This window comes from Rhodococcus ruber NBRC 15591, from assembly GCF_001894945.1.
Classification (GTDB): Bacteria; Actinomycetota; Actinomycetes; order Mycobacteriales; family Mycobacteriaceae; genus Rhodococcus; species Rhodococcus ruber.
The window spans coordinates 55,507-170,298 of record NZ_BCXE01000020.1 but is presented as its reverse complement, the minus strand read 5'-3'; the positions used below and the strand labels follow the sequence as shown (position 1 = coordinate 170,298).

General features: G+C 70.8%; 105 protein-coding genes and 1 pseudogene. 26 read left to right on the top strand and 80 right to left on the bottom strand.

The window, feature by feature from the left end; all coding sequences use genetic code 11:
- Positions 1-143: 143 nt before the first annotated feature.
- The 5 genes from RR3_RS13045 to RR3_RS13025 all read right to left on the bottom strand — a co-directional run bounded on the left by RR3_RS13045 (position 144) and on the right by RR3_RS13025 (position 7,738).
- Positions 144-1,256, bottom strand: coding sequence for an NDMA-dependent alcohol dehydrogenase (locus RR3_RS13045; RefSeq protein ID WP_017679972.1), 1,113 nt, complete (start codon positions 1,254-1,256; stop codon positions 144-146).
- 25 nt (positions 1,257-1,281) lie between these two features.
- Positions 1,282-2,781, bottom strand: a complete 1,500-nt coding sequence (locus RR3_RS13040) for an aldehyde dehydrogenase family protein (RefSeq protein WP_064066658.1) — start codon at positions 2,779-2,781, stop codon at positions 1,282-1,284.
- 121 nt (positions 2,782-2,902) lie between these two features.
- Positions 2,903-4,549: a sigma-54-dependent Fis family transcriptional regulator gene (locus tag RR3_RS13035; protein ID WP_010591918.1), complete on the bottom strand. Its 1,647-nt coding sequence runs from the start codon at positions 4,547-4,549 to the stop codon at positions 2,903-2,905.
- The gene (locus tag RR3_RS13030; RefSeq protein WP_064066657.1) at positions 4,546-6,204 is read right to left on the bottom strand and encodes an AMP-binding protein; all 1,659 of its coding nucleotides are present in this window, start codon (positions 6,202-6,204) and stop codon (positions 4,546-4,548) included. The genes RR3_RS13035 and RR3_RS13030 overlap by 4 nt, the downstream gene beginning before the upstream one ends.
- A gap of 166 nt (positions 6,205-6,370) precedes the next feature.
- Complete coding sequence (locus tag RR3_RS13025; RefSeq protein ID WP_371851035.1) at positions 6,371-7,738, bottom strand: MFS transporter; 1,368 nt, start codon at positions 7,736-7,738, stop codon at positions 6,371-6,373.
- A 215-nt stretch (positions 7,739-7,953) separates the two neighbouring features.
- Here RR3_RS13025 and RR3_RS13020 point away from each other — a divergent pair.
- Positions 7,954-8,377: pseudogene (locus RR3_RS13020) on the top strand (protein-tyrosine phosphatase family protein).
- An 8-nt stretch (positions 8,378-8,385) separates the two neighbouring features.
- On the opposite strand, the gene RR3_RS13015 reads toward RR3_RS13020, so the two are convergent.
- From RR3_RS13015 to mftE, 10 genes are all read right to left on the bottom strand, one after another.
- On the bottom strand, positions 8,386-8,934 hold the full coding sequence (locus tag RR3_RS13015; protein WP_010591922.1) for a hypothetical protein: 549 nt from the start codon (positions 8,932-8,934) through the stop codon (positions 8,386-8,388).
- Between the two features lie 121 nt (positions 8,935-9,055).
- Positions 9,056-9,820 (bottom strand): ethanolamine ammonia-lyase subunit EutC, encoded by a 765-nt coding sequence (gene eutC / locus RR3_RS13010; RefSeq protein ID WP_010591923.1) that lies wholly within the window; start codon positions 9,818-9,820, stop codon positions 9,056-9,058.
- Complete coding sequence (locus RR3_RS13005; RefSeq protein ID WP_017679979.1) at positions 9,817-11,232, bottom strand: ethanolamine ammonia-lyase subunit EutB; 1,416 nt, start codon at positions 11,230-11,232, stop codon at positions 9,817-9,819. Before RR3_RS13005 ends, eutC begins: the two co-directional genes overlap by 4 nt.
- Positions 11,229-12,683 carry an ethanolamine permease gene (gene eat / locus RR3_RS13000; RefSeq protein WP_017679980.1) on the bottom strand — a complete coding sequence of 485 codons (1,455 nt, stop codon included), beginning with the start codon at positions 12,681-12,683 and terminating at the stop codon, positions 11,229-11,231. The genes RR3_RS13005 and eat overlap by 4 nt, the downstream gene beginning before the upstream one ends.
- 116 nt (positions 12,684-12,799) lie before the next feature.
- The gene (locus RR3_RS12995; RefSeq protein WP_010591927.1) at positions 12,800-13,336 is read right to left on the bottom strand and encodes a DUF779 domain-containing protein; all 537 of its coding nucleotides are present in this window, start codon (positions 13,334-13,336) and stop codon (positions 12,800-12,802) included.
- Positions 13,337-13,428: 92 nt separating this feature from the next.
- Entirely contained in the window at positions 13,429-14,952 is a 1,524-nt protein-coding gene (gene exaC / locus RR3_RS12990; RefSeq protein ID WP_017679981.1) for an acetaldehyde dehydrogenase ExaC, read from the bottom strand.
- 100 nt (positions 14,953-15,052) lie between these two features.
- The gene (locus tag RR3_RS12985; protein WP_010591929.1) at positions 15,053-16,354 is read right to left on the bottom strand and encodes a helix-turn-helix domain-containing protein; all 1,302 of its coding nucleotides are present in this window, start codon (positions 16,352-16,354) and stop codon (positions 15,053-15,055) included.
- A gap of 49 nt (positions 16,355-16,403) precedes the next feature.
- Positions 16,404-17,879, bottom strand: coding sequence for a mycofactocin dehydrogenase MftG (gene mftG, locus RR3_RS12980; protein ID WP_017679982.1), 1,476 nt, complete (start codon positions 17,877-17,879; stop codon positions 16,404-16,406).
- A gap of 17 nt (positions 17,880-17,896) precedes the next feature.
- Positions 17,897-19,285 (bottom strand): mycofactocin biosynthesis glycosyltransferase MftF, encoded by a 1,389-nt coding sequence (mftF, locus tag RR3_RS12975; RefSeq protein WP_010591931.1) that lies wholly within the window; start codon positions 19,283-19,285, stop codon positions 17,897-17,899.
- Positions 19,282-19,968, bottom strand: a complete 687-nt coding sequence (gene mftE, locus RR3_RS12970; protein ID WP_010591932.1) for a mycofactocin biosynthesis peptidyl-dipeptidase MftE — start codon at positions 19,966-19,968, stop codon at positions 19,282-19,284. The genes mftF and mftE overlap by 4 nt, the downstream gene beginning before the upstream one ends.
- 220 nt (positions 19,969-20,188) lie before the next feature.
- On the opposite strand from mftE, the gene RR3_RS12965 reads away from it, so the two are divergent.
- Positions 20,189-20,554, top strand: a complete 366-nt coding sequence (locus tag RR3_RS12965; RefSeq protein WP_010591933.1) for a dihydrofolate reductase family protein — start codon at positions 20,189-20,191, stop codon at positions 20,552-20,554.
- Between the two features lie 5 nt (positions 20,555-20,559).
- On the opposite strand, the gene RR3_RS12960 is transcribed toward RR3_RS12965, so the two are convergent.
- Complete coding sequence (locus tag RR3_RS12960) at positions 20,560-21,561, bottom strand: endonuclease/exonuclease/phosphatase family protein (RefSeq protein WP_064066656.1); 1,002 nt, start codon at positions 21,559-21,561, stop codon at positions 20,560-20,562.
- Between the two features lie 162 nt (positions 21,562-21,723).
- Here RR3_RS12960 and RR3_RS12955 point away from each other — a divergent pair, with 162 nt between their 5' ends.
- The gene (locus RR3_RS12955) at positions 21,724-22,068 is read left to right on the top strand and encodes a YciI family protein (RefSeq protein WP_010591935.1); all 345 of its coding nucleotides are present in this window, start codon (positions 21,724-21,726) and stop codon (positions 22,066-22,068) included.
- Positions 22,065-23,336, top strand: a complete 1,272-nt coding sequence (locus RR3_RS12950) for an RNA polymerase sigma factor (RefSeq protein ID WP_064066655.1) — start codon at positions 22,065-22,067, stop codon at positions 23,334-23,336. The genes RR3_RS12955 and RR3_RS12950 overlap by 4 nt, the downstream gene beginning before the upstream one ends.
- Before the next feature lie 67 nt (positions 23,337-23,403).
- Here RR3_RS12950 and RR3_RS12945 read toward each other — a convergent pair whose 3' ends face one another.
- Positions 23,404-24,192 carry a hypothetical protein gene (locus RR3_RS12945; protein WP_040272202.1) on the bottom strand — a complete coding sequence of 263 codons (789 nt, stop codon included), beginning with the start codon at positions 24,190-24,192 and terminating at the stop codon, positions 23,404-23,406.
- A 32-nt stretch (positions 24,193-24,224) separates the two neighbouring features.
- On the opposite strand from RR3_RS12945, the gene RR3_RS12940 reads away from it, so the two are divergent.
- Positions 24,225-25,220, top strand: coding sequence for a GNAT family N-acetyltransferase (locus RR3_RS12940; RefSeq protein ID WP_072786433.1), 996 nt, complete (start codon positions 24,225-24,227; stop codon positions 25,218-25,220).
- Positions 25,221-25,236: 16 nt separating this feature from the next.
- On the opposite strand, the gene RR3_RS12935 is transcribed toward RR3_RS12940, so the two are convergent.
- Complete coding sequence (locus RR3_RS12935; RefSeq protein WP_010591939.1) at positions 25,237-26,055, bottom strand: alpha/beta fold hydrolase; 819 nt, start codon at positions 26,053-26,055, stop codon at positions 25,237-25,239.
- Positions 26,056-26,110: 55 nt separating this feature from the next.
- On the opposite strand from RR3_RS12935, the gene RR3_RS12930 reads away from it, so the two are divergent.
- The 3 genes from RR3_RS12930 (at position 26,111) to RR3_RS12920 (ending at position 28,191) form a co-directional block, all read left to right on the top strand.
- Positions 26,111-26,734, top strand: a complete 624-nt coding sequence (locus tag RR3_RS12930; RefSeq protein ID WP_225222521.1) for a TetR/AcrR family transcriptional regulator — start codon at positions 26,111-26,113, stop codon at positions 26,732-26,734.
- Positions 26,735-26,824: 90 nt separating this feature from the next.
- The gene (locus RR3_RS12925; RefSeq protein ID WP_010591941.1) at positions 26,825-27,178 is read left to right on the top strand and encodes a GntR family transcriptional regulator; all 354 of its coding nucleotides are present in this window, start codon (positions 26,825-26,827) and stop codon (positions 27,176-27,178) included.
- On the top strand, positions 27,175-28,191 hold the full coding sequence (locus tag RR3_RS12920) for a DUF1648 domain-containing protein (RefSeq protein ID WP_064065901.1): 1,017 nt from the start codon (positions 27,175-27,177) through the stop codon (positions 28,189-28,191). The genes RR3_RS12925 and RR3_RS12920 overlap by 4 nt, the downstream gene beginning before the upstream one ends.
- Positions 28,192-28,258: 67 nt before the next feature.
- Here the strand turns inward: RR3_RS12920 and RR3_RS12915 are convergent, their stop codons facing one another.
- Positions 28,259-29,827: an HD domain-containing phosphohydrolase gene (locus RR3_RS12915; protein ID WP_064065900.1), complete on the bottom strand. Its 1,569-nt coding sequence runs from the start codon at positions 29,825-29,827 to the stop codon at positions 28,259-28,261.
- A gap of 126 nt (positions 29,828-29,953) precedes the next feature.
- Between RR3_RS12915 and RR3_RS12910 the strand changes: the two genes are divergently transcribed.
- Positions 29,954-30,685 carry a hypothetical protein gene (locus tag RR3_RS12910; RefSeq protein ID WP_064065899.1) on the top strand — a complete coding sequence of 244 codons (732 nt, stop codon included), beginning with the start codon at positions 29,954-29,956 and terminating at the stop codon, positions 30,683-30,685.
- Positions 30,686-30,760: 75 nt separating this feature from the next.
- The gene (locus RR3_RS12905) at positions 30,761-31,168 is read left to right on the top strand and encodes a hypothetical protein (RefSeq protein ID WP_228287072.1); all 408 of its coding nucleotides are present in this window, start codon (positions 30,761-30,763) and stop codon (positions 31,166-31,168) included.
- 57 nt (positions 31,169-31,225) lie between these two features.
- Here the strand turns inward: RR3_RS12905 and RR3_RS12900 are convergent, their stop codons facing one another.
- From RR3_RS12900 to mftA, 7 genes are read right to left on the bottom strand one after another with little or no spacing between them, the layout of a single operon-like run.
- Positions 31,226-33,196 (bottom strand): mycofactocin system FadH/OYE family oxidoreductase 2, encoded by a 1,971-nt coding sequence (locus RR3_RS12900; protein ID WP_040272194.1) that lies wholly within the window; start codon positions 33,194-33,196, stop codon positions 31,226-31,228.
- Positions 33,193-34,005, bottom strand: a complete 813-nt coding sequence (locus RR3_RS12895) for a mycofactocin-coupled SDR family oxidoreductase (RefSeq protein WP_010591947.1) — start codon at positions 34,003-34,005, stop codon at positions 33,193-33,195. Before RR3_RS12895 ends, RR3_RS12900 begins: the two co-directional genes overlap by 4 nt.
- A gap of 36 nt (positions 34,006-34,041) precedes the next feature.
- The gene (locus RR3_RS12890) at positions 34,042-35,940 is read right to left on the bottom strand and encodes a mycofactocin system FadH/OYE family oxidoreductase 1 (RefSeq protein WP_064065898.1); all 1,899 of its coding nucleotides are present in this window, start codon (positions 35,938-35,940) and stop codon (positions 34,042-34,044) included.
- A 16-nt stretch (positions 35,941-35,956) separates the two neighbouring features.
- Positions 35,957-37,132 (bottom strand): pre-mycofactocin synthase MftD, encoded by a 1,176-nt coding sequence (gene mftD / locus RR3_RS12885; protein WP_010591950.1) that lies wholly within the window; start codon positions 37,130-37,132, stop codon positions 35,957-35,959.
- 37 nt (positions 37,133-37,169) lie between these two features.
- Positions 37,170-38,417 carry a mycofactocin radical SAM maturase gene (gene mftC, locus RR3_RS12880; RefSeq protein WP_010591951.1) on the bottom strand — a complete coding sequence of 416 codons (1,248 nt, stop codon included), beginning with the start codon at positions 38,415-38,417 and terminating at the stop codon, positions 37,170-37,172.
- Between the two features lie 46 nt (positions 38,418-38,463).
- Positions 38,464-38,799, bottom strand: coding sequence for a mycofactocin biosynthesis chaperone MftB (gene mftB / locus RR3_RS12875; protein WP_010591952.1), 336 nt, complete (start codon positions 38,797-38,799; stop codon positions 38,464-38,466).
- Complete coding sequence (mftA, locus tag RR3_RS12870) at positions 38,784-38,879, bottom strand: mycofactocin precursor MftA (RefSeq protein WP_010591953.1); 96 nt, start codon at positions 38,877-38,879, stop codon at positions 38,784-38,786. Before mftA ends, mftB begins: the two co-directional genes overlap by 16 nt.
- Before the next feature lie 123 nt (positions 38,880-39,002).
- Here mftA and mftR point away from each other — a divergent pair, with 123 nt between their 5' ends.
- Positions 39,003-39,662, top strand: a complete 660-nt coding sequence (mftR, locus tag RR3_RS12865; RefSeq protein ID WP_010591954.1) for a mycofactocin system transcriptional regulator MftR — start codon at positions 39,003-39,005, stop codon at positions 39,660-39,662.
- Positions 39,659-40,468, top strand: coding sequence for a mycofactocin oligosaccharide methyltransferase MftM (mftM, locus tag RR3_RS12860; RefSeq protein WP_010591955.1), 810 nt, complete (start codon positions 39,659-39,661; stop codon positions 40,466-40,468). Before mftR ends, mftM begins: the two co-directional genes overlap by 4 nt.
- A 126-nt stretch (positions 40,469-40,594) precedes the next feature.
- Here mftM and RR3_RS12855 read toward each other — a convergent pair whose 3' ends face one another.
- Complete coding sequence (locus RR3_RS12855; protein WP_064065897.1) at positions 40,595-42,229, bottom strand: ABC transporter permease; 1,635 nt, start codon at positions 42,227-42,229, stop codon at positions 40,595-40,597.
- Positions 42,226-43,188 (bottom strand): ABC transporter ATP-binding protein, encoded by a 963-nt coding sequence (locus RR3_RS12850; RefSeq protein ID WP_010591957.1) that lies wholly within the window; start codon positions 43,186-43,188, stop codon positions 42,226-42,228. The genes RR3_RS12855 and RR3_RS12850 overlap by 4 nt, the downstream gene beginning before the upstream one ends.
- A 155-nt stretch (positions 43,189-43,343) precedes the next feature.
- Here RR3_RS12850 and RR3_RS12845 point away from each other — a divergent pair, with 155 nt between their 5' ends.
- Positions 43,344-44,561: a lipase family protein gene (locus RR3_RS12845; protein WP_043804041.1), complete on the top strand. Its 1,218-nt coding sequence runs from the start codon at positions 43,344-43,346 to the stop codon at positions 44,559-44,561.
- A gap of 25 nt (positions 44,562-44,586) precedes the next feature.
- Here the strand turns inward: RR3_RS12845 and RR3_RS12840 are convergent, their stop codons facing one another.
- From RR3_RS12840 to RR3_RS12830, 3 genes are read right to left on the bottom strand one after another with little or no spacing between them, the layout of a single operon-like run.
- Positions 44,587-45,255: a MadR family response regulator transcription factor gene (locus tag RR3_RS12840; protein WP_010591960.1), complete on the bottom strand. Its 669-nt coding sequence runs from the start codon at positions 45,253-45,255 to the stop codon at positions 44,587-44,589.
- On the bottom strand, positions 45,252-46,691 hold the full coding sequence (locus RR3_RS12835; protein ID WP_010591961.1) for a MadS family sensor histidine kinase: 1,440 nt from the start codon (positions 46,689-46,691) through the stop codon (positions 45,252-45,254). Before RR3_RS12835 ends, RR3_RS12840 begins: the two co-directional genes overlap by 4 nt.
- On the bottom strand, positions 46,688-47,863 hold the full coding sequence (locus tag RR3_RS12830; protein WP_010591962.1) for an iron-containing alcohol dehydrogenase: 1,176 nt from the start codon (positions 47,861-47,863) through the stop codon (positions 46,688-46,690). Before RR3_RS12830 ends, RR3_RS12835 begins: the two co-directional genes overlap by 4 nt.
- A 310-nt stretch (positions 47,864-48,173) precedes the next feature.
- Between RR3_RS12830 and RR3_RS12825 the strand changes: the two genes are divergently transcribed.
- Entirely contained in the window at positions 48,174-48,533 is a 360-nt protein-coding gene (locus RR3_RS12825) for a hypothetical protein (RefSeq protein ID WP_234420101.1), read from the top strand.
- Here RR3_RS12825 and RR3_RS12820 read toward each other — a convergent pair.
- The 4 genes from RR3_RS12820 to mdo form a co-directional block, all read right to left on the bottom strand.
- Entirely contained in the window at positions 48,514-49,140 is a 627-nt protein-coding gene (locus RR3_RS12820) for a carboxymuconolactone decarboxylase family protein (protein WP_017679995.1), read from the bottom strand. The genes RR3_RS12825 and RR3_RS12820 overlap by 20 nt on opposite strands.
- A 174-nt stretch (positions 49,141-49,314) precedes the next feature.
- Positions 49,315-50,871, bottom strand: coding sequence for a MadC family VWA domain-containing protein (gene madC / locus RR3_RS12815; RefSeq protein WP_052455289.1), 1,557 nt, complete (start codon positions 50,869-50,871; stop codon positions 49,315-49,317).
- Positions 50,872-50,875: 4 nt separating this feature from the next.
- Positions 50,876-51,967, bottom strand: a complete 1,092-nt coding sequence (locus tag RR3_RS12810; protein WP_064065896.1) for a MadB family AAA-type ATPase — start codon at positions 51,965-51,967, stop codon at positions 50,876-50,878.
- An 85-nt stretch (positions 51,968-52,052) separates the two neighbouring features.
- On the bottom strand, positions 52,053-53,324 hold the full coding sequence (gene mdo / locus RR3_RS12805; protein ID WP_010591966.1) for an NDMA-dependent methanol dehydrogenase: 1,272 nt from the start codon (positions 53,322-53,324) through the stop codon (positions 52,053-52,055).
- 318 nt (positions 53,325-53,642) lie between these two features.
- Here mdo and RR3_RS12800 point away from each other — a divergent pair, with 318 nt between their 5' ends.
- Positions 53,643-54,698 (top strand): ferredoxin--NADP reductase, encoded by a 1,056-nt coding sequence (locus RR3_RS12800; protein ID WP_040272178.1) that lies wholly within the window; start codon positions 53,643-53,645, stop codon positions 54,696-54,698.
- A 19-nt stretch (positions 54,699-54,717) separates the two neighbouring features.
- Here RR3_RS12800 and RR3_RS12795 read toward each other — a convergent pair whose 3' ends face one another.
- Positions 54,718-55,965: an MFS transporter gene (locus tag RR3_RS12795; protein WP_017679998.1), complete on the bottom strand. Its 1,248-nt coding sequence runs from the start codon at positions 55,963-55,965 to the stop codon at positions 54,718-54,720.
- 227 nt (positions 55,966-56,192) lie between these two features.
- Here RR3_RS12795 and RR3_RS12790 point away from each other — a divergent pair, with 227 nt between their 5' ends.
- The gene (locus RR3_RS12790; RefSeq protein ID WP_010591969.1) at positions 56,193-56,558 is read left to right on the top strand and encodes an SPW repeat domain-containing protein; all 366 of its coding nucleotides are present in this window, start codon (positions 56,193-56,195) and stop codon (positions 56,556-56,558) included.
- A 105-nt stretch (positions 56,559-56,663) separates the two neighbouring features.
- On the top strand, positions 56,664-57,275 hold the full coding sequence (locus tag RR3_RS12785; protein ID WP_010591970.1) for a TetR/AcrR family transcriptional regulator: 612 nt from the start codon (positions 56,664-56,666) through the stop codon (positions 57,273-57,275).
- Between the two features lie 13 nt (positions 57,276-57,288).
- On the opposite strand, the gene RR3_RS12780 is transcribed toward RR3_RS12785, so the two are convergent.
- Both RR3_RS12780 and RR3_RS12775 read right to left on the bottom strand, forming a co-directional pair.
- On the bottom strand, positions 57,289-58,104 hold the full coding sequence (locus RR3_RS12780; protein WP_010591971.1) for a glutamate racemase: 816 nt from the start codon (positions 58,102-58,104) through the stop codon (positions 57,289-57,291).
- A gap of 31 nt (positions 58,105-58,135) precedes the next feature.
- Entirely contained in the window at positions 58,136-59,326 is a 1,191-nt protein-coding gene (locus RR3_RS12775; RefSeq protein ID WP_064065895.1) for an NAD(P)/FAD-dependent oxidoreductase, read from the bottom strand.
- A gap of 179 nt (positions 59,327-59,505) precedes the next feature.
- On the opposite strand from RR3_RS12775, the gene RR3_RS12770 reads away from it, so the two are divergent.
- The 5 genes from RR3_RS12770 to RR3_RS12750 are packed head-to-tail and all read left to right on the top strand — an operon-like array spanning position 59,506 to position 62,068.
- Positions 59,506-59,967, top strand: a complete 462-nt coding sequence (locus RR3_RS12770; protein WP_010591973.1) for an Asp23/Gls24 family envelope stress response protein — start codon at positions 59,506-59,508, stop codon at positions 59,965-59,967.
- Positions 59,964-60,281: an Asp23/Gls24 family envelope stress response protein gene (locus tag RR3_RS12765; protein WP_010591974.1), complete on the top strand. Its 318-nt coding sequence runs from the start codon at positions 59,964-59,966 to the stop codon at positions 60,279-60,281. Before RR3_RS12770 ends, RR3_RS12765 begins: the two co-directional genes overlap by 4 nt.
- On the top strand, positions 60,278-60,472 hold the full coding sequence (locus RR3_RS12760) for a hypothetical protein (protein ID WP_017680000.1): 195 nt from the start codon (positions 60,278-60,280) through the stop codon (positions 60,470-60,472). The genes RR3_RS12765 and RR3_RS12760 overlap by 4 nt, the downstream gene beginning before the upstream one ends.
- On the top strand, positions 60,465-61,502 hold the full coding sequence (locus tag RR3_RS12755) for a DUF6286 domain-containing Asp23/Gls24 family envelope stress response protein (protein ID WP_010591976.1): 1,038 nt from the start codon (positions 60,465-60,467) through the stop codon (positions 61,500-61,502). Before RR3_RS12760 ends, RR3_RS12755 begins: the two co-directional genes overlap by 8 nt.
- Positions 61,499-62,068, top strand: a complete 570-nt coding sequence (locus RR3_RS12750) for an Asp23/Gls24 family envelope stress response protein (RefSeq protein WP_010591977.1) — start codon at positions 61,499-61,501, stop codon at positions 62,066-62,068. Before RR3_RS12755 ends, RR3_RS12750 begins: the two co-directional genes overlap by 4 nt.
- Before the next feature lie 202 nt (positions 62,069-62,270).
- On the opposite strand, the gene tuf is transcribed toward RR3_RS12750, so the two are convergent.
- The 15 genes from tuf to RR3_RS12675 all read right to left on the bottom strand — a co-directional run bounded on the left by tuf (position 62,271) and on the right by RR3_RS12675 (position 78,901).
- Positions 62,271-63,461, bottom strand: a complete 1,191-nt coding sequence (tuf, locus tag RR3_RS12745) for an elongation factor Tu (RefSeq protein WP_003937665.1) — start codon at positions 63,459-63,461, stop codon at positions 62,271-62,273.
- Between the two features lie 95 nt (positions 63,462-63,556).
- Entirely contained in the window at positions 63,557-65,659 is a 2,103-nt protein-coding gene (gene fusA, locus RR3_RS12740; protein ID WP_010591978.1) for an elongation factor G, read from the bottom strand.
- A gap of 147 nt (positions 65,660-65,806) precedes the next feature.
- The gene (gene rpsG / locus RR3_RS12735) at positions 65,807-66,277 is read right to left on the bottom strand and encodes a 30S ribosomal protein S7 (RefSeq protein ID WP_003937663.1); all 471 of its coding nucleotides are present in this window, start codon (positions 66,275-66,277) and stop codon (positions 65,807-65,809) included.
- Entirely contained in the window at positions 66,277-66,651 is a 375-nt protein-coding gene (rpsL, locus tag RR3_RS12730; protein ID WP_003937662.1) for a 30S ribosomal protein S12, read from the bottom strand. The genes rpsG and rpsL overlap by 1 nt, the downstream gene beginning before the upstream one ends.
- A 310-nt stretch (positions 66,652-66,961) precedes the next feature.
- Complete coding sequence (locus RR3_RS12725) at positions 66,962-67,495, bottom strand: DUF3558 domain-containing protein (RefSeq protein ID WP_010591979.1); 534 nt, start codon at positions 67,493-67,495, stop codon at positions 66,962-66,964.
- Entirely contained in the window at positions 67,492-68,034 is a 543-nt protein-coding gene (locus RR3_RS12720; RefSeq protein WP_010591980.1) for a DUF3558 domain-containing protein, read from the bottom strand. The genes RR3_RS12725 and RR3_RS12720 overlap by 4 nt, the downstream gene beginning before the upstream one ends.
- 9 nt (positions 68,035-68,043) lie before the next feature.
- Positions 68,044-68,673 (bottom strand): TetR/AcrR family transcriptional regulator, encoded by a 630-nt coding sequence (locus RR3_RS12715; RefSeq protein WP_010591981.1) that lies wholly within the window; start codon positions 68,671-68,673, stop codon positions 68,044-68,046.
- On the bottom strand, positions 68,670-69,326 hold the full coding sequence (locus tag RR3_RS12710; RefSeq protein WP_010591982.1) for a TetR/AcrR family transcriptional regulator: 657 nt from the start codon (positions 69,324-69,326) through the stop codon (positions 68,670-68,672). The genes RR3_RS12715 and RR3_RS12710 overlap by 4 nt, the downstream gene beginning before the upstream one ends.
- A gap of 147 nt (positions 69,327-69,473) precedes the next feature.
- Entirely contained in the window at positions 69,474-70,253 is a 780-nt protein-coding gene (locus RR3_RS12705) for an enoyl-CoA hydratase family protein (RefSeq protein WP_010591983.1), read from the bottom strand.
- 11 nt (positions 70,254-70,264) lie between these two features.
- A complete protein-coding gene (locus tag RR3_RS12700) occupies positions 70,265-71,425 on the bottom strand; it encodes an acyl-CoA dehydrogenase family protein (protein WP_010591984.1) in 1,161 nt (386 codons plus the stop codon).
- On the bottom strand, positions 71,425-73,605 hold the full coding sequence (locus RR3_RS12695) for an acetyl/propionyl/methylcrotonyl-CoA carboxylase subunit alpha (protein ID WP_064065894.1): 2,181 nt from the start codon (positions 73,603-73,605) through the stop codon (positions 71,425-71,427). The genes RR3_RS12700 and RR3_RS12695 overlap by 1 nt, the downstream gene beginning before the upstream one ends.
- Positions 73,606-73,612: 7 nt before the next feature.
- Positions 73,613-75,211 (bottom strand): acyl-CoA carboxylase subunit beta, encoded by a 1,599-nt coding sequence (locus RR3_RS12690; protein WP_010591987.1) that lies wholly within the window; start codon positions 75,209-75,211, stop codon positions 73,613-73,615.
- A complete protein-coding gene (locus RR3_RS12685; protein ID WP_010591988.1) occupies positions 75,208-76,356 on the bottom strand; it encodes an acyl-CoA dehydrogenase family protein in 1,149 nt (382 codons plus the stop codon). The genes RR3_RS12690 and RR3_RS12685 overlap by 4 nt, the downstream gene beginning before the upstream one ends.
- The gene (locus RR3_RS12680) at positions 76,353-78,113 is read right to left on the bottom strand and encodes an acyclic terpene utilization AtuA family protein (protein WP_010591989.1); all 1,761 of its coding nucleotides are present in this window, start codon (positions 78,111-78,113) and stop codon (positions 76,353-76,355) included. The genes RR3_RS12685 and RR3_RS12680 overlap by 4 nt, the downstream gene beginning before the upstream one ends.
- The gene (locus RR3_RS12675) at positions 78,110-78,901 is read right to left on the bottom strand and encodes a TIGR03084 family metal-binding protein (protein WP_010591990.1); all 792 of its coding nucleotides are present in this window, start codon (positions 78,899-78,901) and stop codon (positions 78,110-78,112) included. The genes RR3_RS12680 and RR3_RS12675 overlap by 4 nt, the downstream gene beginning before the upstream one ends.
- 145 nt (positions 78,902-79,046) lie before the next feature.
- On the opposite strand from RR3_RS12675, the gene RR3_RS12670 reads away from it, so the two are divergent.
- Positions 79,047-79,928 (top strand): EamA family transporter, encoded by an 882-nt coding sequence (locus RR3_RS12670; protein WP_026137587.1) that lies wholly within the window; start codon positions 79,047-79,049, stop codon positions 79,926-79,928.
- Positions 79,929-79,953: 25 nt separating this feature from the next.
- Here RR3_RS12670 and RR3_RS12665 read toward each other — a convergent pair whose 3' ends face one another.
- Positions 79,954-81,594 carry an MFS transporter gene (locus tag RR3_RS12665; protein WP_017680004.1) on the bottom strand — a complete coding sequence of 547 codons (1,641 nt, stop codon included), beginning with the start codon at positions 81,592-81,594 and terminating at the stop codon, positions 79,954-79,956.
- Positions 81,595-81,712: 118 nt separating this feature from the next.
- Positions 81,713-82,630: a LysR family transcriptional regulator gene (locus tag RR3_RS12660; protein WP_017680005.1), complete on the bottom strand. Its 918-nt coding sequence runs from the start codon at positions 82,628-82,630 to the stop codon at positions 81,713-81,715.
- A 63-nt stretch (positions 82,631-82,693) separates the two neighbouring features.
- Here RR3_RS12660 and RR3_RS12655 point away from each other — a divergent pair, with 63 nt between their 5' ends.
- Complete coding sequence (locus RR3_RS12655) at positions 82,694-83,125, top strand: PaaI family thioesterase (RefSeq protein ID WP_010591995.1); 432 nt, start codon at positions 82,694-82,696, stop codon at positions 83,123-83,125.
- A 75-nt stretch (positions 83,126-83,200) separates the two neighbouring features.
- On the opposite strand, the gene RR3_RS12650 is transcribed toward RR3_RS12655, so the two are convergent.
- From RR3_RS12650 to RR3_RS12615, 8 genes are all read right to left on the bottom strand, one after another.
- On the bottom strand, positions 83,201-83,521 hold the full coding sequence (locus RR3_RS12650; RefSeq protein ID WP_010591996.1) for a DUF202 domain-containing protein: 321 nt from the start codon (positions 83,519-83,521) through the stop codon (positions 83,201-83,203).
- A 37-nt stretch (positions 83,522-83,558) separates the two neighbouring features.
- Positions 83,559-83,927 carry a YidH family protein gene (locus RR3_RS12645; protein WP_010591997.1) on the bottom strand — a complete coding sequence of 123 codons (369 nt, stop codon included), beginning with the start codon at positions 83,925-83,927 and terminating at the stop codon, positions 83,559-83,561.
- Positions 83,928-83,986: 59 nt separating this feature from the next.
- Complete coding sequence (locus tag RR3_RS12640) at positions 83,987-84,439, bottom strand: QcrA and Rieske domain-containing protein (RefSeq protein WP_017680010.1); 453 nt, start codon at positions 84,437-84,439, stop codon at positions 83,987-83,989.
- Between the two features lie 42 nt (positions 84,440-84,481).
- Entirely contained in the window at positions 84,482-85,045 is a 564-nt protein-coding gene (locus RR3_RS12635; RefSeq protein ID WP_040271976.1) for a DUF6529 family protein, read from the bottom strand.
- Positions 85,046-85,080: 35 nt separating this feature from the next.
- Positions 85,081-85,719 (bottom strand): hypothetical protein, encoded by a 639-nt coding sequence (locus RR3_RS12630; RefSeq protein WP_040271974.1) that lies wholly within the window; start codon positions 85,717-85,719, stop codon positions 85,081-85,083.
- Positions 85,720-85,807: 88 nt separating this feature from the next.
- Positions 85,808-86,296: a Rieske (2Fe-2S) protein gene (locus RR3_RS12625; RefSeq protein ID WP_017680013.1), complete on the bottom strand. Its 489-nt coding sequence runs from the start codon at positions 86,294-86,296 to the stop codon at positions 85,808-85,810.
- A 101-nt stretch (positions 86,297-86,397) separates the two neighbouring features.
- Entirely contained in the window at positions 86,398-87,927 is a 1,530-nt protein-coding gene (locus RR3_RS12620) for a DHA2 family efflux MFS transporter permease subunit (protein ID WP_064065893.1), read from the bottom strand.
- 304 nt (positions 87,928-88,231) lie between these two features.
- Positions 88,232-89,926: an FAD-dependent oxidoreductase gene (locus tag RR3_RS12615; protein ID WP_017680015.1), complete on the bottom strand. Its 1,695-nt coding sequence runs from the start codon at positions 89,924-89,926 to the stop codon at positions 88,232-88,234.
- 154 nt (positions 89,927-90,080) lie between these two features.
- On the opposite strand from RR3_RS12615, the gene RR3_RS12610 reads away from it, so the two are divergent.
- Together RR3_RS12610 and RR3_RS12605 are read left to right on the top strand one after the other, a co-directional pair.
- On the top strand, positions 90,081-90,962 hold the full coding sequence (locus RR3_RS12610) for an acyl-[acyl-carrier-protein] thioesterase (protein ID WP_064065892.1): 882 nt from the start codon (positions 90,081-90,083) through the stop codon (positions 90,960-90,962).
- A 23-nt stretch (positions 90,963-90,985) separates the two neighbouring features.
- The gene (locus tag RR3_RS12605; RefSeq protein ID WP_010592005.1) at positions 90,986-91,477 is read left to right on the top strand and encodes a SixA phosphatase family protein; all 492 of its coding nucleotides are present in this window, start codon (positions 90,986-90,988) and stop codon (positions 91,475-91,477) included.
- A gap of 157 nt (positions 91,478-91,634) precedes the next feature.
- Here the strand turns inward: RR3_RS12605 and RR3_RS12595 are convergent, their stop codons facing one another.
- The 17 genes from RR3_RS12595 to rplA form a co-directional block, all read right to left on the bottom strand.
- Complete coding sequence (locus tag RR3_RS12595; protein WP_017680016.1) at positions 91,635-92,624, bottom strand: iron-siderophore ABC transporter substrate-binding protein; 990 nt, start codon at positions 92,622-92,624, stop codon at positions 91,635-91,637.
- A 197-nt stretch (positions 92,625-92,821) separates the two neighbouring features.
- Entirely contained in the window at positions 92,822-96,793 is a 3,972-nt protein-coding gene (locus RR3_RS12590) for a DNA-directed RNA polymerase subunit beta' (protein WP_010592007.1), read from the bottom strand.
- Positions 96,794-96,904: 111 nt separating this feature from the next.
- Positions 96,905-100,411 (bottom strand): DNA-directed RNA polymerase subunit beta, encoded by a 3,507-nt coding sequence (gene rpoB, locus RR3_RS12585; RefSeq protein WP_064066499.1) that lies wholly within the window; start codon positions 100,409-100,411, stop codon positions 96,905-96,907.
- A gap of 340 nt (positions 100,412-100,751) precedes the next feature.
- Entirely contained in the window at positions 100,752-101,612 is an 861-nt protein-coding gene (locus tag RR3_RS12580; RefSeq protein ID WP_072786430.1) for a hypothetical protein, read from the bottom strand.
- Positions 101,613-101,633: 21 nt separating this feature from the next.
- Positions 101,634-102,206 carry a type II restriction endonuclease gene (locus RR3_RS12575; RefSeq protein ID WP_010592010.1) on the bottom strand — a complete coding sequence of 191 codons (573 nt, stop codon included), beginning with the start codon at positions 102,204-102,206 and terminating at the stop codon, positions 101,634-101,636.
- 95 nt (positions 102,207-102,301) lie between these two features.
- On the bottom strand, positions 102,302-103,549 hold the full coding sequence (locus tag RR3_RS12570; protein ID WP_010592011.1) for an MCE family protein: 1,248 nt from the start codon (positions 103,547-103,549) through the stop codon (positions 102,302-102,304).
- Complete coding sequence (locus RR3_RS12565; RefSeq protein ID WP_026137590.1) at positions 103,549-104,823, bottom strand: MCE family protein; 1,275 nt, start codon at positions 104,821-104,823, stop codon at positions 103,549-103,551. Before RR3_RS12565 ends, RR3_RS12570 begins: the two co-directional genes overlap by 1 nt.
- Entirely contained in the window at positions 104,820-106,067 is a 1,248-nt protein-coding gene (locus RR3_RS12560) for an MCE family protein (RefSeq protein WP_017680018.1), read from the bottom strand. The genes RR3_RS12565 and RR3_RS12560 overlap by 4 nt, the downstream gene beginning before the upstream one ends.
- Positions 106,067-107,062, bottom strand: coding sequence for an MCE family protein (locus RR3_RS12555; RefSeq protein ID WP_010592014.1), 996 nt, complete (start codon positions 107,060-107,062; stop codon positions 106,067-106,069). Before RR3_RS12555 ends, RR3_RS12560 begins: the two co-directional genes overlap by 1 nt.
- Positions 107,059-108,138, bottom strand: a complete 1,080-nt coding sequence (locus RR3_RS12550) for an MCE family protein (RefSeq protein ID WP_040271964.1) — start codon at positions 108,136-108,138, stop codon at positions 107,059-107,061. The genes RR3_RS12555 and RR3_RS12550 overlap by 4 nt, the downstream gene beginning before the upstream one ends.
- Complete coding sequence (locus RR3_RS12545; RefSeq protein ID WP_064066026.1) at positions 108,135-109,502, bottom strand: MCE family protein; 1,368 nt, start codon at positions 109,500-109,502, stop codon at positions 108,135-108,137. The genes RR3_RS12550 and RR3_RS12545 overlap by 4 nt, the downstream gene beginning before the upstream one ends.
- A complete protein-coding gene (locus RR3_RS12540) occupies positions 109,499-110,359 on the bottom strand; it encodes an MlaE family ABC transporter permease (RefSeq protein ID WP_026137591.1) in 861 nt (286 codons plus the stop codon). The genes RR3_RS12545 and RR3_RS12540 overlap by 4 nt, the downstream gene beginning before the upstream one ends.
- Before the next feature lie 4 nt (positions 110,360-110,363).
- Positions 110,364-111,164 carry an MlaE family ABC transporter permease gene (locus tag RR3_RS12535; protein ID WP_010592018.1) on the bottom strand — a complete coding sequence of 267 codons (801 nt, stop codon included), beginning with the start codon at positions 111,162-111,164 and terminating at the stop codon, positions 110,364-110,366.
- Positions 111,165-111,172: 8 nt separating this feature from the next.
- Positions 111,173-112,273 carry an ABC transporter ATP-binding protein gene (locus tag RR3_RS12530; protein WP_026137592.1) on the bottom strand — a complete coding sequence of 367 codons (1,101 nt, stop codon included), beginning with the start codon at positions 112,271-112,273 and terminating at the stop codon, positions 111,173-111,175.
- 313 nt (positions 112,274-112,586) lie between these two features.
- Entirely contained in the window at positions 112,587-112,973 is a 387-nt protein-coding gene (gene rplL / locus RR3_RS12525) for a 50S ribosomal protein L7/L12 (protein ID WP_003937621.1), read from the bottom strand.
- Between the two features lie 105 nt (positions 112,974-113,078).
- Complete coding sequence (gene rplJ, locus RR3_RS12520) at positions 113,079-113,612, bottom strand: 50S ribosomal protein L10 (protein ID WP_003937620.1); 534 nt, start codon at positions 113,610-113,612, stop codon at positions 113,079-113,081.
- A gap of 372 nt (positions 113,613-113,984) precedes the next feature.
- Entirely contained in the window at positions 113,985-114,698 is a 714-nt protein-coding gene (gene rplA / locus RR3_RS12515) for a 50S ribosomal protein L1 (protein WP_010592020.1), read from the bottom strand.
- Positions 114,699-114,792 lie beyond the last annotated feature (94 nt).

Genomic DNA, 114,792 nt, shown 5'->3' with positions numbered 1-114,792 from the left:
TCTCGGAACATCGAACCGTGGGGACGGTATGCCACAGAGTGCGCGGAATATGCGCGCTTCGGGAGAATTCCGGTAAATCTTCTGCAAAATGTTGCGCGGGCCCGCAGATGCGCCCCGGCCGGCCGCCGGGGCGCATCCCGCGATCAGGCGTCGTGGAGGATGACCCCACGGATGTTCTTGCCGTCGCGCAGGTCCTGGTAGCCCTGGTTGACCTCCTCGAGGCTGTAGCGATGGGTGACCAGCTCGTCGAGCTTCAGCTGCCCGGCATCGTAGAGCCGCAGCAGCCGCACGATGTCGTACTGCGGGTTGGCCGAACCGAACAGCGAGCCCTTGATGGTCTTCTGGAACAGGGTCAGTTCCGTTCCGGACACGTGCACCGTGAGCTTCTCCGGGTTGGCCAGGCCGGTGATGACGACGGTGCCGCCCTTGCCCACGATCGAGGTGGCCGCCGAGACGACCTCCTCGTCGACGGTGCCGACGAGGATCAGGGCAGCGTCGGCGCCCTGGCCCCAGCTCAGCTCGTTGACCTTCTCGGCCGCCTCGGCGGCAGTGGCGAAGGCGTGCGTGGCACCGAACTTCAGGGCGGTGTCGCGCTTGAACTCCACCGGGTCGACGACCACGACGTACTTGGCGCCCGCGTGCACGGCACCCTGGACGGCGTTGACGCCGAGGCCGCCGATGCCGTAGATCACGACGATGTCGCCGGCGCGGACGTCCCCGGCGTACACCGCGGTGCCCCAGCCGGACGGCACACCGCAGCCGACGAGCACGGCGGTCTCGAGCGGGAGCCAGTCGTCGACCTTGACCACCGAGTGCTGCGAGATGGTGGCGCGCTCGGCGAACGTGCCGAGCATGCACATCGCGCCGAAGTCGGTGCTGCCGGAGTGGAACCGGAACGAGCCGTCCGGCATGCAGCCCTCGAGGATGGTGGCCCCCATGTCGCACAGGTTCTGCCGGCCCGTCGAGCAGTACCGGCAGGTCCCGCAGTTCGGGATGAAGCTGCACACGACGTGGTCCCCGGGCTTGACCTTGGTGACGCCGGGGCCGACCTCCTCGATGATGCCGGAGCCCTCGTGGCCGCCGACGATCGGGAAGCGCGGGGGCAGGTCCCCGTCGGTCAAGTGCAGGTCCGAGTGGCACAGCCCCGCCGCGGTGTACTTGATCAGCACCTCACCGGGGCCCGGGCCGTCGAGGTCGAGTTCCATGATCTCGAACGGCTTGCCGGTCTCGAGCAGGACTGCAGCTTTGGTCTTCATCATTGTTCTCCTCGGGTGTGTCGGGTCAGAGGGCGATGTTCACGGCTTTGGTCTGGGTGTAGAGGTCCAGCGCTCCCGCACCGAGCTCACGTCCCCATCCGGACTGCTTGAACCCACCGAACGGCATGGCGGTGTCGAAGCCGTTGTACTGGTTGATCCACACCGAACCGGCCTTGAGCCGCCGCGCGGTGCGATGCGCCTTCGACAGGTCTCGCGTCCAGATGCCCGCGGCCAGTCCGTAGATCGAGTCGTTGGCGGCGGCGGAGATGCCGTCGTCGGCGTCGAACGGCATGGCGGCGACGACCGGACCGAAGATCTCCTCGCGCACCACGCTGAAGTCGGGCTGCACGTCCACCAGCACGGTCGGTTCGACGAAGAAGCCCTTGTCGCCCCAGCGCTTTCCACCGGTGAGGGCGCGCGCCCCGTCGGTCAGACCCTCGCGCAGGTACCCGGTGACCCGATCCAGCTGCTCCTGGGAGACCAGCGGGCCGAGCTGGGTGGCCGGGTCGAGCCCGGGTCCGATCTTCACCTTGCTCGCCGCCTCGGCGACGGCCTCGGTGAACCTCTCGAAGATGGGACGCTCGACGAACAACCGGGTGCCGGCCACGCAGCACTGGCCGTGGTTGAACAGCCACGCATCGAGAGAGCCCTGCACGGCCGCATCGAAGTCGGCGTCGGCGAAGACGATGTTCGGGCTCTTGCCGCCGAGTTCGAGCGAGACCTTCTTCAGGTTTCCCTTGGCGGCGTCGACGACCTTCTTGCCCACCTCGGTGGACCCGGTGAAGGCGATCTTGTCGACGTCGTCGTGCGCGGCGAGGGCGGCGCCGGCGTCACCGAAGCCGGGCACGATGTTCACCACCCCGGGCGGGAACCCGGCCTCTTCGAAGATCTCGGCGAGCAGCAGCGCGGTGAGCGGCGTCTGCTCCGCGGGCTTGAGAACGACGGTGTTGCCGGCGGCGAGGGCGGGCGCGAGCTTGAACGCGGCCATCAGCAGCGGGAAGTTCCAGGGCACGATGAGCCCGCACACGCCCACCGGTTCGCGCAGCGTGTAGGCGTGGAACTCGCCGCCGGGCACGAACGGCATCGTGACGTTCACCGTGCTGCCCTCGATCTTGGTGGCCCACCCGGCGTAATAGCGGAAGATGTCCGCCGACCACGCCGTGTCCACGGCCGCGGCGATCACGGCGGACTTGCCGTTGTCGAGCGCCTCGAGCTGGCCGAACTCCTCGGCGCGCTCGGTGAGCAGATCACCGACCCGCCAGATCATGCGCTCCCGCTCGGCGGCCTTCATCGTCGGCCACGGGCCCTCGTCGAATGCCTTGCGGGCGGCCCGCACGGCCCGGTCGACGTCCTCGGCGCCGCCGTGGGCGACGTCGGTGAGCTTGTCCCCGGTCGCGGGATCGTAGGTCGCGAAGACGCGGCCCGAGGCGGCGTCGAGCCATTCGCCGCCGATGTAGAGCTGCTTGGTCCCGGAGAGGAACTCTCGGATCCGCGGAGCGACGATGTGCTCGGCAACAGCTGTCATGCCCAACCTCCTGAAGTAGTGTGACACGGGTCATACTGCTTCGGGCAGGGCCGCGGGAACTGTTCAAGGATTGGACAGTGCGCACATGCGCATACGAGCGACGAGACCCGCGCGGGTACGGTCAGCCCGCGATGCCGAGCGCGCGGATCCGGCTGTAGAGCGTGGTGCGGCTGATACCGAGCTGCGCCGCGGCGTGCACCTTGTTGCCGCCGCTCTCACGCAGCGCCTCGATGATGGCCTCCCGCTCGGCGCGCTCGCGCCCACCCAGGCGGGAGACCCGGCTCGTCGCCCGGTAGTCGACCGGCAGATCCTCCCGTCGCACCGGCAGCGGGGACTCCCGCACCGGGACGGCGGCGAGCACCGCCCGCAGTTCGGCGAGGTTGCCGGGCCACGAACGTTCCGACAAGGCCGTCAGGGCACTCGGGCCCAGGCGCAGATCCGGTCGGCCGAGTTCCTGCGCGAGCGCGGCGGCCAGGTCACCGAGTTCCCGGATCCGTTGCCGCAGGGCCGGGACCCGGACCTGACCGGGGCAGCGTGCCAACAGCTCCCGCACCGGCGGCCGGATGCCGTCGACGGGGTCGGCCGTGAGCACGAGCCGCGGTGCGGCCGGGTCGGAGAGCATCGACGAGAGCAGCGCCGGCACCGGGTCCGGCGCCAGGTGCACGTGTTCGACGACCACGAAGCCGCGGTCCGTCGCGGCGGCCGCGACCGTGAGCAACCGGGCCGACCATTCGCGTTCACCCTCACCGACGATCCGGGCGGCATCCAGGAACGTGCCCGCCTCACGGACGAGTTCCCTTGCCGCCCAGGTTCGCCCACTGCCGGGCTCGCCGACGATCGCCACGCCACCGGCACCGTCGCGCAGCCGCCCGAGCCGCCGCCGTAGCCGCGTCGTCGCATCCTGCGCGACGTCGCTCCGGGGCACGGGTTCGCGTGCCCCGGAGGCGTCGAGCAGGAACAACGCGCCGCTGCCGATGCCCGGGATGCGGTCGATCCGCAACCGGGTGCTGCCGCCGGCGGACAGCGCGAAGTCCATGGTGCGGGACTCCCCCGCTGGCAGATCGACCGCGATCGCGCGCAGGGCAGCGTGATCGGCGGGCAGGAGCAGTTCGACGGCGGCCTTGTTGGTGAGCATGATGTCCTCGCCCATGGCCGCGACCGCGACGCCGCGCTGCTGCGCGGCCCGCTGGAACGCGTCGACGACCCGCCGGTCGGACTCGCGGGCGCCCTCGAGCAGCCGTGCCTCGATGTCGCGGGCCGCCCGGGCGAGGAACGGCGCGAACAGCGGATTGGCGGTCTTGCCGGCGGCGGTGATGTCGAGGATGCCTTCGATGCGACGGGTGACCGGATGCACGAGGGGATGCCCGTAGCAGCTGAAGTCCTTGAGGGACTCGAGGTAGTGCTCTTCGCCGTGCACCACGAGGCTCTGCCGCACCTCGAACGGGGTGCCGAGGGCATTGGTGCCGTAGGTGTCCTCGCTCAGGGCGGCGCCGGGGACCACGCCGATCTCCTCCATGGCCCGTTGCATGGGTGCCGAGTCGAACAACCGGGCCACGATCCGGCAGTCGCGGTCCACGAGGAGGATGCAGCAGCCCGTGCCGGCGAGCTGGGTGCGCAGCTCGTCGAGCACCGGCCGGGCGGCGTCGAGCAGCCGCCCGGCCGCGTCCGAGGGGCCCAGCAGGGTCGGTTCGGGAAGCCGTCCCGGGTCTATCCCGCTCAGCTGTGAGCGCTTCCAGGACAGCGCGATCTCCGGCCGCAGACCGTTCACCCCTGTCCGGCCTCCCCGAGCAGGGCCGTCGAGATCTCACGCATCTCGACCTTGCGGATCTTGCCGGTGACCGTCATCGGGAACTCGTCGACGACGTGCACGTAGCGGGGGATCTTGTAGTGCGCGAGCTTGCCCGTGCAGTACTCGCGCAGCGACTGCGCGTCGAGCGGTGCCGCACCCTCTCGCATCCGGATCCACACCATGAGCTCCTCCCCGTACTTCTGGTCGGGCACCCCGACCACCTGGGCGTCGAGGATGTCCGGGTGGGTGTAGAGGAACTCCTCGATCTCCCGCGGGTAGATGTTCTCGCCACCCCGGATGACCATGTCCTTGATGCGGCCGGTGACCGAGACGTACCCGTCGGCGTCCATGACGCCGATGTCGCCGGTGTGCATCCACCGGGCGGCGTCGATGGCCTCGGCGGTCTTGTCGGGCTGGTTCCAGTACCCGAGCATCACCGAGTACCCGCGGGTGCACAGCTCGCCCGGCTCGCCGCGCGGGACGGTCAGGCCCGTGGCCGGATCGACGATCTTGACCTCGAGGTGCGGGCCGACGCGGCCGACGGTGGACACCCGCTGGTCGATGGTGTCGTCGCTGCGGGTCTGCAGCGACACCGGGGAGGTCTCGGTCATGCCGTAGCAGATGGAGACCTCGGCCATGCCCATCCGTTCGATGACCTGCTTCATCACCTCGACCGGGCACGGCGAGCCCGCCATGATGCCGGTTCGCAGGCTCGACAGGTCGAAGCCGTCGAAGCCGGGGTCGGCGAGTTCGGCGATGAACATCGTCGGCACCCCGTAGAGGGAGGTGCAGCGCTCCTCGGCGACGGCGGCCAGCGTCTGGGCCGGGTCGAAGGCCGGTCCCGGGATCACCATCGTCGCACCGTGGCTGGTGCAGGCCAGATTGCCCATCACCATGCCGAAGCAGTGGTAGAAGGGCACCGGGATGCACACCTTGTCCTGCTCGGTGTAGTGGCACAGCTCGCCCACGAAGAACCCGTTGTTGAGGATGTTGTGGTGGCTGAGGGTGGCGCCCTTGGGGAATCCGGTCGTGCCGGACGTGTACTGGATGTTGATCGGATCGTCGGCCGACAGGTCGCGCTGCGCGGCGTCGAGCCGGGTGCGGTCGTCGGCGAGTGCGGCGCGGCCGGACTCGCCGAGCTCGTCCCAGTCGGGAGAGCCGAGCAGCACCACCTGTTCGAGATCCGGGCAGTTGCCCCGCACCTCGTCGATCATCGCCGCGTAGTCGGACGTCTTGAACCTCGGGGCCGCGACCAGCATCCGGATTCCGGCCTGGGTGAGCACGTACTGCAGTTCGTGCGAGCGGTAGGCCGGGTTGATGTTGACCAGGATCGCGCCGATCTTCGCGGTGGCGTACTGGACGACCACCCACTCGGCGCAGTTGGGCGCCCAGATGCCCACCCGGTCGCCCTTCCCGATGCCGGCCCGCAGCAGCCCGAACGCGAGAGCGTCGACCTCGCCGGCGAGCTCGGTGTAGGTCCAGCGCCGGCCGGCGGCGCGGTCGACGAGCGCGTCCCGGGCGCCGTGCCGGGCGACGGTGCGGTCGAAGTTGTCGCCGATCGTGTCCCCGAGCAGCGGGGTGTTCCACGCCCCCGAGGTGTAGCTGGGCAGTTCGGGTGTGGTGAAACCGGTCATTGGTGCTCCTGCAGTGTGCGCGGCCCGGGACGAGCGACGGGGTCTCGAGGACTCGTCCACCATGCTCGCCGATCCGGGGCCGCAGGTGTTCGGATTCTGGACAGTTGAGGGGGTGGTGACAGCACGAGGCGCCCTCCCCGGGGTGTCGGGGAGGGCGCCGGCGGGATCAGAGCGCTCGGTCCCGGGTCTCGACGAGGGCCTTCGTGCACACGAAGCTCAGGACGCCGAGCACGGAGAGCATGACGCCGATGGCGATGCCGCCGTAGGACGCGGCCAGGGGCGCGGCCAGCATGGGCGGGATCGCACCGCCGAGGACGCCGGCGAGGTTGTAGCCGAGTCCGGCGCCGGTGTACCGGTACCGGGTGTGGAACATCTCCGGCAGCAGTGCGCCGCACGGGCCGTAGGCGATGCCGAAGATGGCCAGGGTGACCATCATGCCGACGACGAACGCGACCGGCGATCCGGTGTCGAGCAGCGGGAACAGCGCCAGCGCCCACACGACGGAGAAGCCGCACGAGATCATGATGACGCGACGGCGTCCGACCCGGTCGGAGTAGAGCGCGGAGAGCACGATCGCGGCGCCGAACACGAGCGACGAGACGATGCCGACGGTCAGGACGAACGGCCGGGAGAAGCCGAGGGTCTTGGTCGCGTAGCTGGTCAGGTACGCGGTGCCCATGTAGAAGAAGGCGAACATGATCGCCAGGGCGCCGGCCGAGAGGAGGATCTCCTTGGTCTGGTAGCGCAGGGCGTCGAGGAACGGCAGGGTGCGCTTCTCGGCCGGGGCGGCGGCGCGGGCTTCGCTCTCGGCCCGGAACACCGGGGTCTCCTGGATGGCGAGGCGCATGTACAGACCGACGGCCACGAGAACGATGCTGAGCAGGAACGGGATTCGCCAACCGTAGTCGAGGAAGGCCTCGTTGGTGTCGCCGAGGGCCAGGCCGGTGAACAGGAAGGTGCCGCTCGACAGGGCGAAGGCGATGGCCGGGCCCAGCTGGGGGAACATCGCATACAGGCCGCGTTTGCCCGGTGGCGCGTACTCGGCGGTGAGCAGCGTCGCGCCGGCCCATTCACCGCCGACGGCGAAGCCCTGGGCGAAGCGCAGCAGCACGAGGATGATCGGGGCGGCGACGCCGATCGTCTCGGCGCCCGGAAGCAACCCGATGAGCAGGGTCGAGATGCCCATCAGCAGCAGGGTGGAGACGAGGGTCTTCTTGCGGCCGATACGGTCGCCGAAGTGCCCGAACAGCATGGCGCCGACCGGGCGCGCGATGAAGGCGACGGCGAAGGTCGCGAACGAGGCGACCGTGCCGGCGGTGGCGCCGAGCGCCGGGAAGAACACCGTCGGGAAGACCAGGGCTGCGGCGGTTCCGTAGATGAAGAAGTCGTAGAACTCGATGGTGGTGCCGATGCAGCTGGCGATGGCGACGCGTCGGATGCCGGGGCCGCCCGGGGCAGGAGCGGTCGGCGCGGCGGGCTTGTGCCCCGCCGGTACCACGGGGGGTTCGGCCCCCGGTGTCGACACTGTGGTCACGTCTGTCCTCCGTATTTCCGTCCGAGCCGCGGCGGACCTGCGCCGCGGGATGGAAGGAAAGGTAGTGATCCGCCTCACTCCCCCACTACCCCCGAAAGGGGGGTGGCTGTGAGCCGTATCACGTAGTTCGGCGAACGAATGACCGGAGCGCGTCGGGCATCCCGGCGCGGCCACCGGGGCGGACCGGCCGCGCCCGCGCCGCCTACGCTCCGTCCATGACGACGACCTGGGAACCGGGCACCCGGGGGTTCTGGCCCTCCCGTCGGGCCGGACCGTCCGGGGCCGGGGCGTCCGCCGGCGCCGACCGGCCCGCACCCCACACTCGGGATCTACCGCTCGGGCCGGAAACCGCCGACGGTCCCGTGGCAGGCCCGATGGATCCGCTGGCCCGACTTCCGGCTCCCAGCCGATCCCCGGGCCGCGCGCCGGATACTGCACGAGGCATGGGAGCGGTGTGTGGCCGAACGCGTCGAAGTCGCCTGCGGCGGGGGACACGGCCGCACGGGCACCGCGCCGGCCTGCCTGGCGATCCTCGACGGCGTGCCGCCCGCCGACGCGGTTGCCTATGTGCGCGAGCACTATTCGCGCCGAGCGGTGGACACGCCCGGGCAACGGCGCTTCGTCGCCGCGTTCCGGTGACCGGCGCGTCAGCGACCGGCGGCGCCGGCGAGTTCGGCGCGCATCTCGCGCCACACGGTCGCGTACGAGTCGATGTTCGGTGCCGTGGCCCATGCCAGCGCGCCGGACTTGATCTTCCCGAGCGCCTCGGCGAACAGGTCCTGGTACCGCGACAGGCGCGGAACGAAGGCCGACACGTCGTCGAAGAGATTCTGCGCCTTGCGATCCAGCTCGATCAGTTCGTCGAGGAAGTTGGCGGATTCCGGGTCGGCGAGCAGCGCGGTGAGCTCGTCGTCGAGCGGCCCGAACTGTTCGAACAGCTCCGCGAGGGAATCCTCGTCGATCGAGACGCGCTCCGCGTCGAGCTGATCGGTCAGCTCCGCAGCACCCGCGTCGGTCAGGGAGATGCCGTCGCCGCTCTCCTTCGCCTTGCCCTGGGCGACGAGTGCGTCGAACGCCGCCCGGCCGGACGCGACGGACACCCCGAGATGCGCCGCGATCACCTCCGCGGTGACGGTCTGCTTCAGCCGCACCGTCTGCAGCAGAGCCAGCTCGTCGACATTGCCAGCGAAAGCCATCGTGTCCTCTCCTCGTCGCCCGGTCGCGGGCCGTACGTGTCACCCGGTCGGGCGGAGTACATGATTTGGCGGATGCGGCGGCAATGTCAACCGGCCACGCGGATGCGTCACGTTCTCGCCGCTACAACTCCCCCACCGTCGCGGAATCGAGCCGGTCGCCCCGCGTGGTGTCCTTCAGGTCCACCCCGGACCGCCCGAGCCGGCGCGCCCCGTCGACCAGCCCCGCGACGACGCACGCGGCCGCCGCATACCCCAGCCCTTCGGGTGGGTGGATGTTGGACACGCAGTTCCGTTCGGCGTCGGCACGACCGGGCCGCGGCTCGTGGGTCAGGTACACCCCGAGGCTGTCGGCGACCGACAGCCCGGGCCGCTCCCCGATCAGGACCAGCAGGGTGCGCACCCCCAGGGCGGCGCCGATGTGGTCGCCGAGCGCGACCCGCGCCGACGTCGCGATCACCGGCGTCGCCACGGACAGGTGCCGCGGCAGGGCCGCCACGATCGCCTCGAGCAGGGCGACGCCGTGCTCGGTCAGGGCCCGCGGCGAGAGCCCGTCGGCGAGGACCACCCCGACGTCGGCGCCGACGGCCGGGACCGCGGACAGGTCCGCGGGCACGCGGCCGAGATCCGGGCGGCGCAGGTACTCGCCCCGATCGCGCACGCGGCTCTCGACGACGACGGGCGCGCCGAGTCCGAGACGTTCGACGTCGGCGGCCAGGGCCGGCACGTCGAGGGGCTGGTGCACCGCATCGCGGGCCGCGGCGTGCGCGGCCCGGAACTCGAGCACCCGCGCGGTCGGGAGGCCGTCGCCGGCGCGGCCGAGCCCGATGCGGGCCTGCGTCGACGACCGCAGCGGCGCCCAGAAGTCACGGTCGACGGACTCGCTCATGCCGCACCTCCCGCGAGGGCGCGCAGCGGGGAGGCGGCCGCGTCCACCGGCAGGATGTGCCCGGCTCCGTCGACCATGCCGAGGCCGGCGAGCCACCGCTCGAACTCGGGAGCGGGACGCAGGCCGAGCGCGCGCCGCACGTACAGCGCGTCGTGGAACGACAGGCTCTGGTAGCCGAGCATGACGTCGTCGGCCCCGGGCACGGCGATGACGAACGCGGCGCCGGCAACCCCGAGCAGCGTCAGGAGGGTGTCCATGTCGTCCTGGTCGGCCTCGGCGTGGTTGGTGTAGCACACGTCCACACCCATGGGCAGGCCCAGCAACTTGCCGCAGAAGTGGTCCTCGAGGCCCGCCCGGACGATCTGCTTGCCGTCGTAGAGGTACTCCGGGCCGATGAAACCGACCACCGTGTTGATCAGCAGCGGGTCGAGCGCGCGGGCGACGGCGTACGCCCGGGTCTCGAGGGTCTGCTGATCCACCGGACGTCCGCCCGTGCCGAGATGCGCGCCGGCCGACAGCGCCGAACCCTGTCCCGTCTCGAGGTACATGATGTTGTCCCCGACGGTGCCGCGCCCCAGGGCGCGACCGGCCTCGTTCGCCTCGCGCAGCAGCGCGAGGTTCACCCCGAAGCCGGCGTTGGCGCCCTCGGTGCCGGCGATGGACTGGAACACCAGGTCCACCGGGGCGCCGGCCTCGATGAGGCCGAGGGTGGTCGTCACGTGGGAGAGCACGCAGGACTGCACCGGGATGTCGAAGCGCAGCCGCATCTCGTCGAGCAGGTGCAGCAGGTCGGCGGTGGCCCGGGGCGAATCCGTCGCCGGGTTGATGCCGATGACGGCGTCGCCGCACCCCATCAGCAGCCCGTCGAGGGTCGCGGCGGCGATGCCGCGCGGGTCGTCGGTGGGATGGTTGGGCTGCAGCCGGGTGCCGAGCCGGCCGGGAAGTCCCACGGTGGTGCGGAACGCCGACGTGACCTCGATCGCGCGGGCCACCGCGATCAGGTCCTGGTTGCGCATGAGCTTGCTGACGGCGGCGACCATCTCGGGCGTCAGGCCGGGTGACAGGGCGGCGAACGTCGCGGCCGCATCGGCCTTCGTGACGGTGTCGAGGAGCAGGTCGCGCAGTCCCCCGACCGTCAGGTGCTGCACGGCGCGGTAGGCGTCGCGGTCGTGGTCGTCGAGGATCAGCCGGGTGACCTCGTCGGTCTCGTAGGGCACCACCGGCTCGGCGAGGAACACGTCGAGCGGGACGTCGGCGAGCACCCACTGCGCGGCCGCGCGCTCGGCGTCGGATTCGGCCGCGCAGCCGGCGAGTTCGTCGCCGGAGCGGCGCGGGGTGGCCTTGGCGAGCAGGTCCACGAGGCCGTCGAAGGTGTAGGTGGTGCCGGCGAGGTGCTGGGTGTAGACGCTCACTTCAGCTCGGCCTCCGCCTCGGCGAGCGCGGCGAACTCCTCGTCGGGCGAGTTCGCCACCAGCCGGTGCCGGCTGTAGAGCCCGAAGTAGGCCATGAACGCGGCGAAGGCGCCGAGGGTCCACAGGGCGGCGATCGGGTCGACCAGGAAGGTGGCCACGACGGCAGCGGCCGCGACGACCAGCGCGAAGGAGGTGGTGACGACACCGCCGGGGGTGCGGTAGGGCCGCGGCATGTTCGGCTCGCGCCGCCGCAGCACGATGTGGCTGACCATCATCAGCACGTAGCTCACCGCGGCACCGAAGACGGCCATGTTCAGCAGCATCGCGCCCTCCCCCGTGAGCGACAGCGCGAACCCGATCACACCGGGGACGATCAGCGCCAGCACCGGCGCCTTGCGCTTGTTGGTCAGCGACAGGCTCGTCGGGAGGTAACCGGCGCGCGAGAGCGCGAACGTCTGCCGCGAGTACGCGTACATGATCGAGAAGAAGCTCGCGATCAGACCGGCGAGGCCGATGTAGTTGACCACCTTCGCGGCGCCGCTGTCGCCGAGGGCCTCGACGAGCGGGTTGCCGGAGGTGGACAGGGCCTCGGCGCCGAGCGCGCCGGTGGCCAGGAACAGCACGGTCGCACCGGTGACGAGCAGTACCAGCATGGACACGATGATGCCCTTGGGCACGTTCTTCTCCGGTTCGGTCGCCTCCTCCGCGGCGAGCGGCACCCCCTCGACGGCGAGGAAGAACCAGATCGCGAACGGCACGGCCGCCCAGATGCCGAACAGACCGAAGGGCAGGAACGACGACGCACCGGCGGCGGTCTCGTCGACGGCGATGTCGGTCAGATTGGCGGTGTCGAACAGCCCGACGGCCGAGACCGCGAACACCACGAGCCCGACGAGTGCGATCGCGGTGATCACGAACATCGCCTTGAGGGCTTCGCCCGCGCCGGTGAGGTGGATGCCGATGAACACCGCGTACACGGCGAGGTAGATCCACCACCCGTCGGTGATGCCGAACAGGTTCAGCGACTCGACGTACCCGCCGATGAACGTGGCGATCGCCGCCGGGGCGATCGAGTACTCGATGAGAATTGCTGTGCCGGTGGCGAATCCACCCCAGGGTCCGAGTGCGCGACGGGCGAAGGTGTAGCCGCCGCCGGCGGCCGGCAGCGCGGAGGACAACTCCGCCATGCCGAGCACCATCGCGAAGTACATGGCCGCGATGATCACCGAGGCGACGAGCAGTCCACCGAACCCGCCTTCGGCCAGGCCGTTGTTCCAGCCGGCGTAGTCACCCGAGATGACGTAGCTGACCCCCAGCCCCGCGAGCAGAATCCAGCCTGCCGAACCCTTTCTCAGACTTCGCTTTTCGAGATAGGCACGACTCTCGGCGTGGAAGTCCGCGCCGTCGTGGTGAGCCGCGGTTCCGGTCCGGGGCGGGTCGGTCAACGACATGATTCCTCTTCTCGACGGAGGATGGCGACGTGTCGAGCAGGCACGCCGAGGACACCGCGCGTACTCACGGTACGAGCGGTATGTACACACCGCGTCAGTACGCGGTCACGGAAGTGTTACGAGGAGCGACCCGGGGTCGTCGGCACCGGGCACGCATCGGCGGCCTCGGCCACGACGGTCGGCTCCGTGGCCGGATCCGGGCGGGCGCCGGCGGCCCACTGCTTGCCGAGCACGGGGGTGTCGCGGGCGAGAGCGTCGTTCTCCTGAGCGGTGAAGGCACGGCCGCGACTGAGGAACCGGAGCCCCTCGGGGGATTCGAGGCTGAACCCGGAGCCGCGGCCCGGCACCACGTCGAGGACGAGCCGGGTGTGCTTCCACGCCTCGAACTGGGATCCCGAGATCCACACCGGGACGGCGTCGGCGCCGCCGGGCAGGTCGTCTGCCGTCCGCCCCACCTCGAGACGCAGGTCCAGCACCCCCAGCAGCACGTCCAGGTCGCCGACGACGAAGTCGCCGTCCGGATAGCACATCGGCGCCGACCCGTCGCAGCAGCCGCCGGACTGGTGCATCATCAGCGGCCCGTGGCGCTCGGCGAGGCGGCGCAGGAGCGTGACCGCGTCGGCGGTGGCGACGAGGCGGAGCGGGACGGACATACGGTGCCTTCCGATTGTCGGCGGGGGTAGGGCGGAATGGGAACGGCGCCTGCCACGTCGCAGGGGGGTGACGTGACAGGCGCCGGGTCTGATCAGAAGAAGCCCTGGGCCTTCGGGGCGTAGGACACCAGGAGGTTCTTCGTCTGCTGGTAGTGATCGAGCATCATGTGGTGGTTCTCGCGCCCGATGCCGGACTGCTTGTAGCCGCCGAACGCCGCGTGCGCCGGGTACTGGTGGTAGGTGTTGGTCCACACCCGGCCGGCCTGGATCGCGCGACCGGCCCGGTAGGCGACCCCGCCGTCGCGGGACCAGACGCCGGCGCCGAGGCCGTAGAGGGTGTCGTTGGCGATGGAGATGGCGTCGTCGAAGTCCCGGAAGGAGGTCACCGAGACCACCGGTCCGAAGATCTCCTCCTGGAAGATGCGCATCTTGTTGTGGCCGCTGAACACCGTCGGCTGGACGTAGAAGCCGCCGGACAGGTCGCCGCCGAGTTCGGCGCGCTCGCCACCGGTGATCACCTGGGCGCCTTCGCTCTTGCCGATCTCGATGTAGGACAGGATCTTCTCGAGCTGGTCGTTCGACGCCTGCGCACCGATCATCGTGTCGGTGTCGAGCGGATCACCCTGGCGCACGGCCTTCGTGCGCACCGCGGCCAGCGACAGGAAGTCGTCGAAGATGTCCTGCTGGATCAGCGAGCGCGAGGGGCAGGTGCACACCTCGCCCTGGTTGAGGGCGAACATCGTGAAGCCCTCGAGCGCCTTGTCCTGGTAGTCGTCGTTGGCCGAGAGCACGTCGGAGAAGAAGATGTTCGGGCTCTTGCCGCCGAGCTCGAGGGTGACCGGGATCAGGTTCTGCGAGGCGTACTGCATGATCAGGCGGCCGGTGGTGGTCTCGCCGGTGAACGCGATCTTGCGGATCCGCGGGCTCGACGCCAGCGGCTTGCCGGCCTCGACGCCGAAGCCGTTGACGATGTTGACCACGCCCGGAGGCAGCAGGTCGCCGATCACGGAGATGAGGTGCAGGATCGAGGCGGGCGTCTGCTCGGCCGGCTTGAGGACGACGGCGTTGCCGGCGGCCAGGGCGGGGGCAAGCTTCCACACCGCCATCAGGATCGGGAAGTTCCACGGAATGATCTGGCCGACGACGCCGAGCGGCTCGTGGAAGTGGTAGGCGACGGTCTCGGAGTCGATCTCGGAGATCGAGCCCTCCTGCGCACGGATCGCGCCCGCGAAGTAGCGGAAGTGGTCGATCGCGAGCGGAATGTCGGCGTTGAGGGTCTCGCGGATCGGCTTGCCGTTGTCCCAGGTCTCGGCGAGGGCGATCGACTCGAGGTTCTCCTCGATACGGTCGGCGATCTTGTTGAGCAGGATGGACCGCTCGGCGACGGAGGTCTTGCCCCAGGCCGGCGCCGCGGCGTGGGCGGCGTCGAGGGCCAGCTCGATGTCCTCCTCGGTGGACCGGGCCACCTCGGTGAACGGCTGTCCCGTGACCGGGGTGACGTTCTCGAAGTACTGACCCTTCACAGGCGGTACCCACTGGCCGCCGATCCAGTTGTCGTAGCGGGACTGGAAGGACATCAGGGCGTCGGGCGAGCCGGGACGGGCGTACACGGTCATCGGTGTTCACTCCTCGGATGGTCTGGCACACCCCATGCGGGGCGTGTGATCCGGAACACTACGAACCGGTGGGTTGCAACTACGTTGCGTAGCTGCAACCTCAGATGCCGAGCTGGCGGTCCAGCAGCTCGATCCGGGCCCTGACCTGGGCGAACAGCGTCGAGTGCGGATCGAGGGTGGTCAGGTACGCCTCCCAGGCGGCGATGTCGTCGCGCCCGTGCACCGATGCCGTCCACCGCGCGAGCAACTGGGCGTCGCCGGCGCGGAGGAGCGCCGCCTGCACCCGGGCGCGCAGTTCGTCCCGGATCTCCTCGACGCCGGGCGCGACCGATCCGGGCAGCACCGGCCCGGCGTACAGGCGCACCGCCGTCGCCACGTCACCGCGGTCGAGCGCACCGCGGACCTCCGCGACGTCGGTGACGAGTTCGCCGAGGAGCCGGTACGGGCGAGAACCGAGCCCCTCGGATCCGAAAACCTTTCGCAGCCGCGACATCTCGGCACGAATGGTGACGGAGTCGAGCTCGGACTCGTCGAGCAGCACCGCAAGCCGGTCCGAGCTCAGACCCTCGGGATGCTCGGCGAGCAGCAGCAGGATCTCGGCGTGCCGCTGCGACAGCGGGATCCGCTCGCCGTCGCGGTGCAACGTGGGCCGTCCGGAACCGAACGTGTCGAGGCTCGTGCGAGCGGACGACAACAGCCGCGGCGAGCTGAGCAGGTGCAGCCGCAGTTCCGACTCGGCGGCGGCGACCGTGGCCCGCACGAGTTGCAGCACCTCCGGCGCGGCGACGCGCAGACCGCCGGTGATGTCGATGGCGCCGAGGATCCGGCCGGTGCTCGGGTCGTGCACCGGCGCGGCCGAGCAACTCCACTCGTGCACGGTGCGGTTGAAGTGCTCGGCGGCGACGATCTGGACCGAGTGGTCGACGGCGAGAGCGGTGCCGGGCGCGTTGGTGCCCACCCGCTCCTCACTCCAGTCGGCGCCCTCGACGAAGCTCATCGACAGCGCCCGGTCCCGGGCCGCATGGTCGCCTTCGACCCACAGCAACCGGCCCTGTTCGTCGCTGATCGCGACGAGCAGCCCGCTGTCGGCGGCGTCCTCCACCAGCAGCTTGCGCACGACGGGACGGATCAGCGCCATCGGATGCCCGGCCCGGTACCGCTCGAGGTCCAGGCCGGTGAGCAGGCTCGGCTGTTCGACGGCGTCGGGACTGATCCCGTTGCGGCGGCTGCGCAGCCAGGATTCGCGGACCACCGACCGCACGGAGGCCGGCACGACCGACGTGTCGGCCGCGTCGAGGAACGAACTGTGCGCCGACGACACCCGTTGCGCCAGCTGCGACGGATCGTCACCGGGCCGCAGCGCCACCCACGGGTTGGCCGAGCCGGATCGTTCGTCGGTCATGCGGTGCTGCTCATCTGCCGGTTCCTCCTCCGGACAACTGTAACCCGAGTCACAAGCCCGCCCCCGTGCCCACCCGCTCCGCCAGCATCACCGCCGTCGCGTGCGGGCCGCGGCCGGGCACCTGCGGGAACACGGACGTGTCCACGACGCTCAGTCCCTCGGTGGCGTGCACCCGGCACCGGTCGTCGACGACCGCCGCCTCGTCGGTGCCCATCCGGCAGCTCCCGGACAGGTGCAGCGACGTCCCGAGGTGTTGTTCGAGCCAGGCGTCGCCGGGGTCGAACGCGTCGGGATCGACCCCGGTCCGGTCCACGACGTCCGGCATCGCCGCGAGCAGATGCGCGGCGTGCGCGACCCCGTCGCGCAGGTCGGCACGGTCGCCCGGGTCCTCGAGGTAGCGGTAGTCCAGCAGCGGCGGCCGCGTCGGGTCGGCCGGGTCGAGGCGGATCGTGCCGCGGCTGCGGGGACGGGTGAGCACCACACCCAGAACGGGGTCCGCGACGCCGCTTCCGGGGACGGACGCGGCGAACGGTGCGGTGTAGGGGCGCATCTCGAGATTGCCGGTGTGCAGGACGACCTGCAGGACCGGGGCCGGTCCGGGTTGCGGGGCGCGGTACCGGTAGGGGACGGCGATCTCCGGGTGGTCGGTGAAGCCCGTCCCGACCCCGGGGAGCTCGATCCGCGGGGTGACGCCCAGGCGGGTCAGCTCGGCGCCGGCGCCGATGCCGGAGAGCATGAGCAGCTGCGGGGAGCCGATCGCACCGGCGGCGAGCACGACGTGGCCGGCGCCGACGGTCTCGCCGTCCTCGGTCTCGACGCCGACCGCGCGCGACCCCGAGAGCACGACCCGGCGCACGCGGGTTCCCGTGCGCACGGTCAGGTTCGGCCGGGTCAGTGCGGGCAGCAGGTACGCGTGGGCCGGACCGACGCGCATCCCGTCGCGGATGTTGAGCGGGACGGGGCCCACCCCGTCCGGTCCGGGCGCGTTGAGGTCGGCGATCCGGCGATGTCCGGCGGCGAGGGCCGCGTCGTGGAATGCGGCACCGACCGGGTGCAGCCGCTCCCACGGCGTACGGGCGACGGGCACGGGACCGGACGTCCCGTGCCAGCGACGGTGCACACCCGTCCCGGCGTCGGCATCGGTCTCGGTGGCGCGGAAATGCGGCAGCACCCGATCGAACGACCAGGACGGCGGCCAGGCCTCGAAGTCGTCCGGGCGGGCCCGCACGAAGTACGCCCCGTTGACCGCGCCGGAGCCGCCCAGCAGCCGGCCGCGGGCGACGACGGACGGGCGACGTCGGGTCAGCCGGACCGGGTAGGCGCAGGTCCACGGGCTGTCCGGACCGACCGGCAGGACGGTCGCGTCGAGCACCGCGGACGGGGTGTCCGCGATGGAGCGGTAGCCGGGGCCGGCCTCGAGCAGCAGGACCGTCCGGTCGGGATCCTCGCTGAGCCGGGCGGCCAGCACGCAGCCGCAACTGCCACCCCCCACGACGACGACGTCGGCGTGCGCCGGCGCGGCCACGGGCGCGACTACCCCGCTCAACCCTGGATGCGGGGCGCGAGCGCCGCCGCATCCCGGGCGACGACCGCACCCCACCACAGTCCGGCGCCGTAGGCGATGTCGTCGAGACGCTTGTAGAACACGTAGCGCAGGGGGTCGAGGCCGCCGTCCTCGCGGTGGCCGTACCAGTCCCACAGCCCCTCGGCGACGGCGAAGCCGAGGACCGCGCGACGCACTCTCGGCGAGACCACGGCGGCGACGAACGTGATCGGCCAGTAGTGCCGGCACAGCGCGGAGGCGACCTGCCACAGTCCGCCGGCGAAGCTCTGCGCGGTGAGCACCGCCGCGATCCGGGTCGGCTGGTCGAGTTCGGCGAACATCCGGCGCAGCCGGAGCATCGTCACCGACAGCGACGCGACCGCGCCGACCGCCCCGAGGCGGGTGCGGCTCGCGGCGGCCACGCACGCGAACAGCATCGACCCGGACATCGACATCGTCGGTACCGAACCGCGGTGGCGGCTCGCGAGCGGTGCCGCACCGGTGCCGTAGAAGGCCTTGCGGGTGAACCACTTCCGGAACCCCACGCGGTGATCGTGCGCCACGTGCGCGACGGGTTCGTAGCGCAGCCGCCAGCCGGCCTCCTGCAGCCGCCAGCACAGGTCGACGTCCTCGGCGACGTGCATGGTCTCGTCGAATCCGCCGGTCGCGGTGAGCACGTCGCGACGGACGATGATCGCGGCGCTCGGCACGTACGCGACCGGGCTGCCGGACTTGACGGCGGCCTCGCGGCGGCCGAGATCGAGCGACGAGCGCGCGTGTTCGTAGCGTCCCAGGGCGCCCCTGTCGGGTTCGAGCGCGACGACGCGCGGCGCGACGAGCGCCACCGCCGGGTCGGAGAAGTGCCCGAGCATCACCTCGAGCCAGCCCTTGCGCGGCACCACGTCCGAGTCGAGGAAGGCGACGAACGGCGTCGTGGCGGCGCGCAGTCCGGTGTTGCGGGCCGCGGCCGGGCCGCGGGACCGCTCGTGCCGCAGCACCCGGAGCGAGTCTCTGGCCGGGGCGGACAACGGAACGTCCGAGCCGTCGTCGACGACGATCACCGTCAGACCCTCGACGGCGGCCAGCAGGCGCTCGAGCCCGGCCGGGTTGTTCTTCACGGGAATCACGACGGTGACGTCGGAGGTGGCGGGCAACGCGGTGGGACGGGGGTTTCCGACGCCGGAGTCGAGCAGGCGTCGCGCCACGACGGCGGTCTGCGAGTCGACGACCTTCACGTAGCCGTCACCGATCATCGCCGCGGCCGCGGGGGCGAGCTTGAGCATGCGCGTGGGTGAACCGCCGATGAGCACGCGACCGTCGGAGTAGGCGCGCACCCGCGGATCGATACGGACGCCGAATCCGTCGGGCAGTCGGGCCGTGCTCGTCAACGGAGTCTTCCTTTCGCATCCGGCTCCCACCGGGTCGTCTGTGCCGCCGCTCGATCGACGATGTCGGCGAACCATCGTGCCCCCTGCGCTGCGCTCGCGGGCGTCGGATCCCCCAGCACGCCGTTCGCGGACACGGCGACGATACCGCCCGTCCGCATTCGTGGCATCAGGTCGGCGAGGGTGCCGGTGTTTCCCTTCTCGGCGCGGGCGGTGTCCACCACGTGCGGATCCAGATGCAGCAGCAGGCTGGTTTCGGTGACGCCGGCATGGGCGTCGCCGCCGGGCACGGCGAACGGCAGCCACGCCGCGTCGCGGCCCTCGTACCGCAGCCGGGACACCGCTCTGGTCAGTGCGGGCACGTTGCCGCCGTGCCAGTTGACGAACAGCAGGCGCGCGGCCCACCGGCACACCGAACGTCCGTATTCGACGAAGACGGTCTCCATCGCGTCGGCGCCGAGCGAGACGGTGCCGGGGAAGCCCTCGTGCTCGCCGCTGGCCCCGTACTCGAGGGCCGGCGCGACGAGCACACCCGGCAGGGCTGCCGTCAGCGCCCGGGCGATCCGGGTGTCGGTGTCGAGCGGAAGATGCGGCCCGTGCTGTTCGAGCGCGCCGACGGGAACCGCGACCGTCGCGCGGCCCGGTTCGATGTCGGGCCAGTAGGCGGTGGCGAGGTCGCGGGTCACCGGTCCGATGGTAGGGGTGTGCCCTCCGGGTCGCCGTCGGCAGTGGCGAGTGCGTGCTCGACCCGAGCCGGCACCCGCCGCCGGTGGACGCGCTGAGCAGCGCGTTCGTCCGGCCGGCGCGACGGTCCCCGTGGACGCGGAGTACGGTGCCGCGACGAGTTCTCGCCCGTTCGGCGGTCGGTACGGACAGAATCGAGACGCCGCGAGCGGAAGGTGAGCCATGAGCAAGCTGCTGTACTCGGCCACGATGTCGATCGACGGATTCATCGCCGGCCCCGGCGACGACATGTCGTGGCTGGTGCCGTACCTGGGACCGGATCCGGCGATCGACGAACTCGTCGGCGAGATCGGTGCGCTCCTCGTCGGCAACCGCACCTTCCGCGGCGACGACCCGCACAAGGGCACACCCACCGAGGGCGAGGCGTTCGGTGGCGGCTGGAGCGGACCGCAGTTCGTGCTCACCCACCGCCCGCCGGCCGAGCCGGTTCCGGGGGTGACGTTCGTCGGCGACCCGCTCGCGCTGGAACGTCTCGGCACCACCCAGGGCCCCGTGGCGACGGACATCCGGCTGCGGGTCGTGCGGTGAGATTGCTATTCGCCGTCGCCGGAATTCTCGTCGCCGGCCGGCGGCGGGAGCCGGACGACGGCGACGAGGCCGTGATGATCGGAGCCGGGGAGCTCGATCCGGTCGAGGGAGATCGCCGTGGCGCCCCGGGTGAGGATGTGATCGATCCCGACGACGGCCGGATAGCGGCGGTCCGCCGGATACGTCGGCACGAGCCCGCCGCCGACCCGGTCCGCGGCGTGCACGTACCCGGAGTCGAGGAGGTCGCGGAAGCGGGTGTGCGAGTACGTCGCGTTGAAGTCCCCGCTGACCACGACCGGGGCCGGGCCGGTCACCGACTCGAGTTCCTCGTCCAGGCGTTCGAGCTCGGCCGCCCACGCCGGAGCCGGTGTCAGGTACGGGGGCGCGGGATGCACGGCGTACAGGATCAGCGGCCGCCCGGGGCCGGTGTCCAGGGTCGCGGCCAGGTTCGTCGGCCCGAACCCGTCGAGCGTGCGGCCGGCCGAGACGGGGAACCGGCTGTAGATCCCGGCGCCCGCACCGCCGGTCGGCGTCGGGGCCAGGAAGCGGTGCGGAAGCAGGTCGTCGAGTCCCGCGACCCGCAGCGCGGCCACCGCGTCCTCGGTCAGTTCCTGCACGGTCAGGACGTCGACCCGCCGCTCGCGCACCGTCCGGACCAGCGCATCCGGGTCGGCCTGCCCGACCATCAGATTGGCCTGCATCACGTGGATCGTGGGACCGGAAGTCGAGGCCGGCCGGTCGTCCCGGACACCCGGTACGTACAACGGTCCCAGGGTCCAGGCTCCGGCGGCGACGACCGCGAGCGCCGAGGCCAGCAGAACCGGGCGCCGGGCGAGGGCGGCAACGACCGCACCCGCCACCGTCCCGAGCAGCAGGTACGGGCCGAGCGACGCCCAGGCGATCACGGCGTTGCTCGCCACGTCCGTCGCGGAGGCCACCAGCGCGGTGAGCCCGAGCACCGTCGCGGCGATCGAGACGAGGGCGGCGAGTCGTCGCGGCACGCTCATGAATGCCTCCTCACCCCGGCTGCATGCCTCCGCGCGACACCCGGCGCGGCCGTAGCCGGGAACGAACCGGCGGCTCCTGTCGATCCGACCCGGTTCCGTTCGTCGTCATGTCGTACGGCAACCCTGCCGGGCAGGACACCCACCCTACGAGAAGGGCTCGATATGAAGTACATGATGCTGATCAACGCCGCATCGGCCGAGGCCGGCGACCAGTGCACCGTCGAGGAGTGGATGGTCTTCGACAAGGAGATCCAGGAGGCGGGAGTCGTCGTCGCCTCGGAATCGCTCGCCGACCTGACCACCGCCACGACCGTGCGGGTCGGTCCCGACGGGGCGCGATCCGTCACCACGGACGGGCCGTTCGCCGAGACGCGCGAGGTTCTCGGCGGCTTCTACGTCGTCGACGTGCCCGACCTCGACGTCGCGCTGGACTGGGCGGCCCGCTGCCCCGGAGCGCGCGGCGGTGGATCCGTGGTGGTGCGGCCGATCGCCGACTTCGGGCAGTGACCGCGACGGACGGGCCGGGCGCCGGCGCGCGGGTCGACGCAGCCGTCGAAGCGGTGTTCCGGGAGGAGCGGGGGCGGTTGCTCGCCGCCCTCGTGCACCGCTTCGGCGACCTCGACCTGGCCGAGGACGTGGCCGGCGAGGCGATCGAAGCGGCGCTGATGCACTGGCCCGTCCGGGGCGTGCCGGTCAAGCCGGGGGCCTGGTTGCTGACGACGGCGCGGCGCAAGGCCGTCGACCGGCTCCGGCGGGATCAGGCCTACGCCGCCCGGCTGGCCGTCCTGCAGGTGGATTCGGATCGGGCGGACCACTCTCCCACCCCCGTGGCCGGCAGCGACGTGCCCGACGAGCGCCTGCAGCTGTACTTCACCTGCGCTCACCCGGCGCTGGCGACCGAGGACCGGGTGGCGCTGACCCTGCGGTGCCTGGCCGGGCTCGGGACGCCCGAGGTGGCGCGGGCCTTCCTGGTCCCCACCGCGACGATGGCGCAGCGGATCGTGCGGGCGAAGAAGAAGATCCGGCAGGCCCGCATTCCGTTCCGGATGCCCGAGCGGGACGAACTGCCGGAGCGGTTGCCGGGTGTACTGCAGGTGCTGTACTCGATCTTCACCGAGGGATACGCCGCGAGTTCCGGGCCGGACCTGCAGCGTCCGGACCTCGCCGACGAGGCTCTCCGGCTGGCCCGGATCCTGCACCGGTTGCTGCCCGGTGAGCGGGAGGTGACCGGGCTGCTCGCCCTGATGCTGCTGACCCACGCGCGCCGCGACGCCCGGACCGGGCCGGAGGGCGCGGTGGTTCTGCTCGCGGACCAGGACCGTGCACGCTGGGACGGCGCTCTCGTCGCCGAGGGCACCGCTCTCGTGCCCGTGGCGCTGACCGGTGGCCCGCCGGGCCCGTACGGCGTGCAGGCCGCGATCGCCGCGCTGCACGACGAGGCCGCCGACGTCGCCTCCACCGACTGGCCGCAGATCGTCGCGCTCTACGACGTCCTGACCACCCTGGCGCCCTCGCCGGTCGTCGCGGTCAACCGCGCCGCGGCGGTGGCGATGCGGGACGGTCCGGAGGCCGGTCTGGTGCTGCTCGACGCCCTCGCGGACGAGCCCCGGCTGCGCGGCTACCACCCGTATCTCACGGCCCGCGGGGAGCTGCTGCGCCGGCTCGGCCGCGACGACGAGGCCGCCGTCGCCTACCGGCGGGCACTCGAGCTGGCCGGAACCGAACCCGAACGCGCGCACCTGCGCCGTCGTCTGGAGGAGACGGGCCGGTCGTGACCGGGATCGATTCGGGGTGTCGTCGCCGCATCGGCCGAGCGGCCGCACCCGTCTTTCGGCACCCGGATCAGTCGCCGAAGCCGCTGCGGGAGGCCCAGCCCGACGCGGCGAACGACCGTCGCAGGGCTGCGCGCAGGTCTGCCGCTCCGGCGAGTTCCGTCATCACGGACCGATACTCGTGCGGTCGGCGGCCCACGAGTGCCGCGAAGCCGGCGCACTCGCGCAGCAGTGTGCCGAACAGCGCCTCCTGGGTCTGCAGCGGTATCGGCGACCCCCCGGGCGGCGCGAGGGTGCCCCACTTCGAGACGTACACGTCGAAGCCCACCGGCCGCGCTCCCCCGTCGATCGCGAGAATGCACTCGTCCGCGGTCACGGCGCGGCGCGTGTAGTTCGGCTCCGTCGCGTCGAGGCACGCGAGCTGGTCCCGGTCCAGCAGCGACGCGAACACCGCGGTGCGGGCCCCCGGCCGGCGGAACGCGGTCGCCGCGACGTAACCGGCCACGCTGACGTGGGCGCTGTGCCCGACCGCCATGCCCGTCACCGTCGCGCGCAGGAAAGGCACGGTGGGGTCGACGTGCCCGGCCGTCAACTTGCGCGCCACCACCGCGGGACAGGCGTTGGACCCCACGGCGACGACGAGACGCCGGTCCCGGACGCCGTCGACGCCGGCCGCCCGGAGCGCGCCGTCGACGGTCCGGCTGGTACCGGCGAGCCGCAGGGTGCTCGCACCGAAGTCGGCGCGAGCACGTGCGCGGTGGTAGCCGTCGCGGGTGAGCAGGCCCGTCCCCGGCGCGGCGGGTCCGGGGTAGAGCCACGGAGCGGCCACGAAGTCCACTCCGTCGGCGACGGTGCTCATGCTCCCAGTATTCCGCGCGCTAGCCTGCGGGCGTGCACATCGAACCGCGTTCCCTCGACGACGCCGCGGTGCACTCGCTCGTCGACGAGGTGCAACTCGAATACGTCCGCCGGTACGGCGGTCCCGACCACACGCTGCTGCACCCGCAGGAGTTCGATCCACCCCACGGCATCTTCCTGCTCGCGTCGCTGGACGACGTCCCGGCCGGCATCGGCGGATGGCGGGCGCGGAACTCGGCGCACCCCGGACTGCGCGACGGCGACGCCGAGATCAAGCGCATGTACGTGCGCGCGGGTCTGCGCCGACGAGGCGTGGCGCGGCGGATCCTGGCCGAGCTCGAGCGCACCGCCGCCGAGGCGGGCCGGCGCCGCATGGTGCTCGAGACCGGCACCGAGCAGCCCGAGGCGCTCGCGATGTACGCGGCGGCCGGGTACGTTCCGCTGGCCGAGCGGTTCGGTGAGTACGCCTGTTCGGACTCGTCGCTGTACTTCGCCAAGGACCTGCCGCCGCAGGACGCCGCGCACCGCATCCGCCCGGCCACCGCGGCGGACCTGCCGCTGCTGCAGGACATCGAACGTGCGGCCGGACGGGCGTTCACCGAGCTCGGCATGGACGCCGTCGCCGACGACGCGCCGCCCACGCTCGCGGAGCTGCGCGAGTACGTGACCGCCGGGCGCGTGTGGGTGGGTACCGACGGTGACGACCGCCCGGTGGCCTACCTACTCGCCGAGATCGTCGGCGGCACCGCCCACGTCGCGCAGGTGTCGGTGCATCCCGAGCACGCGCGCCGCGGGCTCGGCCGGGTCCTGATCGATCACCTCGCGACCTGGGCACGCGTTCGGGCGCTGCCCGCGCTGACGCTGACCACCTTCGTCGACGTCCCCTGGAACGGGCCCTACTACCGGCGGCTCGGCTTCGAGTTCGTGCGCGACGACGACCTCGGTCCGGGCCTGCGCCGGATCCGTCGTGAGGAGGCCGCCCGCGGTCTGGATCGGTGGCCGCGGGCGGTGATGCGACGCGGACTGTGAACGGCGTCGAACGCCGTCACGGGTACTCCGGCACCGACGCCGACCAGAATCGCCGCACCAGATCCGTCGTCTCGGCGGGCGCCTCGAGCGGGACGAGGTACGCGGCGCCGTCCACGACGGCGCACGAGCCCTGCGGCACCAGGCGGCTCGCCGCGCGCGCCTGCTCCGGCGTCCACCCCTTGTGGTCGCTGCCGGTGACGAAGAGGGTCGGCACGGACAGCCCGGGCAGACGGTCGGTCAGATCGGGGCGGTGCAGCGAGATGGAGACGACCGCGTTGCGCAGTGCCGCCCGGTCGGCGCGGACGAGGCAGTCCCCGACGAGGGCGACCGCCTCCGGATCGCGTTTCCTCGTTGCGGCGGAGAGCAATACGTTCGTCACCCCCGAGCGGATGAAGCCGACGGGGCCGAGCATCCGGTGGGCGGCGAGGAGGAATACCGTGCGTGCGCGCTCCGTCCGGTTCAGCGCCTGGACGGGCGTCCCCAGCGTCACCAGCGTCCGGCAGCGCGGCGCCGCGTCGGTCGCGAAGACGATGCCGATGTGGCCGCCCCAGGCGTTGCCGATCCAGTCGACGGGTTCGTCGACGCCGAGTTCGTCGAGTATCGTTCCGGCCGCCGCGGCGCATTCGGCGAGGGTGTAGCGCCGGCCGGGATCATCGCTCGCCCCGTGCCCCGGGCCGGTGACGGACACGACCCGCCGTTCGGTTGCCAGCTCGTCTTCGACTCGGCCCCAGGATCTTTCGTCGACGAACAGGCTGTGCCACAGCACGGCGGTCGGACCCTGGCCCCGCACTCGCACGGCCAGCGAGCCCACTCCGGTCGAGATCTTCCGGGTCATCGCCCTCACCGCCTCCGGTTCCCGGTTGACATTGTCAAGTGCTATGGTCCTCCGCATGGTTGACAGTGTCAATGGGGGCCCGGGAGCCGGGCGGACGAGCCCGAGCCTCGACGAACGCCTGCTCCAGACCGCACTCGAGCAGTTGCGCGAGGAGCCCGCGGAACGGCTCAGCCTGCGCCGGGTGGCACAACAACTGGACGTGAGCCACCAGGCGCCCTACGTGCACTTCGGCACCAAGCGCCGGTTCCTCGCGGCGGTGGCCGGGACCGGACTCCGGCGGGCCGCGGCGACGGCCGCCGCCGCCGTCGAAGCCGCAGGCCCCGACCCCCTGCACCGGCTCCACGCCCTCGCCGGCGCCTACGTGCGCTTCGTGCGGGACAACCCGCACGTGCACGACCTGGCCTACGGGCCCACGGTCGACAAGGCCGACCACCCACGCCTGCAGCAGGCCGCGGCCGACTACTGGGAGCTGCTGCACGACACCGTCGCGGCCTGCCAACCCGCAGGCATCGACGAAGCCGACGTTCTGCGACGGTGCGCGGCCGCGTGGGGCACCGTCTACGGCATCGCCCGGTTGGCCGCACTGCACCAGATCCCGGCCTCGGTCCCCGCCGACAGGGACGCGCTGCTGCACGAGGCACTCGACATGCTCCATCGCGGATGGCAGGCCCGCGACTGAGTCCCCCGCCCGGCTCGGCAGCGACCGGACGCACCAGCCGCTGCAAATAGCCGACTTGTTCTATCTCAAATAGAACAATATGCTGGTGTCGTGCTCATCAGACTGGATCCGAACTCGCCGGACCCGCTGTTCGTGCAGCTGGCTGCGGCCGTGCGCGGCGCGGTGGCCCGCGGCGAGGTCCGGGCGGGCGAGCGCCTCCCCGGTGCACGCGACCTGGCCGCCTCGCTCGGCCTCAACGTCCACACCGTGCTGCGGGGCTATCAGCAGCTGCGCGACGAAGGCCTGGTGGAGCTGCGTCGCGGACGCGGTGCGGTCGTCACCGATCGCGCCGAAACCGGCTATGCCGCCGTTCATTCCGCCGTCGCTGAGGTCGTCGCGCACGCCAAGCGCGTCGGGCTGAGCGCCGACGGCCTCGTCGACCTGATCAGAGCGGAGTACAGATGACAGACGATCCCGGCACCGGCGGGCGCCCCGCCGGCCGTATCCTCCTCGGTTCCACGGTCGCCCCGCTGGGCGTCGCCGCCGCCGGCGCGCTCGTGCTCCGGAACTGGCGTGCGCAACTGCCGGATCCGATCGCGACGCACTGGAACCTCGACGGCACCGCGGACGGATTCGCCGGACTCCCCGCAACCATCGCGCTGGTGCTGGGATTCGGTGCGCTGTTCGCCGCCCTCGGTTTCGGTCTCGCCCGGGCTGCCGCCGCCGACCCCGCCCTCACCCGCGCGGTCGCCGCGACCGTCACCGGCACCGTCGCGTTCGTGACCACCCTGATCGTGCTGGCGACCGGCTCGCAACGGGGTCTCGCCGACGCCGCCGCAGCCGCACCGCCGGGGACGTCGCTCCTCGCCGCACTCGGCGTCGGCCTCGCCCTCGGGGCCGCCGCCGCCGCGGCGATACCACGGTGGTCGCGGGGACCCGCCACTCCCCCGGCCGCGGAGGCACCACGAATTCCGGTCGGCACAGACGAACTCGTGGTGTGGACCCGCTCGGTGGCCACCGGCAACGTCACGACGAGTGCGCTGGTCGCGGCGATCGGCCTCGTCGCCGCGATGGGCGTGCTGACCCGGCTGTGGATCCTGCTGGGCCTGGCCGTGCTGCTCGCGGTGCTGGTGGCTGCGACCTGCTCGATCCGCGTCACCGTCGACGCCCGCGGGGTCACCGTCGCGGGAATGTTCGGGTGGCCGCACCTGCACACTCGGCTCGGTGACATCGCCTCCGCCTCCGTCACCGACGTGGCACCGCTGCGGCACTTCGGTGGCTACGGATACCGCATGGCAGTGTTCGGCCCGCTGCGCGGTGCACGGGGGTTCGTCCTGCGCGGTGGCCCTGCCCTGGTGCTGCACCGGCGCGACGGCGCGCGCACCCTGGTCGTGGTCGACGACGCCGCGACCGCCGCCGGACTCGTCAACAGTCTCGTGGAGCGGAGGGGCGGCGCCAGGACCGACCCGAGCCGCTGAACCCGGCCGGGCGGGAGCACCGCGACACCCGGCCGTGCACCGTTCGTGGCCGTCGTCCGCCCGTGGTTCACCACGCCAGCCCGAGGTCGACGGCGGCCAGGCCGGCCCGCGTGCGGTTGTCCACCCCGAGCTTGACGTAGACGCGCTCGACGTGGTTGCGCGCCGTCTTCTCCGCGATGCACAACTCTGCGGCGATCTGCCGGTTGGAGCGGCCCCGGGCGACGAGCCGCAACACCGCCACCTCCCGGGCGGTCAGTCCGGCCGGCCAGGGCGCGCGTCGCACCTGCCGGTGCCCGGCCGCCGTCAGCACCGCCTCGACGGCCTCGGCGTCGAGGCGGCCGCCGCGGGCCTCTCGCCGCAGGCGCTCCGCCGCGTGATCGGGGGTGAGCGCATCACGATGCGGCCGGGGTTCCCCGAAGCGCTGGTACGTCTCCGCCGCGGCGAGCAGCCGATCGGCGACACTCAGGTCGCGGCCGCGGACGCCGTTGGGATATCCGGAGCCGTCGAGGCGTTCGCGGTGCGTGGTCGCGACGGCGACGACGTCCTCCATGCCGGTGACACGGCTGAGGATCCGCCCGGTCAGGTACGGATACAGCCGGACCCGCTCCCATTCGGTGGCGGTGAGCGGACCGGGCTTCTCCCAGATCCGGTTGGACACCCCCATTCGCCCGAGACCGTGGACGAGACCGGCCCGGTAGAGCACCGCGGTGTCCGTCTCCGGCAGGCCGCGCAGGCGACCCGCCGCCGCCGCGAGGTCGGCGACGGACCGCGAATGGCCCAGCAGGAAAGGGACTTTCAGGTCGACAAAGTCCGCCGTCGCGCGCAGCAGCGCGTCGAGTTCGCCGTCGGCGAGGACGCACTCACGGTCGGGTGCCCGATCCAGTGCCGCCGCCCATGCGTCCCGTTCGAGCAGATCGTGGGTGAACTCGTCCGCACCCTCCCGGAACACCCGTGCCACCCGCGGACAGAACTGGGTCCCGCTGCGCGCTCGGGCGACCTCGACGGCCCGCCACGGCCCGCCGGTTCGCAGATGGACCTCGCAGACCTCCGCCAGGTGCACGATGTGCATCTCGAGCGGGATGTCGTCGCCGCGTACCCCCGCGGGTAGCCCGGCCCCGTCCCATCGTTCGAACGCATAGGCCAGGACCGCACCCACCTGCCGGTCGAGGCCCACCCGGTCGGACAGCGCTCCCGCCGACGCGCAGTGCGAACCGATCAGTTCGGCCATGCGACGGCGGGCGGTCAGCAGGAACGCGGCGACCTCGAGTCCGCGACGCGGGCCGTCGAGCCCGCGCCCGACGTGACCCGTCAGCATCCGCAGGAACGGCAACCCCGTCATGTCGACCCCGTAGGTGTCGGCGCGGAGTGCGATGTCGTCGCCGAACACCTGCGCCAGTTCGTGCGAGTCGGCGTGGCATCCGATCCAGGCGACGAGGTTCGCGTAGTAGACGACGGCCTGCTGCCGGGCGTCCAGCCCCATGCGCTCGGCGATCCGTCCGGCCAGTACGGCGGAGCGCAGCATGTGCTCCATGGGCTGCCCCAGGCCCAGGTCGATCGCCAGGGACAGCGCTGCGAGCAACTCGGCGCGCCGCGGCCCGTCCCGCGGCGCCGGAGACGACCCGCTCCTGCGCTGCACGGCTCCATTGTCCTCCGCCGCGGGAATCGGGGGCCCGCCCGGGCAAAAGATGAGGCATCGGCCCCATGCCTTCCGGACACGACACGGCGCACGATCGGAACAACCGAAACACCGCAGGAGGACGACATGAAGACCACGCCGCGAGCAGCCGCCGAGGAGCCCCGCGCCCTGGCCGGGGTCGCCGGGGAACGGTTCACCGGATACGCGGTGATCGGTGCACCGTTCGCCAGTGGGCACTGTCTGGCACTGCGCCGGTTCACCGCCGGATCGGTGGGCCCGGCCTTCACCTCGGTCTGGCATCGCGACCCGCACGGCCGGTGGACCGTCTACAGCGATGCCGCGCCGGAGCACGGATGCCCCCGCTACCTCGGCGCCGCCCTCAGCCGGACGGTGCGCACCGACGTCGCCGCCGCATGGACCGGCCCGTCCCGCCTGCACATCACGGCCGGCGACGACGTCGTCTGGGACGTAGAGGTGACCTCGTCGCCGTCCACCGCCCTGGCGACCCTGACCGGTCGGCTTCTACCCGACCGCATACGGCACCACCCCGCGGCCCTGGCCGCGGTGGCGCGCCTCGCCGGGCCGGTCCTGGGCGCCGGCCGGATCCGCCTCACCGGGGACGTACCGAACGGACAGTGGTTCCGTGCCGCACCGCGCCGGTTGTGGTCCGTCCGCACCGTCGCCGCGACGGTGGGCGGCGTCGACCTCGGCGACGAAGGGCCGCTGCCCGAACAGGAGCGGCTCGGCGATTTCCGGATTCCCCAGCGCGCCCTGTTCGCGACCGTCGACGCGTGGTTCGAACCGTTCGATCCGCAGCGGCACGCGCCGGCGTGCCCGGGCGATGCGCTCACCTGCTGACCCGCGCCGGCACTTGCGCGTGCGATGATCTTGTGGACCATCGAGGGGGTGCCATTGTCTGAAAGCATCGTGCCGGTGACGAGTAGACGAACCACACGGGGGGCGTCCGACGATCCCGTGTACGTGCCGCTGCGCAGCATCTCCGGAGCGGCGACGACGCTGCAGGAGGCGGTGGCGCGGCAGAACGCCACGGACTACTACGAGGTCCGCGCGGCGATGGACGCGGAGTACTACTGGCGCGCCGTGGTGCAGACCTTCCAGATCGCCGACGAGTCGTTCCTGCACGCCTCCCGCGGCACCCAGGACGGTGCCGACATCTCCGCCCACGTGATGGCCCGTGCCGCGGACTGGGTGGCGAAGACGGAACTCGCCGTGGAAGGCACCCGGATGTACGGGGCCCTGGTCGCGTTCACCCAGGGCGTGGGTGACGGGTACGCGGCGGTCGAGTCCTGGGCCGAGGCCACCAAGCGCGCGAGCCGATAGGCCGCTGCGCGGCCCGTGCGCGTTTCCGGTAGCGGTGGCTACCGGAAACGCGCACGGCTAGAAGTGGATCGCGGCGCGCTCGCCCTCGACGATCGCGGCGTCCGCGCGCCGCGGGGTGAGCGCATCACCGATCCGCACGACGTGGAAGGCGCTGTCGCGCAAGGCTGTCCAGAGTTCGTCCACCGGATCCTGATGGGTGGCCACCACCACCCGGTCGACCGTGCGCTGGTGCGCGACGGCGGTCGGGTGGTGCCGCAGCGCCACGTCGAGCCTGCCGTCGCGTTCGGCGACGGCGGTGACGAGCGTGTCGGTCAGCTGTTCGATGCCGAGGGTGTACGCCCGGCGGGTCCAGCCCTCCATGTCGAGGGTCAGCCCGAGGTCCTGGCCGACGATCATCCCGGCCGTGCAGACGGTGACCGCGGCGCCGCGGCCGGCGAGCAACTCCGCCACGGACGTCGCGTGGTGGAAGCCCAGGTCGTCGACGACGAGGACGTCGCCGTGCGGTGACACCCGGTCGTCGAGGACGTCGCGGACGTCGACGACGAGGTCGGTGTCGCCGGCCCAGTCCGGGCGCCGCGGTCGCGCACCGGTCGCGACGACGACCGCGTCGGGATGCGCGTCGCGCACGACCGCGGCGTCGACGTGCACGCCGGTGCGGATCTCCACGCCCGCGCGCCGGCACTCGATCTCGAGACTGCGGACCAGACCGCCGAGCTCGCCGCGGCCCGGCGCGGTTGCGGCCGTGCGGATCTGCCCGCCCAGCACATCCGCGCTCTCACAGAGGGTGACCCGGTGCCCGCGCTGCGCGGCGGTCGCGGCGGCGCGCAGCCCGGCCGGGCCGCCACCGACGACGAGGATCCGCCGGCCGGGCCGGCGAGGATCGGGCAGCGGCTGCGCCTCGCGTCCGGCGCGAGGGTTGGCCACGCAGCCGATCCACCGCCCGAGGCCGACCCGCCCGATGCACTCCTGGTTGCAGGCCAGGCACGGGCGCACCGCCTCGTCGTCGCCGGCGAGGGCTTCGGCGGCGAAGTCGGGATCGGCGATCTGGCCGCGCACGACGCCGAGGAGGTCGCAGCGCCCGGCGGCGAGCGCCGCCTCGGCCTGCGCCGGGGTCGTGAAGCGACCGACGCCGACCACCGGCAGGCGCACCCGCCGCCGGATCGCGTCGGGCACGAAGAGCGCGTAGCCGTGCGGCGTCGCCATGGACGCCTCGATCAGGTGCAGCGTCTCGGTGGCCACGCCGATCGAGGTGTTGACGTAGTCGACGTGCCCGCTGTCCTCGACCAGGGCGGCGAGCGCGACTGCGTCGTCGAGGGTGATCCCGCCGTCGGTGCCGTCGTGCCCGCTGAGCCGGACCCCCACGACCAGGCCGGGCCCGACGGCCGCGCGCAGCGCCGCGACGACCTCGAGCAGGAACCGTGCCCGGTTCCGGAGCGGGCCGCCGTACCGGTCGGTGCGGCGGTTGGTGCCGGGCGACAGGAACTGCCGCACGATCGACGCCTGCGAGCACTGCAGTTCGACACCGTCGAACCCGCCGGCACGGCAGTGTGCGGCGACGCGGGCATACCCGTCGACGAGCTCGCGGATCTCGTGCTCCTCGACGGCCTTGGGCACCTCCCGGAACAGCGGGTCGGGCACGGCGCTCGGGGCCCACAGCGGCAGGCCGGTGTACATGCCGGAGCCCTGGGCGCCGTTGTGGTTGAGCTGCGCGAGGATTCGCCCCCCGTGGCCGTGCACGGCCTCGGTGATGCGCCGGTAGCCGGGCACCACGGCGGGGTCGTAGCCGCGGATGAGCTTCTCGTAGGGCCGGTCCGTCGGATGCACGGTGTGTTCCTCGGAGACGATCAGACCGGCCCCGCCGCGGGCCCGCGCGGCGTAGTAGGCGGCGTGCTGTGCGGTCGGCAGGCCGTCGACGGCGAAGTTGGTCAGGTGCGCGGAGAACACCACCCGGTTGCGCAGCGTGACCGGGCCGAGCCGCAGCGGGGCGGCCAGCCGCGGGTACGGTCGGGCGGAGCGGGGCTCGCTCACACCTTCGAGTTCCCCTGGTCGAGGGCCATCTGGCTGCCGGTGATCGTCCTGGCCCGGTCGCTCGCGAGGAACAGCACGGCCTCGGTGATGTCGTCGACGTCGGCGATCGGCTTCTCGGTGAGGATCGGCGCGAAGCTCGGCAACCAGTGCGGGTACTTCTCGAACATCTTCAGCGCACCGTGGTCGGTGCCCATCGGCGTGTTCACGCCGTAGGGGTGGATGGAGTTGACCCGGATGCGGTACTCACCGAGCTCCTTGGCGGCGGTCTGGGTCAGGCCGACGAGGCCGAACTTCGCAGCGGCATAGTTGGCCTGGCCGGGCATGGCCTTCAGACCCGCGACGGAGCTGACGACGACGATCGACCCGCCGTTGCCGGCCTCGATCATGGCGGGCGTGGCGGCCTTGAGGGTCTTGAAGACGCCGGTGAGGTTGATGTCGATCAGTTCCTCGAACTGCTCGTCGGGCATCTCCCAGAAGCGGTTCCAGTTGCAGATGCCCGCGTTGGCGACGACGACGTCGAGGCGGCCGAACTGGGCGACGCCCTCGTCGACGACGGCCTGCAGGGCGGCGCTGTCGCGGACGTCGGCGATGCGGGCGTGGATCTTCGCGCCTTCGGCCTCGACGAGCTGGACGGTTTCGTGGAAGTCGGCTTCGGTGACCGGCGCGTACGTGTTGTACGCCGAGACGGGTCCGGCGATGTCGACGCCGATGATCGAGGCGCCCTCCCGCGCGAACCGGATCGCGTGGTTGCGGCCCTGGCCGCGCGCGATACCCGTGATGAACACGACCCTGCCGTCGAACTCGCCCATGTGCCGATCCTTCCGATCCCAGCGTTTTGGAACAGGTTACAGTTCGGATCCGAGTGCGTGGCCCTCGCGTACCGCGTGGTGGACACTGCGCGGCGCGAGGCAGTCCCCGATCCGCACGAGCCCGGTGCGGTAGAGGCTGTCCTCCGGCAGACCCGGGGCGCAGTCGACGAGCAGCGCGCCCGCGACGTCGGTGCGCTGCCCGGTCAGCCGGTGCTCGAGTTCGACGGCGTCGGCGCCGACCCGGCGCACGGTGACCCCCAGATGCCGGGTGACTCCCGCTCGCTGGAGCCGGGCGTTGGCCGCGACCAGGTCGCCCGTCGGCGCGAGCCGGGCACCGGCGATCGGGTCCGTCGTCGCATACGAGACGTCGTACCCCTGGGCGGCGAGTTGTTCCGCGATGCCCACGGCGACGGGCCCGCCGACCGGATCCCACACCACCACCGGCCGCACGGGGATCGGGCCGCCGGCGAGCAGCCCCGCGGCGGTCACGACGTGCCCGTCCTCCGCCGGGTACTCGGGGGGCCGGTCGCGGCTGCCGGTCGCGAGCACGACGACCGTCCCCTGGGCGGCGGCCGCGTCGAGGTCCGCGGCGGCGACGGCGCTGCGGGTGTCGATCCGCACGCCGAGCGCGCGGCAGCGGACCTCGAGCCAGTCGACGAGTGCGGAGAGCGTGTCGCGTCCCGTGCCCACCGCCGCGGTGCGCAGCATCCCGCCCACGCGCCCGGCGCGTTCGACGAGACGGACCCGGTGACCGCGTTCGGCCAGCACGCGGGCGGCCTCGAGCCCGGCAGGCCCCCCACCGACGACGAGTACGTCGCGCGTCACGGCCGTCGGGGGCTGCGGAGTGCGGGTCTCGTGCCCGGCCTCCGCGTTGCCGATGCAGCCGACCCGGGGATTGCGGAAGTCGCGCACCAGGCAGGCCTGATTGCATCGCACGCACGGCCGGGGGGTGTGCCCGTCGCGCACGGCGGCGACGAGGTCCGGATCGGCGATCTGCGCGCGGGTCATCTCCACCAGGTCGCACACTTCGTCGTCGAGGGCGCGCTGCGCGGCGACGGGCTCGACGATGCTGCCCTGCAGGACGACGGGCACGGCGCCGGCCACGGCATCGCGGACGGCGCGGCACAGCCCGGTGTTGAACCCGGCCGGGGTGTGGGCGTCGGGCCGGTACACGCCGGGGGCGTAGAGTCCGCCGCGCACGACGGTGAGCAGATCCAGGTGCGGGGCGAGCACGGACGCGTGACCGGCGGCCTGCTCCGGTGTGATGCCGGCCCAGGGCGCCTCCTCGTCGCAGCTCAGGCGCAGCGCCAGGATCCGGCCGGGACCGAGTTCGGCGCGCACGGCCGCGATCACCTGTCGCAGCAGCAACGACCGGTCGGCACCGTAGCGGTCGGTGCGCCGGTTGGTCAGTCCCGAGAGGAACTGGCGCAGCAGCGAGTTCGGCCCCGCGTCCAGCTCGATTCCGTCGACGTCTGCCGCGACCGCGACGGCGGCGCCGGCGGCGAACCCCTCGACCAGCTCCCCGATCTCGTCGTCGCCGACCTCCATCGGCAGTTCGCGCCCGGCCGGATCGGCCACCCGCGACGGTGCCCACAGCGGAGCCTGCGTCCACGCACTCGACCCCTGCAGGCCGGCATGGCCGAGCCCGGCGAGCACGAGGGTGCCGTGGGGCCGGCACGCGGCGACGATCGACGCCCATCCGGGGCCGCCCTCCGCGGCCAGGGGTGCCCGCTCGTACGGCTGGTCGTGCGGGTGCACGGAGGCGACCTCGGTGACGAGCAACCCGGCTCCGCCGCGGGCGCGGCGCTCGTAGTACGCCACGTGTTCAGGCGAAAAGGCCCTCCCCACACCGAGGTTGGTTTCGTGCGGTCCGAAGAGCACCCTGGCCGGCGCGTCGCGGCCGGCCAGGGTGATCGGTTCGGTGAGAGTGCCCATCGGCAGAGGGGACCGCTCAGATTCCGAGGTCGCGCCGGAAGTTCGGCGGGACGACGATGTCGTCGGGGGTCAGCTCGTGGATCGACGTCTTGCCGAGTCCGATGAGCGCCGAGCCGATGCCCCCGGCGAGGATGTCGAGGACGTTCTCCACGCCCGCCTGCCCGTTGGCGGCGAGGCCCCACAGGTACGCGCGGCCGATCAGGACGGCCTTGGCGCCGAGCGCGAGGGCCTTGACGACGTCGCTACCGCGCCGGATGCCGCCGTCGAGCAGCACCTCCACGTCCTTGCCGACCGCGTCGGCGATCGCCGGGAGCGCGCGGATCGGGGCCGGGGTGCCGTCGAGGTTGTTGCCGCCGTGGTTGGACACCGAGATCGCGGTGACGCCGGCGTCGACTGCGCGCTTGGCGTCGTCGACCCGCATCACGCCCTTGAGCATGAACGGCGCGTCGCCCCACTGCTCGCGCAGCCACGCGACGTCCTCCCACGTGGGCAACGGGGTGCCCATCCATTCACCGTAGGCGCCGAAGAACGTCGGCGCGCTGCCACCGGGCGGCGTCAGGTTCGGCGTGGTCAGGTCCGGCACCTTGCCGGTCTTGGCCCAGTCGAGCAGCCAGCTCGGCCGCAGGATGCCCTCGGGTGCGAACCGGAACATCGCCTTGAGGTCCATCTTCTCCGGGATCGCGGGGCTGCCCCAGTCCCGGCCGTTGGAGAACGACCAGTCCAGGGTCATGATCAGGCCCTTGGCGCCGGCCGCCCGGGCGCGCTCCATCCGCTGGACGAGCACGTCCCGGCTGCCCACCCAGTACATCTGGAAGAAGGTCTTGTCGTTGGCGGCGGAGACCTCTTCGATGGACTTGCTCGCGAACGAGCTCAGACCCATCGCGACGCCGCGGGCCGCGGCGGCACGGGCGACGGCGACCTCGCCGTCGGGGTGCACCGCCTGCACTCCGGTCGGGGAGATCAGCACGGGCATGCCGACGTCCTGCCCCATGACGTGGGTGCCCATCTCGCGCTTGTCGGACAGGCCCGCGACGTGCGGGGCGAAGCCGAGCTCGGCGAACGCGGCCGTGTTGTCCTCGACGGTGATGCCCTTCTCGGAGCCGGCCACGAGGGCCCCGTAGACGGACTTGGGGAGCTTCTTCTTCGCGCGTTGCTGCGCGACCGCAACGGTTTCGAACCAGTCGTTGCCCATGGGGGATCTGCCTCTCGTACTGCGGGGAAGGCGCCGGCTACTGCATTCCGGCGAGCGGGTTCTCGTCGCACGCCCGCGACGGCGGGCGCACCATCAGCTTCAGGGGGACGGGGGCGCGCGGGGTGCGGCGCTCGCCGGTGCGGGAATGGTCGACACTGGACTTGGGCACGGTGCGGTCGGCGCTGAGCGCGGATTCGCCGTAGCCCTGGACACATTCGGGGTCCGGCCCGTCCATCGGCAGACCGGTGAAGAACTTGGCGGCCATGCAGCCGCCGCGGCACGAATCGTAGAACGTGCACTTGCTGCACGCACCGCCGGTCTGCGGGGAGCGCAGCTCGGTGAACAGTTCCGAATGCTGCCATACCTGCTGGAATCCGCCGTCGGACAGGATGTTTCCGGCGAGGAACTTGTCGTGGATCGCGAACGGGCAGGCATAGACGTCGCCGACCGGGTCGATCAGGCACACCACCCGGCCCGCGCCGCACAGGTTCAGCCCCGGCAGCGCGCCGGCACCGTCGGCCCCGCCGAACGCGGACAGGTGGAAGAACGAGTCGCCGGTGAGCACGCCCTCGCCGTGGGCGACGAGCCAGTTGTAGAGCTGGCGTTGCTGCTCGTGGGTGGGGTGCAGGTCGTCCCACACGTCCACGGCGCGGCCCGACGGGCGCAGCCGGGTGATGCGCAGGGTGGCGCCGTACCTGTCGGCCAGGGCCTTGAACTCGTCGAGCTGGTCGACGTTGTGGCGGGTGACGACGACGGAGATCTTCGCGTCGCGGAAGCCCGCCTCGGCGAGATTCTCGAGTGCCCGTACGGCCATCGCGAACGAACCGGGGCCGCGCACGGCGTCGTTGACCTCGGCGGTGGCGCCGTCGAGCGAGATCTGCACGTCGACGTAGTCCGAGGCCGCCAGCCGCGCGGCGACCTTCTTGTCGATCTTGACGCCGTTGGTGGAGAACTTCACGCCCACCTGGTGTTCGGTGGCGTAGTCGACGAGCTCCCAGAAGTCCGAGCGCACGGTCGGCTCGCCGCCGCCGATGTTGACGTAGAACACCTGCATGCGCTGCAGCTCGTCGATGATGGCCTTGCACTGTTCGGTGGTCAGCTCACGCGGGTCCCGCCGACCGGACGAGGACAGGCAGTGCACGCACGACAGGTTGCAGGCGTAGGTCAGCTCCCACGTCAGGCAGATGGGGGCGTCGAGGCCCTTCTCGAACTGGTCGACCAGGCGGCCGACCTTCGGTGGGGCGGAAGCGTCTCGTACTGCGGCGGATTCGAGCACTGAGGTCATGGGCTGCGTCCTCGTCGGTGGCGGGCGGGAGGTGTGCGGGCAGGGTCTAGGCCGGCACGATCATGTGGGAGTCGGCCAGCGTGGCCAGCGCACGCAGGTACGGACGCTGCGCGGGCTCGTCGATTCCGTGGGCAGCGAGCGCAGCCCGTACGGACGGATGCTGATCGAGGGTTTCGACGACCCGGACGATCGTGGTGTTCTTCAGGAACGAGAGCTTGCGGGTCCCGAAGTGGTAGAGCAACGCCCCGAACGGCTCGGGGCGAAGCGCTACCTGCGGGTGCAGCCTCCACGTCGTGTCCGGATCGAACCCTGCCGAGTCGTCCTCGGTCGAGTCGATCACGGTGGCGGCGGCGTCGGCGGGCACGATCAGTACACGCCGCACATGCCGTCGATGGAGACCTCTTCCACGAGGGACTCCTCGATCAGGTCGGACTCGACGACGCTGTTGTCACGATCGGACATGCATTCCTCCTCGAATGGGGACTCCACGGTCGGAGTCGGTCGTCACAGGCCTGTTGCGCTGTGACTCGGTTCACCACTGTAATGGCATCGAGTGCAGAATGTCACCCATGGAAGGCTCACACCATGCGTAGCCGCCGGAAACCGTCCGCTCGGATAGGTCGTCGCCCCTCCACCTCGAGGGAGGGCCTCAGTGCGATCGGCATCGAACTGTTCCGCACCCAGGGGTTCGACGAGACCAGCGTCGACCAGATCGCGGAGACCGCGGGAATCGCCCGGCGCACCTTCTTCCGGTACTTCCCGTCCAAGAACGCCGTGCCCTGGGGCGACTTCGACGCCCATCTCGAGCAGATGCGCGCCCATCTCGACGCCCTGCCGCCCGAGGTGCCCCTCGCCGAGGCACTGACCTCGGCACTGCTGGACTTCAACACCTTTCCCGCCTCGGAGGCGACGTTGCACCGCGACCGCATGGGCCTGATCCTGCGGGTCCCGGCGCTGCAGGCGTACTCGGTGGTGATGTACGAGGGCTGGCGCCGCGTGATCGCGGAGTACGTCGCGCACCGCATCGGAGGTGCCACGGAGGACCACTACCCGCGCACCGTGGGCTATCTCGTCCTCGGCGTCGCGATGGCGGCGTACGAGCAGTGGCTCGCCGACGACTCCCTCGCCCTGCCCGATCTCTTGTCGGCCGGCATGCGCGCCCTCTACAGTGGCCTCGACGCGGCCGCGCCGTCCATCACCGGCCCCGACGTCCCCACCTCATCGAAAAAGGCTGCGCTGCAATGACTGTGCTCGACTCTCTCGCCCCCTGCCCGACCGGCCGGTGGTCGCACGCCCACGTCACGGTGGAACGGGTACCTGCGGGCCCGATCTCGCTGCGGCGCGACGCGGGACGACTGCACGTCACGCATTCCCTCGGACCGGAGGACCTCAGCGAACGCCTGGTCGCCGACGTCACCGCCTCGATCGCCGGCAGCGACCTCGGCCGGGAGGAGTTCGAGCTGACGATGGTCGGGCTGGTGCGCTCCACCGTGCCGGGCGCCCTCGATTCGTGGGTCACCTACTACCGCAACTCGCTGACCGAACTGCTCGACGGCACGGCCGAGTTCGCCCCGATCCACGACAAGGCCGCCGAACTCGTCCGTGGCCGCGTCCTCGATCTCGGCTCGTGCTTCGGGTTCCTCCCCCTGCGCCTGGCCCGCGCCGGGGTCGCCGTGACCGCCACCGACATCCTGCCCGGCACCATGACCCTGCTCGACGCGGTCGCGCCCCGCCTCGGCCTCGCGGTGGACACCCTCGTGTGCGACGCGGCCCACGTGCCCGTGCCCGACGACAGCGCCGATACCGTCACCGCGATCCACCTGCTCGAGCACGTCGACGCGGCCACCGGCGCGGCGGTCGTCGCCGAGGCGCTGCGGATCGCCCGGGAACGCGTGGTGATCGCCGTGCCGTTCGAGGACGAGGCCACGGCCTGCCACGGCCACGTACGCACGTTCGACCTGCCGGCCCTGCACACCCTCGGCGAATCGACCGGCCGCGCCTTCGAGGCCTTCGAACACCACGGCGGCTGGCTCGTGCTCGACGCGCGGTGACCGAACGGCGCGGTGGCCGAACGCTTTGTGGCCGAACGCCTTGTGACCGAACGCCTTGTGACCGAATGTCACATCGCGTCGGTCACATCGACGCGATGTGACATTCGGCCGCGCACACGGGGCGGGTCACTGGACGACGAGATCGCGACGGCGCAGCGCGCCGACCCCCGCCGTCGCCGTGAGCACCGCGAGACCCAGCAGGACCAGCAACGGCAGCATCCGCATCTCCGCGGCCGGCACCGGGGGTACGTGGACGAACGGCGACAGGTCCAGCACCGCCTGCGGCAGGTCCAGCAGGACGCCGAGCTGCCCGATGAGCAACCACACGGCGAAGACACCCCATGCGACGCTCGAGGCGCGCCGCGGCACCACGCCCACGCACAGCACCGCCATCGCCCCCACCAGGAGAACGGCCGGGACGAACGCCAACGACGCCGGCAGCAGGTTGCCGAGCGATCCGGTGACGTCGCCGACCGTCAGACCGTACGAGACCGCCAGCGTGACGCCCGTGACGACCTGCAGCACGATCACCCCGATCGTCACCATGCCGATGTGGGCGAGCATCCACGGCACCCGGCCCAGGGCCGTCGACAGCAGCGGCTCGACCCGCCCGGATGTCTCCTCGCTGTGCGTCCGCAGCACGGCCTGCACCGCGTACCCGCTGGTGAACAACGCCATCATCAGGAAGATCATCGCGAAGTACGCGTCGGTGAGGGCCTGCGCCCCGCCGCCGAGCTGCTTCATCATGTCGGCGACGGCGCCGCCCTCGTCGAGGAAGTTGTCCATCTCGTTCGCGACGCTGCCGTACGTCGCGGCGAGAACGACGATGCCGAACGCCCACCACATCAAGGTCGTGCGCTGCACCCGCCACGCGAAGCCCCACGCGGTGGGCAGCCATGCCGCCGCGCGGTCCGGTCCCGGGCGCGGTTGCACCAGCCCGGCACCGTGGTCGCGCCGTCCGGTCAGCTCGTACGCGGACCACGTCGCCGCGACGGTGAACATCACGAACAACACCAGGATCCACCAGGCGTCCTCGTCGAACGGCCGGATCTGCTGCGCCCACCCGATCGGCGAGAGCCACGACAGCCACATGCTCGTGACGCTGACCCCGTCGGGATCGACGGTGCCGGCGCTGTCACCGACGGCGCGGAGCAGGAATGCGAACCCCAGCGCGGCACCGGCCAGTCCGTTCGCGGCCCGGGCCCCCTCGACGACCTGCGCGCTCACCGCCGCGACGGCCGCGAACGCGATCCCGGCCGCCGCCGTCGCCGCCCCGAGTGCGACGGATCCGGACAGCGGCAGTCCGAAACCCAGGGAGACGATCGCGAGCAGCAGCGCGAGCGCGACATTCGCCGCTGTGGCCACGATCAGGGCCGCCGTGAGCAGGGCACGCCGACCGACCACACTGGCGCCGACGAGCTCCGCGCGGCCGGTCTCCTCGTTCTGCCGGGTGTGCCGGACCACGGCCATCGTGCTCATCAGACCCGCCCCCAGGGCCAGGAACAGCAGGGTCTGCGCCGCGACGACCGCGCCGAGGCTGTCCCCGGAGACCAGGCCGTTGGTGGCCAGCACCACCGGCGACACGGCGGAGCTGACGGCGATGAGGTGCAGGTCCTCCTCGGTCGGATAGAGCCCCTTCAAGCTCGACACCGAGATCGCGTACACGATCGTGATCGTCACCAGCCACACCGGCAGCTGCACGCGGTCGCGGCGGGCCGCCAGACGCACCAGCCGGCCGGTGCCGACGAATGCGGCACTCATGCGCCGTCCCCGTCGCCGACGGCCGGGCGGCCGTGTGCGAGGTGCTCGCCGGGGACGTGGATGTGCTCGCCGGGCAGGTCGTCCCCGTAGTGCCGCAGGAACAGTTCCTCGAGGGTGGGTGGGGTACTGGTGAGCGACGTGATGCCGAAGTCGAGCAGCTCGCGCAGCACCGCGTCCATCCGGGCCGTGTCGACCTCGCAGCGCACCCGCAGGCCGTCGACCTGCAGGTCGTGCACCCCGGGGACCGCTTCGAGCCCGGCCACCGGGCGCACGGTGTCGGCGACCACCGACGTGCGGGTCAGGTGTCGCAGTTCGGTCAGCGTGCCGGATTCGACGGTGCGGCCCTGCCGGATGATGGTCACCCGGTCGCACAGCGCCTCGACCTCGGCGAGGACGTGGCTCGACAGCAGCACCGAGCACCCGTCGGCGACGGCCTCGCGGACGCAGTCCCGGAACACCTCGTCCTTGAGCGGGTCCAGACCCGAGGTGGGCTCGTCGAACAGGAACAACTCCACATCCGAGGCGAGCGCGGCGACGATCGCGACCTTCTGCCGGTTGCCCTTGGAGTACGTGCGGGCCTTCTTGGTGGGATCGAGCTCGAAGCGTTCGAGCAGTTCGGCACGGCGGCGTTCGTCGATGCCGCCGCGCAGGCCGGCGAGCAGGTCGATCGCCTCCCCGCCGGTGAGGTTGGGCCACAGGTTGACCTCGCCGGGTACGTACGCGAGCCGCCGGTGCAGGTCCACCGCGTTGCGCCACGGGTCGCCCCCGAGCAGTTCGACCCGGCCGGAATCCGCACGCAGCAGCCCGAGCAGAATGCGGATCGTGGTGGACTTGCCGGATCCGTTCGGGCCGAGGAATCCGTGCACCTCGCCTCGGCGGAGCTCGAGGTCGAGACCGTCGAGAGCCCGAGTGGTTCCGAACGACTTGACGAGCTGTTCCACGGAGATCGCCGTCGACATGCTGCCGAGGCTACGCCCATTCGGGGGTCCGTGTGGCGACGATCCGCACAGCGCACGGGGTCGGGTGAACCCTCGCAAATCGGTCGTTTAGGCTTCGCCGGGATCGCTGATTTTCGAGGAACGGCACCGGTCGGTGCGCTGGAGAGGTGGGGGACGTGGCCGCACGGTTCGGTCGGGGAATCCGCAATGCGTCGGTCGGCGCGGCGGCGGTGTGCGCCATCGTCGCCGGAACCGGAACCGCGGGTGCCGCACCCGTCTATCCGGTGCCGCCGGCCGATCCGTTCTACCGCGCGGCCGCCGACATCACCCACGCACCGGCCGGCGATGCGCTCGAGGTGCGGCGCGTGCCCGCACCACCCGGCATCCTCGACGTCGAGGCGTGGCAGGTGCGGTTCCGGTCGACGGATTCGACCGGCCACCCGATCCCTGCGGTGACGACGGTCCTCGCCCCCGTCGGCAAGGCTCCGGACGGTCCGCTGCTGTCGTTCCAGCACGTCATCAACGCCCTCGGCACGCACTGCGCGCCGTCGCAGACGCTGTGGACGAGCGACCCGGATCTCGCCGTCCGGGAGGCTCCGGCCCTCAACGTGGTGCTCCGGCGGGGCTGGACGGTCGCGATCCCGGACCATCTCGGACCGAACAGCGCCTACGGCGCGGCTCGCCTCGGCGGGCAGATCACCCTCGACGGCATCCGCGCGGTGCAGCAGGTACCCGAGCTGCAGCTCGCCCACAGCCCGGTCGCGCTGGCGGGGTACTCCGGCGGCGGGATGGCCACCGGGTGGGCCGCGGCACTGGCTCCGACCTACGCCCCCGACCTGAAACTGGTGGGTGCGGCGATGGGCGGGGTGCCGATGAACATCCGCAAGATGGCCGAGGCGCTCGGCGAGAACCCGCACCCCGCCTTCGGTCTGGCGTTCGCGGCCGCGCTGGGTCTCGAACGCGAGTACCCCGAACGGATGCGGATCAGCGCCGACCTGACCCCTGCGGGTGTGGCGATGCGCGACGCCCTGGCCGACGCCTGCACCAACGACATCCTCGCGCGCGGTGCCGGTGGCAGCCTGCGGCAGGTGAGCACCAATGCCCACCTGGCCGACGATGCCGACGCGGTCGCCGTCGCGGAGGAGAACAGCCTCGAGCTGTACCCGGGCGTGCCGACGGTGCCCGTGTTCGAATGGCACAGCCCCACCGACGCACTCGTCCCGGTGGACTCCATCGACGCGACGCTCGACCGCTACTGCGCCGCGGGCGCGCCGGTGCGCCGCGTCGAGACCCCCAGTCCCGACCACATGTCGGCGGCGGTGCTCGGTCTGCCGGACGCGTTCGAGTTCCTGGGCGAGCGGTTCGACGGAGCACCGGTCACCGGAACCTGCTGAGTCTGGCCTGTCACCGCACTGCGCGTCAGATCAGGCCGCGCTTGCTGGCGGCGTACACGGCCTCGGCGCGGCGGCTCACGCTCAGTTTGCGCATGATGTTGCTCACGTGGAACTTCACCGTGGTGCCCGAGATGAAAAGGCGCTCACCGATCTTGGAATTGGACAGGCCCGCAGCGAGCAGCCGCAGCACCTCGAGTTCGCGCTCGGTGAGTTGTTCCTGCGGCGTGGTCTGCCCGTTGAGGGAACGCACCACCGCCGCGGCGCTGCGCGAGTCGAAGGCACTCTCGCCGCGCGACACCGCGCGGATCGCACGCACCAGCTCGGTCGTGTCGACGTCCTTCACGACGTACCCGCGTGCCCCGGCGTGCACGGCACGCACGACCAGCTGCTCGTCGAGGAACGTGGTGAGCACCAGCAGACCCAGCCCCGGGTGGGCCGCCGACAGCTGCCCGCACAACGTCAGCCCCTCGTAGTCCGACCCGGCGGAGAGCTTCAGGTCCATCAGGACGATGTCGGGCCGGACCCGGCCCACGAGGGTGAGCGCCTCGGCCTCGTGCGAGGCCTCGCCGACCACCTCGAGGTCCGGCTCCCGCTCGAGTATCGAGCGCAGCCCCTGGCGCAGGATCGCGTGGTCGTCGACGAGGACGATGCGGACCGTGCGATTCACCGTCCCGGCCGGGGTTGCCACGTTCATCGCTGATCTCCTGTCCGCGCCGCGGGTGCCGGCGCCGCACTGTTCCCGCTGGTTCCGGTCGTCTCGTCGGCGTCCCGCTCCGCGTCGACCGCCGGTTCGGGCACCGGGATGCGCACCGCCACCCGGACCCCGCCGAGGCGGGCGCGACGCACCTCGAGAGTGCCACCGAGCTCGTGCGCGCGGGCCTGCATGTTGGCCAGCCCGCGATGGCGGCCGTCCCAGTCGTTGTCCGCGGCGAGGCGCAGCATCAGCCGCATCCGCGCCGGGTCGCCGTCCCCGTCGTCGGCGACCGACAACAGCACCGAGTCCGGCCGGTAGGTCAGCCGCAGCACCACGCGCCGGGCGTTGGCGTGCACCGCGGCGTTGAACAGCGCCTCCCCTGCGATGCGCAGCAGCGAATGTTCGGCTTCGCCCGGCAATTCGACCGGCGGGCCGCCCACCCGGACGGTGATGTCGAGTTCGCCCGGCGTGTGCGCGCTGCACAGCTGTTCGAGCATCTCCGGCAGCGACGTGCGATCCGAGTCGGACGGGTGGTTGAGCGCGTAGATCGCCGAGCGCAGCTGCTCGACCGCGCGCCGGGTGAGCTCCTTGGCCAGGTCGAGACGCTCGCCGCGCTCGGCGTCGGGAATGTCGCTGCGGCACACCTCGATCTGCATGCCGGCCGACAGCACGGCCTGGGTGACGCTGTCGTGCAGCTCCCGCGCGATGCGGTGACGTTCCTCGTCGAGCGCCTGGTGCCGATGCGCAGCACCGAGTTGCCGTTGGGTCAATTCCAGCTGGCGCAACGTCGCCTCGAGTTCGGCGTTGCGGGCCTGCAGGTCTGCCGCCGCGCGATTCGCCTCCTGGTAGGCCTGCTCGGCCCGCCCGAGCAGCAGCTGGCCCCGCTGGTAGAGCGCGGAATTCTGCAGGGCCACGGCGGTCTGGCTGGCGAGGATCGACAGCACGGCGTGGTCGGTGCCGTCGATGGTGCGGTGTTCGGGTGTCCACGCGGCGATCGCACCCGCCACCCCGCCGTCGAGGACGATGGGGACGAAGGCCCGATGGGTGTCGACGGTGGCGTCCCGGCCGATCGAGCCGGATCGGATGTCCTCGAGGCAGCGCACCACGTCGTCGGGCAGGGGTGGGCCTTCGACGTTGTCGACGAGGAACGGGGTGGCATCGGGTCCGAGGACCAGCCGGCGCGGCCCTGCGTCGGGCAGGGTCCTGTCGGTCAGGGCGAAGACCACCCAGCGGGCGCTCAGGTGGGCACGCGCGGCCTCCGCCACGGCGCAGATCAGGGTCTCGGGGCCCTCGACGGTGCGTACCAGGGCACGCGAGATCAGCTCGAGCGCGTGAACAACCCGCTCGAGACGTTCGGCGGCTCCGCGGTACTGGGGATAGAACGTGGGTTTGCCGGAACGCAGTCCGGTCAGTCGCGACAGGTCGGGAGCGGTCACAACGCCGCCCGGAACAGCGCGACCATCTGCTCGTGCGTCGCTTCGCGGGGGTTGGTGGACATGCACGCGTCGCGCAGCGCGCCCGCGGCCAGACGTTCGAGGTCGGTCGCCTGCACCCCGAGTTCCCGCAGTCCGCGCGGCACCCCGACCTCGCGGGCGAGCCGTTCGACCCGGTCCGCGACGGCGAGTGCGGCCTCCACGGCCGGACCGCGGTGCTCGTCGAGCCCGAGCGCCCGGGCGATCGCGACGAACGGCTCGGGATCGGAGGCTGCGTTGAACCGGATGACGTGCGGGAGGAGCACTCCGTTGATGACGCCGTGCGGCAGGTCGAGCAGACCCCCGACCTGGTGGCTCATCGCGTGCGCGGCACCGAGGATCGCGTTGGTGAACGCCAGGCCGGCCTCGAGGCTGGCCTGCGCCATGATCGATCGGGCCGCCATCTCCCGGGGGTCTTCGATCGTGCGTACCAGCGTGTCGGTGACGAGACCGACGGCACGCAGGGCGTGGTGGTCGGTGAGCGGGTTGTGGGCGCGGGAGACGAACGCCTCCACGCCGTGGGTCAGGGCGTCCAGCCCGGTCGCGGCGTTCAGTTCGTCCGGCATGGTGGTCAGCAGCCGCGGGTCGATCACGGTCAGGTCCGGGACGAGTGAACGACCGATGATGGTGATCTTGGTGCCTCGGACGGTGTCGGTGACGACGCAGAACTGGGAGACGTCGGCGCCCGTCCCCGACGTCGACGGCACCACCACCATCGGTGGGATCGGAGCGGCCGCCCGGTCCACACCCTCGTAGTCGAGGATGCTGCCGCCGTTGGCGGCGAGCACCGCGATGCCCTTGGCGGCGTCGATCACCGAGCCGCCACCGAGCGCGACGAGCACGTCGCAGCCGTGGACGCGGTACGTCTCGTGTCCGGCGGTGACCTCGTGGTCCTTGGGGTTGGGGGTGAGATCACCCCACACGATCGGCGTGAGGCCCTGCTCGACGAGATGACCGCGCAGCTCGTCGACCCAGCCGGCCTCGATCAGCCCCGGGTCGGTGACCAGGAGGGGCCGGACCGCGCCGAGCCGAACCGCCGCGTGCGCCGCTTCGACCAGCGATCCGATCCCGAACACGATCTCCGGGGCGTGGAACTTGGCCAGCGTCGTCGCGGTGTGCTCCGATGCGACGGCCACTGCACACTCCTGACGATCCCGACTGCTGTGATCCAGCTTACGTGGCTTCCGAGCCTAGCCCCTCCACGACGGGTCGGCACCGGACCGAACGGCAGGGGCGATACCTGCCCGATCGGGTAGGTAGGTCCGAGTGTGGCCGGGCCTCCGCGAGCCGGCCGCGGGGTGAATACGAAGTGAATGCCACCACCGCGGCCTCCCCGAAAACGGGACATATAGGATGCACGTCGCAGGGGTGGACCGGATACGCAGGAAGCAGGCTGCGCACCGGCGGAAACGACCCTGGGAGAGCATCATCGACGACCGATGGATCGTGTGGTGGCACGAGGTGGACGGCGTCACGTGGCACGTCCACGACAACGAGGCCGCGGCGCTCGACTCGGCGTACCGGGCGCTCCACTCCGACCGGCGGGTCGGGGATCCGGTCATCGAACGCCCCAACCGCACCTTGGTGCTGGGCAGTGAGTTCGCCGCATACGTCCGGGCGCGGGAAGACGCGGAGGGCCGCACGGCGATCCGCGGCACCCACCGGGTCGAGATCCGGTACCCGCTCGGCGTGGACCGGTGGATCTCGCAGGGATGGACGTCGGAACGGCTCGCACGCGCAAATTACGACGAGGCCCTCGAGCACTTCCGCCCCGACCGGGTCCGGCTCACGAAGCGCGACCCCTGACCCGGTCGCCGGCCCACCTGTCGAACTCCACGAGCGGCGCACCGCGCACGCCGGAGATCGAAGCGTGCACGACGGACATCGGCAAGAACGCCAGGACGATCAGCAACATGGCGACCTCGTACGCCACGCTGCTGCGCGGATCCGGGCTCCCGTTCAACCGGCCGCGCAGCGCGGTCCACGCGATTCCGTGGACGTTGCCGACCATGATGGCCCGTATCGCTCCGAGGATCCCCTCGGCGGCGGACTTCCCGTACACGTCCACGAGGCGATCCCACGCCTCGGCCGTGGGGTTGCCCCGGGTGTCGGCATAGTGCTGGGCGAAAAGAACCGCAGCGACCTCGGAGTCGGGAACGTCGTCGAGGACCCCGGCCAGGATGTTCCGGATCTCGGCGCTGCTCATTCCGGCCCCGAGAGCGATCTTCGTGTGGGCGTAGGAGCAGGCGCCGCAGCCGTTCACCTCGGTCACCGCCAGCATGATCCGTTCGACGAACTCGGGGCTCAACTCGGCGCGCTTCCTGGCGCCGATCAGGTGCTTCATCGATCGAACGCCCCGGTAGAAGATCCAGTAGGCCTCACGGATCGAATAGTGCTTCTTCGCGAACTGCATCGTCGTCTTCCTCAACTGCGCCCGGGATGCCCGTGTGCCGGAGCACTCTCCCGTACGGCGGCCGGCCCGCCGGCGGTGGCGTGGGCGGACGGCGCACACACACCCCGGGGGGTATTTACCGGTCCATAGTAACCACCGGCCGTTGCCCCGCCGGAGCCGGACGGGTGCACACGCTCAACGCAGTGCGTGCCCGAGTTCCGCCGCCCGCGACAGCAGCTGGGCGGCGTCCCGGGCGACGACGACGCGATCGCACTCCTCGGCGTACTCGGGCATCGCGCACGTCGCCTGCGCCCAGTAGCGCTGGGGCTCCGGGGTGATCCAGGCGAGCCGGTGCACGCGACGACGCAGGTCGGCGAGCCGGTCGACGCGGGCGGGCAGGCCGTTGCAGCGCCCGTCGCCGACGACGAGCACACTGGTGCGCGAGTCGACGATGCCCGCGTGCTCGGTGAGCAGTTCGTCGAGCACCCGGCCGTAGTCACTGCTCGCCTCGAGGTCGAGGCCGGGATGCGCCAGCACGGCCGCGAGGGCGCCGTCGCCCGTGGCGGCCAGCAGTTCCCGCGTCACATCGACGGGCCGGTCGACGAACGCCAGGACGCGGCAGCGGTGGGCCCGGCCGTGCATGGCCTGCGCCAGGCGCAGGGTGAACGCGGTGATCGGGCGCACCGACAGGGACACGTCGGCGAGGATCAGCAACCGGACCCGGTCGGGACGCGGGGCACGCACGATCAGGTGGAACGGCACCCCCTCGGTGCGCATCCCGGCACGCGCCGTGCGACGCATGTCGAGCCGGCCGCGGGTCAGCTCGCGCGGCACCGGCCGCGCCGGGCCGCGCATGCGGCGCAGCACCTCGTGGCACGCCAGCTCGATCTCGGCCCGGGACGCGACGTCTCCGGCGGTGTCGGGGGCATCGGGCTCACCGTCCGGCAGCGGACCACCGAGCCCGGCCTGCGACAGCGCCGCGACGAACGCCTCGACGGCCTCGACGAGCCGGTTCAGTTGTGCCGCGCTGAGGGGTTCGTCTGCGTGGTCGTCGCCGTAGACGCGGCGCGGGTCGTAGGCGTCGAGCCACGCGAGGATGGATTCGGGATCGTCCCACGACAGCGACCCGACGACGGCGGCACCCGGGTTCGCGGCCAGCTCGCCGACCGCTGCGGTCCCGGCCCGATCCACGTCGACGGTGTAGGTGACCCCGCGCCGGCCCGAGTCGGCGCCCGTGTCGACCGACAGTGCCGCGTCGGACGAGGTCATCGAGACGTCGTCGTCGTCCTTGTGGGGATTGAAGCCCTTGTCCGCCTCCGGGGTGTCGAAGTGGTCGCCGACCTCCGCGGCACGCTCGTTGTACTCGGCGTAGCGCGCGACCTGCGGATCGTCGTCGAGCTCGAGCGCGGTCGGCAGGGACTCGGCGAATTGCGCTCGCGGCGAGGACTTCCCGTCCGTCACGCCGGCCGCGTCCGCCGCGGCGAACAGCGCGTCGAAGGCGCGGTCGAAACCGGCCTGCTCGTGCGGGTACTTCGCGCACACCGCGCGCAGGCAGGCTCGCAGCACGTCGCGGTCGCGGGCACCGACGAGCCCGAGCACGCGGCGGACCTCGATGGTCTCGGCGGGCGAGGCGGACACCCCGTGCCGCCGCAGCAGGCGGCCGAAGACGGCGGCCACCACGTCGAGAGGGTACGAGGGGTGCATCGCCGCGAGCGGTGTCACGGGCGTCGTCGCGAGCGGTGTCACCGGCATCGGGTCACCGCCGCGCGCCGATGCCGACACCGCCGCCGCCGCGCCCGCGGAACACCGCGGTGGTGGTGTTGGCCGGCCGGGAGGCGACCGTGGCCCGCTCGGGTCGCTCCCCCGCAGGTTCGGCGGTCGTCGGTGCGGTGGTCGTCGGTGCGGTGGTCGTCGGTGCGGTGGTCGTCGGTGCAGCTGGTGGGGCGTCACCGCCGAGCCGGGCGCGGACCAGGTCGGCGTCGCCGGTGTACTTGAGCAGCGCGGCGAGCAGGATGTCCCGGATCGTGTGGTCGCCGCCGCCGCGCCGCAGCACGGTCGCGGCGCGCGCGGCGTCGATGACCTCCGAGATGGACGGGCTCTTGCGCAACGGCAGCTCCCGCAGGGTGCGGGCCAGGTCCACGACCTCGCCGGCGGTCACGGTGTCGACCTCGGGGGCCCGGGCGGTGACGATCTCGCGTTCGCGCTCGGGGGTGGGGTAGCCGACGTGGTAGTGCAGGCAGCGGCGCTTGAGGGCGGGCGAGAGTTCGCGGGTGTCGTTGGAGGTCAGGATCACCCACGGCGCGGACCGGGCCGTGAAGGTACCCACCTCGGGAATGGTGACCTGCCGCTCGGCGAGGACCTCGAGCAGCAACGCCTCCATGGATTCCTCGGTGCGGTCCACCTCGTCGACGAGGAGCACCACCGGCTCCGGAGACAGGATCGCCTCGAGCAGGGGACGCACGGCCAGGAACGTCTCGGAGTACAGGCCGAAGTCCTGCGCGGCGAGGAAGCGGGACGCGTCGGCGACGTCGGGGTAGGCGGCGAGCTGTTCGCCGATGCGGTCCCGCAGCATCTGCACGTGCAGCAGTTGCTTGGCGTAGTCCCACTCGTACAGCGCCCGGCTGTCGTCGAGACCCTCGTAGCACTGCAGCCGTACCAGCTTGCGTCCGCCGACGGCGGCGAGCGCCTTGGCCAGTTCGGTCTTGCCGACGCCGGCCGGGCCCTCGAGCAGCAGCGGCCGCTCGAGCGCGGTGGCGAGGTGGACGACGACCGCGAACTCGTCGTCGGCGATGTAGTCGTGGCGGCGCAGCGCGTCGGCGAGTTCCGGTCCGCTGGTGAAGCTGGTCATCGGTGCTCCTGTGTCGTCGGCACTCGAGGTGGGTGTGTCCGGGGCGGGTGGCCCCGCCCCGGACACGGATCGGTCGGGCGGTGGGTCAGTAGGACCGGTTGATGCAGTGGTCGACGACGGGGATCATCGACTCGACCGTCACCTCGCGCGGGTTGCCCGGCGTGCACCAGTCGCCCTGGATGTGCTCGGAGATGGCGCGCACGGTCTTCTCGTCACCCTTGATGACGTCGCCGCGGCCGGCGTACTTGCCGGTGTTCATCCGGTTCTTCTCGTACGAGTCGACGCGCACCTGGCCGAAGTTGTCGGGGATGCCGACGTCCTTGGCGAGCCGGATGGCGGCCTCGACCGCGGCGTCCGCGGCCTGGACGGTGGTCATGTTGCGGGTGTCGACACCCATCGCGGTGGCGATGCGGGCGTAGTGCTCGTAGCGCGACGGGAGGTTGTACTCCCAGACACGGGGCAGCGCGATCGCGTTGTTGAGGCCGTGGTGGCTGTCGAAGAAGGCCGACGTGGCGTGCGAGATGGAGTGGACGATGCCCAGGCCGCCCGAGTTGAAGGCCTGCGCGGCGATGTACTGGGCGTTCATCATGCCCTCGCGTGCCTTGAGGTTGCGCGGCTCGAAGGTGGCCTCACGCAGGTGCTTGGCGACGAGCTCGATCGAGTACAGGGCGTTGCCGAGCGACGGGGCGAAGTCCAGCCGCGAGACGTACGGCTCGGAACCGTGGGCGAGGACGTCGAAGCCGCAGTACGCGGTGAAGTGCTGCGGGCAGGTGTAGTACAGCAGCGGGTCGTCGATGGCGAGGGTGACGATCGTGGCTTCGTCGAAGCCGACCCACTTGTGCGGGTGGTCCATGTCGGAGGTGTCGGTGATGACGTAGGCCCAGGAGGTCTCCGAGCCGGTGCCGGCGGTGGTGGAGACGGCGATGTGCGGCGGGTTCTCCTTGTTGGTGGACTTGGCGAAGCCCTCGAACTCGTTGATGTTGCGGCCGTCGTGGGCGATGACGACGCGGGCGCCCTTGGCGGCGTCGTGGCTCGAGCCGCCGCCGACGGAGATGATGGAGTCGCACTTCTCCTGCTGGTAGAGGGCGGCGGCCTCCATGACGTTGTAGTCCTTGGGGTTGGACTCGACCTTGTCGTACAGGACGACCTCGACACCCTGGTACTCGATCTTGCCGATCAGCTCTTCGATGATGCCCGAACCGCGCAGACCGGTCGTCATCAGCAGGGTGCGCTTGAAGCCCAGGTTCTTCGCCTCGACACCGATGATGTCGTGGGCACCGACACCCATCAGTGCCCGCGGGAAGGGGTGGAACTCCTTGATGGGGAAGTCCCAGATCTGGTTGAGTTCGATGGCCATCGCGTCTCTCCTGATGTGTCGGCCGGAAGTGGTGGTTCGAATGCGGCGTCCGGTGTGACCGGCGTCTCTTCGCTTCTCCACCTTCGGTCTCGATCACGCCCACGGAAAGGCCTTCGGGCCCGAACCGTCCGGTCGCGGCACCGAAGCCGTCCGGTCGAGCGGGGCGGCCTGCCCGATCGGGCAGGGGTCCGTTCCCGCTGATCGGGAGCCGACCGCAGGCCGACGCGCCCCGTCCCGGTAGCGTCGTGTTGCTGATAACCTGGAACTAGAACGCGTTCTAGATTGCTTCACCCGCACCACGGAAGGACCGACCTGGCCATGACGACAGTCGAGGTGCCGCACGGCTCGCGATCCGCGATCCTGACCGTCTCCGCAGTCATCGAGGAGACGCCGGACTCGCGCTCGATCGTCTTCGACGTGCCGGCCGAGCTCCAGGACAAGTTCGCGTACAAGCCCGGACAGTTCCTGACCCTGCGCATTCCGAGCGAGCAGACCGGCTCCGTGGCCCGCTGCTACTCGCTGGCCAGCTCCCCGTACACCGACGACGCCCCCAAGGTCACGGTCAAGCGGACCGTCGACGGCTACGGGTCCAACTGGCTGTGCGACCGGATCTCCGCCGGCGACCGCATCGAGGTCCTGCCGCCGTCGGGCGTCTTCACCCCGAAGTCGCTCGACCACGACTTCCTGCTGTTCGGCGCGGGCAGCGGCATCACCCCGGTCGTCTCGATCCTCAAGTCGGCCCTGACCCAGGGCTCCGGGAAGGTCGTGCTGGTCTACGCCAACCGCGACGAGGCGTCGGTCATCTTCGCCGAGGAGCTGCGCGCCCTGGCCGATAAGTACCCGACCCGCCTGACCGTCGTGCACTGGCTCGAGTCCGTGCAGGGCCTGCCGTCCGCCGAGCAGCTCGCCACCCTGGCGGCTCCGTTCAGCAGCCACGAGGCGTTCATGTGCGGCCCCGGCCCGTTCATGGATGCCGTGCACCGGGCGCTGCAGATCGCGGGCATGCCGCGCACGCAGGTGCACGCGGAGGTGTTCAACTCCCTCGCGGGAGACCCGTTCGCCGACCACACGCCCCTCGAGGTGAGCGACGAGGAGGCGGCCGACGCCGCGACGGTGGAGGTCGAGCTGGACGGGGAAACCCACACGATTCCGTGGCCGCGCTCGCAGACCCTCGTCGACATCATGCTCTCCAAGGGACTCGACGTGCCCTACTCCTGCCAGGAAGGCGAGTGCGGCTCGTGTGCGTGCACCGTCCTCGACGGCAAGGTCGAGATGGAGCACTGCGAGATCCTCGACCCCGAGGACATCGAGGCAGGCTACGTCCTCGGCTGCCAGGCCCGCCCGGTGACGGACACCGTCAAGATCGTCTTCTGAGACGTCGCCGGTCCTCGTCTCAGCGGACGAGGACCGGCGTCTCCACCCGGTGGACGCCCGGCTTTCGTGGGCCGCGCAGCGCCACACCCGCCCCGGCGCCGAGCGCGAGCACGATCACGGCGCCGCCGTAGCCCAGCGTCGTCGCGGTGAGCCCGTACACGCCGGCCGCGAGGCCCGCGATCACCGCCGGCACGGAGAACGCGAGGTAGCAGACGACGAACGTGGTGGCGAACAGGCGCCCGCGCTCGTGTGGCGCCGCAAGGGCGCCGATGACGTTCATCGCTCCCAGGAACGCCGCGCCCCAGCCGAAGCCCGCGACGGCGGTACCGGCGAAGTAGGCGACGGCCCACCCGCCGAGCACGGCGGTCACGACGACGCCCACGCCGGCGGCCAGGATCACGGTCCCCGCGACGACGACGCGCCGCGGATCGAAGCCGCGCAGCATCGTCGCCGCCACCGAACCGGAGGCGAAGAGCGTGCAGATCGCCAGACCGGCGACGAGGCGGTTGCCGATCCCGAAGACCGTACCCACGATCGACGGCCCGAGGGACATGTAGAGCCCGCCGAGCGACCACGCCGACAGCAGGCCCGGCAGGATCACCAGGTACGGGCCCCGCACCCCGGCCGGCACGGACGCGCTCGGCAGCAGGCTGCGCAGCGCGGCCCCGCGGGACGCGAAGCCCGGCGCGGGCACCCGGTCGGGGACGAAGACGAGCACGACGGCCAGCGACAGCGCGATCACGACGACGAGGACGTAGACCAGCACGGTGGGAAAGGGCGCGAACTGCACGAGCAGCCCCGCCCCGGCCGCACCGAGGGCGAGCCCGAGCGACGGCGCGACACTGTTGACGAAGGATCCGAGCCGGGGGCTCGGTTGCAGGTCGATCACGGCGGCGCTCACGGCACCGGTGGCGGCCCCGACCGCGAGGCCTTGCAGCACCCGGGCCAGGACGAGCCAGCCCACGTCGTCGGCGAGGACGAACACGCCCATGCTCACCACGAGCAGCAGCAGCGCCCCGATCAGCACGGGCCGGCGGCCGACGTGATCGGAGATCGAGCCGATCGTCAGCAGGGTGGCGAGCAGGGCCAGGGCGTACACGGCGAAGACGGCGGTCAGCATCCCCGGCGAGAAGCCCCACTGCTGCTGGTACAGCGGGTAGAGCGGGGAGGGAGCGGACGACGACGCGGTGAGCAGGAAGCTGGCCGTGCCGACCGCCAGGAAACCGTGACGGCGTGGCAGGGAGCGACCCGGCGTCGACTCCGGCATCGGACCTCCTCGGAACTCGTGGGAACGGTCGACAGTTCGTTGACCAAGGCAACGAACTAGTGGAACATGCCGCCCTCGGCGATCATTCCCCGCCCGGTCACTTCCCGGTAAAAACCGCCTCTCACCTGCGCTCGAGTGTTATCGCAGTGCAACGTCCCGGCCGTTGACCGACCGGTCGATCAGGTCTATACCGAAGGCAGGACCCGATACGCACGAGGAGGCTCGACATGTTCTCCGACAGCCGGCTACAGGACTACGTGGCCGTGATCCTGGGCGTCTTCACCGCCCTGTCCCCCCTGTGGGTCACCACCGACACCACGACGACGTGGACCCTCGTCGTTCTCGGCGTGCTGATCGCGCTGACCGGACTCGCGCAGATCGTCCGGCCCACGATGGCAGCGATCGACTACGCGATGGGTGTGCTCGGCGTGCTGTTGTTCCTGTCCCCCTGGGTCATGGGCTACACCGAGTACAGCGGTGCATCCTGGACGGCCTGGGTGGTGGGCGTGCTCACCGTGGTCGTCGCGGTAGCAGCGCTGCCCGCGATGAACGCCCGGATGCACGGACACGGCGGACTGGCCACGCACCACTGATCACACACCCCGCGTCACACACCCCGCGGACGGCCGGCATGCCGGCCGTCCGCCCACGCCCCTGGCGCCGTCACATTCCCGCCCGTGCCCCCGGAGGTGAACGCCATGAGCACCCCGGGCTCGAAACCGCCGCGCCGTCGCGCCCGGCGGGACAACGCCGCGCGCGTGCACATCCTCGACGCCGCCGAAACCCTCTTCGCCGCCCACGGCTTCGACGCCACCTCGACGACGGCGATCGCCGTCGCCGCGGATGTACCCAAGGGACTGATCTTCTACTACTTCCCCACCAAGGAGTCGATCCTCGAGACACTCGTTGCCGAGCGGCTGCCCGCCGAACCGATCCAGGACGTCACCGGCCTCGTCTCCCCCGGCGACCCGGCGGCCAGTCTCGTCAACCTCGACGCCGCCCTCGACCTGCGTACCCACCACTCCTCGCTGCTCCGGGTGATCTGGCGTGAGGCCGAGAGCCACCCCGGACTGCGCGTCCCGCTGCGCCGGCTGCGGACCTCCCTCCAGGAGGCCACCATGCGGGTCCTGCAGGCCAGCGTGCCCGGCCCGATACAACCGGGCACCCTGCGGGCCTGCGCGACGACGTGGGTGTCGGCCATGTTCTCCGCTGCCACGGTCGACCGGCTGTTCGGTCTCGACGGCACCTCCCCCGACGAGCTCTGGGGCGTCGCGCGCCTCGTCGCCGCGGGCATGACCGGGATGGGCTGAGCGGGACGGCCGGTCAGCGCGTCTCGGCGCGTGGAGCCTCGTCGCCGGGCAGCCCCGCGGTCGGGTCGCCGATGCCGTCGACGAGCCGCCGGCCCGCCGGGTAGCCGAGGGCGCCGGGGGGCAGCTCGCCGGGCCTGCCGCTCAGGAACACCTCGACCCGCCCGCTGCCCGCCCACGGCCGGCCGAGGGCGTCGATGCGCCGCAGCGTCTGCGCCGCCACCGCTTCGGCGCTGTCGAACAGCCGTACCCCGGGCGGTAGGTGCGCGGCGATGACGTCGGCGACAAGGGGGTAGTGGGTACAGCCGAGGACGACACCACCCACGTCGGGCGGGGTGCGCTGCGCCGCCGCCGCGATGGCCGTGGCCGCGGCGGTGGTGTCGCCGCGGTCGATGGCGTCGGCGAGCCCGTGACAGGCCACCCCCACCACCGTGCGGTCGCCGGCGAACCGGGCGACGAGGTCGGCCTGGTATCGGCTGGCGGTGGTCGCGGCGGTGGCCCAGATCGCCACCGACTCGCACGCCGCGGCGGCCGGCTTGATCGCCGGCACGGTTCCGATCACCGGGATCTCGTCGCCGAGGGCCTCGCGCACATGCTCGAGCGCGGTCACCGAGGCCGTGTTGCACGGCAGGACGACCACCTCGGCACCCCGGGTCACGGCCCGCTCCGCGGTGCGCACGACCCGGTCGATCACCCAGTCCCCGGGCTTCGGGCCCCACGGGGCGCCGTCCGGATCCATCGACAGCATCAGGTCCAGCTCGGGACGCAATCGGCGCAGCCAGGCAGACGTCGGCAGCAGGCCGAGACCCGAGTCGATGAGCGCAACGATCACCCTACGAATCTAGCGTTCGCCGACGCGGCGGCTACGACGTGGGCGCGAGGATCTCCGTGATCGGTGCGCCCGCGGCGATCTTCCCGCGCATCTTCATCACCTGCCCGGGCAGTCCCGCGCCGACCACCCCCGTGAGACGGCCGTCGCGTTCGTAGTAGGCGAGGAACTTGCGGCCGTCGTCGCGCACCACGTGCACGGTGTCGTCGGCCCGGATCGCTCCGAGCGCCTGGATCTTCACGTCGTACTGATCGCTCCAGAAGTACGGCACCTGCGCGACCGGATCGACACCGGAGCCGAGCAGCGCGCCGGCGAGCACCTTCGCCTGCTCACCGGCGTTCGTCCAGTGCTCGAGCCGCGCGCGGCGGCCGTCCGAGACCTCCCATGCCGCGACGTCGCCGACCGCCCACACGTGCGGGACGGACGTGCGGCCCACGCCGTCGCACACCACCCCGTCGTCCACGCGCACGCCCGAACCGTCGAGCCAGTCGGTGACCGGCACCGAGCCGATACCGACGACGACCACGTCCACGTCGAGTTCGGTGCCGTCACCGAGGACTGCCCCGGTGACCCGGCCGTCGCCGCGTACTTCCCGCACCCCGACGCCCGTGCGGACCTCGACGCCCTCCTCGGTGTGCAGCCGGGCGACCAGCGCGCCCACCCGCTCGCCGAGCACGGACGCGAGCGGGGTGGCCTGCGGCTCGACCAGCACCACGTCCATGCCCCGCCCCCGCAGGCTCGCCGCGACCTCGCACCCGATGAACCCCGCGCCGACGATCAGCGCCCGCCCGCCCGGGACGATCCCCGCGCGCAGGGCCCGGCTGTCGTCCAACGACCGCAGCACGTGCACTCCGGCGAGCCCGTCCGTGCCGGGCAGCGGCCTCGGCCGCAGTCCGGTGGCGATGATCAGCTCGTCGAAGCCGACGCTCTGCCCGTCGGACAGGGCGAGGGTGCGGGTCGCGGGGTCGAGCTCCCGCGCCCGCACGCCCAGCCGCAGCTCGATGCGCTGTTCGTCGAAGAACTCCCGGGGCCGCAGCGTGGTGTCGTCGGTGCCGCCCCGGACGACCTCCTTCGACAGCGGCGGCCGGTCGTAGGGCAGGTGCGGTTCGTCGCCGATCAGGACGATCTCCCCGTCGAATTCGCCGCGACGCAGTTCCTCGGCGGCGCGCACCCCCGCCAGTCCGGCCCCGACCACGACGATCCGCTGTACTCCCGTCACACCCACCCGCTGCGCCCTCTCCTCCGGCAGTGACCCACGCCACCACAATCCGTGCAACTGTTTTACCAAATCCGGGGATTCCCGGACAGGGCGTCCTTCGCGCGAGCCGCGCACCCCGTACCCGCCGGGAGTTACTAGAGTCGGAAGGGACAGAACTTCATCCGGCAGGCCGACGAGGAGCCCCCATGACCAGCGACAGCGGCGCAGGCATCAGCCGCGTGCAGTTCGGCAGCGGAATCGCTCCGGGGCCGGTCGACACCCAGGGGCGCACCATCATCGCCGACGCGGTCGTGGCGAAGATCGCCGGAATCGCGACCCGCGAGATCAGCGGTGTCTACGACGTCGGCGCCGGCACCGCACGAGTGGTCGGGGCGCTGCGGGACCGCATCCCCGGCGCGCGGATCAACCACGGCCAGGGCGTCGCCGTGGAGGTCGGGGAGAAACAGGCCGCGATCGACATCGGCATCGTCGCCGAATACGGCGTGGCCCTGCACGAACTCGCGGTCGCGATCCGCCACAACGTGATCGCCGCCGTCGAACGGATGACCGGCCTCGAGGTCACCGAAGTCAACATCACCGTCTTCGACGTCGTGCTGTTCGACGAGGCCACGGGCGTCGCCGACGACCTGAAACCCCGCGTCCAGTGACCACTCCCGCCGAGCCCGCAGAACTGGCCGCGGCCGCCGCCCTCGAGGTGCCCGGCGTCGCCGACCTGCACGGCGGAGCCTTCGGCGAGGTCGCGACATATCTGCCGGGCCGGCGTGTCACCGGGATCCGCCTCGGTGCGGACACGTGCGCGGTCCACATCGTCGTCGAGTACCCGGCCGACCTGTACGCCGTCGCGGCCGCGGTCCGGGACCGGCTCGGGCCGCTGGTCGGCGTCCCCGTCGACGTGACCATCGAAGACCTGCGGATCCCGTCGCCCGACGGTGAGCACCCGACCAGTGAGGTGACCCCATGAACCACACCCCTGTCAGCAACACCGCCGTCGGACTCCTGGCGGGCCTGCTCCTCGCCCTCGCCGGCATCCTCGGCGGCTTCAGCGGTCTGCTGTTCGGCATCCTGCTCGGCGCCCTCGGCATGGTGATCGGCGCCCACCGGGACGGCCTCCTCGACCTGGGCGCCCTGCTGCGGAGCCGGGGCCGTGGCTGACTCCACGCCCACCGAGCCGGAGACCCTGCCGTCCCGGGCCGGCGCCGACGCCGTCGCCCCCGAGACGGTCGACCCCGTCGGGCACCGCGGACAGCTGGTGATCAAGGACCGCGCCGTCGAGCGGATCGCCGCGGCCGCCGCACTCCAGGTGCCCGGGGTGACCCGCCAGCGCGGCGGACTCAGCCTGTTCACCGGGCGGGACCTGCCCCGCGCCGACGTCACCACCGGCGGCGGCGCCGTCGCGGTCAACCTGTACATCGCGGCCGAATGGCCCTACGACGCCGCCGCCCTCACCCGGCGGGTGCACGACGCCGTCGACCGTCAACTCCACGAGCTGACCGGTCTGCCGGTGCACGAACTCAACGTCCTCGTCGCCGCGACGTCCGTCGCGGAGCCGGCCGAGCGCAACGAACCGTCGGTGCCGGTCGAGTACACCGAGGCCGACATCGTCGCCCGGACCGAGTACCGGGCTCCGGTCCCGGTCGTCGCGCCGTTGCCGCCCCTCGCCCACCCGGCCGCGGCGCCGGCGGCCGCGCTCATCGCCGTGGGGGCACTCGCGCTCGCGTTCGCCGCGGCCCGGGAACTGCTCATCGTCCGCGGCACGTACGCGGGCGCACCGTGGCTGCGCAACTCCTTCGAGTGGTTCGGCCGGCTGCACTGGCAGAGCTGGATCGCACCCGTCGCCGCGACCCTGGTCCTGCTGGGGGTCGTGCTCGTGGTGGTGGCCGTCAAGCCGCGTCGCCGCACGCACGTGCCGCTGCAGGTCTCCGGACCGGTCCCCACGGTGTGGATGCGCCGAACCGACCTGGCCCGGATGTGCAGCGCCCACGCGTCGACACTGCCCGGAGTGCACACGGCCCGCACCGTCGTCGATCGCCGTCGCGCGCTGGTCAGCATCGTGGGGTCGGGTGAGGAGTCGACCGCCGATCTGGTCGCCGCGGTCCGGGGCGCGGTGGCCCCGAACCTGGCACTGCTCGCCGAGCCGATCACGCTCGTGGTGCAGGTGCACCGACCGAGGACGGCACGATGAAGCTGCGCACCGTCCTGGTCAACCGCTTGCTCACGTTCGCCGTGGGCGCCGCGCTGCTCGGCGCCGGGGCGTTCGCCCTGGCCTGGGTCTGGCAGGTGCGTTTCGCCCGCGAATGGCTGGCCCGCCTGGACCGCCCCCGCATCATCGACGTCCCCGACCAGTCCTGGTGGGAGGGGGCGCTGTGGACCGCCGTGGCCGTGGGCGTGACGATCGGGATCGTGCTCCTGGCGGTCAACTTCTCCCGGCGCCGGACGTCGCGGGTGCAGCTGTACGACGAGGTCACCGAGGCCACTCTGGCCGTGGAACTCGGACCGGTGGCCGACGGTGTCGCCGGCGAACTGGCGGCCCTGCCCGGTGTGCGGGCCACCCGCAGCCGGGCCGTCGTCGAACGCCACTTGCCGACCCTGTCGATCACGGTGTACGCGGACCCGAACATCGACGTCGCCGACTTCACCGCCCGTGCCGAGGAAACCGCCGAGCGGGCCGCCCGCGCCCTGGGCGGGGCCCGGGTGGCGACGCAGGTCCTGCTGCACCTGGATCCGGCTCACCCCGAACCGGCCGCGTAGCCCGGTCGGTCGTCTCCCGGGCCGCCCACCGAGCCGAGCGAATGTGCCGCTCACCTCGTCGGACTCGGCGATACTTCCGCTCGATCCCGGAAACGCCGAACGGCGCCCACCCCGAGGGATGGACGCCGTCCGACGTCAGCGAGAACTAGCTCACTTGATGATCGCGTAGGCGGTGCCTACTTGATGATCGCGTAGGCGGTGCCTACTTGATGATCTTCGTGACGCGACCGGCGCCGACGGTGCGGCCACCCTCGCGGATCGCGAAGCGCAGGCCCTCGTCCATGGCGACCGGCTGGATCAGGACGACCGACATCTCGGTGTTGTCGCCCGGCATGACCATCTCGGTGCCCTCGGGAAGGGTCACAACGCCCGTCACGTCCGTGGTACGGAAGTAGAACTGCGGACGGTAGTTGTTGAAGAACGGCGTGTGGCGGCCGCCCTCCTCCTTGTTGAGGATGTACGCCTGGCCCTCGAACTCCGTGTGCGGAGTGGTGGTGCCCGGCTTCACGACGACCTGGCCGCGCTCGACGTCCTCGCGCTTGATGCCGCGGACCAGCAGACCGACGTTGTCGCCGGCCTGGCCCTGGTCGAGCAGCTTGCGGAACATCTCGATGCCGGTGACCGTGGTCTTGGTCGAGGTCGGGCGGATACCGACGATCTCGACCTCCTCGTTCACGTTGATGACACCGCGCTCGATGCGGCCGGTGACGACCGTGCCACGACCGGTGATGGTGAAGACGTCCTCGACGGGCATGAGGAACGGCTTGTCGGTCTCACGGACCGGGTCCGGGATGGACTCGTCGACGGCGTCCATCAGGTCCTCGATGGACTTGACCCACTTCTCGTCGCCCTCGAGCGCCTTGAGCGCCGAGATCGGGATGACCGGGGCGTTCTCGTCGAACTCCTGGGCGGCCAGCAGCTCGCGGACCTCCATCTCGACGAGCTCGAGGATCTCCTCGTCGTCGACCATGTCGGCCTTGTTCAGGGCGACCAGGATGTAGGGCACACCGACCTGACGGGCGAGCAGCACGTGCTCGCGAGTCTGCGGCATCGGGCCGTCGGTGGCGGCCACGACCAGGATCGCGCCGTCCATCTGAGCCGCACCGGTGATCATGTTCTTGATGTAGTCGGCGTGACCCGGGGCGTCGACGTGCGCGTAGTGGCGCTTCTCGGTCTGGTACTCGACGTGGGAGATGTTGATCGTGATACCACGAGCCTTCTCCTCCGGAGCCTTGTCGATCTGGTCGAACGCGAAGCTCTCGTTCAGGTCCGGGTACTTGTCGGCGAGCACCTTGGTGATGGCAGCCGTGGTGGTGGTCTTGCCGTGGTCGACGTGACCGATGGTGCCGATGTTCACGTGCGGCTTGGTCCGCTCGAACTTCGCCTTCGCCACTTGAGGGTCCTCCTGGACTGTTGTTGCTTGCAGTATGCAGCAGTGCGGTTTTGTTACTTACTTGGTCGTGCAGCCGACCGGTTCTGCAACCGAGGTTACTCGCCGGTCGCCTTGGCGATGATTTCCTTCGAGACGTTCGACGGAACCTCAGCGTAGGAATCGAACACCATGGAGAAGTTCGCGCGACCCTGGGTCTTCGACCGCAGGTCCCCGATGTAACCGAACATCTCCGAGAGCGGAACCAGCGCCTTCACGACACGGGCACCACTGCGTTCCTCCATGGCCTGGATCTGGCCACGGCGGGAGTTGAGGTCGCCGATCACTTCACCCATGTAGTCCTCGGGGGTGGTGACCTCGACAGCCATGAGCGGCTCGAGGATGACCGGCGCAGCCTTGCGCGCAGCCTCCTTCAGGGCCTGCGAACCGGCGATCTTGAACGCCATTTCCGACGAGTCCACGTCGTGGTAGGCGCCGTCGAGCAGGGTGACCTTGACGTTCACCAGCGGATACCCGGCGAGCACGCCGTACTGCATGGCGTCCTGCGCGCCGGCGTCCACCGAGGGGATGTACTCGCGCGGCACGCGGCCACCGGTGACCTTGTTCTCGAACTCGTAGGTCGCGCCGTCCTCGCCCACGAACGGCTCGAGGGCGATGATGACCTTCGCGAACTGGCCGGAACCACCGGTCTGCTTCTTGTGCGTGAACTCGAGCTTCTCGACCCGCTTGGTGATGGTCTCGCGGTACGCCACCTGCGGCTTGCCGACGTTGGCCTCGACCTTGAACTCGCGACGCATCCGGTCGACGAGGATGTCGAGGTGGAGCTCGCCCATGCCGCCGATGACGGTCTGGCCGGTCTCCTCGTCCAGCTCGACGGAGAAGGTGGGATCCTCCTCGGCCAGCTTCTGGATCGCGGTGCCCAGCTTCTCCTGGTCGGACTTGGTCTTCGGCTCGATGGAGACCTGGATGACCGGATCCGGGAAGGTCATGGACTCGAGCACGATCGGGGCGTCCTGCGCGCACAGGGTGTCGCCGGTCGTGGTGTCCTTGAGGCCGATCATCGCGTAGATGTGGCCGGCCACCGCCTCGTCGACCGGGTTCTCCTTGTTGGCGTGCATCTGGAACAGCTTGCCGATGCGCTCCTTCTTGCCCTTGGTGGCGTTGAGCACCTGGGCGCCCGGCTCGATGCGACCGGAGTACACGCGCACGAAGGTCAGCTTGCCGAAGAACGGGTGCGCGGCGATCTTGAACGCCAGCGCGGAGAAGGGCTCGTCCTTGCTCGGCTTGCGGGTGAGGGCCTCCTCCTCGTCACCGAGCTTGTGGCCCTCGACCTCGCCGATGTCGAGCGGGTTCGGCAGGTAGTCGATGACCGCGTCGAGCATGGGCTGGATGCCCTTGTTCTTGAACGCGGACCCGCACAGCACCGGGTACAGCTCGGAGGCGACGGTCAGCTTCCGGATGGCGCCCTTGATCTCGGCGACGGTCAGTTCCTCGCCACCGAAGTACTTCTCCATGAGCTCTTCGTCGCTCTCGGCGACGGTCTCGAGCAGCTTCTCGCGGTACTCGGCGGCCTTGTCGGCCAGGTCCGCAGGGATCTCCTCGACGGTCGGCTCGGCACCGATCTCGACGGTGCCACGCCACGTGTAGGCCTTCATCTCGACCAGGTCGACGACGCCGTCGAACGCGTCCTCGGCACCGATCGGCAGCTGCAGCACGAGCGGCTTGGCGCCGAGGCGGTCGATGATGGTCTGGACCGTGAAGTAGAAGTCCGCGCCCATCTTGTCCATCTTGTTGACGAAGCAGATGCGCGGAACGTCGTACTTGGCAGCCTGCCGCCAGACCTGCTCGGACTGCGGCTCGACGCCCTCCTTGCCGTCGAACACGGCGACCGCGCCGTCGAGGACGCGCAGCGACCGCTCGACCTCGACCGTGAAGTCGACGTGGCCGGGGGTGTCGATGATGTTGATCTGGTTCTTGTTCCAGAAGCAGGTCACCGCGGCGGAGGTGATGGTGATGCCGCGTTCCTTCTCCTGCTCCATCCAGTCGGTGGTCGACGCACCGTCGTGGGTCTCACCGATCTTGTAGTTCACACCGGTGTAGAAGAGGATGCGCTCGGTCGTCGTGGTCTTGCCGGCATCGATGTGCGCCATGATGCCGATGTTGCGGACCTTGTTCAGGTCGGTCAGCACTTCCTGTGCCACAGGTAACCCCGCTCGTAGCTCGTGTCGGTCCTAGGGTGCGGACCAGTGTTCTCGGATGTTCAGCCGGCCTTGAGGGACCGACACAGTTGTGCGAGCGGCCGGCCGGGAGGATGTCGGTAGCACCGGATCCTCCCGGCCGGCGGCGACTCACCAGCGGTAGTGCGCGAACGCCTTGTTGGCCTCGGCCATCTTGTGGGTGTCCTCGCGACGCTTCACGGACGCACCCAGGCCGTTGCTGGCGTCGAGGAGCTCGTTCGCGAGACGCTCGACCATCGTCTTCTCACGACGCTGACGCGAGAAGGTGACCAGCCACCGCAGCGCGAGGGTGGTCGACCGGCCGGGACGAACCTCGACCGGCACCTGGTAGGTGGCGCCACCGACACGGCGGCTGCGCACCTCGAGAGCGGGCTTGACGTTGTCCAGCGCGCGCTTGAGGGTGACGACCGGATCGGTGCCGGTCTTCTCGCGCGCCCGCTCGAGTGCCTCGTAGACGATGCGCTCGGCGGTGGACTTCTTGCCGTCCAGCAGGATCTTGTTGACCAGCTGGGTGACCAGCGGCGACCCGTAGACCGGGTCGGCGATCAGGGGACGCTTCGGAGCGGGACCCTTACGTGGCATCAGCCCTTCTCCTTCTTCGCGCCGTAGCGGCTGCGCGCCTGCTTGCGGTTCTTGACACCCTGGGTGTCGAGCGAACCGCGGATGATCTTGTAGCGGACACCGGGGAGGTCCTTCACACGACCACCGCGCACGAGCACCATCGAGTGCTCCTGCAGGTTGTGACCCTCACCCGGGATGTAGGCGGTGACCTCGACGGAGCTGGTCAGACGCACGCGGGCGACCTTCCGGAGCGCCGAGTTCGGCTTCTTCGGGGTGGTGGTGTACACGCGAGTGCACACGCCGCGACGCTGCGGGCTGCCCTTGAGGGCCGCGGTCTTGACCTTGGCGGCCTTGTCGCGGCGGCCCTTGCGGACCAGCTGATTGATGGTTGGCATCTACCGGCTTTCTCGTTGTCTGAAGACTGCTCGCACGAGCAACCTTGGCTGTTCTGAAATTAGGGATCCATCGGTTGGGGCAAGAGAGCTGCTGCCCCGCACCCACCCCTCGTGTGCACACGAGGTCGGGCGTGTCGCGTACCCCCACACAGGCAGCCGGGGGCTCGCTCCTGCGGAGATTCCACAGACCGCGCGCACGGCACTACCTCGCATAGGCACACAGATCGGCCCGGGCATGCCGGACACGACCCACAACGATACCCGGCGGCGCGGCGCAAGGTCAAAGCGAGCCGCGGGGGTCCGCCGCCGCTCAACTGCTGAGGTCGAGGGTCAGTCGGGCCAGCGTGACGGCCGCCGCACACGGATCCGGGGACTGCGAGCCGGGGGCGTACTGCACCCACCAGCCGAAGATCCCCGTCGTGGACGCTCCCGCCGAGATCCCGCAGGACGCCGGGTCGTCGGGCGGGCGCATCAGCACCGCCCGCCGACCCTCCACGGTCGTGTTCTCCACCGTGTATCCCAGCCGTTGCGCCGTCCCCCGCTCGGTGTCCAGGGAACCGGTCTCGAACCAGTTGAAGGTGACCTTCGCCGAGCCCGCGGTGTCCCACCGGCAGATCGCCCCGAAGAAGCCTCGCTCGATCGCCTCCACGCCGACCGCCTCCGCGATCTGCTCGTCGGTGACGGCGTCGCATTCGGTGAGCAGGCGGGTGAACTCGGCGGAGGCACCACCCGATCCGGCCCCCTGCGGCACCGCCTGCCCCTCGATCGTGCTGCCGCACCCGGCGAGCGCCGCAACCAGGGCCAGCGCCACCGGCAGCGCCGCTGCCCGCTTCGTCCGCGTCACTCCTGTGCCCTTTCCGCGCTGAGCTCGGCCAGGTCGCGGGCCACCACGCACGCGTCCGCGGCCGGGGTGAAGGGTCCGTACGTCACGGACCAGTGCACGAAGTCACCGCCGAACTGCACGCCGATCTCGCACAGCACGGTCTGCCCGACGTCGTTCTGCGCCGAGCCCTGGAAGCCGGGTCTGCCGTCGATCTCCACGTCGATCGCGGGCCGGCCGATCAGATCGGAGCCGGCCCGTTCGCGGCCGATCGGACTGCCGCGGTACCAGGAGAACGTCACGCTCGGGCCGCCCGCCCCGACCAGCTCCCATTCGCACCCCACCGAGTTGCGGGTGACCTGTGCGAACGACCCCAGCCCGAAGGCCCGGGCCACCTCGTCGTCGGTGACCGACCCGCACGCACCGAAGAACGGGCCCGGCTCGGTCACCTGCGGCGTGGGCGCCGCGCCCGGCGCCGGGGTCTCGGCCGCATCCGAACCACATCCGGCGACGACGGCACCGGCGAGCCCGAGGACCGCGACCGTGGCCAGCTTGGGAGGCATGACACCAACCTAACCGGCCGGGTGCTGCGCCGCCGAACGCTGCCGGGCCGCGTCGAGCACCGTGTCGAGCTGCGCGGCCCAGTGCCGCACGATCTCGGCCCGACGCCGCGAGTCGTCGGTGAGGACGTCGGCGAGGCCGAGCCCGCGCGCGAGGTCGAGGGTCGCCTGCACCATGCGGTGCACCGTCGGGTCGACCTCGTCCACGCCGAGCTGCTCGACGGCGACCCGGTGGGCGACGCGGCCGAAGCGTTCCTCCAGGGGGACGATGCGGGCCCGCAGTTCCGGATCGGCCGCCGCGGCCGTCCACACCTGCAGCGCCGCCTTGAACAGGCTGCCGGTGTAGTAGTCGACGAGCCGGCGCACCACCGCCTCGGTGCGGGCCGCGCCGACGGGCATGTCGACGGGCTCGCGGCGGGCGAGGTCCATGCGGCTGTCGAACATGAACTCGAGCGCCGCGGTGATCAGGTCCTCCCGGGTCGGGAAGTGGTGCTGCGCGGCGCCGCGGGAGACTCCCGCCCGTTCGGCGACGACGCCCACGGTGGTCGCGCCCCATCCCAGCTCCGCGAGGCAGTCGATGCTCGCCTCGAGCAGCCGGCGGCGTGTGGCCCGGCTCCGATCCTGTTTGGGCTGGCGGGTCATCGCAGCGCACCCCCGGCGGCGGAATCCCCGGGTTCGTCGTCCACCAGGACCCGTTCCATCTGGCGGCGCCACACCGCCAGCTGGGGTTCGGTCAGCGGGTCGCGCGGGTCGATGGCGTACCCGAGGGCCGCCCCGCGCATCGCCTGATAGATCAGGTCGCGCACCTCGACGAACCGGGGGCGGTTGGCGATCTCCGGACCGAAGTTCGCGGTCGTCTGCTCCTTGATCATCCGGCCCAGGATTCGTTCGAGCGGCAGCAGCTCGGCCCGGAGTTCCTCGTGGCCGCGCGCGGCGAGCCACAGCTCCATCGAGGCCCAGAAGTACGGCTGCCGGAAGTTCCACCACATCCGATCGACCGCGACGGCGATACGTTCGACCGGGTCGGCGGGCCAGGGATGGTCGCCGTCGAGGCCCTGGACCCCCTGGGCGGCGAGGTGGTGCACGGCGGCGACGAGCAGGGCGTCCCGCGACGGGTAGTGGTGCAGCAGCCGTCCGCGGGACACGCCGGCAGCCTGCTGGATGCGCACCGTGGTGGCGTTGGAGTAGCCGTGCTCGACCAGCACGGCCACCGCCGCGTCGAGGATCCGCTTGCGGGTGGCGCGGCTGCGTTCCTGCTCGCCGCGACGGCGGGTGTCCGGGGACGGGCTGCTCATGGCGATCAGATTAGGCAGACCGGCGCGCCGGCTCGCGGAGGGTGACCGTCCACGTGAGGTGCCCGGGACGGGTGCCGCCGACGACCGCCCGCACGCGCGCGCCCGGCAGGTCTCGGGCACGTCCCGGCCGGGGCGGCGGACCGTTCCTCACGGACGGCTCCACGCCGGCGGCCGCTTCTGCAGGAACGCGGTCATCCCCTCGACCGCCTCCGGCGAGCCGAACAGCCGCGCCGACTGCTCCGCCAGCGCGTCGCCGTACCGATCGAAGTCGGCGAGCATCCGCATCGTGGTCAGCCGCTTGGATTCGCCCAGCCCCTGCGGGGAACACTCCCGCAGCTGGGCGAGGATCTCCGCCACCGCGGCCCGCGGATCGTCGGTCTCCACGGTGACCAGGCCGATCGCCGCCGCGACCTCCGGCCCGAACCGCTCCCCGGTGAGGAAGTAGCGGCTCGCGGCGCGGGAGGTGAGCCGCGGCAGCACCGTCAGCGAGATGATCGACGCGGCCAGGCCCAGCCGGGCCTCGGTCAGCGCGAACGTCGACCGGGGCCCGGCGACGGCGAGATCGCACGCGCCGACCAACCCCATGCCGCCGGCGCGCACGTGCCCGTCGATCCGCCCGATCACCGGTTTGGGCAGCTCCAGGATCGAACGCAGCACCGCCGTCATCTCCCGGGTCCGGGCGGCGGCCGCCGCGGCGACGCCGCCCTCCGCGGTGCTCGCCTCGCTCAGGTCGGCCCCGGCGCAGAAGGTGCCGCCCTCGTGGGTGAGCACGACGGCGCGGACCCCGTCGTCGGCGGCCGCGTCGGCAAGTCCCTGCCGGAGCTGCGCGACGAGCCTGGCGGAGATCGCGTTGCGGTTGTGCGGCGAGTCGAGAGTGAGGGTGGCGAATCCCTCGCTCACCTCGTACCGGACGAACGTCTCGGACACCGGCGCTCCCCTCAGTACGACCGGGGCAGACCCAGCGAGTGCTGGGACACGAAGTTGAGGATCATCTCCCGGCTCACCGGCGCCACCCGTGCGATGCGCGCCGCGCCGAGCATCGCGGCCAGCCCGTACTCCCGGGTGAGCCCGCCCCCGCCGTGGGTCTGGATCGCCTGGTCGAGCGACTTGATGCTGGCCTCGGCCGCGGCGTACTTGGCCATGTTCGCGGCCTCGGCAGCACCGAAGTCGTCGCCGCTGTCGTACAGCACCGCCGCCTTCTGCATCATCAGCTTCGCCAGCTCGAGCTCGATCTTGCACTGGGCGAGCGGGTGGGCGATGCCCTGGTGAGCCCCGATCGGCGACTTCCACACGGTGCGTTCGTTGGCGTACCGCACCGCGGCGTCCAGGGCGTAGCGGCCCATCCCGACGGCCATCGCCGCGCCGAGGATCCGCTCCGGATTCAGGCCCGCGAACAACTGCATCAGCGCCGCGTCCGGCTCCCCCACCAGCGCGTCCGCCGGCAGTCGCACGTCGTCGAGGAACAGGGTGAACTGATGGTCCGGCTCGACGATGTCCATCTCCATCGGCGTCTTGACGAAGTTCTCGGCATCGGTCGGGACGATGAACAGCGCCGGCCGCAGCTTCCCGCTCTTCGCGTCCTCGGTGCGGGCGACGACGAGCACCGCGTCGGCCTGGTCCACGCCGGAGATGTAGATCTTGCTGCCGTGGAGGATCCAGTCCTCGCCGTCGCGGCGCGCGACGGTGGTGATCTGGTGCGAATTGGACCCGGCATCGGGCTCGGTGATGCCGAACGCCATGATCTTCGAGCCGTCGGCGAGCCCGGGCAGCCAGCGCTGCTTCTGCTCGTCGGTGCCGAACTTGGCGATGATGGTGCCGCAGATGGCGGGCGAGACGACCACCAGCAGCAGCCCGCAGCCCTGCGCGGCGAGTTCCTCCTGCACCAGGGCGAGTTCGTAGATGCCGGCCCCGCCGCCGCCGAATTCCTCCGGCAGGTTCACGCCCAGGAATCCGAGCCCGGCGGCCTCCCGCCACAGCTCGGTCAGCGGTTCGCCCTTGCGGGCCTTCGGCAGCACGTAGTCGGTGTAGTTGTAGCGCTTGGCCAGGCCCGCGACCGCAGCCCGCAGCTGCTTCTGCTCGTCGGTTTCGATGACGCTCATCACTTCTCCTGGGTGTCGGTGGACTCGGTGGGGGTGACGACGGCCAGCACGGCGCCCAGTTCGACCTGGGTGCCGACGGCCACGGGCAGTTCGGTGAGCACGCCCGCGGCGGGGGCCTTGACGATGTGTTCCATCTTCATCGCCTCGAGCCACAGGACCGGTTGCCCCGCGTCGACCGCGTCGCCGACCGTTGCCCCGATCCGGATCACCGACCCGGGCATCGGCGCGAGCAGCGACCCCGCGGCGACATGGGCCGAGGGTTCGACGAACCGCGGGATCGCTCGCAACCGCACCGGACCGAGCGAGGAGTCCACGTGCACCGTGTCGCCGTAGCGCGCGACGTGGAACTGCCGCTGCGCGCCGTCGATCGCGAGCACCACCCGGCGCTCGGTGTGTGCGACGAGGACGATGCCCGGATGGCCGTCGGCGACCAGGCCGTGCCGGGTGAGCCGGTACCGCACCTCGTGTTCACCGTGGTCGCCGTCGTACCGCTTGACCTGTGGCTGCGACGGCAGGTTGCGCCAGCCGCTCGGCAGGCCGCGGCCGACCGTCGCCGTCGCACGACGAGCGGCGGCGTCGGCCAGGGCCGCGGCGAGCGCGGACAGCGACTCGGCGGCGGCGTCGGCGAGCGGCGCGGCGAGCGTGGCGAGCCCGTGTGTGTCGAAGAAGGCGGTGTCGGTGTTGCCGGCCAGGAACTCGGGATGCCGGAGCACGTTCACGAGCAGGTCCCGGTTGGTGCGCAGGCCGTGCACCTCGGCACGGGTGAGCGACGTCGCGAGCATGCGGGCCGCGCGGTCCCGGGTCGGGGCGTAGGCGATCACCTTGGCGAGCATCGGGTCGTAGTGCACGCCCACCACCGAGCCGTCCTCGACGCCGGCGTCCAGACGCAGCCCGGGCCCGGGCAGGACCTCGAACTCGGGGACGCGACCGGGCAGGGCGAGGCGGTGCACCGTGCCGGACTGCGGCCGCCAGTCCTCGGCGGGGTCCTCCGCGTAGAGCCGCACCTCGATCGAATGTCCGCTCGCCGGAGGGGGTTCGGGATCGAGACGGCCGCCGGCAGCGATCTGGAGCTGCAGGTCGACGAGGTCGAGCCCGGTGGTGCACTCGGTGACCGGGTGCTCGACCTGCAGCCGGGTGTTCATCTCGAGGAAGAAGAACTCACCTCCGGCAGTGACATTTCCCGTCGCTTCGCTCGCCCCGGCGACATTTCCCGTCGCTTCGCTCGCCCCGGCGACATTTCCCGTCGCTTCGCTCGCCCCGGCGACATTTCCCGTCGCTTCGCTCGCCCCGGCGACATTTCCCGTCGCTTCGCTCGCCCCGGCGACATTTCCCGTCGCTTCGCTCGCCCCGGTCGCGAGGAACTCGACCGTCCCGGCGCCCTCGTAGTCGATGGCGTGCGCGGCGCGCCGGGCCGCCTCGAACAGCCGCTCCCGCATGCCGGGGGTGGCGTCGACGAGCGGCGACGGGGCCTCCTCGACCACCTTCTGATGCCGCCGCTGGATCGAGCATTCGCGCTCCCCCACCGCCCACACGGTCCCGTGCCGGTCCGCGAGGACCTGCACTTCGATGTGCCGCCCCGTTTCGAGGTAGCGCTCGCAGAACACCGTCGGGTCGCCGAATGCGGACTGTGCCTCACGTCGGGCCGCGGCGAGCTGGTCGGACAGTTCGGCCAGGTCGCGGACGACCCGCATGCCGCGGCCGCCGCCCCCGGCGGAGGCCTTGATCAGCACGGGCAGGTCGGCCTCGGTCACCGCGGCCGGGTCCAGCTCGGCCAGCACCGGCACGCCGGCGTCGGCCATGATCTTCTTGGCCTCGACCTTCGAACCCATCCGGGCGATGGAGTCCGGGTCCGGCCCGATCCAGGTCAGTCCCGCGTCGAGGACCGCCCTCGCGAATTCGGCATTCTCCGAGAGGAACCCGTATCCCGGGTGGATCGCGTCGGCCCCCGCCGTGCGGGCAGCCGCGATGATCGCCTCGCCGCGGAGGTAGGTGTCGGCGGGGGCAGTGCCGGGCAGGTGCACCGCGACGTCGGCCTCGGTGACGTGCGGGCTGTCGGCGTCCGCGTCGGAGAACACGGCGACGGTGCCGAGGCCGGCCCGCCGGCAGGAGGCGAACACCCGGCGGGCGATCTCGCCGCGATTGGCGACGAGCACGGTGGTGACGGTGTCGGAACGGTTCACTGCTGCCTCACATCCGGAAGACACCGAAGCTGTCGGTGCCCTCGATCGGCGCGTTGGCGATGGCCGACAGGCACATCCCCACCACGGTGCGGGTGTCGCGCGGGTCGATGACCCCGTCGTCGTAGAGCCGGCCGGACAGGAACATCGGCAGCGACTCCGCCTCGATCTGGTTCTCGATCGCCGCGCGCATCGCCTCGTCGGCGGCCTCGTCGAACGCCTGGCCGCGCGCCTCGGCAGCGGCCCGTCCGACGATGGAGATGACGCCCGCGAGTTGTGCGCCGCCCATCACCGCGGACTTGGCGCTGGGCCAGGCGAACAGGAACCGCGGGTCGAAGGCGCGGCCGCACATCCCGTAGTGGCCGGCCCCGTAGGAGGCGCCGAGCAGGATCGAGATGTGCGGCACCGTCGAATTGGAGACGGCGTTGATCATCATCGAACCGTGCTTGATCATGCCGCGTTCCTCGTACTCGCGGCCGACCATGTAGCCGGTGGTGTTGTGCAGGAACAGCAGTGGCGTGTTTGCACGGTTGGCGAGCTGGATGAACTGGGTGGCCTTCTGGGATTCCTCGCTGAACAGCACGCCGCGGGCGTTGGCGAGGATTCCCACCGGGTAGCCGTGCAGACGGGCCCAGCCGGTGACGAGCGACGACCCGTACAGCGGCTTGAACTCGTCGAAGTCGGAGTCGTCGACGATGCGGGCGATCACCTCGCGCGGGTCGAACGGCACCTTGAGGTCGGCGGGCACGATGCCGAGCAGTTCCTCGGGATCGTGGCGGGGCTCGCGTACCTCCGGGTGGGGTTCGGGGCCCTGCTTGCGCCAGTTCAGACGACGGACGATGCCCCGGCCGATCCGGATCGCGTCGGGTTCGTCGACCGCGTAGTAGTCGGCCAGGCCGGAGGTGCGGGCGTGCATTTCCGCGCCGCCGAGGGATTCGTCGTCGGATTCCTCGCCCGTGGCCATCTTCACCAGGGGCGGCCCGGCGAGGAACACCTTCGACCGCTTCTCGATCATCACCACGTGGTCCGACATGCCCGGGATGTAGGCGCCACCCGCGGTGGAATTGCCGAACACCAGGGCAATGGTCGGGATCCCGGCGGCGGACAGCTGTGTCAGGTCGCGGAACATGCGCCCGCCGGGGATGAACACCTCCTTCTGGGTGGGGAGGTCGGCGCCGCCCGACTCGACGAGGGAGATGACCGGCAGCCGGTTCTGCATCGCGATGTCGTTGGCGCGGAATCCCTTTCGCAGCGTCCACGGGTTGCTCGTGCCGCCGCGGACGGTGGGGTCGTTGGCGACGATCAGGCATTCGACGCCCTCGACGACGCCGATTCCGGTGACGGTGCTGCCGCCGACCGGGAACTCGGTGCCCCAGGCGGCGAGCGGGGACAGCTCGAGGAACGGCGAATCGGGGTCGAGGAGCAGTTCGATCCGTTCGCGTGGCAGCAGCTTGCCGCGTTCGTGGTGCCGTCGGACGTACTTCTCCCCGCCGCCGGCGAGGGCCTTGGCGTGTTCGGCTTCGAGCTCTGCCAGCTGGGCGGCCATCGCCTCGGCCGCGGCGGCGTACTCCGCCGAGGACGGGTCGACGGTCGTCTGCAGGATGCTCACGCGGTGTACCCCAATCGTTTCGCGGCAAGTTCGGTGAGGATCTCGGTGGTGCCGCCGCCGATGCCGAGGATGCGCATGTCGCGGTACTGTCGTTCGACCTCGGACTCGGCCATGTAGCCGAGGCCGCCGAAGAGCTGCACGGCCTGGTGTGCGACCCACTCCCCGGCCTCGACGGCGGTGTTCTTGGCGAAGCACACCTCGGCGACGAGGTCGCCGTCACCGACGAGGGATCGCTCGACGACCCGCCGGCCGTACACCCGCGCGACGTCGATGCGCCGTGCCATCTCGGCGAGGGTGCGCTGTACCGACTGCCGGGAGATCAGGGGCCGGCCGAACGTCTCGCGGTCCCGGCACCAGGACACGGTCAGATCCAGGCACCGCTGCGCGCTCGAGTAGGCCTGGGCGGCGAGGGCGATCCGCTCGGCGACGAACGCCTGCGCGATCTGCGCGAAGCCGCTGTTCTCGGCTCCGACGAGATTCGAGACCGGCACGCGCACACCGGCGAACGACAGTTCCGCAGTGTCGGAGGCACGCCAGCCCATCTTGTCCAGCTTGCGCGAGACGGTGAAACCCGGTGTGCCCTTTTCGATCACGAGCAGCGAGACACCGGCGGCACCGGGGCCGCCGGTGCGCACAGCGGTGACGACGAAATCGGCGCGGCAGCCGGAGGTGATGTAGGTCTTGGCGCCGTCGACGATGTAGTGATCGCCGTCGCGGACGGCGGTGGTGGTCAGGTGCCCGACGTCGGAGCCGCCGCCGGGTTCGGTGATCGCGAGGGAGCCGACGAGCTCACCCGCGAGGGTCGGGGCAACCCACTTGCCGATCTGCGCTTCGTCGCCGGCGGCGACGAGGTGTGGCAGGGCGATGCCGCAGGTGAACAGGGAGGCGAAGGCGCCGCCGGAGGCGCCGGCCTCGTGGAAGGCCTCGCACACGGTGAGGGTGTCCGCCGCGTCGCCCCCGGAACCGCCGACGGCCTCGGGGAATCCGGCGCCGAGCAGCCCGAGAGCGGCGGCCTTCTTGTGCAGTTCGCGGGGCAGTTCACCGTCGCGCTCCCACGCGGCGAGATGCGGCAGGATCTCGCGCCGGACGAAGGAGTGGACCGTCGAGCGCAGCTCGCGGCGTTCGGGGGTGTCCCAGATGCTCACTCGGTGTACTTCCTCTCGGGGTTCGCTGTCCCGCCGCCCTCCAGGAGGACCTCGGGGATGTAGAGGTATCGGCTGCGCAGCCACTCGCCGAGACCCTTCGCCTGCGGGTCGAAGCGGGCCTGCGAGGCGACGCCGCGGCCGAGGATGCCCTCGATCACGAAGTTCACCGCCCGCAGGTTCGGCAGCACGTGACGTGTCACGGTCAGGTTCTTCGATTCGGGCAGGAGGGTTTTCAACGTGTCGACGGTGAGGGTGTGCACCAGCCACCGCCACTGGTCGTCGGTGCGCACCCACACCCCCACGTTCGCGTCGCCGCCCTTGTCGCCGCTGCGGGCGCCGGCGACGAGTCCGAGCGGTGCGTGTCGTGCGGGCCCGGGCGGTAGCGGCTCGGGGAGCTCGGGTTCGCCGACGGGTTCGAGTGCACGCGTCGGGGTGACGCACGGAATCGGGACCCGGTTGCCGTCGGGCAGCACCGCGGTGTGCGGCACCTCGGCGGCGCCGACGTAGCCGGGGGTGAACACCGCGTACGGTTGTCCGTTGCCGGGCGGGGCGGTCAGCGCGAAGCCCGGGTAGCTGGCCAGCGCGTACTCGACGGCGACCGACGAGAAGGCGCGGCCGACGACCTTCGGGTCGCGGTCGCGGACGGTGCAGCGCAGCAGGGCGCTGGCCGCCTCCTCGGTGTCGGCGTCCGGATGGTCGGTGCGGGCGAGTGTCCATTCGAGCTCGGCGGGCCGGGTGGTCAGGCTCGCCTCCACCTGCCGCCGCACCAGGGCGGCCTTGGCCTCGATGTCCAGACCGGTGAGGACGAACACCGCTTCGTTCCGGAAGCCGGCGAGGGCGTTGAGGGAGACCTTGAGCGTGGGTGGCGGCGCCTCACCGCGGACGCCGCTGATGCGGACCCGGTCCGGGCCGTCCGGGGTGAGCCGGACGGTGTCGAGGCGGGTGGTGACGTCGGGGCCGGCGTAGCGGCCCCCGGTCACCTCGTACAGCAGCTGGGCGGTCACGGTGCCGACGGTGACGGCGCCGCCGGTGCCCGGGTGCTTGGTGATCGTGGAACTTCCGTCGGCCTCGATCTCGGCGATCGGGAAGCCCGGCCGGTCGAGATCGGCGATCTCGGTGAAGAAGGCGTAGTTGCCGCCGGTGGCCTGGGCGCCGCACTCGATCACGTGCCCGGCTGCCACCGCGCCCGCGAGAGCGTCGAAATCATCCCGGGCCCAACCGAAGTGGGCTGCCGCGGGACCGACGATCACCGACGCGTCGGTGACCCGGCCGGTGACGACGAGGTCGGCGCCGGCGGTCAGGCATTCGGCGATGCCCCAGGCGCCGAGGTAGGCGTTGGCGGTCAGGGGCGGCGGATCGGCGGCCAGCCCGAGTTCGGCGGCCCGGGCGATGAGATCGTCGCCCTCGACGTGGGCGACGGCGACGTCGAGTCCGAGCCGGCCGGCGAGGTCGCGCACGGCCGTCGCCAGCCCGGCGGGGTTGAGTCCCCCCGCATTGGCGACGATCTTCACGCCCTTGTCGACGGCGAGCCCGAGACAGTCCTCGAGTTGCCGCAGGAACGTCTTGGCGTAGCCGAGTTCCGGGTCCTTCATCCGATCCCGGCCGAGGATGAGCATGGTCAGCTCGGCGAGATAGTCGCCGGTCAGGTAGTCGAGTTCGCCGCCCTCGAGCATCTCCCGCATAGCTGCGAGCCGGTCGCCGTAGAAGCCGGAACAGTTCCCGATGCGCACCGCACGGCCCGCCGGCTGCGCGTTCACGCGGTCGCTCCGTCCGGGGTGCGCCCGGCGCCGGGCGGACCGGCGAACGCCTGCGCGAGCTCGAGCCATGCATCCGCGTCCGGTCCGGTGGCGACGAGGTCGGTGTCGGTGCGGTGGACCCGCTGGGTCACCAGGCGGCAGAAGTCGACGGCGGATCCGGTGACGGTCTGGGCGGCGCTCTCGGGACCCCACGTCCACTCCCGCCCGTCGGGAGCGGTGAGGCAGACGCGGAACGGCTCGGCCGGCGGGGTGCGCCCGTGCACGGTGAACGCGAAGTCGCGGGTGCGGACACCGAGATGGGCAATGTGGCGCAGCCGGTGGGTGGGGGTCCGGGGGACGCCCAGCGCGTCGGCCACGTCGGCGCCGTGCGCCCAGGTCTCCATCAGCCGCGCCGTGGCCATCGAAGCCGCGCTCATGGGCGGGCCGTACCAGACGATCCTGGTCCCGGCCGGAACGGCCGCGAGGGCGTCGGCGAGGGCGCGTCGCGCCGCGCGCCAGTCGGCGAGCAGTTCGGCCGGCGGCCGGCGGGCCTGCTCCCGCGCCCCGTCGTCGACGAAGCGGTCCGGGTCGGTGATCTCGCCGAGCCCGGCGACGAACGCCTCCGGGTCTTCGACGGCGGTGAGGGCGGCCCGATCGGTCCACAGCAGATGCCCGACCTGGTGGGCGATGGTCCAGCCCTCGGCGGGCGTCATAGTCGCCCAGCGCTCGTCCGGGAGGTCGGCGACGAGGGCGTCGAGGTCCTCGCCCTCGGCACGCAGATCGTCGAGAAGCGGTTGCAGCTCCGTCATGCGACCAGAGTCACACTCGCGGCACGGAAAAGCAAGCTCTCGTGATTGTTTTTTTGCGCGGCGTCGCCGCTGCTGCCGATCGTGCTGCCGTGCGGCAACATTCGTCACACGCGGGACGACGGATCCCGGGACTTCCGGAGGACGCATGAGCAGCACGGCACGGGCGCCACGAGGCGGCAGCCGGACCGTGCCCGTCGCGGCCGTGCTCGGCTCGGTGCTCTCCCTGCAGTTCGGTGCGGCCTTCGCCAGCACCCTGTTCGACGACGTCGGCGCCCTCGGCACGGTCACGCTGCGGCTGACGCTCGCCGCGGTGATCCTGTGGGCGGCGGTACGGCCGTCGGTGCGGCACTGGGGCCGGGCGCAGTGGCGCGGCGCGGCCGCCCTCGGGGTGAGCCTGGCCGCGATGAACGGCTTCTTCTACGTGGCGATCGCCCGGCTCCCGCTCGCGGCAGCGGTCACGATCGAGTTCCTCGGACCGCTCACCCTCGCCGCGGTGCTCTCCCGCCGCCCGCGGGACGCGCTGTGGGTGGCCCTCGCGCTGGCCGGGGTGGCCCTCCTCGGGGCGCGCGGCCTCGGTGGGGACGGCGACGCGCTCGACCCGGCCGGGGTCGGATTCGCGCTGCTCGCCGCGGCCGGCTGGGCCTGGTACATCGTCGCGGGCTCGCACGTGGCCGCCACCGTCTCCGGCGCGGCGGGCCTGACCGTCGCCACCACCGTCGCGGCGGTGCTCGTCCTGCCCTTCGGTCTCGGAACCGCCGGCGCCGGCCTGGCCGATCCTGCGATTCTCGGCGCCGGGGCGGTGGTGGCCCTGCTGTCCTCCGTGATCCCCTACAGCCTGGAGATGCGGGCGCTGCGCGATCTGCCGAGAAACGTGTTCGCGATCCTCATCGCCCTCGAACCGGCGGCGGCGGCACTGGCGGGTGCGCTGGTGCTCGGCCAATGGGTCCAGCCCGCCGCGGCGGCAGGCATCGCGCTGGTGATCGTCGCCGGAGTCGGCGCCCTGCACGGCAGCAGCGAACCGCGCTGACCCGGCACCGCGGCGGCGAACCGCGCTAACGGTCCACGTCGCCGGGCGCGGCCTCCGACCGGCCGTCCGGCTCGGCGCGTTCGTCCACCGCCGGCTCGGCGCGTTCGTCTCGAGCGCGGTACGACGCGAGCAGCCGCCGTTCGGCGTCGCGTTTCGGGAATGCGAAGAACACCAGGACGGCTCCGGCGGCGACGACGAGAAGGGCGGCGGCATATGCCTTCGTGTCCCCGGCGAGGAATGCCGCGCGCGCCGCGGCCATGATGGCGTCGGCGTACTGCGGGTACCGCTCCGCGAGATCGGCGGCACTCGCGAACGACTTGGTCAGCGCAGCCTGGGTCTGGTCGCTGATCTCGTCCGCGTCCGGCGACGATGCGACGGCCGCCGAGATCGACGCCACGTACCCGGCGGTGAGCAACGCCCCGAGGACCGACTGCATCACGGCCCCGCCCAGGTCCCGCTGCAGGTCGGCCGTCGCGGACGCCATCCCGGCGCGGGTCACCGGCACCGAGCCGGTGAGCGAGCGCGAGGCGGGCGTGCCGGCGAAACCCACCCCGGCCCCGACGAAGGCGTACGCGAGGGCGATCTGCCAGTAGCTGGAGGTCTCGTCCCACATCGTCAGTGCGACGGTGAGCCCGAGGAGGATGAACGCGTAGCCGAGCAGCAATGTGGTGCGGGCACCCCGGCTCTCGACCAGGCGGGCCGAGTACGGAGCCACGACGAGCATGCACGCGGCGGCGGGGAGGATCGTCGACCCGGCGGCGAGCGTGGAGTAACCGAGCACGTTCTGCAGAAACTGCTGCCCGACGAACATCGCGCCCATCAGGGTTCCGAACACGATGATGCCTGCCACCGCAGCCACCCAGAACGTCGGCCGCGCGGCCACCTTCAGGTCGAACAGCGGCTCGGGCACCCGCCGTTGCCGCCACACGAACACCGCGCCCGCGACGGCGGTGACGGCCGCGCAGACCAGGGCTGCCGTGGCGCGGCCGCTCTCGGGTGCGAGGTTGACCGTCATCACGAGCGCCGCCACGAACAGCACCGACAGGACTCCGCCGACATGGTCGACGGGACCGGTGGTCTCGTTGACGTGCGCGGGGATCAGCACTGCGGCCGCCACGAGGGCGAGGGCGGCGAGCGGCAGGGTGATCAGGAAGGCCGAGCCCCAGTAGAAGTACTCGAGGAGCAGACCGGACAACAGCGGTCCGAGCGCGGCGACCGCCCCGCCGGTCGCCGACCACAACGCGATCGCGCGGGTCCGTGAGGCTCCCGACCACAACGCGGTGATCAGCGCCAGAGTGGTGGGATATGCCAGTCCCGCGGCGAGACCGCCGGCCAGCCGGGCCGCGAACAGCACCTCGATGTTCGGCGCGAAGGCCGCCAGCAGACACGTGGGTATCGACAGGGCGACACCGAGCACGAGCAACTGCTTGCGGCCGTAGCGGTCCCCGAGCGCCCCCAGGTACAGCACCGACGCGGCCAGACCCAGCGAATACCCGACGGCGACCAGGTTCAACTCCGTCTGGCTCGCGTCGAATGCCCGGCCGATCGCGGGCAGTGCGATGTTGGCCACCGAGAGATTGAGGTTGGCGACGGTGGCGACCAGGATCAGCGTCGCGAGGACCGAGCCCGCTCGCTGCGGGCGACGGTCGACCTCGGCGACCGTCACCGCGACGTCCCGTGGTGCCGCGATGCGTCCATGTCCCACTCCCGATGGCAGTGTCCTCGACGATCATGATGACGCACCGGAACGCTGATCCGGGCCGATCGGGGCGATCGGCACGCGATCAGGCGCCGCGGACGATCATCCGCACCAGGTCCCCGGCCGGGCCGGCGAGCTTGCGAGGGGGGCGCCACACCGCGCGCAGGGTGCGGGCCAGATCGAGGCCCTCGACGTCGACGGCCCGCAGTTCCCCGGCCGCGAGGTGGTCGGCCACGGCCAAGGTGCTGAGCACGGCCGGACCGACACCCCCGAGCGCCGCGGTGCGTACCGCGGCGCCGCTGCCGAGCTCGAGCAGAGGTGCCGGCCGATCGAACTCGCGCAGGGCGAGGTCGAGCGTGTGCCGCGTCCCCGACCCCTCCTCACGCACGACGAGCGGCGTCGCCGCGAGTTCGGCGACGGTGAGCGGTCGCCGGCGGCGCGCCCACGGATGAGCCGGCGTGACGACCACCACCAGCCGGTCCTGCGCCACCGGGGTGCTGTGCAGTCCCGGTGGAACGGCGGGAGCTTCGACGAATCCGACGTGGCAGCGGCCTGCCGCGACGGCGTCGCACACCTGCCGCGAGTTGTGGACCTGCAACTGGATGTGCACGTCGTCGTGGAGACCGCGGAAGCGGCCCAGCCAGCGCGGGATGAGGTGTTCGGCGACGGTCATGCTGGCCGCCACGGTCAGTTCGGCCTGCCGGTCGGTGCGCAACGCCGCCGCGGCGTCGAGCAGTCGACGGGCGTCGGTGAGGGTCTGCCGCGCCCAGTGCGCGACCACGGTGCCCTCCGGGGTGAGCGCCGACCCGGCGCGCCCCCGGCGCACGAGCACGGCCCCGAGCTGCTTCTCGAGGCGGCGCACCGCACGGCTGGCATTGGGTTGCGCGACACCGGCCGCGCGAGCAGCCGCGCCGAGCCCGCCGTGATCGTCGATGCCGACGAGCAGTTCGAGGGCGGCGAGGTCGGGCCAACGGACCGTCGGCGACGGAGGTGGCTGCGTCATGCGCGAATGATATGGCCCTTCCCGACAGGGTGGGGCAGACTGCAGGCCGTGGAACTTCGCGGAGTGGACGACGCGGCGGCCGTGCTCGCCGCGCAACCGTTCAGCGTCCTGGTCGGTGCCCGGGTCGTCGGGTACGAGCCGGGACGCGCGGTGCTCGAGGTCCCTTTGCGTCCGGAATTGCTGCAGCAGTTCGGGTTCGTACACGGTGGAGTGCTGGCCTATGCGGCGGACAATTCCCTGACCTTCGCAGCGGGAACCGTGCTCGGATCGTCCATCGTGACCACCGGGTTCACCATCGACTACCTGCGCCCGGGTCGCGGCACGCTGCTGCGAGCCGAGGCGACGGTCGTCGACTCGAGCCGGCGACAGGCGCTGTGCCGGTGCGAGATCGTCGCCGTGACCGAGGACGGTACCGAGACCAGGGTGGCCGCGGCGCAGGGCGGCGCCCGGGTGATCGACCTCGACCGGCGTTCGGGGCAGGGGGCCGGTTCGTAGGGGCCGCGGTGGCCCGGACGGGTCTGGTCCGGTTCCAAGGAGCCGAACCGGCCGGAGCCTCGGCCTGGGCGGCGCTCACACCTTCGACGTGACGATGAGCGCGGTGGCGGCGAGCGCCAGGACGACGACCGTGACGGTCAGGACGATGTTGCGCCACCAGTGATGCTTCGCCCGTCCCTCGATGAAGCGGCTCACCCGGGCCCGGTGCTCGCGTCCGCTCGTCACGAGCAGCACGAGCGCCGGCAGCAGGCACAGCAGGCCGATCGCCACCACCACGGGTGCCGGGCCGGGCGCCAGGCGCAGGAACAGCAGGACCACCGCTCCCAGGCCGGTCGCCGTGCGCAGCCACGCGAGAGTGGTGCGCTCCGGCTGCAACCCGGGGTCGTCGTGTCTCATCGCCGACCCGGCTCGCGTCGTGGACCCGGTGGCACGGTCACAGGAGGAGCGCCGCGGCGAGGGCCAGCGCCCCGACCGCCAGCATCGCGGCGAGCAGGAAGGCGATCCGCGGCGGCGGCAGGGGGCGTGCGGTGCGCATCGCGGCCTCGATCTGCAGCCAGCGCCGCAGTGCGGCGACCACGAGGACCGCGGAGAAGACCAGCAGGGCGCACGCCAGCGTGGTGCGCACCACCGGTCCCACGACGTCGCCGGCGAAGGTCTCGAGCGCGACGGCCGCCGCGATCACGCCGAGCGCGGTGCGGATCCACGCGAGGAACGTGCGCTCGTTGGCGAGGGTGAAGCGGGCGTCGGGTTCGTCGCCGTCACGCAACGCCCGCGGCCGCCAGTCGCGCAGAGGTCCGATCACGCAGTCGACCCTATCCCGGTGCCGCCCCGGACGGTCCGGCGACGGGACGGCGGAACCGATTACGCGAGTGTGATCTCGCCGTTGTCGACGGTGACAGCCCTGCTCTCGAGGGGACGCGCGGCGGGACCGTTCGCGACGGTGCCGTCGAGGTTGAACCGGCTGCCGTGGCAGGGACAGTTGATCGTGCCGTCCTGCACGGCCGCGACCGTGCAGCCCTGATGGGTGCAGATCGCGCTGAACGCGAGCACCTCGCCCGCGGCCGGCTGGGTCACCACGACCTTCTGATCGGGGAAAACCTGTCCCCCGCCGACGGGGATGTCGGCGACGGCCGCGAGGGGTTGTCCTGCAGCCGCGCCGGCCGGGGCCCCGGTGCCGGCGTCCTCCGCCGCGGAGGTCTGCCCGGAGGCCGGCTCGTCGCCGTACGTGCTGCAGGCCGCGGCGGCGGCCACGGCGGCCACCCCGGCACCGAGCAGCACCGAACGGCGGCTGACGGGAAACTGCTCGAGATCCATTTTCCGGCTCCGATCGTGGGAGGGACACAGTGGGTCGGTGCGTCAGAACGTGATGCCCGTCGTGCGGAAGAAGTACAGCGCCGAGGTCGTCCACACGACCACGATCGCCGTGAACAGGACACCGCCGGCCACCGGAACCGCCCATCCCGGCAGGCCCCGCCGACTGAGCAGCAGCATCTTGGTGACGAACGCCCCGTAGAGGAGGCATCCCGCCAGCGAGTGCCACAGCACCCGCGGCTCGCCGGTGCGAAAACCGAGCGCATACAGGCAGTGCACGGCGACGGGGACGGTCGCCAGCACAGCGAGGCGGCCCGACCATACGTGCAGGGTCCCGATCCAGCTCGGCGTGCGCAGTCCCGGCAACCGGCCGTACATCCCGGCCGCCGAGACGAGTTGCACCAGTGCCAGCACGCCGGCGAGGGTCGCCAGCCAGGTCTTGACCGCGGTCGGGCTGGAGAACCCGGCGACGTTGATCGAGAAGAAGGCCGGCTCGTGCACACGGCCGTAGGCGCCGAGCCCCACCGCGACGAGGGCACCCACCAGGAATGCGACGATCACGGGGGCCGTGCGCGGCGGCGCGGCGGGATGGACCTGCGGTGTGCTCATCCGTCCTCCTCTCGGTGTCACCGCGCGGTGGCACGTCAGAATGTGTCGCTGCCGGACACCGGGTCCGCGGTCACGGTCTCCCCGTCGACGACCGCCGTCCCGTCGGGTGCGAGGGCCGGGGCAGGTGTGGTGCCGCCGTCGCCGCCGCGGAGCACGCCCGTGACGGTTCCGTCCTGCGTGACGATCCAGCTCGCCCGGACATCGCCGACGTTCGCGAGGTAGAGGCCGGCGGGCGGTTCGGCCGGCGCGGCGTCGAAGGTCCAGCTGCGGTCGCCGAGCCACAGGGTGCCGCGCACCGTCGCGCCGTCGAACTCGCCCTCGAGACGGGCTCCTTCCCGGCCCTCGAGCTCGAGCCGGCCGGCCTCTGCGTCGCCGGCCAGCCACGACTCGACCGCGCTGCCGTCGCACGCGTACGCGACGGCGTCCTCGCCCTCGACGGCGATCGCGAGCGTGAGAGTCCCGGTCGCGACGGGGATCTGTCCGACGTAGGTGGCCTGCGCGGGGAACTCCACCGCAGCCGAGGTCGCCGTCGTCGTGGGGTCCGGCGCCGCCGTCGCGGCAGGACCCGGGGCCGGCGTCGCGCCGTCGTCCTCCTTGGAGACATTCACCGCGAGCAGCACGGCGGCGAGGACCACCACCGCCGCCAACGTGATCAACGGCCCCCTGCGCACCATGGGGTCCCCTTGCCGGTCAGCACTTCAGGGATGATGTCGCGGTCGAATCTACTCCGCCCCCGCCCGTCCGCTCAGCCGATCGCGTAGATCAGTCGACGACGACGTCCGCACCGCGGGCCGCGGCCGGGCGCGCCTTCAGCGGCTTGCGGGCGGGACCTCGGCTCACGGTCCCGTCCAGACGGAACCGGCTGCCGTGACAGTCGCAGACGATCTCGTCGGCCTCGACACCGGTGATGTTGCACCCCGAATGCGTGCACAGCGCGACGAACGCCCGATAGTCCCCGGCGACGGGCTGCGTCACCACGAGACGCCGGTCGGCGAACAGGACGCCGCTGCCCACCGGGATGTCGGCCGCGGCGGCGACGACCGTGGCGTCCGGACCGGGCTCCGGCGGCGTGGTCGGCGCGGCGGGGGCGCTGTCGGTGCTTGCCCGCTCGGTGCCCTCGCTCTCGGCGCCGCACGCGGACAGGACCGCGGCGGCGGCGACGGCACCGGCCCCGCCGAAGAGGGTGCGCCGGCACAGACGCGGCTGTCCGTCTGTCGACGCGGAGCGTGGGTCGGTGGGTTCGATGCTCATGGGATCGTCCGTTCGGGTCGCCGTCGTGGTGCCGGAACGAGGTTAGCCGCAGACGCGCGGAGGGGCCGCGACCTACGTCACGGCCCCTCCGGGCGGGTGGTTCAGTGGACGACGACCGGCTGCAGTCCCTCCCCCGCCGGATGCTTGACGCGGGTGCGCGGCAGGAACAGCGCGGGGATCACCGCGAGCGCCATGAGAACGGTCGCGACGAGGAACGTGGTCGCGAACGCGTCGGCGAGCGAGGTGAGGATCGATTCCTGTACCGGTGCGGGCATCTGGTCGAGCGCCGCCTGGTCCATCTGTCCCCCGCCCTCGGGTGCCCCCGCCGGGGTCACGAGGCGGCTGCTCAGGATCACCGACATGGTCGCGGTGCCCACGGAGCCGGCGGCCTGCTGGACGATGTTCATCAGTGTCGACCCGCGGGCCACGCTCTGATGGGTCAGCGTCTGCAGCGCGGCCGTCATCGTCGGCATCATCGTGGCGCCCATGCCCATGCCCATGACGAACAGCGCGCCGAGGAGCAGGACGTAGGAGGTGTCCGTGCCCACCTGCGTGAAGACCGCCATGCCGAGCGTGACGAGGGTCAGGCCGACGAGCACGATCTTCCCGGGGCCTATCCGGTCGACGAGCCGGCCGGCGACCGGCATGGTGAGCATGGCGCCGAGGCCCTGCGGTGCGAGCAGGATGCCCGCCGCCAGGGTCGACTCGCCCCGCACCTGGAGGAAGTAGCTGGGGAACAGCAGCCCCGCACCGAAGAACGCGATCGCGAACACCGACATGGTGAGCACCGCGAACGTCAGCTGGCGGTTGCGGAACAGGTACAGGTCGATGAGCGGGTTCCGGGCGCGCAAGGCGTGGAACACGAACGCGGCGATCAGCGCGACGCCGATCACGCCGGGAACGAGGACCCGCGTCGCGGCGACGGTGCCGACCTCCGGGATGGAGGAGACACCGAACAGGAACAGCGCCAGCCCCGGCGACAGGAGCGCCATGCCCACGAAGTCGAAGGACTCGGACCTGCTCGGGCGGTCCTTGGGCAGGATCACCACGGCGGCGACGAGCGCCAGGACACCGATGGGCAGGTTGATCAGGAAGATCCAGTGCCAGCTGGCGGTGTCGATCAGCCACCCGCCGAGAATCGGGCCGCCGATCGGGCCCAGCAGCATCGGGATACCGAGCACCGCCATCACGCGGCCGACGCGGTGCGGGCCCGCCGCGTGGGTCATGATCGTCATGCCGAGCGGCATGAGCATGCCGCCACCGAGGCCCTGCACGACCCGGAATGCGATGAGCGAAGAAATGTCCCACGCCATGCTGCACAGCACGGAACCGGCGACGAACAGGACGAGTGCGGCGAGGTAGAGGCGCTTGGTGCCGAATCGGTCCGCGGCCCAGCCTGTGAGCGGAATCACGCTGGCGAGCGCCAGCGTGTAGGCGGTCATGGTCCACGCGACGGTCGCGTAGCCGGCGTCGAACTCCTCCATGAACGTCGGCACGGCGACGGAGACGACGGTCACGTCGAGAATCGACATGATGGCGCCGAGCACCACCACCGAGGCGATCTTCAGAACTGCCGCGTCGAGCTTGTCGCTCACCGGCGCGGCGGCCGGGCCCGCATGGGGGGCTGTCATGGGTCGGTCCTCTCGAGGCGCGAGGGCAGGCGGACCTGCCGGAACGGAGTCGAGGGCCGGGCACCACGTCGTGCCGGACGGCGACGACCGTCTCGGCGCGAGCCGCGTGTCACCGCCGGCGCGAGCCGCGTGTCACCGCCGGCGTGGACCGCGTGTCACCCTCGACGTGCCCGGCGACCAGCGCGCGCCCCGACAGCGCGGCGGATCGACATCCCGGCCTGCGCTCCCCCGGCGGACGTCGCCGCGGGCGGTGCCGGGCACCGTCGGAAGATTCTAGTGCCGGCGCAGACGAAGCCCCAACCGGTTATCGGCGGACCAGACGCAGCAGGCTGCGTCCCGACCGCGGGCGGCCGGCCGCCGTCTTCGTCAGGCGCGCACGATCGGTCAGCTTGACCCGTGGCCGGCCGGCCGCACGACCGGCCGCGCGCTCGGCCTCGTCGATCTCGTGCCAGCCGCTCAGTCCCACCCGGCTCGGGCGCCGCTGCCCGAGCAGGCGATCGAGTTCCCGCCGGCCGTACGCCGGCCGCGCGAGCCGACCGGCGTCGAAGTCGGCGAGCAGCGCCGCGACCGTTTCCTTGGCGCATGCCTTGTTGGTGCCGATCACGCCGCTCGGCCCGCGCTTGATCCACCCGGTGACGTACACGCCAGGTCCGGCCCCGGTGACCCGCCCGTCCTCGTTGGGAACGATCGCGCGCCGCTCGTCGAACGGCACCCCCGGGAGCGGAACCCCGCGGTAGCCGATCGAGCGCAGCACCAGCTGCGCGTCGAGATGCAGGGTCTGCTCGGTGGGGCGGGCGACGAGCGCACCGTCGTCGCCGGGGATCAGTTCGTTGCGCACCGCCCGCAGGCCCGTGACCCGGTCGGTGCCCTCGATCGCGGTGGGTGACACGAGGTAACGGAACACGATGCGCTTGTTCCCCGGCCGGGGTTCGCGGCGCGCGTACTCGCGGGCGAGCCGCATCCGCATCGCGACGGCGGGATCCGCCGCGGCGAGCTCCGCGCTGGCGGGGTCGAGGTCGAGCTCGGACTCGTCGACGACGACGTCGACCCCGTTCAGATCACCGAGGGCGAGGAACTCCGGATTGCTGTAGGCCGCCTGCGCCGGCCCTCGGCGGCCCAGCAGGACGACCTCGCGGATGTTGCTCCGGCGCAGCGCCTCGAGCGCGTGGTCGGCGATGTCGGTCCGGGCCAGCTCGTCGACGTCCATGGTGAGAATGCGGGCGACGTCGAGTGCGACGTTGCCGTTGCCGACGAGGACGGCGCGTTCACCGGAGAGATCGAAGACCCGGTCGGCGTAGTCGGGGTGGCCGTTGTACCAGGCGACGAACTCGGTGGCGGCATGGCTGCCGGGCAGGTCCTCGCCGGGAATGCCGAGACTGCGGTCGGCGGACGCGCCGGTGGCGTAGACGACGGCGTGGTGATGGGCGAGCAGCTCGTCGTGGTCGATGTCGCGGCCCACCTCGACGTCGAGGTGCAGGGCGAACGCCTCGCGACGGAACGACCACTCGAACGACTCGGTGACAGCCTTCGTCCCGGGATGGTCGGGCGCGACGCCGCTGCGGACCAGGCCCCAGGGGGTCGGCAGCCGGTCGAACATCTCCACCTCGACATTCGAGCGCTCGAGTAGTTCCTGCGCGGCGTAGCACGCCGCCGGCCCGGCCCCGACAACCGCGACGCGCAGAGTCTCCTGCCCCCGGGGCGGGGCGGGCGTCGGGGTGAGCGGGTTCCAGTTCTCGGGCATCGGATGCGCCGTGTAGTACTCCGCGTTGATGTCCTTGAACCGGGTCTGAGCCTCGGTGAGCCGGTCCTCGGGGAAGATCGCCTCGACCGGGCAGGCGTCCGCGCACGCGCCGCAGTCGATGCAGGTCTGCGGATCGATGTGCAGCATCTCGGTCTGTGCGAACTCCCGCTCCTCCGGAGTGGGATGGATGCAGTTCACCGGGCACACGGCGACGCAGCTCGCATCGTTGCAGCACGTCTGTGTGATCACGTAGGCCATGTCGCGTCCTCGAAGAGCCGGGACCGGATTTCATGTGACATCCGGTAACAGTTATATCGACTGTAGCCTCGGGGTCCGCCGCTCGCAAGATTCGCTGCGGGCCTGCCCCGCAACTGTCAGAATCGGCGGGGCCCGACGAAGACCAGGGGGACGCATGGGTTCGGATACCGCCGCGGGAGCGACAACCGCAGACACCGCCGCGGCAGCGGCAACCGCAGACACCGCCGCGGCAGCGGCACCTACGGATACCGCCGCGGCAGCGGCACCGGGAAAGCACGTACCCGAGGACGCCTGGGCGCAGCCCCTCGCCACCGCTCCCCCGCCCGACGACGCGTTCCGGTCCACGCGCACGGTGCGCACCGGCGACGTCGACAGCCGGGAACGGCTCCGGCTCGACGGCGTGGCCCGTTACCTGCAGGACATCGGCACCGACAACCTCGACGCCGTCGACGCCACCGACACCGATCCGCTGTGGATCGTGCGCCGCACCGTCGTCGACGTGCACCGGCCGGCCCGCTTCCGGGAACAGCTCGAACTGCGCCGATGGTGTGACGCCCTGTCCACGCGATGGGCCAACGTCCGTGTGCGGTTCGAGGGCACCGGCGGCGCCGCGATGGACACGTCGGCGTTCTGGATCAACATCGGGCCCACCAACGGCATGCCGGCTCGGATCAGCGACCGGCTCTGGGAACACATGGCTCGTCACGCCGCGGACACCCGTCTGCGGTGGCGGGCATGGTTGCCGCCCACGCCGTCCGCAGACGCCGACGCCGGCACGCACTTCCCGCTGCGGGCCACCGACATCGACCCGTTCGACCACGTCAACAACGCCGCCTACTGGCACGGCATCGAGGAGCACCTCGCCGGACGGCCGGAGTTGCAGACGGCCCCGTATCGTGCGGCGATCGAGCATCTTCGACCGGTTGTCGCCGGCGACACGCTCGTCCTGCGCGCCCGGCACGACGCCGACTCGCTGACCCTGTGGTTCACGGTCGACGACGAGGTGCGGGCGGTGGCACGCGTCGGCCGCCGGTGAACGTCACCGCCTAGGGTGAACCCATGACCCGCACCCTGATCCTGTTGCGGCACGGGAAGTCCGCGTACCCGGACGACGTCGCCGATCACGAGCGCCCGCTCGCCCCCCGCGGGCGGCGCGAGGCCGGTCTCGCCGGGCGCTGGCTGCGGGCCCACCAGCCCCCCGTCGACGCGGTGCTGTGTTCGACCGCGACGCGGGCCCGCAAGACGCTCGCAGAGGCCGCCGTCGAGGCGTCCACCGACTTCCTCGACGACCTCTACGAGACCACACCGGAGCGGGTGGTCGCCGCGATCCGCCGGGTCCCGGACGACGTGTCCACGCTGCTCGTCGTGGGACACGAGCCCGTCCTGTCGGCGACGACGCTGTTGCTCTCGGCCGACCACGACTCCGACGCCGCCCGTCAGATCGTCGAGAAGTTCCCGACTTCCGCCGTGGCGGTGCTCGAGGTGCGCGGGACGTGGCACGACCTCGGTGCCGGTGAGGCCGCCCTGGTCGACTTCCACATCCCGCGCTGACCGGGAACGGCCGCTACTGCACGGCGGCGAGCCGCCCCTACTGCACCGCGGCGAGCCGCCCCTACTGCACCGCGGCGAGCCGCCCCTACTGCACGGCGGCGAGCCGCCCCTACTGCACGGCGGCGAGCCGCCCCTACTGCACCGCGGCGAGCCGGCGCTACTTCACCGCGGCGGCGAGCGCCTCCAGGTAGGCATCTATCCCCCAGGTCAGGGACAGGACCGTGGGGGGCGACACCGCGGCGATCAGCTCGGTGCCGTTCACCGTCGCCACCCTGCCTTCGGTGACCTGCTGCATGGTCTGCGCCCACGGCTGGGCGAGGGTGCGTTCCTGCGCTGCGGCGTCGTCGGCGTAGGAGAGGAGGATGTCGCTGGTGAGCTTGCCGACCTCCTCGAAGCTCATCGTGAAGTAGAAGCTGGACTCGTCCGTGCTCAGTTCGGTGACGCTCGGGGCGCTGACGAGACCGAGGTCGGTGAGGAACTCCACCCGCGAATCGGCGGGCTTGTAGACGTAGAACGTGTCGCCCGTGTCCCATACCGCGGCGACGGTGCGGCCCTGCAACTGCGGGTACGCGGCGGCCTTGTCGGCGATGATCGCCTCGGTGTCGGCGATCAGGCGCTCGGCGTCGGCGGACCGGCCCAGCGCCTGCCCGACCGTGGAGACGACGTCACGCCACGGGGTGGCCCACGGCTCACCGGGGTACGCGACGGTGGGAGCGATCCGGCTGAGGGTGTCGTACTGATCCTGGGTGAGCCCGGAGTAGTTGGCGAGGATGACGTCCGGGCGGGCCGCCGCGATCTGCTCGACCGGCACGTCCGTGCCGTCGTTCTGCAGGATCGTCGGTGTCTCGGCACCGAGTTCGGTGAGCTCGTCTCCGATCCACGGCAGGACACCCTGCTCGTCACCGCCGTACGACTGTGCCGGCATGGCGACGGGGACGACCCCGAGCGCGAGCGCGGCGTCGGTGCTCCCGAAGCCCCACGTGACCACCCGTTCGGGTTCGGTCTCGATCGTGGTGCTGCCGAGGGCGTGCTCGATCGTCACGGGGAACGCGCCCGCGCCCGAGCCGGATGCCTCGGAGGGGTCGTCGCCGCCCGACGAGCACGCGGTCAGGACGAATGTGAGGGCGAGACCGGCTGCGGCAAGCAATCTCGGGATTCGGGTCGACGGCACTGGCGTTCCCTTCGATTAATTAGGAGTGCCTACCCAAACTAGCGGATCGACTGGGTCGCCGCGCGGGTACCCCCGGAACCCAGAAGGCCCCGCCCCCGAAGAGAAGAGGGCGGGACCTTCGTGGCTACGGCAGGTGCCTGACCGCGGCCGGCGAACCGGCTGCGGCGACGGCTCTACCGGTAGTCGCTGGAGTAACCGTAGTCGTCGAGCGGAACCGCAGCGCCGGTGTTCTGGCCGAAGCCCTCCGGCGAGTAGTACTGATCCTCGTACGACGGGATCGCGTACGCGGCCGCGCGGGCCTCCTCGGTCGGCTGCACCTGGATGTTCCGGTACCGGTTGATGCCGGTGCCGGCCGGGATCAGCTTGCCGATGATCACGTTCTCCTTCAGACCGATCAGCTTGTCCGAGCGGCAGTTGATCGCCGCGTCGGTCAGCACGCGAGTGGTCTCCTGGAACGACGCCGCCGACAGCCACGAATCGGTGGCCAGCGACGCCTTCGTGATGCCCATGAGCACGGGACGGCCGGCAGCCGGCTCCCCGCCCTCGGCGACGACGCGCCGGTTCGAGGCCTCGAACTCGCTGCGCTCGACCAGCGATCCGGGGAGGAACTCCGTCGACCCCGAGTCGATGATCGTCACGCGGCGCAGCATCTGGCGCACGATGACCTCGATGTGCTTGTCGTGGATCGACACACCCTGGCTGCGGTACACCTCCTGGACCTCGTTGACGAGGTGGACCTGCACCTGGCGCGGTCCCATGACCCGCAGCACCTCGTGCGGATCGGCCGCACCCTCGAGCAGCTGCTGACCGACCTCCACGTGGTCGCCGTCCGCGAGGACACCTTCGGTGCCGTCCGCCTTACGGATGACGTGCAGACGCTGACGCTTCGACAGCTTGTCGTACACGACCTCCTCGCCACCGTCGTCCGGGACGATGGTGATCTTGTAGAAGCGGTCGTCGTCCTCGAGTCGCACGCGGCCGGAGACGTCGGCGATGGGCGCCTTGCCCTTCGGAACGCGGGCCTCGAACAGCTCCTGCACCCGGGGCAGACCGCCGGTGATGTCCTCACCGACGCCACCCTGGTGGAACGTACGCATCGTCAGCTGCGTGCCGGGCTCACCGATGGACTGGGCGGCGACGATACCGACGGCCTCGCCGATGTCGACGAGCTTGCCGGTCGCCATCGAGCGGCCGTAGCAGGTGGCGCACACGCCGGTACCGGTGTCGCAGGTCAGCACGGAGCGGACCTTGACCTTCCGGATGCCGGCGGCCAGCAGGGCCTCGATCGCCGGGTCGCCGAGGTCGCTGCCCCGGGTGACGACGACGTTGCCGTCCGCGTCGACCGCATCGGTGGCCAGCGTACGGGCGTACGTGCTGGTCTCGATGTGGGCGTCGCGCACCAGACGACCGGTCTCGGCGCCCGTCCCGTCCCGCTCGGGCTCGGCGATGATCATCTCGATGCCGCGCGGCGTGCCGCAGTCGGTCTCGCGGACGATGACGTCCTGCGACACGTCCACCAGACGACGGGTCAGGTAACCCGAGTCGGCGGTACGCAGCGCGGTGTCGGCCAGACCCTTACGCGCACCGTGGGTGTTGATGAAGTACTCGAGCACGGTCAGGCCCTCGCGGAACGAGGACTTGATCGGACGCGGGATGAACTCGCCCTTCGGGTTCGTCACCAGACCCTTCATGCCCGCGAGCGAACGGATCTGGGTCATGTTGCCCGCGGCGCCGGACTTCACGATCGTCGGGATCGGGTTGTCGTCCGGGTAGTGCGCCTCCATGGCCTGACCGACCTCTTCGGTCGCCTCCTGCCACAGCTTGACGAGCGAGTCGCGCCGCTCCTCCTTCGAGAGGGCACCACGAGCGAACTTGCGCTCGAGCTGATCCGCCGACGCCTCGTAGCGTTCGAGGATCTCCTTCTTCTCCGGCGGCACCAGCACGTCGGCCATCGACACGGTCACACCCGAACGGGTGGCCCAGTAGAAGCCGGCGTCCTTGAGCTTGTCGACGGTCTGCGCGACGACGATCATCGGGTAGCGCTCGGCGAGATCGTTGATGATCGCGGCCTGGCGCTTCTTCGGCATGACGTCGTTGACGAAGCCGTAGTTCACCGGCAGCAGCTCGTTGAACAGCACGCGACCGAGCGTGGTCTGCACGGTCCAGCCGTCGCCGTAGTTCCAGCCGTCGGGGAACAGCTCCGTCTCGAGGTCCTTCGGCGGCCGCTGCCGCTCCAGGCGCACCTTGATGGGGGCCTGCACCGACAGCACACCGCGGTCCACGGCCATGATCGCCTCGGCGGGAGACGAGTACACGCCCTGCTCCGGCTCACCGTCGGTGGCCGGCCGGTACGCGCCGGGCGCGTCCTCGACCAGGCGGGTCAGGTGGAACAGACCCGTCACCATGTCCAGACGCGGCATGGCGAGCGGACGACCCGATGCCGGCGACAGGATGTTGTTCGACGACAGCATCAGCACGCGGGCCTCGGCCTGCGCCTCCGCGGACAGCGGCAGGTGCACGGCCATCTGGTCGCCGTCGAAGTCGGCGTTGAACGCCTCACACACCAGCGGGTGCAGCTGGATGGCCTTGCCCTCGACGAGCTGCGGCTCGAACGCCTGGATGCCGAGACGGTGCAGCGTGGGAGCACGGTTGAGTAGCACGGGGTGCTCGTTGATGACCTCTTCGAGCACGTCCCACACCTGCGGACGCTGCCGCTCGACCATCCGCTTGGCGGACTTGATGTTCTGCGCGTGGTTCAGATCGACCAGACGCTTCATCACGAACGGCTTGAACAGCTCGAGGGCCATCAGCTTCGGCAGACCGCACTGGTGCAGCTTGAGCTGCGGGCCGACGACGATGACCGAACGGCCCGAGTAGTCGACACGCTTGCCGAGCAGGTTCTGACGGAATCGGCCCTGCTTGCCCTTGAGCAGGTCGGACAGCGACTTGAGCGGACGGTTGCCCGGGCCGGTGACCGGCCGGCCGCGACGGCCGTTGTCGAACAGCGCGTCCACCGACTCCTGCAGCATCCGCTTCTCGTTGTTGACGATGATCTCGGGGGCACCGAGGTCGATCAGTCGCTTGAGGCGGTTGTTGCGGTTGATGACGCGGCGGTACAGGTCGTTGAGATCGGAGGTCGCGAAGCGGCCACCGTCGAGCTGCACCATCGGGCGCAGCTCCGGCGGGATCACCGGCACCGCGTCGAGGACCATGCCCATGGGCGAGTTGCCGGACTGCTGGAAGGCCGCGACGACCTTCAGGCGCTTGAGGGCGCGCAGCTTCTTCTGGCCCTTGCCGCTGCGGATCGTCTCGCGCAGCGACTCGGCCTCGGCGTCGATGTCGAAGTTCTCGATGAGCTTCTGGATCGACTCGGCGCCCATCGCACCCGTGAAGTACTCGCCGTAGCGGTCCTGCAGCTCCCGGTAGAGCAGCTCGTCGACGATCAGGTCCTTCGGCTTGAGCTTGGTGAAGGTGTTCCAGATCTCCTCGAGCCGGTCCAGCTCGCGCTGGGCACGGTCACGCAGCTGACGCATCTCGCGCTCGCCGCCGTCCTTGACCTTGCGGCGGACGTCGGACTTGGCACCCTCGGCCTCGAGCTCGGCCAGGTCGGCTTCCAGCTTCTGCGCGCGTGCCTCGAGGTCGGCGTCGCGCTGGTCGGCGACGGACTTCTTCTCGACCTCCATCTCGGCTTCGAGGGTCGAGAGCTCGTTGTGGCGCAGTTCGTCGTCCACGGCCGTGATGACGTACGCGGCGAAGTAGATGATCTTCTCGAGATCCTTCGGCGCCAGGTCGAGCAGGTAACCGAGGCGGCTCGGCACACCCTTGAAGTACCAGATGTGCGTGACCGGCGCGGCGAGCTCGATGTGGCCCATGCGCTCGCGGCGCACCTTGGCGCGAGTCACCTCGACGCCGCAGCGCTCACAGATGATGCCCTTGAAGCGGACACGCTTGTACTTGCCGCAGTAGCACTCCCAGTCCCGGGTGGGGCCGAAGATCTTCTCGCAGAAGAGGCCGTCCTTCTCGGGCTTGAGCGTGCGGTAGTTGATGGTCTCCGGCTTCTTGACCTCACCGTACGACCAGTTGCGGATGTCCTCCGCAGTGGCCAAGCCGATGCGGAGTTCATCGAAGAAGTTGACGTCGAGCACGTAACTTCCTTTCCCCTTCACGGGTTTTGTTGCTGCTAGTTGTCGCTGTTGCTGCCGGGGCCCGACGAGATGCAGTCCGCCGTGCGGGAGTGCATCTCATCGGGTCGGCTCCTAGTTCGCGAGGTCGTCGACCGTGGCCGACTCGTTGCGGGAAAGGTTGATGCCCAGGTTGGCCGCCGCCCGCTCGAGGTCCTCGTCGTCGCCGTCGGCCATCGCGATGGCCGCGCCGTCGCTGGAGAGCACCTCCACGTTCAGGCACAGCGACTGGAGTTCCTTGAGGAGCACCTTGAAGGACTCGGGGATACCCGGCTCCGGGATGTTCTCGCCCTTGACGATGGCCTCGTAGACCTTCACGCGGCCCACCACGTCGTCCGACTTGATGGTGAGCAGCTCCTGCAGCGTGTACGCGGCACCGTAGGCCTGCATGGCCCAGCACTCCATCTCACCGAACCGCTGGCCACCGAACTGGGCCTTACCACCGAGCGGCTGCTGGGTGATCATCGAGTACGGGCCGGTCGAACGGGCGTGGATCTTGTCGTCGACCAGGTGGTGCAGCTTGATGATGTACATGTAGCCGACCGACACCGGGTACGGGAACGGCTCGCCGGAACGGCCGTCGAACAGCGTCGCCTTGCCGTCCGCGCCGACCATGACCTCGCCGTCGCGGTTCGGCAGCGTCGAGCCGAGCAGACCCGTCAGCTCGTCCTCGCGGGCACCGTCGAACACCGGGGTGGCGATGTTGGTGTCCGGATCGGCGGCGAGCATGTCGTCGGACAGGTTCTTCGCCCACTCGGGACGCTCACCGTCGCCGGCGACCTGGACGTTCCAGCCGGCCTTGCCGATCCAGCCGAGATGCGTCTCGAGGATCTGGCCGATGTTCATACGACGCGGGACACCGTGCGTGTTGAGGATGATGTCCACCGGGGTGCCGTCGGGCAGGAACGGCATGTCCTCCTGCGGGAGGATCTTGCCGATGACGCCCTTGTTGCCGTGCCGGCCGGCGAGCTTGTCGCCGTCCTGGATCTTGCGCTTCTGCGCGACGTACACGCGGACGAGCTCGTTGACACCCGGGGGCAGATCGTCGTCGTCCTCGCGCGAGAACACGCGGACGCCGATGACCTTGCCGGTCTCGCCGTGGGGCACCTTCAGCGACGTGTCACGCACCTCGCGGGCCTTCTCACCGAAGATCGCGCGCAGCAGCCGCTCCTCCGGGGTCAGCTCGGTCTCGCCCTTCGGGGTGACCTTGCCGACGAGGATGTCGCCGTCGCGCACCTCGGCGCCGATGCGCACGATGCCGCGCTCGTCCAGGTCCGCGAGGACCTCGTCCGAGACGTTCGGGATGTCGCGGGTGATCTCCTCGGCACCGAGCTTGGTGTCGCGGGCGTCGATCTCGTGCTCCTCGATGTGGATCGAGGTGAGCACGTCCTCCTCGACGAGGCGCTGCGACAGGATGATCGCGTCCTCGTAGTTGTGGCCTTCCCACGGCATGATCGCCACGAGGAGGTTCTTGCCGAGCGCCATCTCACCGTTCTCGGTGCAGGGGCCGTCGGCGAGGACCTGACCGGACTCGACGCGCTGCCCCTCGTCCACGATCGGCCGCTGGTTCGAGCAGGTGCCCTGGTTCGAACGGTCGAACTTGCGCAGACGGTAGGTGCGGCGGGTGCCGTCGTCCGCCATCACGGTGATGAAGTCGGCCGAGACCTCCTCGATCACGCCGGACTTCTCGGTGACGACGACGTCGCCCGCATCGACGGCGGCACGCAGCTCCATGCCGGTACCGACGACCGGGGCCTCGTTGCGCACCAGCGGCACGGCCTGACGCTGCATGTTCGCACCCATGAGGGCACGGTTGGCGTCGTCGTGCTCGAGGAACGGAATCATGGCCGTGGCCACGGACACCATCTGCCGCGGCGAGACGTCCATGTAGTCGACCTCGGTCGCCGCGACGAATTCGACCTCGCCGCCCTTCTTGCGGACGAGGACGCGCTCCTCGCTGAAGCGGCCGTCGGCGTCGACCGGCGAGTTGGCCTGCGCCACGACGTGGCGGTCCTCCTCGTCGGCGGTGAGGTAGTCGACCTGGTCGGTGACGATGCCGTTCTCGACCTTGCGGTACGGGGTCTCGATGAAACCGAACGGGTTGACCCGCGCGTACACCGACAGGGAGCCGATCAGGCCGATGTTCGGGCCTTCCGGGGTCTCGATCGGGCACATGCGGCCGTAGTGCGAGTGGTGGACGTCGCGGACCTCGAGGCCGGCGCGCTCACGGGACAGACCACCCGGGCCGAGCGCCGAGAGGCGGCGCTTGTGGGTCAGGCCCGACAGCGGGTTGTTCTGGTCCATGAACTGCGACAGCTGGGAGGTTCCGAAGAACTCCTTGATCGCGGCCACGACGGGACGGATGTTGATCAGCGTCTGCGGCGTGATGGCCTCGACGTCCTGAGTGGTCATCCGCTCACGGACGACGCGCTCCATGCGGGACAGGCCGACGCGGATCTGGTTCTGGATGAGCTCGCCGACGGTGCGCAGGCGACGGTTGCCGAAGTGGTCGATGTCGTCGACCTCGACGGGAACCTCGACGCCGCCCGGCGCCGTCATGGTGGTCTCCCCCGCGTGCAGGCGCACCAGGTACTCGATGGTGGCGACGATGTCTTCCTCGGTGAGGGTCGACGCCTCGATCGGCTGGCCGACGTTCAGGCCCAGCTTCTTGTTGATCTTGTAACGTCCCACGCGCGCCAGGTCGTAGCGCTTGTCCTTGAAGAAGAGGTTCTCCAGCAGGGTCTGCGCGCTCTCCTTGGTGGGCGGCTCGCCCGGGCGCAGCTTGCGGTAGATGTCGAGCAGGGCCTCGTCGGTGCCGGCCGTGTTGTCCTTCTCGAGAGTGGACATCATGATCTCGGAGAAGCCGAAGCGCTCGACGATCTGCTCGTTGGTCCAGCCGAGCGCCTTGAGCAGCACGGTGACCGGCTGGCGGCGCTTGCGGTCGATCCGCACGCCGACGGTGTCGCGCTTGTCGACGTCGAACTCGAGCCACGCGCCGCGGCCCGGGATCACCTTGACGCTGTGCAGGTCCTTCTCGGTGCTCTTGTCGACCGCGCGGTCGAAGTACACGCCCGGGGAACGCACCAGCTGCGAGACGACGACGCGCTCGGTGCCGTTGATGATGAAGGTGCCCTTGTCGGTCATCATCGGGAAGTCACCCATGAAGACCGTCTGGCTCTTGATCTCGCCGGTGTTGTTGTTGATGAACTCGGCAGTGACGAACAGCGGCGCCGCGTACGTCATGTCCTTGTCCTTGCACTCCTCGACGGAGGCCTTGACCTCGTCGAAGCGCGGGTCGGAGAAGGACAGGGACATCGACCCGGAGAAGTCCTCGATCGGAGAGAGCTCCGCCAGGATCTCCTCGAGGCCGCCGACGACGGGACCGTCACCGCGTTCGGCAGCGAGCGCGCGCCAGCGCTCGGAGCCGATCAGCCATTCGAAGGAATCTGTCTGTAGATCGAGGAGCCCGGGGACTTCGAGAGGTTCGCGAATCTTTGCGAACGAGACCCTCTTCGGGGCTCCGGGGATTCCGGCAACTGCCTTGGTCTGGCTAGAGACTGCCAAGATGCGTCCTTCCAGCACCTCACGCGGGCCGCTCCAACCGGTGCGACCGCCGCTGTACCTGCTTCTTCATGTGGGGCGTTATCGCTGGTTGCGACCCGAACGACAACCCCACCGCGAAGTCGGCGGAACGGGCCCCGGAGGGCAACGCTCCCCGCGATGCGGTCGAGAGATGGACAGGAGGCAGCCAGCGCAAAGTCCGAACTTACACCCAAAAGTCGCAGATGTCGAGCGACGGCACGAAAAGAAGCGCCCGACCCCGGGCGCCCAGGACGCATGTTCGTGCGTGCGTACCGATAGAGTGACCGCTCACGCCGCCCGCGTCAAGAGCAACCGGGCCGATTCCCGGTCGGCGCGCTCGTCAGCTGTCCCGGATCTCCGAGACCAGCCACTTGCCGTCGATCTTCTCCATCCGCACCAGAAGCGGCGCCGACGCACTGCCCTGGGCGACCGCGTCGCCGGTCGCGCTGACACTGATGAACGCCGCGACCTCGGCCCGGTCGTCGTCGAGCATCGACGCACCGATGTGGTCGATGCGCACCTCCGTCGCGGTGTGCGTCTGCACCGCCGCCTGCTTGGTGACCTCCGCGGTCAGATCGAACTCCTCCCGCATCGGCGGGGTGAGGACCTCGCGGATCTCGGCGAAGTCCTCGTCGATCGTCTCGTAGTTGTAGCCGTGCATCGTCTCGATCGCATTGCCGGCAGCGGCGGTGACCTCGGACGTCGCGGTGCTGTCGACCCACGCCTCGTTGCTCACCGTCGCGCCGGGACGGGCGGCCGCGACCGCGGCGAACGCACCGAGCGCGAGCGCGGCCCCGCCGACGATCGCCACCGCACGCCAGCTGCCGCGCGAGGCGGTGCCGGCGGCCTGCGCTACCGGCTCCTCCGCGTCCCCACCGTCGTCGACGGGCGCCGGTTCATGCGGCTCCGGGGCGCTCGTCCGGTCGGATCCGGAGCCCGGCCCCGCCGGGGCCGCCGAGGACCCGGTCGCTTCGGCGGCCGCCGTTCCCGCTCCCGCCGTCGGAGCCGGGGGGGACTCGGGCGGGGTCGGCTCGAGCGGGGTGGACTCGGGCGAGGGGGACTCCGGCGGGGTGGGTCCGCTCGGGGTGGGCCCGGTGGCCTCGGGGCGGACGGCACCGCCGGTCCGGCCCGTCCCCGCGATCTTGGGCCGTCGCCCCCTCGGGGGGCCGGCCGGATTGGGCTTGCGACGCTGCGGGGGCACTACACACTCTCCTTCATCGGCTCACTCGCCTGCGGCGGGACCGGGTTCGGCCGGGGGCACGGGGGCGGGTTCGGGCGGCGCGGGTTGCTGCGCGCCCTCCGCCGGCCCGGCACCGAGCTGCACCGAGTCCAGCGGCTGGATCGTCTCCGCCTTCCACACGTCGCCGTCCTTGCGCATCGCCACGTTCACGGTGACCTTGTTCTCGACGAAGTTGTCGGGCCAGGTGGTCTTCACCGCCAGGACGATCAGGGCCTGCGCCGTGTCGGCGTCCGTGTCCAGCGCGGTCAGCGAACCGAACAGCACGTCTGCCGACATGCCCGTGCCCGTCTGGGCCACCTGCTCCCGGATCTGCTGCTCCGTCGCGGCCAGATCGTTGTTCAGGGCCTCGCCGGTGATCGACGACCGCATGTTCTCGATCGACGTGTCGACGTCGGCGGCGTCGACACTGTTGAGGTTGATCGCGGCCTGCATCGCCCCGGACAGGGCCGCGTCCCGCGCCTCGGCCGCCGGACGGTCCACGAGCAGGGCCCGCCCCCACCCGAAGCCGAACCAGGCGGCCGCGACGAGGGCGACCACCGCCAGCACGCTCACCACTGCCAGAACGATCCTGCGTATCGTGTCGCCGCCCGCCCCCGCCGTCTGCGGGGGACGGGACGTCGTTTCTGAACTCACTGCACCAACCTACTTACCTACTTCGGGGTGACTCCGAGCAGCGGCGCGAGCTGCGTCGCGATCGGATTCAAATTGAGCTTGTCCGGGTCCTTCTTCGGCGTGAAGTCCCACGGCTGGATCGTGGCCGGGTCGGCGAACACGATCCGGTTCGCGCTCCGCACGCCGGTGACGCTGCCCTGCGGGACCTCGCAGGATGCCTCCGTGTTGAACGGGAAGTCCTGCTGGGTGTCGTCGAAGTTGGGATCCCGGCGCTGCATCTCGTCGAGGATCGCCTGGGTGCCCTCGTACCCGATGGTGCACGACGGCGGGTTGTTCGTCTCGAACAGGATGCCCTGCCGGACCGCACCGTCGCCGGGCGCCACGGTCCCGGCGCTGGCCGCGACGGCCGGCAGGAACGCGAGCAGCGGCTGCAAGGCCACCGCCTGCGGGCCGAGCTTGTCGCCGAGCAGCGCCAGGTTCGTCAGGTTCGCCGTCAGGCCGGGGCCCGAGTCCGCGACCAGCTGCGTGAGTTCCTCACTCGCCGCCGTCCCGGTCTCGAGGAGGCGACGGACGTCCGGGTCGCTGTCGCGCAGCTGCGCGGTCACCAGGTCCAGATCCGCACTGAACTGCCGGATCGCCGACGCCTGCACCGACTGGGTGTCGAGCACGGTCTGGCTGTCGCGGATCAGCGACACCGTCTGGGGCAGGTACTGCACTCCGGCGTCGCTGAGCTGGGCCAGAGAGTCCACGAGGGTCTGCAGCTGGCCGCCGCGGCCGTCGAACGCGGCCCCCAGTTCGGTCACCACCGTGCGCAGCGAGTCCACCGGCACCGACCGGACGAGCGCGTTCGTGCTCACCAGGAGGTCCTGCACCGGCACCGGCACGTCGGTGGCGTCCTCCCCGATCACCGAGCCTTCCTCGAGGTAGGGACCCTCGTCGGTGTCCGGCAGCAGGTCGACGTACTGCTCGCCGATCGCCGAGCGGTTCGCCACCACGGCACGGGTGGACGCGGGGATCTGCGGCCCGCCGTTGTCGAGGAGGAGGGTGACGTCGATGCCGTCCTCGGTCAGACCGAGTTCCCCGACCCGCCCGACCGGCACGCCCCGGTAGGTGACCTCGGCGTTGGTGAAGATGCCCCCCGAATCGGCGAACCGGGCGTGGACGGTGTACTGCCCGAACCCGAGCAGGTTGTCGAGGCGCACGTACCGCGCGCCGACGAAGACCACGCCGAGCAGCGCGATCACCACGAACGCGACGATCTGTACCCGCAGCAATCGCGATTTCATCATCGCCCTCCCCCGACTCCGAGCTGGTTGAGCAGGCCTTCCAGCGGATTGGCCGGCGCTGCACCGGAGTCCGGCGCTGCGGCGGGCAGGCCGGGCAGCGTCACCCCCGGCGGCAGTTCGAGTCCCGCCGGCAGCCTCGGCTCCGGGAGCTCCGGCAGCAGCGAGACCGTGGGCCAGCCCCGTCTCGGCCCGTTGCCGTTGTAGTACGGATTCGACGGATCCACGACGGGCTTGGGCTCACCGAACTTGGGCTGCCGGTAGACCGGTTCACCCTGTCCGACGCCGAGCGAGGCCAGCGCGTCCCCGATCTGCATGTCCACAGCGAGGAACAGGTTGACCGAGCCACCGAGGGCGATCCTCTCGACCCCGTCCGGGAAGGGCACCGTCGGGATGAACGGCAGCGCCTTCACCAGGTCGTCCCCGGACGCGGCGAGCTGCTGCAGCGTGGGGCGCAGGGCCAGCAGGTCGGCGATCAGGTTCTCCTTGGACTGGTCGAGCACGTCGGTGCCCACGGTTCCCAGCCGGTCGAGCTGGACGAGCAGCTCGGTCAGCTGGGGACGCTGCTGCTCGAGCACCGCCGTGGCCACCGGCAGGTCGTCGAGGATCGCCGCGACCCGGTCGTTCTGCTCCGCGACCCGGACGGTGAGCACGTCGAGGCCGTCGAGGGCGCGGGTGATGTCGTCACGTTGCCGATCGAGACCGTCGATGAGCCGATCCGCCTGTTGCAGAAGGCTCTTCGTGGTGCCTTCGCGTCCCTCGAACGCGGTGGACAGCTCCTCGACCACGGGCTGCAACTGGCCGACGCCGCCACCGTTGAGCAGCAGCGAGAGCGCACCGAGTACGGGTTCGAGCTCCGTGGCGTGCCGGGTCCGGTCCAGCGGAATGACGTCGCCGTCGGCGAGCAGTTCACTCGACGGGTCGCTCGGCGGCGGAGTGAGCTGGACGAACTTCTCACCCAGCAGGCTGGTCTGTTCCACCGCGGCATACGCGTTGGCCGGCAACTCCACCGCCGAGTCCACCACGATCCCGACGTCCGCGGTCCACCCGTCGGGTCCCACGGACACCGTCTCCACCCGGCCGACGGGCACGCCGTCCACCTTGACGGTCGACTGCGGCACGAGGTCGAGCACGTCGTCGAACTGCACGGTCACGTGGATCGGGTCCGAACCGACGTCCGCGCCACCGGGCAGGGGCAGGCTCTCGGCGCCACCACACGCGGACACCGCGAGGGCCGTCGCGCAGGCTCCGGCACCGAGAATCACCGAGCGTCTCACTGTCCGCCCTCCTCGAGGTTCAGGCGCTGGGATTCGACACCGGGCACGGTGCCGGGCACCACCTGACGCTGGATGTTCTCGCCGCTGAGGACACCGAACGGCAGGATCAGATCCGGGGTCCGGATGTCGTTGGTGATCTGTTCGGCGAGGCCGGAGCACTGATCGATCAGCGGCTGCATCTGTCGGCCCAGCTGCTCGAACCTCGGGTCGCCCGGCACGAGCCGACCGAGATCGATGAGCTTGCACATCACGCCGGCCGGGTCCTGCAGGTCGGTCACCACCAGACGGGAGGCGAGCGACCCGGATTCCGCGTCGTAGGAGTTGACCAGGTTGCTCACGGCCAGGGGCAGCAGGGTCAGCGAATTCACCAGTGAATCCCGGTTGGCAGCAAGGTTGTTCGTCACGGGGACCAGGGCGTCCACGTTGTCCTTCAGCGCCGCCTGATTGTCGTTCACGAACTGCGCGACCACCCCGAGCGACTCCGACAGCTGATTCAGCGCGAGCCCGAGGTTCTCCCGTTCACCGGCCAGGTAGCCCGACAGGTCCGACAGCTGGGTGTTGAACTCGCGCACCTGCTGATCGTTCGCCGCCAGCGCGGATACGAAGATCTGCAGGTTCTCGATGGTGCCGAACAGGTCACCCCGCGACTCGTTGAGCGTGCGCGACGCGGCGGAGAGCTGCTCGATGGTCTGGCCGAGCGCAGCACCGTTGCCCTCGAGGTTCTCGGCGCCGGTCTCCACGAATCGGGTCAGTGCCCCGTCCTTGTTCGCGCCCTCCGGGCCGAGAGCCCGCGACAGCTCGTCGACGCTGGCGTACAGCTCGTCCACCTCGACCGGGGTGGCGGTCCGTTCCCGCGGGATGACGGCGCCGTCGGCCATCGTCTCGCCACCGGTGTACGCGGGAGCGAGCTGCACGTAGCGGTCCGCGACGACCGACGGGGTGATCTGCACGGCTTTGGCGTCGGCGGGGATGTCGACGCCGCGGTCGACACGCATGTCCACCCGCACCTGGTCCCCTTCCGGGACGACCGCGGTGACCTTACCGACCTCGACGCCGAGGACCCGGACGTCGGACCCCTCGTACACGCCGACGGCCTTGTCGAAGTACGCGGTGATCTCGGTGGTGCCCATGCGGTTGAAGACCCACCACAGCACGCCCGCGATCAGCACCACGGCCGCGACGATCGCGGCGATCAGCACGATCGGGCCGCGCCGTGAGCCGCCACCGGACTCGGCATGCGACATCAGTTCTCTCCCAACGTGCGAACCGGATCGCGGTATCCGGGGATCTCGGGCAATCCGGGCGGAATGAGGTTGACGACGACCTGGTCGAACCAGCGGCCGTTGCCGACGACGTTCGAGTACAGCCGGACGAACGGCTCGTACAGCTTCATCGCCCGGTCCAGATCGTCGTTGCGGTCCTGCAGGATCTGGACGACACCCCGCAGCTGGTCGAGCGCCGGACCGATCGTCGCCTCGTTGTCACGGACCAGGCCGGTCAACTCCGCCGACAGCCGCTGCGTCCCCGTCAGCAGCTGTGAGATGGCCTGCTGGCGGTTGTTGAGTTCGGCGATCAGCAGCGCTCCGTCGCTGATCAGCCGGTTGAACTCCGCGTTCCGGTCCGCGAGGATCTGCGACGTCCGGCCGGTCGCCTCGAGCAGCCGCTTCAGTTCCTGGTCCCGGCTCGCCACCGTCTGCGACAGCCTGGTCACGCCGTCCAGCGAGGCCCGGATGTCGTCCGGTGTCTCGGAGAACGCCTCCGAGAGGGTGTCGAAGCTCGTGGCCAGCTGCTCGGAGTCGATCTCGCCCAGAGTGGTGGCCGCCGACGAGAACGCCTCGATCACGTCGTACGGGGCGACGGTGCGCGACAACGGAATCCGATCGTCCGGATCGAGCACCTCCGTGCCCCGCGGCTCCAGGGCGAGGTACTTCTGGCCCAGGATGGTCTTGATCTGGATCGAGGCGGAGGTGTCGTCGCCGAGCCAGGCGTCCTTGACCTTGAACGACACGAGCACCCGGTCACCGTCGAGCTCGATGTCGGTGACCTGGCCGACCTTGACGCCGGCGATGCGCACCTCGTTGGTGGGTTTGAGGCCGGCCGCCTCGGTGAACTCCGCGCGGTAGGTGGCGCCGGCCCCGATGATCGGCAGCGAATCCAGGAAGAAGGCCGACAGGGTGGCCAGCAGGACCACGAGAATCCCGAGGGCGCCGGACACGGCCGGACTGCGACGTCTGCTCATCGTCCCTGCAACTCCTGCATCCCGTCCTGCGTACAGCGCTTCGCGGCATTGGTGTAGATCGGCTGGTTCACCGTGGGAAGACCCGTCGGCAGATTCAGGTACGGAACCGAACCCGGACCGGCGATCACGTCGATGCCGCACAGGTAGAATTGGAACCACGACCCGTAGCTCGCGACCCGGCCCAGCTTCTCGAGCTTGACCGGAAGGGTCGCAAGGATCTCGTCGACCGCGTCGCGGTTGTTGTTCAGGTTCGCCCCGAGCTGCTCGACCGCCGTGATCGACCCGGCGATCGCCGGCCGGGTCGGCTCGAGCAGATCGGCCGTCGCGTCCGTCAGCCCGGCCAGCGACTGTACTGCCGCACCCACCGTGTCGCGGTCGGCGGCCAGTCCGCTCACCAGCGCCTGGGTGTTGACGAGCAGCGAGTCGAGCTGCGCGTCCCGCTCGTTGATGTTGGTGAGCACCGAGTTCAGGTTGTCGATGACCGCGCCGATCACCCGGTCCTTGTCGGCGATCGTGTTGGTCAGGCTCGCCGTCGTGCGCACCAGGTCGTCGATGGTCCCGGATTCGCCCTGGAACACCTGGACGATCTGCGAGGACAGCGTGTTGACGTCCTCGGCGCTGAGGGTCTGGAACAGGGGGCGGAAACCGTTGAACAGGGTGGTCAGGTTCACGGCCGGTTTGGTGCGTTCCAGCGGGATGGTGTCGCCGTCGGTCAGCTTCATCCCCTGCATGCCCTCACCCTGGTCGAGAGCGATGTACCGCTGGCCGACGAGCGTGCGGTAGCGGATCGTCGCCGTGGTCGCGGCGGGCAGCCAGTCCCGATCGGACACCGAGAACGTCACGCGCGCCTCGCTGCGGTCCACGATCTCGATCTCCTCGACCTGGCCGACGCGGACGCCGGCGATGCGGATGTCGTCACCCTCGTTGAGCGAGGTCACATCCGAGAAGATGGCGTGGAACTTCGTCCCGCCCCCGCCGCCGAGGCTCGCGATGGTCGCCGCGAGCATCCCGGTGGCGAAGATCGTGACCACGGCGAAGACGATCAGCTTGATCAGTGGTGCTGCCAGGCCTCTCATCGGAAGCTCACCTCCGTTCCACGCAGTGCGGGCGCACCCAGGCGCGTCGTCCAGGTCGGCACGTCCTCGGGCGCGATGCCCGTCGCCTCCCCGTACACGACGTCGAGGGCGTCCTGCTCGGCCCGGGACCCGGAGTACGCGACCTGCGCCGTCGCCGGGGTCGTCCCGATCAGCTCGCCGACGTCGTTCGGCACCCCGGACCCCTCGGGCGCCGGGAAATACGACATGGACTCCGGCCCCGGATTCCGGGACGGCACCTGGTAGGAACCGTCGTTGATCGAGCCGCCGGGGTACTGCGGGAAGAACCGTCCCGGGGCCGTGACGTTGTCGTAGCAGGTGGGGCCACGAGTGTCGAGCAGGCGCGGCTCGTCCTGGTTCGGCAGGTACCGGCCCTTCGGATTGACGAACTGGATGCTCGCCCGGACGCCGGGGAACGGGTCGTCGGCCGCGAGCACGCCGGCGGCGGCGGGCGCCGCGTCGGCGAAGCCCTTCAGCATGCACGGGTACGACGGCGAGTACCGCGCCAGCAGCTGCAGAGCCTGCTTGGAGTCGGCGGCGATGCTGATGATCGAGGCGGCGTTCTGTTCGAGCAGCCCGACGGTCGCCGACGACGCTCCCGTCGCCGTGACGAGCAACGTCTCGAGCTGGTTCTCCTGCTCGACCACCGTGTTGCCGGTGGTGCGCAGGTTGTCGAGGGCACTGATCAGATCGGGCGCGGCGTCGGAGTAGGTCTGGGAGAAGTCCGCGAGTCCGCGCAGATCCTCCTGCACGGCCGGGAGTTCCACGTTGACCTCGCGGAACACCTGTTCGAGCCGGTCCACGGTCTGCCCGAGGGTCTCGCCGCGTCCGCTCAGGCCCTGGGCCAGGGCGCCCAGGGTGTTCGCGAGGTCCTGCGGCGGGATGGCCTCCAGGAGGGGCAGCAGGCCGTCGAGCACCTCGCCGAGTTCGACGGTCTCGGCGCTCGTGTCCTGCACCAGGGTGTCCCCTGCCTGGACCGGGCGCGCCGGCTGGTCCGGCAGGATCAGCGAGACGTACCGTTCGCCGAACAACGTCTTCGGCAGCAGCTGAGCGGTCGCGTTCGCGGGGATCAGGGCGGCCTTGTCCGGTTCGAGCGCGAGATGCGCGGTCACCGTCCCGCCCTCGGCCGTCGTGCCGCGCACCTCGCCGACGATCAGCCCCCGCACCTTGACGTCCGCGTTCATCGGCAGCGCGTTGCCGATCTCGTCGGTCACGAGGTCCACCTCGACGACCTTCTTGAAGGTCTTGTTGTACATAGCGATCGTGACGAACAGGAACAACCCCAGCACGACGAAGAACATGAGGCCGAGGACCCTCCGCTTGAGGGTCGAGGGAGTCGGGTTCATCCGGCCACCCTCACGGTCGTGGAGGTGCCCCAGATGGCGAGGCTGAGGAAGAAGTCGAGCACGGCGATCGTAACGATCGCGGTGCGGACGGCACGGCCGACAGCCACGCCGACGCCGGCCGGACCACCGCTGGCGTTGAAGCCGTAGTAGCAGTGGATGAGGATCAGGAAGAACGCGAAGACGAGCACCTTCGCGAACGAGTACAGCACGTCCTCCGGTGGCAGGAACAGGTTGAAGTAGTGGTCGTACGAACCCGACGACTGCCCGTTGAACATCGTGCTGATCACGCGTGTCGCGAGGTACGCGGCGAGCAGGCCGATGATGTAGAGCGGGATGACGGCGACGAAACCGGCGATCATCCGGGCGGTGACGAGAAACGGCACCGACGGCACCGCCATCACCTCGAGCGCATCGATCTCCTCGCTGATCCGCATCGCACCGAGCTGGGCGGTGAAACCACAGCCCACCGTCGCCGACAGCGCCAGCGCCGCGACGATCGGCGCGAGTTCGCGCGTGTTGACGTATGCCGACAGGAAGCCGGTGAGCACCGAGGAGCCGAGTTGCTCGAGGGCGGCATAGCCCTGCAGACCCACGACGACGCCGGTGAATCCCGACATCATCGCGATCACGCCGATGGTTCCGCCGATGACGGCGAGCGCGCCGCTGCCGAAGGTGACCTCGGCGAGCAGCCGCAGCACCTCCTTGCGGTAGTGGACGAGGGTGCGTGGGGTCCAGGCGATGGCCCGCGCGTAGAACGACATCTGGTCGCCTGCCCGATCCAGCATGTCGAGAGGAGCGCGCACGATTCTGCGCCCGCGGAGCCAGATGACATCTCCGCGGCCCTTTGCGATTGTCATCGAGTCAGGATCCCTTCGCCGGAACGATCTGCAGGTACACCATCGTCAGGATCAGGTTCGCGAAGAACAACAGGAGGAAGGTGATGACGACGGTCTGGTTGACGGCCTCACCGACACCCTTCGGTCCGGCGCCGGGGTGCAGGCCCTTGTAGGCCGCGACGACGCCGGCGATGACACCGAAGATCGCTGCCTTGATCTCGGCCACGTAGAGGTCGGGTAGCTGGGCCAGGGCCGAGAAGGATGCCAGGTAGGCGCCCGGAGTTCCGCCCTGCAGGATGACGTTGAAGAAGTAGCCGCCGGCGATGCCGACCACGGACACCAGCCCGTTGAGCAGCAGCGCGACGAGCACCATCGCGAGCACGCGCGGGACCACGAGGCGTTGCACCGGGTTGATACCGAGCACCTCCATCGCGTCGATCTCCTCGCGGATCGTGCGTGACCCGAGGTCGGCGGTGACCGCGGAACCGGCCGCGCCGGCGATCAGCAGCGCGGTCACGATGGGACTGCCCTGCTGGATCACCGCCAGTACGCTGGCGGCGCCGGTGAACGACTCCGCGCCGAGCTGCTTGATCAGCGACCCGGTCTGCAGCGAGACGACGGCACCGAACGGAATCGCCACGAGGGCGGTGGGCAGGATCGTCACGCTCGCGATGAACCACGCCTGCTCGATGAACTCGCGGAACTGGAACGGCCGGCGGAACAGGTTGCGCACGACGTCGACGAACAACTCGACGATGTTTCCGGCCTGGGTGAGTGCACCGTGTATCGGACGCACGAACGAGCTGGTGCCCGAACCGACCCCCATGTGTTCTCCTAGCTGGTGTGGTGGCGGGCGGACTCGTCGTACCCGTCACCGGGGTACGCCGGAATGACCTGCGTGTCGTCGTCGCGGTAGGAATGGTCCTGATACGCCGGTGCCGCGTGCGATCCGTTGCTCTCCTCGAAGGATTCGAGGATGGCGTGCTGGGCGGGCTCGGGCAGGGTGTGGAGGATGTGCCGCACCCGGTCCTGCCGGCGGCGCACCGCCTGCCGCTCGGGCATCCCCGGGGTGGCTTTCATCTGCGGGACGATGCCCTCGATGTCGTCCACGCCACCGGCGTGATGCCCGGCCTCGACGAGCGCCTGTTCCTGCGCCATCGTGGCCTCGTCCTTCTCCTCCGACATCCCGATCGGCCCGATCATGGTGCCGTTGAGGAACTGCTTGACCACCGGCTCGTCGCTGGTGAGCAGCACCTCACGCGGACCGAACATCACCAGTTCGCGCCGGAACAGCATGCCGATGTTGTCCGGCACCGTGCGCGCCAGGTTGATGTTGTGCGAGACGATCAGGATCGTCGCGTCGATCTCGGCGTTGATGTCGATCAGTGTCTGGGAGATGTAGGTGGTCCGCACGGGGTCGAGTCCCGAGTCCGGCTCGTCGACCAGGATGATCTGCGGGTCGAGCACCAGTGCCCGCGCCAGCCCGGCGCGCTTGCGCATGCCGCCGGAGATCTCGCCGGGCAGCTTGTCCTCGGCGCCGAGCAGACCGACGAGCTCGAGCTTGTCCATCACGATCTTGCGGATGTCGGACTCGGACTTCTTGGTGTGCTCGCGCAGCGGGAACGCCACGTTGTCGTAGAGGTTCATCGACCCGAACAGCGCGCCGTCCTGGAACAGCACCCCGAACAGCTTGCGGATCTCGTAGAGCTCCTTGCTCGAGCACTGCAGGATGTCGGTGCCGTCGATGACGATCGAGCCCTGCTCCGGCCGCAGCAGACCGATCAGCGACTTGAGGAACACCGACTTGCCCGTGCCGGACGGGCCCAGCAGGGCACTCACCTCGCCCGCCGGGAGGGTCAACGTCACATCCTGCCAGATCCGCTGAGACCCGAAGGACTTCGTCAAGCCCTCGACAGCTACTTCGACTCCCACCATTACCTCCGCACGGCTCGATGCTGTTCCCCACTGTGGATTGCGTCACTGTAGCGCATCGAAGTGTTACCTGTGACACGGGATCCTACTAGCGAGTAAGAACACAGGTCAACTCGGGCATAACACCCGTCGATCAGGGTGATGACCTGCGTCTTTGCCGTCCCCGTGCGGCATTGACGTCAACCTATCGCGGATGCATTCCGCGTGCCCGCCGAACCGGTCACGAATGCGCGAAAAGGCCGCTGCCCACGGACGTGAATCCGTGGGCAGCGGCCTTGCCGGATCGCTCGACCGGAGTCGAGCAGCCTCGCACCTCTTACTTGACGGTGACCTTGGCGCCGGCCTCTTCGAGCTTCGCCTTGGCGGCGTCGGCAGCGTCCTTGGCGACCTTCTCCAGGATCGGCTTCGGAGCGCCCTCGACGAGGTCCTTGGCCTCCTTCAGGCCGAGGCCCGAAACGATCTCGCGGACGACCTTGATGACCTGGATCTTCTTGTCGCCGGCACCCTCGAGGATGACGTCGAACTCGTCCTGCTCGGACTCGGCCTCGGCGGCAGCGGCCGGGGCGCCGGCAGCGGCGACGGCGACCGGAGCGGCAGCGGTGACCTCGAAGGTCTCCTCGAAGGCCTTCACGAACTCCGAGAGCTCGAGGAGGGTCAGTTCCTTGAACGCGTCGAGCAGCTCTTCGGTGGTGAGCTTCGCCATGGTGGCGGTCCTTCCTTGTGGATCCCATGTCGCTGATCCGCGACCGGATGGGATACGCGCCGGGGCGCGCGGGGTGGGTGAGTCAGTGATTCGCGAGGGTGCGGATCAGCTTGCGGCAGACTCCTGGTCCGCCTTCTTCTCCTGCAGAGCGGCCGCGAGACGGGCCACCTGCGAGGCAGGAGCGTTGAACAGGCCGGCGGCCTTTGCCAAGTTGCCCTTCATCGCGCCGGCGAGCTTGGCCAACAGCACCTCGCGGGACTCGAGGTCCGCGATCTGGTTGACCTGTTCCACGGACAGCGCAGCGCCGTCCATGTAGCCGCCCTTGATGACGAGCGCCTTGTTGTCCTTCGCGAAGGTCTTCAGGGCCTTCGCAGCGTCGACCGGCTCGCCCTTGATGAACGCAATGGCGGTCGGTCCGACGAACAGGTCGTCAAGGCCCTCGACGCCCGCCTCTGCGGCGGCACGCTTGACCAGGGTGTTCTTGGCGACGGAGTAGGTGGCACCCTCTCCGAGAGCGCGTCGCAGCTGCGTCAGACTGGTCACCGACAGACCACGGAACTCCGTGATCACGGCGGCAGTCGAGTCCTTGAACTGCTCGGTGATCTCCGCAACCGCGGAAACCTTCTCAGGCTTTGCCATACTTCGCCTCCTCTCAGTAACAGTCGTTTTCCCGCTCGGGAAGTTCCACTCGAAATCCGTAAAATGCAAAACGCCCCGGTGCAGGGCACACGGGGCGTACAGAGAGAAGGACGGCATCGCGAACGATGTCGTATCTCCCCTACCTCGTCCTCCTGCGTGGGCCGCCGGGCAATCCCGGACCTTCAACCGAATCCACACGCGGACCCGGTGACCAACGGTCTTGGGTAGAACATGATCGGGGTGAAGATCGGCACGCGCCGAACTCCGCGAGCCAGCGTACCCGACGGGACGCGCCGACGCAAAACGGCCGGCACGGAGCAGTTCCGTGCCGGCCGTTCGTGCGTTGCCTGCGAAGACCGGGTACCGGTCTCCTTACTCGGCGTCCTCGAGGAGGTTCCGGGTGCGCGACGGATCCACCGGGATGCCCGGGCCGGTGGTGGTCGCGATGGTGACCTTCTTGACGTAACGCCCCTTCGCGGTGGACGGCTTCGCACGCAGGACCTCGTCCAGCGCGGCAGCGTAGTTCTCCACCAGCTTCGCGTCGTCGAACGACGCCTTGCCGATCACGAAGTGCAGGTTCGAGTTCTTGTCGACGCGGAAGTTGATCTTGCCGCCCTTGATGTCGGCGACGGCCTTCGTGACGTCCGGGGTGACCGTGCCCGTCTTCGGGTTCGGCATCAGACCGCGCGGACCGAGGACACGCGCGATGCGGCCGACCTTGGCCATCTGGTCCGGGGTCGCGATCGCGGCGTCGAAGTCCAGCCAGCCGCCCTGGATCCGCTCGATCAGGTCCTCGGCGCCGACGGCGTCCGCACCGGCGGCCTCGGCCTCGGCGGCCTTCTCGCCCACCGCGAACACGATGACGCGGGCGGTCTTACCGGTGCCGTGCGGCAGGTTGACCGTGCCGCGGACCATCTGGTCCGCCTTGCGGGGGTCCACACCGAGGCGCATGGCGACCTCGACGGTGGCGTCGTAGTTCTTCGACGAGGTGTCCTTCGCGAGCCGAGCGGCCGCGAGGGGGCTGTAGAGCGTCGAGGCGTCGATCTTCTCAGCGGCGGCGAGGTACGCCTTGCTGCGCTTTGCCATTGTTCTGTCCTAACTTGTCACCGGAAGGTGAACGGTTCGGTCGTGGTTGTCGAGCCTGGCCGGCCCTCCCACGGATTACTGCTGCCGGGCACTG

What these genes read in the sequence shown, in the direction of transcription:
- RR3_RS13045 (WP_017679972.1), bottom strand. Translation starts at nt 1,256, where the DNA reads ATGAAGACCAAAGCTGCAGTCCTGCTCGAGACCGGCAAGCCGTTCGAG.
- RR3_RS13040 (WP_064066658.1), bottom strand. Translation starts at nt 2,781, where the DNA reads ATGACAGCTGTTGCCGAGCACATCGTCGCTCCGCGGATCCGAGAGTTC.
- RR3_RS13030 (WP_064066657.1), bottom strand. Translation starts at nt 6,204, where the DNA reads ATGACCGGTTTCACCACACCCGAACTGCCCAGCTACACCTCGGGGGCG.
- RR3_RS13015 (WP_010591922.1), bottom strand. Translation starts at nt 8,934, where the DNA reads ATGGCTTTCGCTGGCAATGTCGACGAGCTGGCTCTGCTGCAGACGGTG.
- eutC (WP_010591923.1), bottom strand. Translation starts at nt 9,820, where the DNA reads ATGAGCGAGTCCGTCGACCGTGACTTCTGGGCGCCGCTGCGGTCGTCG.
- eat (WP_017679980.1), bottom strand. Translation starts at nt 12,683, where the DNA reads ATGTCGTTGACCGACCCGCCCCGGACCGGAACCGCGGCTCACCACGAC.
- RR3_RS12995 (WP_010591927.1), bottom strand. Translation starts at nt 13,336, where the DNA reads ATGTCCGTCCCGCTCCGCCTCGTCGCCACCGCCGACGCGGTCACGCTC.
- exaC (WP_017679981.1), bottom strand. Translation starts at nt 14,952, where the DNA reads ATGACCGTGTACGCCCGTCCCGGCTCGCCCGACGCCCTGATGTCCTTC.
- RR3_RS12985 (WP_010591929.1), bottom strand. Translation starts at nt 16,354, where the DNA reads ATGACCGACGAACGATCCGGCTCGGCCAACCCGTGGGTGGCGCTGCGG.
- RR3_RS12965 (WP_010591933.1), top strand. Translation starts at nt 20,189, where the DNA reads ATGAGCAAGCTGCTGTACTCGGCCACGATGTCGATCGACGGATTCATC.
- RR3_RS12960 (WP_064066656.1), bottom strand. Translation starts at nt 21,561, where the DNA reads ATGAGCGTGCCGCGACGACTCGCCGCCCTCGTCTCGATCGCCGCGACG.
- RR3_RS12955 (WP_010591935.1), top strand. Translation starts at nt 21,724, where the DNA reads ATGAAGTACATGATGCTGATCAACGCCGCATCGGCCGAGGCCGGCGAC.
- RR3_RS12945 (WP_040272202.1), bottom strand. Translation starts at nt 24,192, where the DNA reads ATGAGCACCGTCGCCGACGGAGTGGACTTCGTGGCCGCTCCGTGGCTC.
- RR3_RS12935 (WP_010591939.1), bottom strand. Translation starts at nt 26,055, where the DNA reads ATGACCCGGAAGATCTCGACCGGAGTGGGCTCGCTGGCCGTGCGAGTG.
- RR3_RS12930 (WP_225222521.1), top strand. Translation starts at nt 26,111, where the DNA reads ATGGTTGACAGTGTCAATGGGGGCCCGGGAGCCGGGCGGACGAGCCCG.
- RR3_RS12920 (WP_064065901.1), top strand. Translation starts at nt 27,175, where the DNA reads ATGACAGACGATCCCGGCACCGGCGGGCGCCCCGCCGGCCGTATCCTC.
- RR3_RS12910 (WP_064065899.1), top strand. Translation starts at nt 29,954, where the DNA reads ATGAAGACCACGCCGCGAGCAGCCGCCGAGGAGCCCCGCGCCCTGGCC.
- RR3_RS12895 (WP_010591947.1), bottom strand. Translation starts at nt 34,005, where the DNA reads ATGGGCGAGTTCGACGGCAGGGTCGTGTTCATCACGGGTATCGCGCGC.
- RR3_RS12890 (WP_064065898.1), bottom strand. Translation starts at nt 35,940, where the DNA reads ATGGGCACTCTCACCGAACCGATCACCCTGGCCGGCCGCGACGCGCCG.
- mftD (WP_010591950.1), bottom strand. Translation starts at nt 37,132, where the DNA reads ATGGGCAACGACTGGTTCGAAACCGTTGCGGTCGCGCAGCAACGCGCG.
- mftC (WP_010591951.1), bottom strand. Translation starts at nt 38,417, where the DNA reads ATGACCTCAGTGCTCGAATCCGCCGCAGTACGAGACGCTTCCGCCCCA.
- mftA (WP_010591953.1), bottom strand. Translation starts at nt 38,879, where the DNA reads ATGTCCGATCGTGACAACAGCGTCGTCGAGTCCGACCTGATCGAGGAG.
- mftR (WP_010591954.1), top strand. Translation starts at nt 39,003, where the DNA reads ATGCGTAGCCGCCGGAAACCGTCCGCTCGGATAGGTCGTCGCCCCTCC.
- mftM (WP_010591955.1), top strand. Translation starts at nt 39,659, where the DNA reads ATGACTGTGCTCGACTCTCTCGCCCCCTGCCCGACCGGCCGGTGGTCG.
- RR3_RS12855 (WP_064065897.1), bottom strand. Translation starts at nt 42,229, where the DNA reads ATGAGTGCCGCATTCGTCGGCACCGGCCGGCTGGTGCGTCTGGCGGCC.
- RR3_RS12850 (WP_010591957.1), bottom strand. Translation starts at nt 43,188, where the DNA reads ATGTCGACGGCGATCTCCGTGGAACAGCTCGTCAAGTCGTTCGGAACC.
- RR3_RS12840 (WP_010591960.1), bottom strand. Translation starts at nt 45,255, where the DNA reads ATGAACGTGGCAACCCCGGCCGGGACGGTGAATCGCACGGTCCGCATC.
- RR3_RS12820 (WP_017679995.1), bottom strand. Translation starts at nt 49,140, where the DNA reads ATGCAGTTCGCGAAGAAGCACTATTCGATCCGTGAGGCCTACTGGATC.
- madC (WP_052455289.1), bottom strand. Translation starts at nt 50,871, where the DNA reads ATGCCGGTGACACCGCTCGCGACGACGCCCGTGACACCGCTCGCGGCG.
- RR3_RS12810 (WP_064065896.1), bottom strand. Translation starts at nt 51,967, where the DNA reads ATGACCAGCTTCACCAGCGGACCGGAACTCGCCGACGCGCTGCGCCGC.
- mdo (WP_010591966.1), bottom strand. Translation starts at nt 53,324, where the DNA reads ATGGCCATCGAACTCAACCAGATCTGGGACTTCCCCATCAAGGAGTTC.
- RR3_RS12800 (WP_040272178.1), top strand. Translation starts at nt 53,643, where the DNA reads ATGACGACAGTCGAGGTGCCGCACGGCTCGCGATCCGCGATCCTGACC.
- RR3_RS12795 (WP_017679998.1), bottom strand. Translation starts at nt 55,965, where the DNA reads ATGCCGGAGTCGACGCCGGGTCGCTCCCTGCCACGCCGTCACGGTTTC.
- RR3_RS12790 (WP_010591969.1), top strand. Translation starts at nt 56,193, where the DNA reads ATGTTCTCCGACAGCCGGCTACAGGACTACGTGGCCGTGATCCTGGGC.
- RR3_RS12785 (WP_010591970.1), top strand. Translation starts at nt 56,664, where the DNA reads ATGAGCACCCCGGGCTCGAAACCGCCGCGCCGTCGCGCCCGGCGGGAC.
- RR3_RS12770 (WP_010591973.1), top strand. Translation starts at nt 59,506, where the DNA reads ATGACCAGCGACAGCGGCGCAGGCATCAGCCGCGTGCAGTTCGGCAGC.
- RR3_RS12760 (WP_017680000.1), top strand. Translation starts at nt 60,278, where the DNA reads ATGAACCACACCCCTGTCAGCAACACCGCCGTCGGACTCCTGGCGGGC.
- RR3_RS12750 (WP_010591977.1), top strand. Translation starts at nt 61,499, where the DNA reads ATGAAGCTGCGCACCGTCCTGGTCAACCGCTTGCTCACGTTCGCCGTG.
- rpsG (WP_003937663.1), bottom strand. Translation starts at nt 66,277, where the DNA reads ATGCCACGTAAGGGTCCCGCTCCGAAGCGTCCCCTGATCGCCGACCCG.
- rpsL (WP_003937662.1), bottom strand. Translation starts at nt 66,651, where the DNA reads ATGCCAACCATCAATCAGCTGGTCCGCAAGGGCCGCCGCGACAAGGCC.
- RR3_RS12720 (WP_010591980.1), bottom strand. Translation starts at nt 68,034, where the DNA reads ATGCCTCCCAAGCTGGCCACGGTCGCGGTCCTCGGGCTCGCCGGTGCC.
- RR3_RS12715 (WP_010591981.1), bottom strand. Translation starts at nt 68,673, where the DNA reads ATGACCCGCCAGCCCAAACAGGATCGGAGCCGGGCCACACGCCGCCGG.
- RR3_RS12710 (WP_010591982.1), bottom strand. Translation starts at nt 69,326, where the DNA reads ATGAGCAGCCCGTCCCCGGACACCCGCCGTCGCGGCGAGCAGGAACGC.
- RR3_RS12700 (WP_010591984.1), bottom strand. Translation starts at nt 71,425, where the DNA reads ATGAGCGTCATCGAAACCGACGAGCAGAAGCAGCTGCGGGCTGCGGTC.
- RR3_RS12675 (WP_010591990.1), bottom strand. Translation starts at nt 78,901, where the DNA reads ATGACGGAGCTGCAACCGCTTCTCGACGATCTGCGTGCCGAGGGCGAG.
- RR3_RS12670 (WP_026137587.1), top strand. Translation starts at nt 79,047, where the DNA reads ATGAGCAGCACGGCACGGGCGCCACGAGGCGGCAGCCGGACCGTGCCC.
- RR3_RS12660 (WP_017680005.1), bottom strand. Translation starts at nt 82,630, where the DNA reads ATGACGCAGCCACCTCCGTCGCCGACGGTCCGTTGGCCCGACCTCGCC.
- RR3_RS12650 (WP_010591996.1), bottom strand. Translation starts at nt 83,521, where the DNA reads ATGAGACACGACGACCCCGGGTTGCAGCCGGAGCGCACCACTCTCGCG.
- RR3_RS12640 (WP_017680010.1), bottom strand. Translation starts at nt 84,439, where the DNA reads ATGGATCTCGAGCAGTTTCCCGTCAGCCGCCGTTCGGTGCTGCTCGGT.
- RR3_RS12635 (WP_040271976.1), bottom strand. Translation starts at nt 85,045, where the DNA reads ATGAGCACACCGCAGGTCCATCCCGCCGCGCCGCCGCGCACGGCCCCC.
- RR3_RS12630 (WP_040271974.1), bottom strand. Translation starts at nt 85,719, where the DNA reads ATGGTGCGCAGGGGGCCGTTGATCACGTTGGCGGCGGTGGTGGTCCTC.
- RR3_RS12625 (WP_017680013.1), bottom strand. Translation starts at nt 86,296, where the DNA reads ATGAGCATCGAACCCACCGACCCACGCTCCGCGTCGACAGACGGACAG.
- RR3_RS12620 (WP_064065893.1), bottom strand. Translation starts at nt 87,927, where the DNA reads ATGACAGCCCCCCATGCGGGCCCGGCCGCCGCGCCGGTGAGCGACAAG.
- RR3_RS12615 (WP_017680015.1), bottom strand. Translation starts at nt 89,926, where the DNA reads ATGGCCTACGTGATCACACAGACGTGCTGCAACGATGCGAGCTGCGTC.
- RR3_RS12610 (WP_064065892.1), top strand. Translation starts at nt 90,081, where the DNA reads ATGGGTTCGGATACCGCCGCGGGAGCGACAACCGCAGACACCGCCGCG.
- RR3_RS12605 (WP_010592005.1), top strand. Translation starts at nt 90,986, where the DNA reads ATGACCCGCACCCTGATCCTGTTGCGGCACGGGAAGTCCGCGTACCCG.
- RR3_RS12570 (WP_010592011.1), bottom strand. Translation starts at nt 103,549, where the DNA reads ATGAAATCGCGATTGCTGCGGGTACAGATCGTCGCGTTCGTGGTGATC.
- RR3_RS12560 (WP_017680018.1), bottom strand. Translation starts at nt 106,067, where the DNA reads ATGTCGCATGCCGAGTCCGGTGGCGGCTCACGGCGCGGCCCGATCGTG.
- RR3_RS12555 (WP_010592014.1), bottom strand. Translation starts at nt 107,062, where the DNA reads ATGAGCAGACGTCGCAGTCCGGCCGTGTCCGGCGCCCTCGGGATTCTC.
- RR3_RS12550 (WP_040271964.1), bottom strand. Translation starts at nt 108,138, where the DNA reads ATGAGAGGCCTGGCAGCACCACTGATCAAGCTGATCGTCTTCGCCGTG.
- RR3_RS12545 (WP_064066026.1), bottom strand. Translation starts at nt 109,502, where the DNA reads ATGAACCCGACTCCCTCGACCCTCAAGCGGAGGGTCCTCGGCCTCATG.
- RR3_RS12540 (WP_026137591.1), bottom strand. Translation starts at nt 110,359, where the DNA reads ATGACAATCGCAAAGGGCCGCGGAGATGTCATCTGGCTCCGCGGGCGC.
- RR3_RS12535 (WP_010592018.1), bottom strand. Translation starts at nt 111,164, where the DNA reads ATGGGGGTCGGTTCGGGCACCAGCTCGTTCGTGCGTCCGATACACGGT.
- RR3_RS12530 (WP_026137592.1), bottom strand. Translation starts at nt 112,273, where the DNA reads ATGGTGGGAGTCGAAGTAGCTGTCGAGGGCTTGACGAAGTCCTTCGGG.
- rplL (WP_003937621.1), bottom strand. Translation starts at nt 112,973, where the DNA reads ATGGCGAAGCTCACCACCGAAGAGCTGCTCGACGCGTTCAAGGAACTG.
- rplJ (WP_003937620.1), bottom strand. Translation starts at nt 113,612, where the DNA reads ATGGCAAAGCCTGAGAAGGTTTCCGCGGTTGCGGAGATCACCGAGCAG.
- rplA (WP_010592020.1), bottom strand. Translation starts at nt 114,698, where the DNA reads ATGGCAAAGCGCAGCAAGGCGTACCTCGCCGCCGCTGAGAAGATCGAC.